Below are 108,838 nucleotides of genomic sequence, written 5' to 3'. Positions count from 1 at the left end.
GGGGAGCGGTGACGGTCGGTGTTTCCGGGTCGCTGGTGTAGCTCGCCTCATCGGCAGCCGGCACGGTGTCGTCGTCCGATGCGCCGGCACCGCACTGGCTCTTGCGGAAGTCGTTCCACTTCATGCCGTTCAGCGCGTTGCCGGTCTTGGCCGCCTGATACTTGGCGCTGCAGTCCGCCATGCTGAGGCCTTTGCCGGCGTCAGCAGTTGCCGCTGCCTTGGTCGTCGCTGCGGCCGGTTCTACCGTAGCGCTGCCGCCGGCGGCGCATGCGCTCTTGCGGAAGTCGTTCCACTTCATGCCGTTCAGCGTGCCGGCAGCCTTTGCAGCCTGGTATTTGGTGCTGCATTCTTTCGCCGTCAGGCCCGGTGCCGAGTCATCAGTGGCCGCTGCCGTCGCAGCCGGTGCTGCCGCGGCCGGTGCTGCCGCAGCGGTAGCGCCGGCGGTGCATTCAGTCTTGCGATACTGGTTCCAGGTCAGGCCGTTCAGTGTGCCGGCGGCCTTGTCTGCCTGATACTTGGTGCTGCACTCTTTCGCCGTCAGGCCCGGCGCGACGTCATCGCCAGTGGCTGCTGCCGCCTTGGTCGTCGGCTTGGCGGGTTCTGCCGTGGCGCTGGCGTCGGTGCCGCATTCGGCCTTGCGGAACTGGTTCCAGTTCTGCCCGCCAAGTGTTCCGGCGTCCTTGGCCGCGTTATACTTGGTGCTGCACTCGGCCATGGTCAGCGCATTGGCAGGCGCCGCCAGGAACAAGGTCACGACGGCAAGACCCGTCAAAGTGGCAAGTCGATGGATGAGCATGCATTTTCTCCCTACAGCGGTTCATGATATGTCCCAGCAAATCAATAGCGCTCAACGGCTGGTTGCGCCAGATGCCAAGTAGCGTAAAAAGTGCCGGAAAGTGTATTCTTTCCGATAAGGTGATGAAATCGTTGCCGGGCGCTGTCTCGCAGCCAAGTTTTTCCGGGTGCATTTGCACGGAGAGCGCGTATATAGCGGTTCGCAGTCAGGAGACTGCCTCGCATGACAGCCAGTCGAACCGGCTGGTGCGGCGGATCCTGAATTCACCTCGTCTGGAGCAGAACGACGCGCGGATTCCGAATTCAAAGCCATACTGACACACATCAAGAATCCAGATGCGGTTTGAGTTGAAGTTCCTGAACGCTGCTGCCGCAATCAGAGCAGGGAACTTGAAAATCAATACAGTGGCGTGACACAAAACACACAAAACAACAATTTTCTAAGGATTGGAGGCATATAATCATGCATTGTGATGATAGGGCTCGGGCCAATTTGTGGCATGACGTGCCGGGAAAGAACCATCGGGAAGCTGACTAGCATGGCAGGAAGTTATTTCGGCACGGACGGCATTCGCGGGCGCGCCAACAGGTTTCCAATGACGGCGGAGATCGCCATGAGGGTCGGCATGGCCGCTGGCCTTTCGTTCCAGCGCGGCAATCATCGCCACCGCGTCGTGCTCGGCAAGGACACCAGACTTTCCGGCTACATGATCGAGAATGCGATGGTGTCGGGCCTCTGCGCCGCCGGCATGGACGTGTTCCTGCTCGGCCCGATTCCGACGCCCGCAGTCGCCATGCTGGTGCGCTCGTTGCGCGCCGACATCGGCGTGATGATCTCGGCCTCGCACAATCCTTACTATGACAACGGCATCAAGCTGTTCGGCCCGGATGGCTACAAGCTCTCCGACGAGATCGAGGAGCGTATCGAGGGGATGCTCGACGAGGATATCGAGCTGGCGCTCGCCGATTCGGACGGGCTCGGCCGCGCCAAGCGCGTCGACGGCGTCCATGACCGCTATATCGAATTCGCCAAACGCACGCTGCCGCGATCGATGTCGCTTTCCGGCCTCCGCATCGTCGTCGATTGCGCCAATGGCGCTGCCTACAAGGTGGCGCCCGAGGCGCTGTGGGAACTCGGCGCCGAGGTCGTCGCCATCAATGTCGAGCCCAACGGCTTCAACATCAACAAGGAGTGCGGCTCGACCCATCCGGCCGGCCTGCAGAAGAAGGTGCACGAAGTGCGCGCCGATATCGGCATCGCGCTCGACGGCGACGCTGACCGCGTCGTCATCGTCGACGAGAATGGCGCGATCGTCGATGGCGATCAGATCATGGCGCTGATCGCCGAGTCCTGGCATCAGAGCGGACGGCTGGCCGGCGGCGGCGTCGTCTCGACGGTGATGTCCAATCTCGGCCTTGAACGCTTCCTCGGCGACATGAACCTGCAGTTGCACCGCACCAAGGTCGGCGACCGCTATGTCGTCGAGCACATGCGTGCGCACGGCCTGAATGTCGGCGGCGAGCAGTCTGGCCACATCGTGCTGTCCGATTTTTCCACGACCGGCGACGGCCTCGTCTCGGCGCTCCAGGTGCTCGCCTGCATCAAGCGGCAGAACCGGCCGGTCAGCGAGCTGTCGAAGAAGTTCGAGCCGGTGCCGCAGCTTCTGAAGAACGTCCACATTTCCGGCGGCAAGCCGCTCGAGGAAGCCCCGGTCAAGGCGGCGATCGAAGATGCACGCCACCGCCTGGGCAAGGCCGGTCGCCTGGTCATCCGGCCATCCGGCACGGAGCCGCTCATCCGCGTCATGGCGGAAGGCGACGACCAGCAACTGGTCGAGGCCGTCGTCAACGACATCGTCGAGATCATCTCGGAAACGCGCAGCGCCGCCTGATCCTGCAGCTTTGCTGGTCTGAAAAGCCCGCCTTCCGGCGGGCTTTTCGTTGAGCCATGGCCGCAAGCTTTCTCGAATTCTAAAGATTCGTGGTTAAGCAACACGGTTAAACGCCTTTTAACTTTTCCAATTCATTATCCACGACTGAAGCCAATCACATTCGGACGCGTTCGCTGTGCCGAGGGTTCTCAGGGGTGACAAGCATGTTCAATACAGCAAAAATGGCGCTATTTGCCGCGCTGTTCGCGGGCGTAGCCGGACCAGTGTTCGCCGCCGACTTCGTCGAGCCGCCCGTGATCGAGCCGGCTCCGCCGCCGGCCGTCTACGAGCAGCCGGCCGAATATGGCGGCTGGTACATTCGCGGCGACATCGACTATCATTGGTCGAAGTTTCGCGGCGCCGACTACATCACCTACGGGCCGGATCCAGGCACCGGCCGCTTTGACAGCGGCAAGCTGGAGAGCGCCTTCTCGGCCGGCGCCGGCGTCGGTTACCAGATCAACCAGCATTTTCGCACCGACCTGACCGCGGACTGGATGAGCAAATCCGATTTCCGCGGCTCGACCAGCGGCTTCTGCGGCATCAACCCCTGCACTTCGACCGACACGTCGTCTTATACGGCGCTGCTGCTCCTGGCCAATGCCTATGTCGATATCGGCACCTGGCACGGCATCACGCCTTATGTCGGCGCCGGCATCGGCGGCGCCTGGGTCAAGTGGGACAAGCTGCACAACACCATTGACGACGATACGTTTGAGCATAGCGGCGGCAAGGGCTGGCGCTTTGCCTATGCGGCGATGGCGGGCGCCTCCTACTGCCTGACCGATCGCGTCAAGCTCGATCTCGGTTACCGCTTCAGCCATATCGAAGGCGGCAAGATGTTCGACTTCGCCAGCGATGTCGGTCCCGGACATGACAAGGGCATCAATGTGCACGAAGTGCGCGGCGGTCTGCGCTATCAGTTCGGCAACTCCGGCTGCGCCCAGCCGGAACCGATCGCCTATGAACCCGAACCGGTCTACACCAAGTAATCGCTTCGACAGCAGGTTTACGGACCGCCCGGCAAAGCCGGGCGGTTTTCGTTTGTGTCGGGAAGCTCATCAAAATCAATTCGCTAACGTCCTGTTATCCTTAACCGCCACTTAACCACTATGGTTAACAATGCTCTCAAACGGCGCTTGCGATTGCGATGGCGCCACCTTCGGGAGCCGGATCATGACAGTCAAATCGCGCATAGCGCTGGCGCTTGCAGCAATCGCCCTGACGCCGCTGTCGCAGGCACTCGGCGCCGACTACGACCCGCCGATCTATGTCGACCAGGCGCCGGACTACGTGCCGGTCGAAGTCGGTTCGGGATGGTATCCGCGCGGCGATGTCGCTTATTTACCGGAAGAGAGCTTCGAAAATGAGGATTTCGCCTTCACGCCGGCGAGCTTCAGCGACAAAGAAGATCCGATCTTTGCCAGCATCGGCTTCGGTTACCATTTCAACGACTATCTGCGTGCCGACCTCAATCTCGGCTATCTGCCCGGCAACGAGATTGGCGTCGGCTATGACGATTCAGCGATTGCGGCAGAGGCGACCGTGGCATCAGCATCCCTGGAGAACTACGCCTTTTCGGGCATGCTCAATGGCTATGTCGATCTTGGCACCTATGTCGGGATCACGCCCTATCTCGGCGCGGGTATCGGCGTCGTCCAGAGCAAGCGCAAGCTTTCGGCGAGCTATTTCACCGACAATGATGACCCCGCCGACGATTTCGTTCTGCAGGACAACAAGACCCAGTATTCCCTTGCCTATACGCTGAATGCGGGCCTTGCCTATCGAGTGTCCAAGAATGTCTCCGTTGATCTGGGCTATCAGTATTTTTCCGCGCCCGACGCCGAATATGCCACCGCAGAGGATCTGGATTCGTATCCGATCCGCAAAGGGATCAGCAATCATCAGGTCAAGATCGGGTTGCGTTACGACCTCTGGTAGGAGCCGCGCAGGCGACAATCAAGACGGCGGATCTTCGGGTTCGCCGTTCGTGTTTTTAGGCCATGACATTCTCACCACAGGTGACCAGTATCCTGCCAGCGACAAAAACATTCCCCTTGACGCCTGACGCCTGAACGCATATCGCCGACCGTGGGCCACCCCTCCCCAACGAGGGGCCACTATCTGGAAGGATAGACCACGATGACGACGCATACGAAGCCCGGACTCCGTCCGGCAAATCCCAATTTTTCCTCAGGTCCCTGTGCAAAACGCCCCGGCTGGTCGGTCGAGGCGCTGATCAATGCCGCGCTCGGACGCTCGCATCGCGCCAAGATCGGCAAGACCAAGCTCGAGCAGGCGATCGAGCTGACGCGGGAGATACTTCAGGTTCCGGCAGACTATCGCATCGGCATCGTGCCGGCGTCGGATACCGGCGCGGTTGAGATGGCGCTGTGGTCGCTGCTCGGCGAACGCGGCGTCGACATGGTCGCCTGGGAGAGTTTCGGTTCCGGCTGGGTCACCGATGTGGTCAAGCAGCTGAAGCTTGCCGACGTGCGCAGGATCGAAGCCGGCTACGGCGCGCTGCCGGACCTGACAAAAATCGACTTCGACCGCGACGTGGTCTTCACCTGGAACGGCACGACATCAGGCGTGCGTGTGCCGAACGGCGATTTCATCCCGGCCGCTCGCCGAGGCCTGACCATCTGCGACGCCACTTCGGCGGCCTTTGCGCAAAGGCTCGATTTCCAGAAGCTCGACGTCGTCACCTTCTCCTGGCAGAAGGTGCTGGGCGGCGAAGGTGCGCACGGCATGCTGATTCTCAGCCCGCGCGCCGTCGAACGGCTGGAAAGCTACAAGCCGGCCTGGCCGCTGCCGAAGATCTTCCGCCTGACTTCGGGCGGCAAGCTCATCGAAGGCATCTTCAAGGGCGAGACCATCAACACGCCGTCGATGCTGTGCGTCGAGGACTATCTCGACGCGCTGCGTTGGGCGAAGTCGATCGGCGGCCTCGATGCGCTGATTGCCCGCGCCGACGCCAATGCCGCCGTTCTCGACGGCTTCGTCCGCAAATCCTCATGGCTCGGCCATCTGGCCACCGACCCGGCGACGCGGTCGAACACGTCCGTCTGCCTTTCCTTCACCGACCCGGATGTCGCAGCACTCGATGCCGACGGCCAGGCGGCGTTCGCCAAGGGCATCGTCTCGACGCTCGACAAGGAAGGCGTCGCCTACGACATCGGCGCCTATCGCGACGCGCCGCCCGGCCTGCGCATCTGGTGCGGGGCGACGGTCGAGACCTCCTCCCTCGAAGCGCTGCTGCCGTGGCTCGACTGGGCCTTTGCCGCGCAAAAGGCATCGCTCAAGGCGGCCGCCTGATTCCTCCCCCCTTGAGGGGAGGGTGGCCCAGAGGGCCGGGTGGGGTTGCCTCCACCCAGCTCAACGACCCCACCATCCAGAAAGAATCGGCCGCGTCCGGCCGCAACGACCCCACCCCGGCGCTTCGCGCCGACCCTCCCCTCAAGGGGGAGGGGCGCCAATCGCAAAGGATCTAGCCCATGCCCCGCGTTCTCGTCTCAGACAAACTCTCCACCACCGCCGTGCAGATCTTCAGGGATCGCGGCATCGAGGTCGACTACCTGCCCGATCTCGGCAAGGACAAGGAAAAGCTCCTTGAAGTGATCGGCCAGTATGACGGCCTCGCCATCCGTTCGGCGACCAAAGTCACCGAGAAGCTGATCAACGCCGCCACCAGATTGAAGGTCGTCGGCCGCGCCGGCATCGGCGTCGACAATGTCGACATCCCGGCGGCAAGCCGCAAGGGCATCATCGTGATGAACACGCCCTTCGGCAATTCGATCACCACCGCCGAGCATGCCGTCGCCATGATCTTCGCGCTGGCTCGCCAGATACCGGAAGCCAATGCCTCGACCCATGCCGGCAAATGGGAAAAGAACCGCTTCATGGGCATCGAGATCACCAGCAAGACACTGGGCATTATCGGCTGCGGCAATATCGGCTCGATCGTGGCCACGCGCGGCGTCGGCCTGAAGATGCACGTCATCGCCTTCGATCCGTTCCTGTCGGACAGCCGCGCCGAGGAACTCGGCGTTGAAAAGGTCGAGCTCGACGAGCTGTTCGCGCGCGCCGACTTTATCACGCTGCACACGCCGCTGACCGACAAGACGCGCAACATCATCGACGCTGCGGCGATCGCCAAAATGAAGACCGGCGTGCGCATCATCAATTGCGCGCGTGGCGGGCTGGTCGTCGAGGCCGACCTGGTCGCGGCGCTGAAGAGCGGCAAGGTGGCAGGCGCCGGCATCGACGTGTTCGAGGTCGAACCGGCGGAGTATAATGAACTGTTCGGCCTGGAGAATGTCGTCGCGACACCGCATCTCGGCGCGTCGACCACCGAAGCGCAGGAGAATGTCGCCCTGCATGTCGCCGAGCAGATGTCCGACTATCTGATCAAGGGCGCCGTTTCCAACGCCATCAACATGCCGTCGATCACCGCCGAGGAAGCGCCGCGCCTGAAACCTTTCGTCAAGCTTGCCGAAGTGCTCGGCGCCTTTGTCGGACAGGTCACCGAGGATCCGATCAAAGAGGTCGAGATCCTGTTCGACGGGTCGACCGCGACGATGAACACGCGAGCACTGATCAACGCCGCCCTTGCCGGGCTGATCCGGCCGCAGGTCTCCGATGTCAACATGGTGTCGGCGCCGATCATGGTGAAGGAGCGCGGCATCATCGTCGCCGAGGTCAAGCGCGACAAATCCGGCGTGTTCGACGGCTATATCAAGCTCACGGTCAAGACCGAGCATAGGACGCGCTCGATCGCCGGCACTTGCTTCTCGGATGGCAAACCGCGCTTCATCCAGATCAAGGGCATCAACCTTGACGCCGAAGTCGGCCAGCACATGCTCTACACGACCAATGCCGATGCGCCCGGCATCATCGGCCTGCTCGGCACGGTCTGCGGCGAGAACGGCGTCAACATCGCCAACTTCCAGCTCGGCCGCAACCGGCCTGGCGGCGATGCCATCGCGCTGCTCTATCTCGATGCGCCGTTCCCGGAAAACGTGCTGGAACAGGTGCGGGCGCACAAGTCGATCGACTCCGCCAAGCGGCTGCATTTCGATGTGGGCGGCGCCTGAATCATGTGCGCCCCGTGTGCTTCCAAAAGCGCACGGGGCGTTTCGACAATGACGTCAGAGCGTTTGGATAATCCTTTGACGGCCGTTATTTGCAGGCGAAGCCGGGCGCGATCTTGCATTTGCCGGGACGGGGCCGGTGCGGCTTATGCGGCCGGTGCGGCCGATGCGGACGGTAATGCGGCGGGCGAACGATAATGTGCGGCCGCACGACGATCGGTCGGGAAACATAGACGCGGTCCAGATAGTTTGCGCTGGCCCAGCCCCGTATCCCGGCGGCACGAATTGCGCACCAGCTGCCCTGGCAATCGATCACCGTCACCCTGTGGCCGGCCGGCAATGTTGCGATCCTTGCATAGCCGGGGCCAGGGCCGCTTCGCACATTCAAGGTCCCGGTTGTATAGGCGGTGGCTGCGGAGGCCGATATGGGAAAGGCTGCCAAGCCAACAAAAGCAAGGACAAGCGCCGTGAGCATTCGAAAATTCATGATCGTCTCCATTTCACCGAGATCAGCTAAACTGGCGCTGGGAAGATGAGTTGCGAAAGCTGAAAAAATCAATCTCCAGGGAATGGCGCCGTATATTGTAATGTTCGTATCCTTAATACCCCCGTACTGGTTATTATGATTCTTAATACATTAGTTGTTTTGGATATTCGTCCGGCCACTGTTGTAGGGGCTTGGTTCACCATGAGGCTGCGACAGGCTCTGGATCGCACCATCCGCATCCGGCGCCGAACATTTGCCGGCTAAATCGCCATCTTCCTTCCGCTGTATTCGGCGAGGCTGATGCCGCCGAGCACCAGCACGAGGGCCAGCGCCTGATAGAGCTGGAATGTCTCACCGACGATCAGCACCGAGAGCAGCGTGCCGAAGATCGGCACCAGATTGATGAACAGGCCGGCCCGGTTGGCGCCGATCAGCTCGTTGCCCCTGATGTAGAAGATCTGCGAGATGACCGAGGCGCCGATCGCGGTGTAGAACGCGACCGCCCAGCCGCGTGCATCGGGAACGATGACCATGCCGGCCGCCACCTCCCACAGGAAGAAAGGCAGCGAAGTGGCAAGTGCGGCAATCGACAGCGCCAGCATCAGGCTCTGCCAGCGTATGGCCGGCTTCAGCCGCAGCCCGACCGAGTAGAAGCTGTAGCAAAGCACCGCACCCAGCATGATGGCATCGCCGAAATTGAGATCCAGCTTGAGAAGCTGGCGCAGATCGCCCTGACTTGCAGTCAGGCCAACGCCGATGATCGTCAGCACGACGCCGACGATCTGCACCCGGTTTACACGCAGGCGAAACAGCACGAAATTGGCGAGGATGATCACGATCGGTATCGCCGCCTGCTCGATCGAGACGTTAATCGCCGTGGTGTAGTTGAGCGCCGTGTAGAAGATGGTATTGAAGAAGGTGAAGCCGCAAGCGCCGAGCCAGCCGAGCAGCAACCAATGCCTGCGCACCACCGGCCAGTCCTCGCGCAGCGTTCGCCAGCCGATCGGCAGCATGATCAGAACGGCCAGAACCCAGCGCAGGAAGACCAGCGTCATCGGCGAAATGTGGTCGACCGCCAGCTTGCCGGCCACGGAGTTGCCGCCCCACAGCAAGGTGGTGAACAGCAGGAATAGATAGGCGGTTCGATGCATCGCGAAATTTTCCAGCCGGGGCGGGCAGGCGAAGGGTCTTTTGCCGACCTATTGGGATGGTTCGTCCAAGTAAATGATGTCAAAGGCGAAAATTGTTGTGCCTGGGGGCGCCTTCGGCGGTAAAGAATGGTCGCGCTCGCCGGGTCTTGACGTTATAGAGCGACGTGCGTCCACTTGGTCGCACACAGTACGCGTCTCAAGGCTTTGAATGTTCGCATCGTGCTCGCCGAAATCGATTCCGATTTTCGGGCCGATGCGATAGAAGCCTGTCGTTTCGAAACCATTTCAAGCCGCTCCGAGCGGCGCCTCAAGGGAAAAGAAACATGGCCAATGTGGTGGTCGTCGGCTCGCAATGGGGCGACGAGGGCAAAGGCAAGATCGTTGACTGGCTGTCGGAGCGTGCCGACGTCGTCGTGCGCTTCCAGGGCGGCCACAATGCCGGCCATACGCTGGTTGTCGACGGTAAGGTCTACAAGCTGTCGCTGCTGCCGTCCGGCGTGGTGCGGCAAGGCAAGCTGTCCATCATCGGCAATGGCGTCGTCTTCGATCCGCACGCCTTCGTCGCGGAAGTGGCGAAATTGAAGGCGCAAGGCGTCGAGGTGACACCTGAGCGCCTGAAAATAGCCGAAAACACCGCGCTTATCCTGTCCTTGCACCGGGAACTGGACGGATTCCGCGAGGACGCCGCCACCAATTCCGGAACGAAGATCGGCACGACCCGTCGCGGCATCGGCCCTGCTTATGAGGATAAGGTGGGCCGGCGCGCGGTCAGGGTGATGGATTTGGCGGATTTGGAAACGCTGCCCTTGAAGGTCGACAGGCTGCTGACGCACCACAATGCTCTGCGCCGCGGGCTCGGTCACGCCGAAGTCACGCATGACGCGATCATGAATGAGCTGATTTCCGTCGCCGACGAGATCCTGCCCTATATGGACCGTGTCTGGAAGATCCTCGACGACAAGCGCCGCGCCGGCGAACGCATCCTGTTCGAAGGCGCGCAAGGCACGCTGCTCGACATCGACCACGGCACCTATCCGTTCGTCACTTCGTCCAACACGGTCGCCGGCCAGGCCTCAGCCGGATCTGGCGTCGGCCCGGGTGCCATCGGCTATGTCCTCGGCATCACCAAGGCCTATACGACGCGTGTCGGCGAGGGTCCGTTCCCGACCGAACAGAAGAACGAGATCGGCGAGTTCCTGGGCACGCGCGGCCACGAGTTCGGCGTCGTCACTGGCCGCAAGCGCCGCTGCGGCTGGTTCGATGCCGTGCTGGTTCGCCAAGCCGTCGCCGTCAATGGCATCAAGGGCATCGCTCTGACCAAGCTCGACGTGCTCGACGGTCTGGACGAGATCAAGGTCTGCACCGGCTACCGCCTCGACGGCGAGGCGATCGATTATCTGCCGGCCAGCCAGGGCGCGCAGGCGCGAGTCGAACCGGTCTACGAGACGCTGGAGGGCTGGAAAGGCACCACCGCCGGCGCCAGAAGCTGGAACGATCTGCCGGCCCAGGCAGTCAAATATGTCCGTCATATCGAGGAACTGATCGGCGCGCCGGTCGCACTCCTTTCCACCAGCCCTGAACGGGACGACACAATACTTGTGACCGATCCGTTTCAAGACTAGATTCTCAGCCGTTCCGGGCATCGCGGCCGATTTGCGGGGGCCGGCCCAGAAACGAAATGCAGGTCGACTGAAGCATGGCAGATTTTGTTGGTGCTCTGAAAAAGACGCTCGATGGCCTTGGCAATCCGACGCCGGAGATACGCGCGAGAGTCTATGAGAAGGCTCGCTCGACCATCGCGGACAAGCTGGCCAAGAACACACCGCCGCTGGCGCCTTCGGTCGTTGCCCAGCATAAGCGCACCCTGGAAGACGCCATCGCCAGCGTCGAGCGGGGCTATGCCAAGCCTGCGCCCGCATCCGATCCGCTGGCGGAACTGGAAGACATCTTCTCCTCCATCGACCGCAACAAGAACCAACCCAGCCATGTCCGGCAGCCGGCAAAGGCCGAGCCAGCATGGCAGCCGGCAAAGACCGAACCGGCATGGCAGCCGACGCCTGCCGCCAAAGCCGCGCCGAACTGGCAAAAGCCGCCGTCCGTTGCTTCTCCTCCAGAGCGCGCCGATCCGGTGCCTTCGGACAGGGATTTTCCAGCGGCGGACGAAAAGGGCGACGTCTTGAGAAGCGATGTCTTTTCCAACGAGGAGGAACCGGCGGCGGACACCTTTCCGCGTCTGCGTCCTGCCGAGCGCAAGCGCAGCTATGGCGGGCTGATCGCCGCTGTCGTCGCTCTGCTCGTCGTTGCCGGCGGCGGCTACGGCATCTGGCTGAACAAGGACGCGTTCAGCAATATGCTGGGTCTCAACAGCACCGAGGTCGCAACGATCGAACCGCTGGTGAAGCCTGCCCCGACCGAGCCGGCTACCGATGCCGCGGCAAGGCCTCCGGCCGCAGCGGCTCCCACTGATGCCGAGGGCGCAAAGTTCACCCAGCGCCTGACGCCCGAGGGCGGTGAGGTCGATCCCGGCCCCGCTGCTTCAGGACAAAGCGGCATCGGAGAGGGCGAATCCGTCGCGGCATTGACCACGCCGCCTCCGGCCACACCTGCGCCTGCAGCGCCGGCCGGCGATGCGCCAGCCACGAATGCGCCCGCCACGCCAGGTGCAGCCCCTGCAACAACGCCGCCTGCCGATGGAGCAGCGCCGGCGCCGGCGGCGCCTACCGACAGCGCAGCCGCCCCGGCAGCGCCGGCCCCGAGTGCCACACCGGCCGCGCCGACAGCCGCGCCTGCGGAAACCGCGCTGGCGGTCGGCCAGAAGGCGATCTTCTACGAGGAGCGCACCAGCACCGCCCAAGGCTCAGCCGAGCCCGGCAGCATCGTCTGGTCGCTGGTGCAGGAATCGCCCGGCGGCAATCTGCCGCCCGAGCCGGCAATCCGCGCCGAGGCGAGCATTCCGGGCAAGGACGTGCAGTTGCGCATGACCATCCGCCGCAACACCGACCAAACGCTGCCGGCCAGCCATATCATCGAAATGATTTTCCTGACGCCCGACGGTTTCGACGGCGGCGGCGTCGACAATATCCTGCGCGTCGCCATGAAGGGCTCCGAACAGGATGCCGGTAGTCCGCTGATCGGCATCCCGGCCAAAATCGCCGACGGCTTCTTCCTGGTCGCTCTCAACGACACCATGGCGGACGAAGACGCCAATCTGACCCTGCTCCGGGGCCAGAACTGGATCGACGTGCCGGTCGTCTACAAGACCGGACGGCGGGCGCTGCTCACCATGGAAAAGGGCATTCCCGGCGAGAAGGTGTTCGATGAGGCGCTGAAGGCCTGGCAGACAAAGACGGCGGGCTGAGGGCCGCGCTCACCAGCCTAACGCTCCCCTTTGGCTCAGAAGCCTTGGAACAGCATGTCGAGTGCTGCCACGATGTCGTCGTGGTGCCTGGTGATATTCAGTCGACTTTCACCCAATTCCTTGGCCGGAACCGTGGCGATCAGATGGGTCGCCATTATCAATTTTCGTCCATTGATCTCGAGGATGGGGTGGAGCTTTCGCATCGGCGGCGGCGTCATTGTTATCGGCAGAAGCGGGATCACTACCCGTGTTTTAAAATCGTCGAGCAGGTCGGATTGAACGTCCAGCAAATAGCTGCCTTCGACCCGGCCCGCGAAGACATCATACCGTGCCATCAGAACTGCCGATGTTCTTCCAGCGGAATACCGTGCTTTTCGACGTATTCGTTCCACGCCTCGATCGTGGCTCGGTTCTCAAGCTTCCATAGTCGCGCCTTTTCGGCAGCGACAGCCTCTGCAATGCCGGCCTCCGCGGCGCGTGAGACGTTCACGTCAAGCCCCTTGGCTTCCTTCATGAGTTTTGAGTCGATCGACAGGTTTGCCGGCTGGCGAACCGCGTTCAAGGCTAGCTTGCGCATTGTGACCTCCGCAGTGTGCGCATAATCTATGCGCATTTGCCCGGCGTAGCAACGACGAAACGGCGTCTGATCGTGCGCCCAGCCCTCCGCTAGGGCTTCGGCGTTCGTCGCTCCAATCTACAAATAGTTGTCGATCGATCGGCCCGCGGCCGAACGCTCCTTACCCCTCCATTTCTTCCCTTAACATTTCAAGTTCCAGCCATTCCTCCTCGAGCGCTGCCAGCGTGGCCCGCTCCTTGTCGAGGGCGGCGATGGTCTTCTGGAATGAGGCCGGATCGCGCTCGTAATAGGCCGGGTCGGCGATGTTGTCCTCCAGGCGTGAGATCGAGGCGGTCACCGCCTCGATCTTCTTGGGCAGCGATTCCAGCGCGAATTTCTGCTTGAACGACAGTTTCTTTGCCGGGCCCTTCGGCGCAGTCGCTTCGGTCCTGGCTGCCGCCGTCGCTTCGCTGGTCTCGGTCTTCGTCCGCGCCTTGCGGTCGTCCAGCTTGGTGCCGCCGCGCTGCGCCAGCATGTCGGAATAGCCGCCGGCATATTCGATCCAGCGGCCGTCGCCGTCCGGCGCGATCAGGCTGGTCACGGTGCGGTCGAGGAAATCGCGGTCGTGGCTGACCAGGATGACGGTGCCGGCAAAACCGGCGACCAGCTCCTGCAGCAGTTCCAGCGTCTCCATGTCGAGGTCGTTGGTCGGCTCGTCGAGCACCAGCAGGTTTGCCGGCCGCGCCAGCACGCGGGCCAGCAACAGCCGCGCCCGCTCGCCGCCCGAAAGCTCGCGCACCGGCGTGCGTGCCTGTTCCGGTTTGAACAGGAAATCCTTCATGTAGGAGACGACGTGGCGCTGTTCGCCATTGATGACGAGGTTTTCGCCACGACCGTCAGTGAGATATTGCGCGAGTGTTTCGGCCGGATCGACCGCCTCGCGCTTCTGGTCGAGCGTGGCGATCTCCAGATTGGTGCCGAGCCGTACCGTGCCTGAGTCCGGCTTCAATTCGCCGGTCAGCATCTTCAAGAGCGTCGTCTTGCCGGCGCCGTTCGGCCCGACCAAGCCGACACGGTCGCCGCGCTGGATACGGGTCGAAAAGCCCTTGACTACGGTAAGGCCGCCAAAGCTCTTCTCGATGTTCTTGGCCTCGATGACCAGTTTGCCGGATTCGGCGGCATCGCTGGCCACCATGGTCGCCGCGCCCTCGGCGCCGCGATGACCGCGAAAGCGCTGGCGCATGGTCTGCAATTCGCCGAGCCGGCGCATGTTGCGCTTGCGCCGCGCTGTCACGCCATAACGCAGCCAATGCTCTTCGCGCACGATCTGGCGGCCGAGCTTGTGCTGCTCGCGCTCTTCTTCTTCCAGCACCGTGTCGCGCCATTCCTCGAAATGGCCAAAGCCCTTGTCCAGGCGGCGGGTCTGGCCGCGGTCGAGCCAGACGGTGGCGCGCGATACGCGCTCGAGAAAGCGGCGGTCGTGCGAGATGACAATCAGCGCCGAAGAGGTGCGGGCAAGCTCCTCCTCCAGCCACTCGATGACCGACAGGTCGAGATGGTTGGTCGGCTCATCGAGGAGGAGAATGTCGGGCTCCGGCGCCATGACACGGGCGAGGGCAGCACGGCGCGCCTCGCCGCCGGACAGGTCGTTCGGCCGTTCCTCGCCGGACAGGCCGAGATGATCCATCAGATAGGTGGCGCGGTAGGGATCGTCCGCGGGCCCGAGCCCTGCCTCGACATAGGCGCGGACGCTGGCGAAACCATCCATGTCTGGCATTTGCGGCAGGTAGCGCACTGTCGCCGAAGGCTGGCGGAACACCTCGCCGTCCTGCGGCTCGATCAATCCCGCGGCGATCTTGAGCAGCGTCGACTTGCCCGAACCATTGCGGCCGACCAAAGCGATCTTGTCGCCCGCCGACGCTGTCAGTTCCGCCCCGTCGAGCAGCGGCGTGCCACCGAAGGTCAGTTGTATCCCGTCGAGATTGAGAAGTGGCGGCGCCATGTCAGCTTTCAGGTAGGGGGAAAGGATGGGCGAGCAACAGCGCGCGGCCGCTGCCCAGGGCGATTTCGAGCCGGCCCTTGACCTCGTTGGAAATGGTCAGCGACGAGCCGAACGCCACCTCGACATGGTTCAGCGGCCATTTGGCGCCGGAGACGGTCAGGCCGAAAAGGTCGGAGAAGCCGAGGATCGAAAATAGCGTGCCGTCGGCGTAGTCGAAGCCGGCCTTTCCGGGAAGCAAGGGGATGCCTTCCTGTGCGCCGCTGGTCAAAAGCACCTCTATGCCTGCCTCGGCCAGCCGGATGCTGAGCGCGAGGTGCAGGAAGGCGTGGTCGGTGCGCTTGCCGCCGAACGCGCCGGCGAGCAGGAGCCGGGTCGCGCCGCGTTCGAGCGCAGCGGCGATAGCCAGTTCGCCGTCGGTCTTGTCCTTTTCTGCCGGAAACACCTGGCGAGGCACGGCGGCGAGATCATCCGGCAAATCCGCCGGCACCGAATCGAAGTCGCCGACCCAGAGTTCCGGCGTCAGGCCCAGCGTCCGGGCATGGCCGATGCCGGCGTCGGCGGCGATGACACGGGAGCCTTCGACCTGGCGGTCGAGCAGCGGCGTGCGGATAAGATCGCCGCCAAGCAGGATGGTGAATTTGCTCATATGCGTGGCCCTTACCAGCCCTGCTTGCGAAACGGAAGGCCGCGCTCCGGATACCCTGCAAACTTCAGCTTGCGCAGCACTTCGGCCGGGCCTATGTGTCGAAACGCTCTAACGGGGTGCTGGACGCGATCTTCGCGGACCAGCTGAGAGGCAACCATGCCAACCCGCTGAACCTGATCCGGTTTGTACCGGCGGAGGGATTAGACGTTTCGGACAGCCCGACGCCTCAATTCCTTTCAATGCGAACGAAGGAGGCGCCGATGCGCACGTTTTTATACTCTCTTGTTTCGGCAATGTTGCTTGCGGCGTCCGTTCTCGCCGGCATCGGGCAGGCATCCGCGCAAGAGAAACTCACCGTCTATACCTATGAGAGCTTCACCGCCGAGTGGGGTCCAGGCCCCGCGGTCAAGAAGGCCTTCGAGGCGGAATGCGGCTGTACTCTCGATTTCGTTGCGGTCGCCGACGGCGTCGCGCTGCTCAACCGTGTCAGACTGGAAGGGGCCGCGACCAAGGCCGACATCGTGCTCGGCCTCGACACCAATCTGACGGCGGAAGCCAAGGCCACCGGCCTGTTTTCGCCGCATGGCCCGGTGTCGGACGTCAAGGTGCCGGGCGGCTGGAGCGACGATATTTTTGTGCCGTTCGACTATGGCTATTTTGCCGTCGTTTACGACACCGAAAAGCTGAAGACCCCGCCGAAAAGCCTGAAGGAATTGGTCGAGGGCAGTGCCGATGAGAAGATCGTCATCCAGGATCCGCGCACCTCGACGCCCGGTCTAGGCCTGCTGTTGTGGGTGAGGTCGGTCTATGGCGACAAGGCGCCGGAAGCCTGGGCCAAGCTCAGGGCAAAGGTGCTCACCGTGACGCCGGGCTGGAGCGAGGCCTATGGCCTGTTCACCAAGGGCGAGGCGCCGATGGTGCTGTCCTATACCACGTCGCCGGCCTATCACATGGTCGCCGAAAACACCGAACGCTATCAGGCGGCGTCCTTCGAGGAGGGCGCGTATCTGCAGATCGAGGTTGCCGGCATCACCACGACTGGTGCGAAGAATCCGCTGGCGGAAAAGTTCCTGGCCTTCATGACCGGGCCGAAATTCCAGGATGTCATCCCCGAGACCAACTGGATGTTCCCTGCCGGCAAGACCGACAAGCCGCTCAACCCAGCCTTCGACAAGCTCGTCAAGCCGACCAAGGCCTTGCTGTTCAGCCCCGAAGAGGTCGCCGCCAACCGCAAGGCCTGGGTCGACGAATGGCTGGCGGTGATGAGCAAATAGCTTCTGATTGACGATGATCACTCTACGGCGCCCCCCTCTGTCCTGCCGGACATCTCCCCCACGAGGGGGGAGATCGGCCATCATGCCGGCTTTCGCCAATCTCCGACATTGCCGGAATGAGCGGAGCGCTGAACCTGCCAATCTCCCGCCTCGTGGGGGAGATGTCCGGCAGGACAGAGGGGGGCGCGAAGGAACGCAATCCTCGCTAAGAACCTCGAATCTGGTGGTCTAGCGTGCAACGCGCGCCATCACCCGACTCCCGCATCAACGCCGGCATTCTCGCGCTGGCGGCAATAGCATTTTTGATTGGCGGGGCGTTTGCCGGTCTTGTCGTGGAGGGCACGAGCGACCCGTCCGGCGCCGCGTCGACCTTCGGTCCCTATCTCTTCCGCGTTGTCCGTTTCACGCTGTGGCAGGCACTTCTGTCGACACTGCTTTCCGTCGTGCCGGCACTGTTCGTTGCGCGGGCGCTGTCGCGGCATCCGCGCTTCTTCGGCCGTGGCTTCATCCTGCAGCTCTTCGCCGTGCCGCTGGCGCTGCCGGCCATCGTCGCCGCGCTCGGCATTCTGGCCCTCTATGGCCGTGCCGGCTATTTCGCCGGCCTGCTCAGCGCGATTGGCGGTCAGGGTTGGCCAGGCATATACGGCCTGTCCGGCATCCTCGTCGCCCACGTCTTCTTCAACCTGCCGCTGGCAACGCGGCTGTTCCTTGAAGCGCTGGGGACAGTGCCGGCCGACCAGTGGCGGCTGGCGAGCCAACTCGGCATGGGCGCCAGACCGGCCTTCCGGCTGATCGAATGGCCGACGCTGCGGGCGGCGCTGCCGGGCGTCGCCGGGCTTGTCTTCATGCTGTGCATCACATCCTTCACCATCGTGCTCACGCTGGGCGGCGGGCCGCGCGCGACGACACTGGAGGTCGCTATCTACCAGGCGCTGCGTTTCGATTTCGATCCTGCCCGCGCGGTGACGCTGACACTGCTGCAGATCGCGCTGACCTTCGTCGTGGTGCTGGTTTTGATGCGGCTCGGCGCCAACACCGTCGGCGATGCCAACCTGTCGGTGGCACCGCGCCGGTATCTTTCGGCAAGCGTCGGCGAGACCGTGCTGAACGCAGCATTGATCGTTCTGGCATTGCTGTTCGTCGCCGGGCCGATGGCGGCCACGGTGGCGTCAGGCCTTGGCGCCGATCTTGGCCGGCTGGCGGGCGAGAGCGCTGTGCGGCAAGCGACGCTGACCAGCGCAGTGCTCGCCTTGCTGGCGGCGCTGCTTTCGGTGGCGCTGTCGCTGTCGCTCGTCATGGCACGACGGGCACTGGCCCTGAAGCGTCGCGTCGGCGCCAAGACGCTGCTCGAGCATGCCACCGATACCGGCGCCGGCTTCGTGCTCGTCGTTCCGCCCATCGTCATCGGCGCCGGCTGGTTTCTGCTCCTGCGTACCGTCAGCGACGTCTTCGCCATCGCCCCTGTCATGGTCGTCACCGTCAACGCGGTGATGGCGATGCCGTTTGCCATCCGCGCTATTCGCCCCGGCTATGATGCGGCGAGCGAACGCCACGAACGGCTCTGTTTGCTGCTTGGCGTTTCGGGCTGGAACCGGTTCCGGCTGATCGACTGGCCGTCGCTGCGGCGGCCGCTCGCCACCGGTTTCGCCTTTGCCATGGCACTGTCGCTCGGCGATCTCGGCGTCATCGCCCTGTTCGGTAGCGACTCCCTGCAGACACTGCCCTATCTCTTGCTGGCGCGCATGGGCAGCTACCGCACGATGGATGCCGCAGGCCTGTCGCTGCTGCTCGGCCTGGTCTGTCTCGCGCTTGTGCTGGCCGCGGACCGGCTGGGGCGGGGAGAGAAGACATGACGCTCAACAGCGCTGAAAACGGCACGGCTGTGCGGCTGGAAAAGGTTTCGTTCAGCCATAGTGAAGCGCCGTTTTTATTCGACGTCGCGTTCGCCGCCTCGAAGATCACTGCGATCATGGGGCCGAGCGGCTCGGGAAAATCGACGCTGCTCAATCTGGTGGCCGGCTTCGAGACGCCGCGGTCGGGCCGCGTGCTGATCAGCGGCGCCGATGTCGGCGCCAAACCGCCTTCGGCGCGGCCCGTGTCAATGGTGTTCCAGGAGAACAATCTCTTCGCCCATCTTTCGGTCGAACGAAATGTCGGCCTTGGCCGCTCGCCGTCGCTCAGGCTGGCTGAGGCCGACCACGTGGCAATCGCGGGGGCACTCAAGCGCGTCGGCCTTGCCGGCAAGGAACAGCGTCTGCCGCGCGAACTCTCCGGCGGCGAGCGGCAGCGTGTCGCACTCGCCCGCGTCCTCGTGCGCGATCGGCCGGTTCTTTTGCTCGATGAGCCGTTCGCCTCGCTCGGGCCGGCCTTGCGTGACGACATGCTCGACCTGGTAGCCGGCGTCCATGCGGAGCGGCGCATGACGGTGCTGTTCGTCACGCATCAGCCGGAAGACGCCCACCGTATCGGCCAGGACATGGTGTTCCTGGACAATGGCGCGGTTGCCGCGACTGGGGCTGTCGCCGATTTTTTCACCAAGGCTGGACCGGAAGCATTCCGGCGTTATATCGGTGCAGGTCCGTTTGGCCAAGGATCACGAGATGTTGCCCGGAAGCGGACATAATTTACGGCCAAACCGGCTTCAGGCGATGTGGCGTTTGCTTGCCTTGGTCAAAGTAGTGTGGCTAGGTCCTCCGATACTGGTCCGGCATAGACTGTGATTTGCCACTACAGTGCCGCGTGTGCTCGTGCGCGCGAAGGATGCTGTGGCAGTTTGATTTTGCGCATGATCCTTTTCTGAAAATCGATGCCCGATTTTCGGGGTCATGTGCCGAGACCCGAAAGGAAGCTGTTCTGCCGACCGGCACCGACAGAGTGAGAAGGAAACCGCTGGCGCGCTTCCTCGCGCTGGCCGGCTTTGCCATGGCGCTGGCAAGCTGCCAGATGTTCACGCCGCCGGACGTTCAGGAATCCGGCTTCCAGCCTTCCAGCAAACCGATCACAGTCGACAATGTCGCCGCCAACAGCAAGCTCGCCGAAATGGCGAAGGCGCAGCATCCGCGTATCCTCGCCACCTATGGCGGTGAATATTCCGATCCCAAGCTCGAGCGCATGGTCGCCAAGGTCGTCGGCCGCCTGACCGTGGTGTCGGCCAACCCGACCCAGACCTACCGCATCACCATCCTCAATTCGCCCAACGTCAACGCTTTCGCATTGCCGGGCGGCTATCTCTACATCACGCGCGGCCTGTTGGCGCTGGCCAACGATTCGGCCGAGCTCGCCGCGGTGATCGCGCATGAGATGGGCCACGTCACTGCCAACCATGGCTTGCAGCGCCAGCAGCTTGAGGCCGAGGAGGGGTTTGCTACGAAGGTCGTCTCGGATGTGCTCGGCGACAGCCCGACCGCCAAGGCGGCACTGATCCGCGGCAAGCTGCGGCTTGCCCAGTTCTCGCGCAATCAGGAGCTGGAGGCCGACGGCATCGGCATCAAGTCGATCGGCGAGGCGGGCTTCGATCCCTTTGCCGCCGGCCGCTTCCTGCAGTCCATGTCGGCCTACACCGATTTCCGCTCGATCAGCGGCGCCACCGACGCCAGCCTCGACTTCCTGGCGACGCACCCCAACACGCCGCAGCGCATCGATCTGGCGCAGCGCCATGCCCGCCAGTTCGGCGCGCCTGGCGTCGGGACGCGCGACCGTGACCCCTTCCTCGCCGGTATAGACGGCCTGCTCTATGGCGACACGCCGGAGGAAGGCTATGTGCGTGGCGAAACCTTCCTGCATCCGGGGCTCGGCGTGTCATTCTCGGTGCCCGGCGGCTTCATCATCGACAACTCGGCCGCGGCGGTGACGGCAACCGGGCCGGGCGACATAGCGATCCGCTTCGACGGCGTTTCGATCGACAAGAGCCGCCCGCTGACCGACTACATCCGCAGCGGTTGGGTGGCTGGTCTCGACGAAAGCAGCGTGCGCCAGGAAACGATCAACGGCAACGAGGCGGCGACGGCGCATGCCAGCGCCGAGGGCTGGCAGTTCGACATCGCGGTGATCCGCGCCGGCGGTCAGGTCTACCGGCTGTTGACGGCAGCCCCCTCTGCCAGCACCTCGCTGGACGCGGTGGCGCGCTCGGTCAGCGGCTCCTTCCGTATCTTGAGCGCGGCCGAGAAAGCGGCGCTGAAGCCGCTGCATATCCGCGTCGTCACGGTGCAGCCCGGACAGACCATGGGTTCGCTCGCCGCGCAGATGGTCGGCGTCGACCGCAAGCTCGACCTGTTCAGGGTGCTCAATGCGATGTCGCCCGGTGCTGCCGTTTCGGCCGGTGATAAAGTCAAGATCATCACCGACAGGTAGGGTGTGTCGATATTCAGGTGATGCCGGCCTGCAAACGGCAGTTCCTGCGCTTCCGGTGCTCACGTACTTTAAGTACGCTCCGCTCCGGTTCTCGGAAACCACCGTTTTCGGCTCGGCCTAACCTGAATCCCGACACACCCTAGGCGGCTGTCGCCAGAAACTCGGGGTTTTGCTTCACCAGCGCTATCTTGAGCTTTTCCATGGCGCGTGCCTCGATCTGGCGGACGCGCTCCTTGGAGATGCCGAGCGCCTCGCCGAGCGCTTCGAGCGTCGCGCCCTCGTCGCTCAGCCGGCGCTCCTCAATGATCCTGAGCTCGCGGGCGTTGAGCGCGCCGAGCGCCGTTTTCAGCCAGACAGAGCGGCGTTCGACATCGATCGTGTCACCCACGACCTCGTCCGGCAGAGGATCGTCCGAAACCAGGAAATCCATCCGCTCGGTGGCGCCCGCATCGTCGGCGAGCGGCTGGTTGAGTGAGCTGTCCGGTGCCGAAAGGCGGGAATCCATCATCGCCACGTCGGCCTCGGAGACGCCGAGCGCCACTGACACCTCGCGATAGAGCGAGGTATTCGAGATCGGCTCGGCGCCGTTTGCCAAGCGGGCGCGCAGGCGCCGCAGATTAAAGAACAACGCCTTTTGCGCCGAACTGGTGCCGCCACGCACGATCGACCAGTTGCGCAGGATGTAGTCCTGCATCGAGGCGCGGATCCACCATGTCGCATAGGTCGAAAACCGTACCTCGCGCTCCGGTTCGAAGCGGGCCGCTGCCTCCAGCAGGCCAACATGGCCTTCCTGGACCAGGTCGCCGAGCGGCAGGCCATAGTGGCGGAACTTCGAGGCCATGGAAATGACCAGCCGCATATGTGCCATGGCGATTTGGTGCAGCGCCTGCTGGTCGTTGTCTTCCTTCCAGCGCAGCGCGAGAAGATGCTCCTCGTCGCGCTCGAGATAGGGGGCTTTCATCGCCGCGCGGACCATGGTTCGCCCTGCCGTATCTTCCATCATGCCACGCTCCCTGTTCCGGGCGTTGTGGTGCGACCCTGAGCTGGCATCGTGGTTGAATTGGCGACGCCGCGCCCTACAACAGCCAAGAACGTGCCACGCGGGTGAATGGTTCCGCCGCTGAGGTCGCGTGGATTGCACTGTCCGAAAGCTCGTTGCGGCGGTCGCTACGCGGTCGGTTGGCGTGACTCGATGTGGGCTTTAGAATTGGATTTCGAAATCATATCATTTTTGAAATCTTATTCCTTATTTTGCAAGCCTGCATCTGTCAGTTTCCGGCGCTCACAAATGCGCCGGACACCGGCCAAGGACGGGATCACAGAAAAATGAAATGGCTCAAATCGCTTATCGTCGCCGCAACATTGCAGGTTCTGGCCGTCACATCAGGCCATGCCGGCGCCAATCTCGATCAGATCAAGCAGGCCGGTGTCTTCAAGGTCGGCACGGAAGGCACCTATGCCCCCTTCACCTATCATGATGCCTCGGGTGCGTTGGTCGGCTTCGACGTCGAGATCGCCCAGGCGATCGCCAAGCGCCTCGGCGTCAAGGCCGAATTCCTCGAAGGCAAATGGGACGGGCTGATCGCCGGCCTAGACGCCAAGCGTTATGACGCAGTCATCAACCAGGTCGGCATCACCGAGGCGCGCAAGGCCAAGTATGATTTCTCCGATCCCTACATCGCTTCCAAGGCGGTGCTGATCGTGCGCGGCGACAATACCGACATCAAGAGCTTTGCCGACCTTAGGGGTAAGAAGGCAGCGCAGTCGCTGACCTCGAATTTCGGCAAACTCGCCGAAACGAACGGCGCCGAGCTCGTCGGCACCGACGGTTTCGACCAGTCGATCCAGCTGCTTCTTACCGGCCGCGCCGACGCCACCATCAACGACAGCCTGTCCTTCCTCGATTTCAAGAAGCACAAGCCCGACGCCGATGTGAAGATCGCCGCGCAGGAAGAAAACGCCGACTATTCCGGCGTCATCGTGCGCAAGGGCGATCCGGAACTGGTCGCCGCCATCAATCAGGCGTTGGCCGACATCAAGGCCGACGGGACCTACCAGAAAATCGCCGACACCTATTTCGGCCAGGACGTTTCGAAGTAAGCGCATTTCATGGAGCGGGCCGGGTTTGCCGGCCCGCATGGCAAGCAAGTCTCGCGGCGAGCCGTCTTTGACGGCCGCCGCTTTTCGCGTGATATGACGACCGTATGGTCGCGCCTTGATGCTGCCGGGCCGGTTTTTGGGCGGCAATCTCGCAAGGAGGGTTTTCGTGCCGCATTGGCTGCAATTGATGCTGGACTCGTTGCCGACGCTGTTGTGGGCGGCGCTTATCTTTACCGTGCCGCTGACGCTGCTGTCGTTCGCCTTCGGGCTGTTCGTTGGGCTGGTCGCGGCGCTGGTCCGGCTGTTCGGCCCGAAGCCGCTGGTCGCCGTGGTTCGCTTCTACGTCTGGATCTTCCGTGGCACGCCACTTCTGGTGCAACTCTTCCTGATCTTCTACGGCCTGCCTTCGGTCGGCATCCTGCTCGACGCTTTTTCAGCCGCGTTGATCGGCTTCACGCTCAACATCGGCGCCTATACGTCGGAAATCATCCGCGCCGTCATAGGCTCGGTGCCGAAGGGGCAGTGGGAGGCGGCCTATTCGATCGGCATGACCTGGAGCCAGGCGATGCGGCGCACCATACTGCCGCAGGCCGGCCGCGTCGCGGTGCCGCCGCTATCCAACACCTTCATCTCGCTGGTCAAGGATACATCGCTGGCCGCCGCCATCACCGTGCCGGAGATGTTCCAGGCGGCGCAGCGCATCGTCGCCACCACCTATGAGCCGCTGATCCTCTATATCGAGGCGGCGGCTCTCTATCTGGCGCTGAGCTCCGTGCTGTCGGCATTGCAGACGCGCTTGGAAAAGCGGCTCAACCGCTATGGCGGCTTCCTGGAGGCGCGCTCATGATCGGCCTCACCGACATCGAGAAGCGCTTTGGCGACAACCTCGTGCTGAAGGGCGTGACCGTCACCATCGAGGAAGGCAGCGTCACCGCCCTTGTCGGTCCCTCGGGCGGCGGGAAAAGCACGCTGCTGCGCTGCATCAACCTGCTCGAGATCCCGACTTCGGGCACGGTGCGCATCGGCGACGACGCGCTCGAATTCCAACCGGGCGGCAAAGTTCCCGGCAGGGCCATCCAGCGCCTGCGGTTGCAGACGGGCATGGTGTTCCAGAATTTCCAGCTGTTTCCGCACCGCACGGCGATCGAAAATGTCATGGAGGGGCTGGTGACGGTGCTGAAATGGCCGACGGCGAGGGCGCGCGAGCGGGCGCTCGCCCTGCTCGAAAAGGTCGGCATGGCGCACAAGGCCGATGCCTGGCCGGCGACCCTGTCAGGCGGCCAGCAGCAACGCGTGGCGATTGCCCGGGCGCTGGCGCCGTCGCCGAAGGTGCTGCTGTGCGACGAGCCGACCTCAGCGCTCGACCCGGAATTGGCGCAGGAAGTGGTCGACGTGCTCAGCCAGCTCGCCCGCGAGGGCACCACCATGGTGATGGCGACGCATGATCTGCGCCTCGCCTCCAAGATCGCGCAGGAGGTGGTGTTCCTCGACGCCGGCGCCATCGTCGAGAAAGGCCCCGCCGCTGTTCTGTTCAGCAATCCGGAGCGCCAGCGAACCAAGCGGTTCATCGCGACGCTGAGGCAGGAGGCGGAGAAGGAAGGCGGCGGCGAAGATTAATGCATGCTGCCCCAAAAGGGCGTAGCGGTTTTGGCATAACGACATGCAAAAAACAAAAAACCCGGCGCGAGGCCGGGTTTTTCTGAATTCTAAGGCGAAAGCGCTCAGGCAGCTTCTTCCTGCTCGGCTTCTTCGTTGTCGGCCTTGGCGCCGCGCTTCGGACCCTTGTTGAGGTTCACCTCGATGAGGCGCACCGCTTCGGTTTCCGACATGCGGTTGACGGCCGCGATCTCTCGCGCCATGCGGTCGAGTGCCGCCTCATAAAGCTGGCGCTCGGAATAGGACTGCTCCGGCTGGTTGTCGGCGCGGTAGAGGTCGCGCACCACTTCCGAGATCGAGATCAGGTCGCCGGAATTGATCTTCGCGTCATATTCCTGGGCGCGGCGCGACCACATGGTGCGCTTGACGCGGGCGCGGCCCTGCACAACTTTCAGCGCGCGATCGACATAATCTTCTTCCGACAGCTTGCGCATGCCGATGGAGGTCGCCTTCGCAACCGGCACCTTCAGGCGCATCTTGTCCTTCTGGAAGTCGATGACGAACAGTTCCAGCTTGTGGCCCGCAACTTCCTGCTCGTCGATCGAGACGATCTGGCCGACGCCATGCGCCGGATAGACGATGTACTCGCCGGTCTTAAAACCGTGACGCGCTGCGCTGGACTTCTTCTGCGGGGTGATAGTTGCCATTACGCCATGAACTCCTTGGTGTGGTACCGGCATTCTGCCGGCCGAACTCGCGCGATCGGGTAACCGATCGTTAGCCGCGCAACGATGAACCCACCGGAAAAGCCGAGGCCGGCAAACCGCATAATTGCGATCGCCTGCCCCAGATCACTCTGGTCCGGATTGAGAAATTCACCTTTCAGTGATTTGGGGCGTTTGCGCCATAAATCGACGTTGTGTCACCGGCATGTTTGGTTGATGTAGCACAAAAAGTCGGAAGAATCAAGGTTTTGCTGCACGCGCGAAGGCCATGCGCCATCGCCGCCTGTCAAGGCGGTTAATGTGCCGTGCCTATTACGCGGCGTTATGCTGGCTGACTCAGCGGTCTTGTCAGTCGCCTTCGCCGGGCTCGGCGGAGAAATATTTCTCGAACTTGCCGGCCTCGCCATCGAAGGATTTGGCGTCGGCCGGCGGCTCCTTCTTGGCGGTGATGTTGGGCCATTTATCAGCATATTCGGTGTTGATCTGCAGCCATTTGTCGAGACCCGGCTCGGTATCCGGCTTGATCGCGTCGGCCGGGCATTCGGGTTCGCAGACGCCACAGTCGATGCACTCGTCGGGATGGATGACGAGCATGTTCTCGCCTTCGTAGAAACAGTCGACCGGACAGACCTCGATGCAGTCCATGTATTTGCATTTTATGCAATTGTCGGTCACGACATAGGTCATCAGTCGGCTCCGGGACGTCCCGTTTTTGTTGGGCTTTTTTGGTCAGGTAACGCCTTTACCCGCTGCTTGCAAGGGCAGCCATTGCCGCGCGACACCGATGTTCCGGAATGGAATTCCAGAGGGGCGATGCGGCTAAGCCCGGTTATGCGTCAGTCGTCGTCGAACAACCGGTCGGTATCCCGGCGTTCCTTCTTGGTCGGGCGGCCGCTGCCGGCATCGCGCAGCGCGGGAATCGCATCCGGAACGGCCTCGCCTTTTGGCACCGGCGGTGGCGACATATCCTCGTAAAGCAGGCGCGCTTCCTCGGCCGGGCCGCGCCGGCTCCCCGTGCCGAGCACCTTCCAGATGAAGATGCGTCGCTCAAGAGTGATGGTCAGGACGTCGCCGACCCGAACCATATCGGAGGCCTGCGCTGCTTTGTCGCGATTGATGCGGACGCGTCCGGCCACCACCAGCTTCGCGGCAAGCGATCGCGATTTCACCGCACGCGAAAAGAACAGCCATTTGTCGATGCGCTGGCGGGCATCAGTGACCATCGGAGCGAGCGGGGCTTACTTCTTCAGCTGGTCGCGCAACGCGGCGAGCTTGGCGAATGGAGAATCCGGGTCGAAGCGCACAGGACGCTCCTCGCGAGGCTTAGGCTGGAACGCGGGCTTTCCACCTGGCGCGCCACCCTTGCCGTCCTGCCTGCCGCCCTTCCAGTCAGGCCGGCTTTCGCGACGATCGGAACGCTCGCCCTGCGGCTTGCCGTCGCGCCGCTCTCCCGCCTCGCCCTGGGGCTTGGGCTTGAATTTGCTGCGGTCGAAGCGCGGCTTGCCGGCGCCGTCGCGGCGTCCTTCATGGGTGGGCCGGCTGCCTGGAGCGCCGGCCGGTTGTCCGCCGGTGGCATCTGCGGGCGCGTCGCCACGGCCGTCGCGCGCGGCTTGCCCGTTGCGCGGGCGATTGTCCCGTGAATTGTCACGGGGCCGGTTGTCATGGTGGCGGTGGCGCGGGCGCTGGTCGAAGCGGCCCTGCCGCCACAACAGAATGGGTTTTGGTTCCTCGGCCTCTGGAACAGCCTCGCCAGTGGCGGCTTCCGCCGCCGCGGCAGGCTCGGCCGAAACTGCTTCCGTTGCAGGCGAGGTTTCGGAAGCCGGCTCTGCCGGTGCGACCTCAACCTCGGCGGCTTCGGGTTCTGCCTCTGGCTGAGCCGCTGATACCGCAGGCACTTCAGCTGCGGTTTCCGCTGCAGGCAGCTCCTCTTCCGTGACCTCAGCCGGAGTTTCCAGCTGAGGTTCCGCGACAGGCTCCGCTTCGGTTGCGGGTTCCGCGGGAACTTCGGCTGTGGCCTCTGCCGCGGTAGCCGCTTCCGATTCCGAACTCTCGGCCGGCGCCTCGGCGGCTGTGTCCGCAATCGCGGCTTCCACTGCCTTGGCCTGCTCGGCTTGTTCTTGCGCCGCCTGCTTAGCCGCGGCGGCTTCACGCGCGGCATTGTCCTGTGCCTCGAGCCGCGCCTTCACCTCGGCCACCGGCTTCGGCTCGGCGCGATAGCCGAGACCTTTCAAAATCTCTTCCATGTCGTCGGCAGTGGCGCCGAGGATCGACATCATCGGCGGCGTCACCATGAAGGACTGACCGTCATAGGCGCCCTCGGGCCGCTGACCGAGGCCCGGCTTCCAGTTGGTTGCCGGCCGAATCAGATCGGCCAGCCGTTCAAGGATGTCGACGCGCACCGCGCGACGGCCGAGATTGCGGTAGCCGGCCAGCTTGTAGAAGGTCTTGTCGAAGGTGGGATCGATGACCACCGAGGTGCGGCCGGAGGCCAGCGCGTGAACCACGTCGCCAAAGCCGGGCTTGTCCTTGCCGTCGTTCCTCAGGGCCCATAACAGCGTCACCAGTCCGGCCGGGGCCGGCTTGATCAGCGCAGGCACGAAGACGTGGTAGGCGCCGAAGCGCACGCCGAGCCGGCGAAGGGCGGCGCGGCCTTCCTGGTCGAGCGACTTCATCTCCTCGGCGATGTCGCGGCGGTTGATGAGGCCGAAATGCTCGACGAGCTGGAAGGCGATGCCGCGGCCGATGCCGGTGATCTGCTCGGCGTTCTTGAGGTCGACCAGCGGCTTCAGCAAGGACTCGATCTGAAAATTGACGAAGCGCTCGGCGCGCGCCGCGACCTTGTCGCGGGCTGGACCGGTGAGCTGCTCGTCGGCCAGCAGCACAAGGCGCGGCTTCAGCGGCTCGTCGCCTGCGACCAGCGTGCCGATCGGCGCGCCGATCCAGCGCAGCGTGCCGTCGGAGCCGAGCGCGATGTCGCCGTTGGCCGAGGCGCCGAAGCGCTCGGCCCGCGCCTCGAATTCGGCTGCAAGCGCCTTTTGGGCTGCCGTGCGCACCGCCTTGGCGTCCTCGCCGCCGGCGCTCTGGTCGGCGGTGAAGCGGAACCCCTGCAGCTCGCCGACATGGTGGCCTTCGACGAGGACGGTTCCGGTTGGGCTAATTTCGGCTTCAGGCATGGTATTTTCTCTAAGGCGCCGCATGAGGACGGAAGTCCTGCGGTCTACGAAGCGTTTCGTCAACCGCTCATGCAGCGCATCCGACAATCTGTCTTCGATTTCGCGCGTCTTTTCCTGCCAGTGTGCCTGATCGGCCAGCCAGCCGGGCCGGTTGGAGACGAAAGTCCAGGTGCGGATCTGGGCAATCCGGTGCGACAGCGTGTCGATGTCGCCCTCGGTGGTGTCGGCACGGCGGACCTGCTCTGCCATGTAATTCTCGTCGACATGGCCATGCCTGGCAAGGTCCGTGTAGATCGAGGCGATCAGGTCGGCATGCTGGGCCGGCGCGATCTTCCTGTAGTCGGGGAGGGCACAGGCCTCCCACAGCAGCGCCACGCGCCTGGCGTCGGTGGCAAGCGCCCGGATGTCCTCGTCGCGGGACAAATGCTCGAGCGCCTGTGCATCCACTGCCGGCAGCGCACGGGTCAGGCCTTCGACCGGTGCGTTGGTCTCGATGGAGCGCTTCAGCGCATCGAGGCTGGCGAAATCGAAATGCGCGGTGCGCCATTGCAGCACCTTCACCGGGTCGAACTCATGCCCTTCGATCTTCTTGACCAGATCTTCGTCGAGCGGATCGACCTGGCCGGTGACGCCGAAGGTGCCGTCGCGCAAGTGCCGGCCAGCGCGGCCGGCGATCTGGCCGAGCTCGGCCGCCGTCAGGTTGCGATACTGGTAGCCATCGAATTTACGGTTCTGGGCGAAGGCGACATGATCGAGATCGAGGTTTAGGCCCATGCCGATCGCATCGGTGGCGATCAGGTAATCGACATCACCTGACTGGAACAGCGCCACCTGCGCGTTGCGAGTGCGCGGCGATAGCGCGCCGAGCACGACGGCCGCACCGCCCTGCTGGCGGCGGATCAGTTCGGCGATGGCGTAGACCTCGTCGGCGGAAAAGGCGACGATCGCCGTGCGCCGCGGCAGGCGGGTCAGCTTCTTCGAGCCGGCATAGGCGAGATGCGACAGCCGTGGCCGAGTCACCACCGACACGCCCTTCAGCAGACGCTGGAGGATGCCGTGCATGGTGGCCGCGCCCAGCAGCAGCGTCTCCTGACGGCCGCGCAGATGCAGGATGCGGTCGGTGAAGATGTGGCCGCGCTCGAGATCGCCGGCCAGCTGGACCTCGTCGATGGCGACGAAGGCGGCGTCGGTCTGGCGCGGCATAGCTTCCACCGTGCAGACCGAATATCTGGCGCCGTCGGGCTGGATCTTCTCCTCGCCGGTGATGAGCGCCACCTTGTGAGCGCCGACCTTCTCGCAGACGCGTGTATAAACCTCGCGAGCGAGCAGCCTGAGCGGCAGGCCGATAATGCCGCTTTCATGCGCCACCATGCGCTCGATGGCGAGATGGGTCTTACCGGTATTGGTCGGCCCGAGCACGGCAGTCACGTCGCGGCCCGACAGGATCAGCGGCTCAGTGTGTTTCGACTGGATGTTCATCGACCTGGAAATAAGGCTCTCTGCCTCGCGTTGTCGGGAGCGCGCCCCATGGTGGCGCGTGTGACAAGCGACACATAGGGATTTCGGGCGCGAAGCGAAAGCGGAATGTTCCAACGGCAGCTCGAAGGCTCCCGTCTGGTGTTGTCAACCGGTCCTGATTTAACAGTTGGAACGAGTCTGGAACGAATCAGCTACGAATCGCTGACTCTTGCTGATTCAGGGTTTGTTCACGGCTATATCTGGGTTTTTTGCCGGCGAGTCTCACCACATGCTGAATCGCTGAACTGGCCCGATTCATGCAGGGCGGACGTCGTCGTTAACATTTGCCGGTGAACGATCGGCGCAGGCCGGCAGGCGTCACCCAACATTATGAAATTATTGATCTTTCCTAACGCGCCTTAACGGTTCGAGGGGTGTTTTCAGCCTTTGTCGTTAACCTTCCGGTCAAAGCCGGAACGAAACGGCGACGAATCAGCGCTGGCGGAAGTTTCCCCGTTTGTTCACCCCAACATGTTGTGTTGTGAACAGGTTTTCCACCGAGAATCCACAGGCGGGAACAGGGTTTTGCACAGGCTGCGCGACCGCCGTTAACCTTTGCGTGCCGCTTCGGCACAAATCGGCCTCCCGCAATCGGTCGGCAGCAGTCGTTGCAGGACCAGACTCGGCCACCCGCTGAACGGCAGGTTCAAGATACGTCCTCTCCCACGACATAGCGCTGCAAAGTAGGGCCGATGTTCTGGATGATCTCGTCGTGGGACAGGGCGACGACGGGCGGAAGCCGCAGCAGGTATCGGCACATCGCCAAACCCAGCAACTGGCTCGAAACGAGCCCCGCCCGTCGGCCGGCGTCGGCGGGGTCGGCGGGGTCGGCGACCGCCGCGACCACCGGCCTCACCTGGTTGCCAAATACGTCGCGCAACTTTTCGGCAGCGAATTCGTTCGACGTCGCCGAACGCAGCAGAATGGCCATGCCAGGACCGCTGGCCGGGCTCTCCCAGATTTCGAGAAAACGCCTGATCAACGTTTCGCCGACGGCGTTTCGGTCGAGCACCCGCAGTGCCGGCAATTGCAAGTCGATTACCGCCGCCCTGGCGAACAGCTCGTCCTTGCTGCGGAAATAGCGGATCACCATGGCCGGATCGATCGAGGCATGCGCGGCGACGTCGCGGATGGAGGCGCCGTCGTAGCCGTGCTCGGCGAACAGAAGCCTCGCGGCCTTAAGGATTTGGGCGCGCGTGCGGTCCGACTTGCTGGGTTTCTTCGGCTGATTCTCGGTCATGAAAATTCATATGCCAACGACCGTTGACAAATGCAATAGGTCCAACTAGAAAGTCAACGATCGTTGACAAATGGAGAGAGAAATGTTGCCCGATACAACAGATACAACAGAAGTCCTGATCATTGGCGCCGGCCCGACCGGCATGGCGCTGTCCATCGTGCTGCACCAGGCCGGTGTCGATCATGTTCTGATCGACAGACTGGCGCAGGGGCTTCAGACCTCGCGGGCTGGCGTCATCCACGCCCAGACGCTGGAATCGCTGGAGCCTCTCGGCGTCACGCAGCGGCTGAGCGAACTTGCGCTGAAGCTGCAGAATTTCGCTATTCGCGACCGCAATCGGGCGCTGCTCAAGCTCGATTTCGGCAAGCTTCCGTCGAGGCATCCCTATTTGATGATGCTGCCTCAGAACCTGACCGAGCAGGTGTTCGCCGAACGGATTGCCGCCCTTGGCGGCGTGGTTCACCGCATGGTCGAGGCCAAGGCGGTCGTTCAGGGCGTTGACGGCGCGCGCGTGACGGTGGTCGAGAACGGCCTCGAGAAACTGATATCGGCGCGCTATGTCGTTGGTGCCGACGGCATGCACAGCCTGGTGCGTAAGTCGACCGGCATCGAGTTCGACGGCGCGGCCTATGACGCTTCGTTCGTACTCGCCGATGTTCGTCTCGACTGGCCGGTTGGGCCGACCGAAGTGTCGCTGTTCTTTGCACCAGCCGGGCTGGTGGTGGTGGCACCGCTTCCGGACGGATCATACCGGGTCGTCGCAACCATGGATGATGCGCCGGAAAAGCCCGAGGTCGCCGACATCCAGGCGCTGCTCGACAGCCGTGGACCGACCAAAAACAGAACCCGGGTGCTCGAGCTGTCGTGGAGTTCGCGTTTTCGCGTGCATCACCGCCTGGTCCGCTCGTACCGCAAGGACCGGTTGTTCCTCATGGGTGATGCCGCGCACGTGCACAGCCCGGCGGGAGGGCAAGGCATGAACACCGGCATCATCGACGCGGTCGTGCTTGGTCAGTTGCTTGGCGACGTGGTGAACGGCGTGCGCCCGGAAGCGGAGCTCGACCTCTACGAAGCGCTGCGGCGTCCTGCGGCCCAAGAGGTGCTTGAATTGGCGGGCACGATGACCGAGATGGCGCTTACCCGCAGTCCGGTGAAGCGGTTCGTCCGCAATCTCGTGCTTTCCGTGCTGAACCTCAACCCATTCCTGAAGCGTCGCATCGCCTTGAAACTGTCAGGCCTCAGCCGGGCGCCGCTTGCCCGCCTGCCCGCACACCTTCGCGCGAGCCAGGTCCGATCGCCCAGACCAAGCCTGCAGCCGAACCAGGGCTGAAGTTTGTCGCCTGACAGCCGCGATTATCCGGGCCAGCGTCGATCTTGCCCGTACCGGCCGCTGGAGTGGCAGATCAATTATCGGCGAGGAGCCGACGCCTCAGGCGATATACTGACCGCCATTGGCTGATATGGTCGAGCCGGTGATGAAGCCGGCATCGTCGGAAGCGAGGAAGACGACGCAGCGTGCGATCTCTTCCGGTTCGCCGAGGCGGCCGACCGGGATCTGCGGAATGACACGCTCGTTGAGCACCTTTTCATCCATCGCCCTGACCATCTCGGTGGCGATGTAGCCGGGGCAGATGACATTGACGGTGATGCCGGCCCGCGCCCCTTCCTGTGCGAGCGCCTTGGTGAAGCCGATGTCGCCGGCCTTCGACGCCGAATAGTTGACCTGGCCGGCCTGTCCCTTCTGGCCGTTGATCGAGGAGATGGTGATGACGCGGCCGAACTTGCGGTCGCGCATGCCGCCCCACAGCGGGTGCGTCATGTTGAAGACGCCCGACAGGTTGGTATCGATGACCTCTTTCCACTGCTCGCGCGTCATCTTGTGGAACATGGCGTCGCGGGTGATGCCGGCATTGTTGACCAGAACGGAAACCGGGCCGAGATCGGCCTCGATCTGCTTGATGCCGGCGGCGCAGGCATCGTAGTCGGCGACCGACCATTTGTAGACCGGGATGCCGGTCATCGCGTTGAATTTTTGCGCCGCTTCGTCATTGCCGGCGTAATTCGCGGCAACCCTGTAGCCGGCGTTTTTCAGTCCGATTGAAATCGCGGCGCCAATACCGCGCGACCCGCCGGTGACGAGTGCTACCTTTGTCATGCTGTCCTCCCCTTTCTTAATTCGTGCGTGGCAGGCGGGGAACGCTCTAACGGCGATTGAGCCCCGTTCGCCACCGACTATTTCACGGCTTGCCTGGTGCATGAACCCCGAAAATCGAAATCGATTTTTCGGAAAGGATTATGCGCAAGCTCAAAGTGCTACAGCGTGCGCGTCCCAAGGGACGCGCGGCGCTGTAGCCTGTCTTCACAGCGCTTCCACGCACATAGCAACGCCCATGCCGCCGCCGATGCACAGCGTGGCGAGGCCTTTCCTGGCATTTCTGCGGCGCATCTCGTAGACCAGCGTGTTGAAGATGCGGGCCCCCGAGGCGCCGACCGGATGGCCGATGGCGATGGCGCCGCCATTGACGTTGACGATGGACGGGTCCCAGCCCATGTCCTTGTTGACGGCGCAGGCCTGCGCGGCGAAGGCCTCGTTGGCCTCGACCAGGTCGAGGTCGCCGACCGACCAGCCGGCCTTGGCCAGCGCCTTGCGCGAGGCGGGGATAGGCCCGGTGCCCATGATCTGCGGGTCGACGCCCGCGGTCGCCCAGGAAACGATGCGCACAAGCGGCGTGATGCCGCGTTTTGCGGCTTCGGCTTCGGTCATCAGCACCACGGCAGCGGCGCCATCGTTGATGCCGGAAGCATTGGCTGCGGTCACGGTGCCTTCCTTGTCGAAGGCGGGCTTGAGCTTGATCATCGCCTCGATCGTGGCGCCGTGGCGGATGTATTCGTCCTGGTCGACAATGGTGTCGCCCTTCTTGCCCTTGACGGTGAAGGCAACGATCTCGTCCTTGAATTTTCCGGCCTTCTGGGCGGCCTCGGCCTTGTTCTGCGAGCCGACGGCGAATGTGTCCTGGTCGTCGCGGGTAATCTGGAACTGCCGGGCAACGTTCTCCGCCGTATTGCCCATGTGGTAGCCGTAGAAGGCATCGGTCAGGCCGTCCTTGATCATGGTGTCGATCAGCTTGAAGTCGCCCATCTTGACGCCGCTGCGCAGGTGCTGCGCATGCGGCGCCATCGACATCGATTCCTGACCGCCGGCGACGATGATTTTTGCATCTCCTATAGCGATCTGCTGCATGCCAAGCGCGATGGCGCGCAGGCCCGAGCCGCAGAGCTGATTGAGGCCCCAGGCGGTCGCTTCCTGCGGCACGCCGGCCGCCATCGCCGCCTGCCGTGCCGGGTTTTGGCCTTGAGCCGCGGTCAGGATCTGGCCGAGGATCACCTCATCGACCTCCTTGCCGTCGACGCCGGCACGGGCGAGCGCTTCCTTGACGGCGACGGCGCCCAGTTCATGGGCCGGTGTGTTGGCAAAGGCGCCGTTGAAGGAACCGACGGGCGTGCGCGCCGCACTGGCGACGACAATGGCATTGGAAGCGGGCATGTTCTTCTCCAGACTTCAGGGGTCGAATTTGAGGAGCGGTTAGGGACTTTTCTTGCCCTTTCCGTGACCCAAGTCAAACCGGAAATGGGCATGCCGCCCATGCGCGGCAAGCAGGTTGCGCGTCGCCATGGAAACAGCCCGCCCGTTGCCGCGCAGCATATTTAGGCTGCCGTGCAGCATTAATCGATCCCGCACTGCACAAACCACTTGGAATTGTGACGCTTTTGCGCATATCCTTGAAAAGCGCAATCGTTACCGGCCGCTTACTCAAGTGCGCCGGTGTCCCGGGAGGATACTGATGGCCGCGAAAGACGAACCGATTATCATCAAGAAATATGCCAATCGCCGCCTCTACAACACCGGCACCAGCACTTATGTGACGCTCGAGGATCTTGCCGACATGGTCAAGAAGGGCGAGGAGTTCACCGTCCAGGACGCCAAAACCGGCGACGACATTACCCATCCTGTGCTGACCCAGATCATCTTCGAGCTGGAGAACAAGGATGGGCAGAACATGCTGCCGATCCCGTTCCTGCGCCAGTTGATCGCCTTTTACGGCGACCAGATGCAGATGATCGTGCCGAGCTTCCTCGAGCAGTCGATGATCGCCTTCTCAAAGGAGCAAGAACGCTTCCGCGAGCAGATGAAGGGTGCCTTGGGCAAGTCGCCGCTGGACATGATGAAGATCGCCACGCCGATCAAGGCGCTGGAAGAGCAGACGCGCCGCAACATGGAGATGTTCCAGAATGCCATGCGCCTGTTCACGCCCTTCCCACCCGCAGGCTCGAATGGTTCGTCTGCGCCGCCGGCAGAGCCGGCCAGGAAAGAAGGGTCGGAAAAACCCGATGACCTTCAGGAGTTGAAGGAACAGATCGCCGCCATGCAGCGCAAGCTCGACACCATGTCGTGATCACTGGCCGGACAAGGTCCGGCCGAAACCATCCTCTGCAGCCTTGTCAGAACATCTCCGCCTCGAATGAGGCAGAGATGCCATCCGGCCCACGCTATTTCGTCGTCACGGTCACCAGGGCGGTAACGGGTTTGCCGTCCACAAGGACGGGATTGTGATGATCATCGGCAAGCAGGATGCCGATCACGTGCTTGCCGGCGGCATCCGGGCAATGGCCGAAACGAGCCTTGATAAGATCGCCGCCAAGGTCGCTATTCATGCTGTTGTATGGCCTGCCGGGGATGTTGCAACTGTCTCCGTCGGGATCGATCTTCATATGCACGTGGCCGCATTGGCTGTTGTCGCCGCATTTGCCTGCAGGAAGCAGCGTGAGGTTGCTCCTGACGATGACGCCTATCGCCTTTTCCGCATCATTGCCGAGCTCGATGACCGAACCGGCGGCCGGCCAAACAATTTCCAGGGTAGGCCGATCTTCGGCCTGGGCAGACCCGAGCAATAAGGAGAAAGCGAGGGCAGTCGTTGCGATGATGCGATGCATGGTAACCTCCGTTGTTGTGTAATCACCGATTACATATGAATCGCTCCGGAGCAAGAAAATAATCAGTGATTACATTTTGGCCTTGTGCTATTGGAAAGGCATGACCAGCACCACGGATTCCGGCGAAGCCGCCAACCCCAAGCGCTATCATCATGGCAATCTGGTCGAGGCTTTGATCGCTGCAACCGTGGAGATCATCGAAGAGCGCGGCGCGGAGCATGTGTCTGTGCGCGAGGCCGCAAAGCGTGCCGGCGTTTCGCCCGGCGCTCCATTCCGGCATTTTCGGTCGAAAACAGCACTGCTGACCGCAGTCGCCGAACAGGCCATGAGCCGGCTGACCGAGGCCGTTGCCGATGCGCAGTCAAAAGCCGACAGTGCAGATCCCATTGCGGCCTTCGAAGCAATCGGACAAGGCTATCTGGAATGGGCGATCAGCAATCCCACGCATTTCCAGATCATCAGTTCTCGAACGCTGATTGATTTCGACGCGTCGGACAATCTTCGTGATCAGAATGAAGCCATTCGCCGGAAGATGATCGACCTGCTGACCCAGGCGCAAAAAAAGGGTCGGCTTTCCCCGGACACCGACTTCGATCATCTGGTGCTTGCCGCACGTGCCTTTGTCTATGGGTTGGCGCGCATGGCGATTGATGGCCATTTTCCGGAGTGGCATCCGTCGGAGCAGCCGTCCCTCGCCGTGCGGAGGGCCCTGCGTCTTTTCATGAGCCAGATGACCATTTCCAAAACGCGGTCTTAGGAACACCCCAAAGAGGCTCCCCGGGATCGCTGACGAAACTGTTTTCACAGGGCCTGTCAGGCGCACAACTTCGACTGAGGCCGGCCTCTTCATGACAAAAATTTCATGTCGTCGCCGATCCGTGCCGCTGTTCTTGCGCGGCACGAGACATATATGCTGCACTGCAATATGCTTCCGTTAGCACCTACCGAAGGATTCCGCCTTGCCCAGCAGAAAAACCGCCATCGTCACCGGGTCTACCTCGGGCATCGGTCTGGCCATCGCCCATGCGCTCGCGGCGGAAGGCTACAACGTCGTCGTCAATTCCTTTTCCGACACGGCCGACGACCGGGCCATCACCGATGCGATCGCCAAACATCACAAGGTGAAGGCCGCCTATATCAAGGCAGACATGTCGAAACCGGCCGAATGCCGGGCGCTGGTTGCGAAGGCAGCCGAAACCTTCGGTTCGGTCGACATACTGGTCAACAATGCCGGCATCCAGCATGTCGCGCCGGTGGAAGAATTTCCGATCGAGAAGTGGGATGCCATCATCGCCATCAATTTGTCGTCGGCCTTCCACACCATCGCCGCCGCCATCCCGCTGATGAGAGAAGCCGGCGGCGGCAGGATCGTCAACATCGCCTCGGCCCACGGGCTGGTCGCCTCGCCGTTCAAGTCGGCCTATGTCGCGGCCAAGCACGGCATCATGGGGCTGACCAAGACCGTCGCTTTGGAGCTGGCGCGCGACAAGATCACCTGCAACGCCATCTGCCCCGGCTATGTGCTGACGCCGCTGGTCGAGGCGCAGATCCCCGACCAGATGAAGGCGAACAAGATGGACCGCGACACGGTGGTCCGCGAGGTCATGCTCGAAAAGCAGCCGACCAAGGAATTCGTCACGGTCGAGCAGGTTGCCGCTGCCGCGGTGTTCCTGTGCTCGGATGCGGCAGCGCAGATCAACGGCACGCATATTTCGGTCGACGGCGGCTGGACCGCCCAGTGAATTTGGGCGCGCAAAACACATCTGGCCGACAAATCAAGGGCAACGCCATGACGACAAACGGCAAGGCGGAGGAGCCTAAGAAGATCAACGTCGCGCTGCAGGGCGGCGGCTCGCACGGCGCCTTTTCCTGGGGCGTGCTCGACCGGCTGCTTGAGGACGGACGGCTCGACATCGCGGCGGTTTCGGGCACCAGCGCCGGCGCCATGAACGCGGTGGCGCTGGCCGACGGCTTCGTCCGCGGCGGCGTCGAGGGCGCGCGGCGGAAACTCGACGATTTCTGGCGCGCAGTGGCGCTGAAGGGGCGGTTCAGCCCGGTGCAACGCATGCCGTGGGACGTGGCCTGGGGCAACTGGTCGATCGAGAATACGCCCGGCTATCTCTTTTTCGACACCATGTCGCGGGTGTTCTCGCCCTATGTCGCCAACCCGCTCGGCCTCAACCCGCTGCGCGACGTGATCGAGCAGGAGATCGATTTCGGCAATGTGCGCGCCTGCAAGTCGATGGAGTTGTTCATCTCCGCGACCAATGTCGAGACAGGGCAGTTGCGCGTCTTTTCCGATGGCGAGATCGACCTCGACACGGTGATGGCGTCGGCCTGCCTGCCGCAGCTGTTCCGCGCCGTCGAGATCAAGGGCGTGCCCTACTGGGACGGCGGCTATGGCGGCAATCCGGCGCTGTTCCCGTTCTTCAAGACGGCTGCCACCGAGGATGTGCTGTTGGTGCAGATCAATCCGGTGGTCCGCGAGGGGACGCCGAGGAGCGCCAACGAAATTCAGAACCGCATCGACGAGATTACCTTCAATGCCGGGCTGCTGCGTGAATTCCGTTCGATCGCCTTCGTCAAGGAACTGATCGCCGCCGGCCGGCTGCCGCATGGCGAATACCGCGACATCCGCATGCACCGGATCGATGCCGACGAGGCGTTCAAGGACCTGTCGGCGTCGTCCAAGGTCAATGCCGAATGGGCGTTCCTGACCTATCTGCGCGACCTTGGCCGCACCGCCGCCAGCGACTGGCTGGAGGAGAATTACGACGCCGTCGGCAAGCGGCCGACGCTTGATCTCTCAGGCGAGCTCGACGACGGCTTCAAGCCGGTGCGTGGTCCGGCACCGGGCCGGCGGGTCAAGGAGTTCCTCGCGGCACGCAAGAAGCCGGAGGCGGCGCGCCGCCAAGCCTGAGGCATTTGGAGACGTCAGCCTTTTTTCAAGGCTAGATCGATCACCCTGATCAGTGCGGCCGCCGCTTGCCGCTGTTCGTCAGGATCGCTGATGCGCGTCTTCATGCCTTCCAGCCCGTCGAGCAGCATGTCGGCCAGCAATTTTGCCGACAGGCCCTTGGCGGTGAGATCGACGCCATTTTCGACGGCCTCGTCCTCGATTGCGGTTGCGACATGCTCGACAAGGCCGCCGCGCCAGCATCCGACCAGATCGGCCACGCTCGATTTCATGTCGAGGAGTTCAGCGCCGTGCGGCGAGGCGTGGACGGTGCGCATCATCGAGATCAGCGCTTCGTCGATGGCCCGCGTCATGCGCTCGGCGAAGGCGCCGTCGCCGGCAAGCGCCGCTTTCGCCTGCTCGATCGAACGGCCAAGCAGCATCATGGCGATGGCGCGGTAGATGTCGGTCTTGTTCTTGAATTGGAGATAGAGCGCCGGCCGCGACATGTCGGCGGCCCGCGCAATGTCGTCCATGGTGGTGCGGGCGAAACCATAGGCCAAAAACACCTTCATCGCGCCGTCGAGGATACGGGCGCGTTTGGGGTCTATGTCGGCGATGTCTTCGATCTCGATCATGGTGCAACTTTATCCTGCAAAAGCTCTGTTGACAAAATAACGAAATTTGTCAAGATGTTTGAGGGACGAAGCGAGCGCTTCTCCCTTGGGCTGTGGACGACAACGAAGGGTATCCCCATGCGCCTCACCGTCGACGGGCAGGCATTCGATATCAATGCCGATCCCGAAATGCCGCTGCTGTGGGCGCTGCGGGATCTCATGGGCAAGACCGGGCCGAAGTTCGGCTGCGGCATTGCCGCCTGCGGCGCCTGCACGGTGCATGTCGACGGCCAGCCCGTGCGCTCCTGTTCATTGCCGGTCGGTGAGGTCACTGGCGCGGTCATCACGATCGAAGGCATCGGCACCGAAGGCAGACTGCATCCGGTACAGCAGGCATGGCTGGAAGAGCAGGTCGCCCAGTGCGGCTACTGCCAGGCCGGCCAGATCATGAGCGCGGTGGCGCTGCTCGACGAGGTTGCCGACCCGACCGATGCCGACATCGACAATGCCATGGGCGGCAATCTCTGCCGCTGCGGCACCTACCCGAAGATCCGCGCGGCGATCAGACGAGCGGTCGTCCTCAAGACGGCGGGGATCTGACCATGGCCAGTGTCGGAAAGATCGCCCGCCGCACGTTTCTCATCGGCGCGGCTGCCATCGCAGGCGGCGTCGCCGTCGGCTACTATTACTACCGCAAACCCTATCCGAATCCGCTGGAAGGCGATCTCGTCGCTGATGAAGCGACCTTCAATCCCTATGTGAAGATCGGCGCCGACAACACCATCACCATCGTCGCGCCGCGCGCCGAGATGGGCCAGGGCATCTCGACGACGCTCGCCGCCATGGTTGCCGAAGAGCTCGATGTCGGGCTCGACCAGGTCAAGGTCGAGCACGGCCCGGCCTCCTACGCCTATTACAACTCAGCGATCCTGGAAGAGGGCGGTCCGTTCGCCTTCTTCGACGAAAGCATGACCGCGGAAGTAGTGCGCGCCGGCATGGGCGTGGTCGGAAAATTCCTCGCCCTCCAAGGCACCGGCGGCTCGGCCTCGACGCGCGACGCTTTCCTGAAGATGCGGCAGGCAGGTGCCGCCGCGCGGCAGATGCTGATTGCAGCGGCCGCGCAAAAGCTCGACATAGCTGCCGCCGATCTGGAAACGGCGAATGGCTCGATCCTGCACAAGGCGTCGGGCAAGTCGGTGACCTATGGCGCTGTCGCCGCGACCGCTGCGACGATGGCGCCGCCTGCGGATGTCCGGCTCAAGGACAAAGCTGACTGGAAACTGCTCGGCAAACCGCAAAAACGCATCGACATGCCGGCCAAGGTCACCGGGGCGCCGATCTTCGGCATCGACGTGACGTTGCCGGACATGCTGTACGGGACGATCAAGATGAGCCCGCGCTTCTGGGCCAAGCCGGTCAAGGCGGACCTCTCCAAGGCCGGCAAAATGCCGGGCGTGATCAAGATCGTGCCGATCGAAACGAATTACGGCCACGGCTTCGGCATTATCGCCGAAAACACCTGGGCGGCATTCAAGGCGGCGGAGGCGATCGACGCCGAATGGGCCGATCCCGAATATCCGTTGGACAGCGCCGCCATTTCCGAGGTGCTGAAGCAGGCGCTCAGCACCAAAGGCTCGGTGATGCGCGACGATGGCGATGTCGATACCGCCTTCGCCGACGCGCCGCGCGAAAAGATCGTCGAGGCCGACTATACGGTGCCCTATCTGGCACATGCGACGATGGAGCCGATGAACGCCACGGCGCGGTTGAAGGACGGCGTCCTCGACATCTGGTGCGGCAATCAGGCGCCGACCTTGGTGCGCCAGCTTTGCGCCAGTGTTGTCGGCATCGAGCAGGACAAGGTCAACGTCCACACCACATTCATGGGTGGCGGCTTCGGTCGACGTGTCGAGGTGGATTATGCGCTCTGTGCCGCGCTGATGGCGAAGGAGACCGCAGGCCGGCCGATCAAGGTGATCTGGACGCGCGAGGAGGACATGCGCCACGACGCGTACCGGCCAGCCGCGATCGGCAAATTCCAGGCGCGGCTTGGCGGCGACGGCATGCCGGTCGCCGTCGACATGACAATCGCCTCGCCATCGCTGATAGCCAGCACCTTGCGCCGGCTGTTTCCCTCGATATCGCCGCTCGGCCCCGACAAGTCGATCGTCGACGGAGCCCATAACCAGCCCTATACGATCCCGAACTACCGGGTGACTGGCGTCGCCGCACCCGTCTCCATCCCTGTCGGCTCCTGGCGATCGGTCGGCAGTTCAATCAACGGTTTCTTCCATGAAGGATTTCTGGACGAGATCGCCGTCGCCGGGAAAACCGATCCAGTCGAATTGCGCAAGAAGCTGATGGCTGCCTATCCGGCAGCGGTGAAGGTGGTCGAGAAGGTCGCCGAATTGGCAAAATGGGGTGAGGCGCTGCCCGCCGGCAAGGCCAAGGGCATGGCGTTCACGCTGTCCTTCGGCAGTTGGGTCGGCGAGATTGTCCAGGTCGCCGACACGCCAGCCGGAATCCGCATTGAGAAGGTGTGGATCGCCGCCGATGTCGGCACCGCACTCGATCCTGGCATCATCGAGGCGCAGCTCATCTCCGCCGCCATCTATGGCCTGTCGGCGGCGATGGCTCAGGAAATCAGCTTTGCCGACGGCATGGTCGAACAGTCGAATTTTCACGACTACGATGCCATGCGCATCTCCCAGTGTCCGGCGTTCGAAGTCGCAATACTGGAGAATTTTCACAAGATGGGCGGCGTCGGCGAGGTCGGCACGCCGCCGGCGGCACCGGCACTCGCCAACGCCATCTTCGCACTGACCGGCAAGCGCATCCGGACACTGCCCATGTCGAGGGAGGTGACCTTCGCATGAAACTGGTTTCCACCATGCTGACAGCTGCTGCCACGCTGTTTCGATGGCGCCTTTCCCAACGGCACCGGAAAGCCGAACACAGAACCGATGATGGTCGACGCAACCAAGGGTTTGCCCGAGGAATGCGGTCTACACGGTACTCTTGCATCCGCGTTGCGCCGAGTGCGATGTCGCAGACGAACGGCCGCGCTTGTCCGGCGCGCCTCATGGCGGCGAGCGCGTCCTGCCCAGCGAAGTAATAACCCATCAACTTTTCTGACTATATTGCGGTGCAACTTTGATGTAGAAGCTCGTTCGCCGATCACGGCAAGTTGAACACGGCCTTGCGCGCACCCATATCGGCGACGCGCCGAGTTAGAAGACGCGGCCTGGCCGATTCCCGCGCACTGGAAAAACGATGATGCCGAAATACAGGTTTCACAAGCTTGCAGCCATTGTTGTGCTTGTCGGGTTCGCTGCCTGGATGGTGACGGGCGAGTTCTCGTCCGTCGGGAGCGCGTCTGCCGACAACAAGCCCAAGGCAGGCGAAGTCGAGCAGCCAAACACGGCTGACGCGGGTAAGCCCAAGCCCACTGAGGCAGAACAGCCAAAGGCAGCCTTACGCACCGTCGCGGTCATAACCCCGCCGCGGCGCACCTATGCGCGCGCCATCCGGATTTCCGGACTGACCGAAGCCGATAAGCGCGCGGTCCTGGCGACGCGTGTCGCCGGCGTCATCGACAAGCTGCCGGTCAAGCAGGGACAGCGCGTCAAGACCGGCGACCTCGTGCTGATGTTGGCAGCCGAGGAAAAGCTTTCGGCGGTCAGCAACGCCAAGCAGCTTTTGGTTCAGCGTCAGGCCGAACTCGATGCAGCGTTGCGGCTGATGAAAACCGGCAATCTGCCCAAGCTGCAGCTCGACACGGCCCGCTCCAACCTTACGCTGGCCCAGTCGCACCTGGAAGCCGCGCAGGCCGAGCTCGACCGCAACGAGGTGAAGGCGCCGTTCGACGGCGTCATCGACCGGGTGCCGGTGGAGCTTGGCAGTTCCGTGATGCAGGGCGGTGAGGTGGCGACCATTCTGAAGCTCGATCCGGTAATTGCCCGCGGCGAAGTCAGCGAACGCGATCTCGGCTTTCTGAAGAATGGCGACAAGGCAAATGTACGGTTGGTCAGCGGCCAGAATGTCGAAGGGACCGTGCGCTACATCAGCCGCGACGCCTCCTCCGCCACCCGCACCTTCCGCGTCGAGATCGCAATCCCTAATCCCGAAGGCACCATCCCAGCCGGGATGACGGCCGAGATCGCGCTGAGCGCGCAACCGACCGACGCCGTCATGCTGCCGCGATCGGTGGTCACGCTCGGCGACAAGGGCGATCTCGGCATTCGCGCCGTCGATAAGGACGACAAAGTCGTGTTCTTCCCGATCGACCTCGTCGACGACACGCCAACCGGCCTGGTGCTCGGTGGCATCCCTGCCGATGCGCGCGTCATCGTCGCCGGCCAGGAACTGGTGAAGGAAGGCGAAGTTATCAAGCCGGTCGAGGCCGATCAGGCGACCATTCAGAAGCTGTTGGGCGAAGCGACGGCCGGGACGCAATAATCATGGATATCGTCAAGCTCGCAATCAACAATGCCCGGCTGACCATTTCGGTCCTGATCTTCCTCATCCTTGCGGGTGCGGTCGCATATCAGTCGACGCCGAAGGAAGCGGAACCCGACGTTCCGATTCCGATGATGTATGTCAGCCTGATCTATCAGGGCATCTCGCCTGAGGATTCGGAACGCCTTCTGCTGCGGCCGATGGAAGCCAAGCTGAAGAGCCTCAAGGGTCTCAAGGAGATGCGCTCGGCCGCCTTCCAGGGCGGCGGCTATGTGCTGGTCGAATTCCATCCGCAGACGGATCTGGCGACGGCGTTGCAGGACACACGCAGCAAGGTCCAGGACGGTAAGGCCGACCTGCCGCAGGCAGCCGAGGAGCCTGTGGTTACCGAAGTCAACATCTCCGAGTTCCCCGTCATGGTCGTGACGCTGTCGGGCGAGGTGCCCGAGCGCGTGCTCACGACGGCGGCGCGCGAGTTGCGCGACCGCATCGAGGAGGTGCCCGGCGTGCTGGAAGGCACGCTGCAAGGTGCCCGCGACGACCTCGTCGAAGTCGTCATCGATCCGATGAAACTATCTTCCTACGGGCTTCAGCTCGAGCAGCTGATCGGTGCGGTCGGCGATTCCAACAGTCTTGTCGCTGCCGGCAACATCGAAGGGTCCGAAGGCAAATACGCGATCAAGGTGCCTTCGCTGATCGAGACGCCGGAGGACGTGGCGGCGCTTCCGATCGTCGCCGGCCCCAATGCCGTGGTGCAGGCCAAGGATATCGCCACCGTCCGCTCCACCTTCAAGGACGCCGAGACGGTGACCCGTCTCGACGGTAAGCCGGCGATCGCCATCGAGGTGAAGAAGCGCATCGGCTCCAACCTGATCGACACGATTGCCAAGGTCAGGGAGGTGTCCGACGCCTTCATAAAGACCATGCCGGCAGGCATGCATGTCACCTACACGCAGGACAAGTCGGTCTTCGTCAACCAGTTGCTCGGCGATCTGCAGAACCACGTCGTGATCGCCGTGATCCTGGTGTTCATCGTCATTCTCTACGCGCTGTCGGGCCGGGCCTCGGTGCTGATTGGCCTCGCCATTCCATCGTCTTTCCTGATCGGCATCCTGCTGTTGGCCATGATGGGCTACACGATCAACATGATCGTGCTGTTCAGCCTCATCCTGGCGGTCGGCATGCTGGTCGACGATGCCATTATCGTCACCGAATTCGCCGAGCGGCGCATGAGCGAAGGCATGCCGAAGGCAGAGGCCTTCGAGCTTGCCGCCAAGCGCATGGCCGGTCCGGTCATCGCCGCGACGATGACGCGCATCGCCGCCTTTTCGCCTCTGCTGTTCTGGCCAGGCATCATCGGCGACTTCATGAAATACATGCCGATCACGCTGATTGTCACGCTTTCGGCCTCGATGCTCTATGCGCTGGTCTTTGCGCCGACGCTGGGCGCCTTGTTCGCCAAGGCGCCGCCCCATGACGAGGACGACAACCGTGATGGCTGGTACATGGCCGTGGTCAAGCAGGCGGTGCGCTTTCCCGTCACCGTGCTTCTGCTCACCGTCGCGCTTTTGTTCGGTGTCGGCTTTGCCTATTCGAAATACGGCGCAGGCGTCGAGTTCTTCCCGAATGTCGAGCCTGACTACGGCCTGCTCTATGTGCACGCCCGCGGCAACCTTTCGCTCGCCGAAATGGATGCCTCCACAAAGATCGCCGAGGACCGGCTTCTCGGCTGGCCAGGCGTGAAGTCGGTCTATACCCGTGTCGGCAAGACGCAAGGCGGTGGCCAGGACATACCTGAAGACGTGGTCGGCGTGATCCAATACGAATTCGTCGACTGGCGCGAGCGCAAATCGGCGAATACGATCCTGGACGAACTGCGCGGCGTCATGGCCGGCATTCCCGGCGTCGACGTCGAGGTTCGCGTGCCCGAGGCCGGCCCGCCCACCGGCAAGCCGATCCAGATCAGGCTTTCGGCCGTCGATCCGAAAGGTCTCGACGACAAGGCGCGCGCGGTCGCCGCCCGCATTGCCAAGGTGTCCGGTGTGATTGACATTTCCGACGGCCTGCCGCCGCCCGGCGTCGACTGGGCGCTTGAGGTCGATCGCGCCAAGGCGGCACAATACGGCATCAGCCCGACCTCGGTCGGAACGGTGGTGCAATTGGTGACGAATGGGCTGAAGCTCAGTGAATACCGGCCAGCCGGGGCGGATGACGCCGTCGACATCAGGCTGCGCCTGCCGGAAGACCGGCGCACACTGTCGGCGCTCGACGATCTCAGGGTGCAGACCTCGCAAGGCTCGGTGCCGATCTCGAATTTCGTCGTGCGCAAGCCGGAGCCGACCGTCGGCATCCTCAACCGCATCGACGGCGCGCGCACGGTGGTCATCCAGGCCAATGTCGCCGCCGGCGAACAGGTCGCTGCTGTCCAGCAGCAGGTCACCCAGGCCGTCGCCGACATGGACCTCGGCAGCGGCATACGCTGGAAGCTCGCAGGCTCGAACGAGGACAGCGCGGAGGCCAGCGCCTTCCTCAGCAAAGCTTTCGGCGCCGCGATCTTCCTGATCTTCATCGTGCTTCTGGCGCAGTTCAACAAGTTCACCAGCGTCTGGCTGGTGCTGTCCTGCGTGGTCATGGCGACAATCGGCGTGTTCCTGGGACTTCTGATAACAGGGGAGACCTTCGGCATCGTCATGTCGGGCATCGGCGTCATCGCGCTGGCCGGCGTGGTGGTGAACAACAACATCGTGCTGATCGACACCTATGACCGGCTGCGGGAAGAGGGCTGGGATAAGGTCGAAGCGGTTCTGCAGACGTGCCGCGAACGCGCGCGCCCCGTCGTGCTGACCGCCGTGTCGGCGATCCTCGGCGTGCTGCCGATCGCCTTCGGCCTCGGCCTCGAAATCTTCCATCACGAGACGACGATCAACGCGCCGTCGACGCAATGGTGGATTTCACTGTCCTCGGCGATCGTCTTCGGCCTGTCCTTCGCCACCGTGCTGACGCTGGTGGTGACGCCGTCGATGCTGATGGTGTTCACCCGGGCCAAGGTCAAGCCCGGCGCACGGCGCGGCTGGCTCAGCCGCTTGTTCGGGCGCGGCAAGGGTGCGATCTCGCCGGAGGAGTCGACACCAGAGCTGGACGCCGAACCGGCGATCGCCTTCCCGAAGGCCGCCGAATAGGCCGATTTTGCTTGGAGTGCCGCGCGTCCATTGGACGCTCAAAGAAGAGGCCGCTCGGGAACAACCGGGCGGCCTTTAGCATTGTAGCGGTATAGTAGCACCTCATGGCGAGGAATCTCTCATGACGCTCAGCACCATTCTCATCATTATTTTGATCCTCATCCTGATCGGCGCAGTGCCGACGTGGCCGCATTCGCGATCCTGGGGCTATGGCCCTTCCGGTATCGTCGGCGTCATTCTGATCGTGCTGCTGGTGCTGCTGTTGATGGGCAGGATCTGAAGCCTTGTGCGTACGGCAAGCCGCGGAGGCCTATCGGCCGCCGCTGCTTCTCCTGATCAGGCATCTTCTGTCAGGCGGCGATCCGGTTGCCTCCTGCACCGGCGGTTGGAATGCCGATGTCGTTCAGGGCATCCGCGATGGCTTTATCCAGCTCCGTATGCGGGATCGTGCCAATGATGCCTTCCAGCCTTGCCGAGGTTAGCTGGTGTGGCTCGAAGCGGAGATAGGACATCGAGACGAGCTCGCGCCACATCGCCACGAACGGGCTGCCGGCGCGCAGCACCCACCACGGCATCGACGTTAGTTTCAGCGTGCGCCCCAGGGCCTGTTCCGCGGCCGCTTTGATCTCCAGATCGGTGACGGCGTGGCCCGGAAAGTTCAGCGCCTCGTAGGAGCCGAGCTTGTTGAGGTTTTCGGTCAATCCGACGAAAGCCTTGGCCAGGTCTGGCAGATAGGCCCATTCATGCACGAGATCGGCCGGTCCGGGGGCCGTATAGACACCCTTGTCCATCTTGGCGGCCACAATCAAATCGAACCACGAGCCGGTGCCGGTGCCACCAAAAAAGTCGCCGGCGCGCAGCAGAATGGTCCGCACGCGGCCCGCTTCAGCCTCGCGGCGAAAGAGGCCTTCCATGGCGACGCGGATGCGGCCCTTTTCGGTCGTCGGGAGAAATGGCGTGTCTTCGGTGATCACCGCCGGCATCGGCGAGCCGTAATTGTAAACGTTGCCTGGAGCGAGGTGCAATGCGTCGTTCGCCCGGCACGCGGCCATGACGTTCTCCGCCATCGGCAGGCACTTGCCCCAGTCGGTGTAGATCGGGTTGAGGCCGTTGAAGATGATGTCGACGCCTTCGGTGGCGCGGATAAGCGCTTCGCGATCAAGGCCATCGCCGGCGACGGCCGTGGCGCCGGTGAGCTCTGCCGGTATCCTGCCGCTGCGGGTGATGGCGCGGACATCGTAGCCAGCGTCGATAAAGGCCTTGGCCACCACGCGGCCGAGCCGGCCATTGGCACCCAGAATTGCGATCTTGGTCATTTTTCGTCTCCGTGTTTGCGTTACGTTCACAATATGATCTGCTCGCAAACGAATGGAAATTGACTGAATTTGGAGATCTGATATTCAGTTCTGAATGGAAATCGACTGGAACCTAATCAAGAGTTTCGTCACCGTGGCGGAAACCGGCAGCCTGTCTGCTGCCGCGCGCAAGCTGGCTGCAAGCCAGCCGACGCTCGGCCGCCATATCGCCGAGCTGGAGCAGGCGCTCGGCGTCACCCTGTTCCGGCGCGGGCGGCGCGGCTATGCGCTGACCGAAGCCGGTAGCACGCTCTATGAACGCGGCCGAGCGGTAAGCGAGCAGGCGAGCGCCTTTTCGCTTTTGGCACTGGGATCGGTCGAGGCGATCGAGGGCACGGTGCGGATTGCCGCCAGCGAGGTGGTGGCGGCCTATGTCCTGCCCGAGATGACGGCGCGGCTGGGTGCCGAGGAGCCCTGCATCGAGGTCGAGATTGTCGCGTCGAACCAGGTTGAGAACCTTTTGCGCCGCGATGCCGATATCGCCATCCGCATGGTCAAGCCGGCGCAGAACGAGCTGGTGGCGCGCAAGGTGACCGACATTCCGCTCCGCGCCTGCGCGGCAAAATCCTATCTCGACCGACGCGGTCGTCCGCTCAAGCCCGGCGATCTCGTCGGCCACGAGCTGATCGGCTTCGACCGCAGCGACGAGATCATTCGCGGCTTTGCGCAGTTTGGCGTCCCGCTCACCCGCAATGCCTTCCGCTTCAGGACCGACAACCAGATTGTGCTGTGGGAGGCGGTGCGGGCGGGAAACGGTATCGGTTTTGGCCAAGGACCGCTGGCCGACCGCGATCCGTTGGTGGAGACATTGCTGCCGGGCCTCGCGCTGCCGACGCTGCCGGTATGGCTAGCCATGCACCGCGACGTGCGCACCAGCGTGCGCATCCGCCGTGTCGCGGATTTTCTTTATGAGGAGTTGAAGCGCTATTCGGCTGGTGCTGCGTCGGGAGCGAATTCGGCGCGGTGAGCGAGCCCGGCCATCAAAAATACGACGACCAGCAGCCCCGACAAAGCGACGAAGATCGGACCGAAGCTTGAGTGCTCGGCGATGAAGCCGATTGCCGACGGCGCCACCAGAATGCCGGAATAGCCCATTGTGGTGACGACGCTCATGCCGGTGCCGGACGACATGCCTTCCTGGTTGCCGCCGGCCGAAAACAGGATCGGCACCATATTGGCGATGCCGAAGCCGCAGAAGGCAAAAGCCGCGATGGCGAGCCAGGGCGAGGGCGCCAGCCCGGCCACCAGCATGCCGGCAGCGGCGACAAGGGCCGAAACGCGCAGTGTCGTCACCGCACCGAAGCGGTTGCGGACGCCGTCGCCAAAGAAACGCATCACGGCCATGATGCCGGAAAAGGCCGCGTAGGCAAGGCCAGCGATGGCAAGATCGGCGCCGAGTTCCTGCTGCAGATACAGCGCCGCCCAGTCGAGCACCGCGCCCTCGGAGATCATCGTCATCAGCGCCATCAGCCCGACCAGATAGACCAGCGGATTTCCAGGCAGGGCAAATTTGCGCTGCCCGGTGCCCCTTGATGGTCCTCGGAGCGGCTTGTCCTCGGCGATCAGATAGCGGACTGCCACTGCAATCAGGGCGAAAGCGAACGCCGTCACTACGATCGCATGGGCGAGATGACCATAGTTCTGGATGGCGAACCCGCCGAGAGCGCCGCCGGCGAAACCGCCAAGGCTCCAGAAGCCGTGGGAGGACGACATGATGGCGCGGGACAACCGCCGTTCCACCACCACCGCATTGGCATTCATGGCGACATCCATGCCGCCGATCGAACCGCCGAAGATGAACATGGCGATGGCCGCAAGCGGCACATTGGGCGCGAGCGCCACAACCAGCAGGCCGAAGCTTCCGATGAGACCGAACCAGCGCAGCACGGTGCGCGACCCATGCCTGGAGATCAGGTGGCCGCACCAGGTCATCGCCGTGACCGCGCCGGCGCCGAACAGCAGGATCAACAGGCCGAGCGTGAACTTCGAGATGTCGAGCCGGGTCAGGAACACCGGGATCTGCGGCGCCCAGGCGCCGGTCAGAAAGCCGTTGGCCAGGAACATGGCCGCCACGGCCCATCGTCCACGAATGGCGGTCTGCATGATTTTTTGCGCGTGCATCGCGTAGAATCCGGTCTGAAAATGGCCTCGCGAGGCAAATTAGATCGATTCAATTTCCAGTCAAGCGCTCAGGGCTGAAAGTGCTTGGGCCAAGCCAAAAGCTTCCTTCATGGACCTCTCGTTCCCTCGCGTCGGCGAACCATCTCGGCGATCCACATCGGTGCGTAAGGTGGCGTGCAGCCGGGTGATGCAGGATAGTCGATGAAGACAGCGAGCCGTTCGCCAATCCCGATTGCTCGCGTTCGAAGTTTCGGGTGGTGAATGCCGATCTCGGCGAGGCAGTGGTTCATTGCCCATTGTTTCTGAGCAGGCGCCTTCCTCAGCTCCTTCTCAATCTGGTCGACAGGGCATCGAGATCGAGGCCCTCGGCGTTCCTGACGACCCTTTCGGTCGTCAGGCTCCAGCCTGCGCGACCGACAAGGTCGTCGCCGTCCTTCCAGCCCAGACGAAGTTCTTCGGCGTGGCGACCGGGCTTCACCACGTTCACGATGAACCAATCGAGCAGCTTGGGAGAGCGGATGTCGCTTATCATCGTGTCGAGCTCGGCCGCAGAGAAGGCCTTCGGCCTGCACACCAGGGTCGCGACAAGGCGCGCGGCGGTATCGCCTGTAGCCCAGAGCTGAAGTGCGAGGTCATGCTGGGTCTTCAATCGCTTGGCGAGAGCGCGAAGATGGGTGAGGTTCACACCGTGATCGTCGCCACGGCGTTCATTGGCCTCGCGCATCTTCGGATCTTCGAGCGCGGCGAGCTCGCGCAAGACGTCCTTGACTGTTGACATGATGCTCTCCTCCCTTCGCAGCGTTCCTCTCGCTTTGCGCTGACCGGCTCGGGCCGAACTCGGTCGTTCAGCGATCCTAATGATCTCTGGGGCGTCTTGCCTCGAACTCCGCCTTCTTGGCATCGGAGGCGTCAAGCTGGTTGAGCGTCTGCCATTCGGCATAGGGCATGCCGTAGATGATCTCGCGCGACTGGTCCTTGCTGAGATCGACGCCCTCGGCCTCGGCGGCGTCGCGATACCAGTTGGAGAGGCAGTTGCGGCAGAAGCCAGCGAGGTTCATCAGGTCGATGTTCTGCACGTCCGTGCGTTCGCGCAGATGCGCAACCAGCCGGCGGAAGGCGGCGGCTTCGAAATCGCGTTTTTGCTCGTCGCTGAGTTCGGTCATGTGTTCTTGGCCTCCTCGGGCTCTCCTTACAGCGGCCCGGTGCGCGAGCCGAATCGTTTGACCTGATGTATATCGGGACGGCTGTTTATCGCGTCAACGATCGGCGCCAGCCGTTCGGCCCAGGCGCCTGCATTCTTCCGATCGGCGATCAGATCCTGGCGGATTTCGATCAGCGCATGAGCAAAGCCGTTGACGATGGCATGCCTGAACATGGTGTCGCCACGTAGCGCGCCGTCATAAGGCTCGTTATCGCCGACGACGAGGTCTTTGTCGGCGGCCAGCATATCGATCAGCGGTCGCGCCACTCGGTCGTCGCGATCCCACAAGATACCGACATGCCAGGGGCGCACGAAGCCCTGCATGAACTGGGTGAAGGAATGTACCGAAAAGATGAAGGGCGCACTCGCGGAAGCCTGGGCCACCGAGGCGATCATTGCGCCGACCGCATCGTGATAGGGCCGGTAGAAGCGATCGATCCGCCTTTCACGTTCTTCCGGGGCGAGCGGATAATTTCCCGAAATGACGGTGCCGTCATAGAGTTGGCGGATCAGCGTAGGATCGTCCTCGCCGCGATTGGGGTCGATCAGAAGCCGCGAAAAGTTGGCGAGCACCGCCGGCACGCCGAGCAAAACGGCCAGCTCGCGCGTCACTGTCTCGACACCGATGTCGTAGGCGATATGGCGGTCGAATTCCGCCGCCGGCAGGCCGAGGCTGCCATAGTCCTCCGGCAGGTCGCGACGAGCGTGATCGGCCAGGAGCACGATGCCTCTCTTACGGTCGCCTTCGACGATGTCGAAAGGCGCGAAAACTGTGGATCGGGTCATTGGCGGGAAATGGTCTGTTCGCTGGCTTCCGGGGAGGGTGGTATCGTCATTCCACGAAGAGGACGCGTGCGCAATGCCGTCGTTTGGCCACGGTTTCTACGGAAATCTGGCGGAAGGTGACAGACCATGCGCCGGAGCCTTTCTAAATCGATTGGAATTGAGCAAAAGGGCGCGTTGACATGCGCCCGGACTTTTCCGAAAAGGGGCGTTGAGAGATGCAAATGTGGTTCTTGAAGGGTTTCAGGATGGGTTCCGCCGGCAAGTCGCGCGTGCGCTACGGCTTCGCCATGCCGCTCCTGACCCTTGCCGTGGGCCTCGCCGCGATGGTTGCTGCCTCGCCCGCGCGCGCCGATTTCCGTGTCTGCAACGCCACGCAGAATCTGGTCGGCGTCGGCATCGGCTATCGCGCCAAGGCCGGCTGGATCACCGAGGGCTGGTGGCATATCGAGGGATCGAGCTGCAAGACGTTGATCGAAGGGCCGCTGTCATCAAGGTTTTACTATCTTTATGCAGAAGACGCCGAGCGTGGCGGGCGCTGGGATGGCCCGATCAACATGTGCGTGGCTGAAAAAGAGTTCAAGATCGCCGGCGTTGCCGATTGCGTCGCTCGGGGCTTCCAGCGCGCCGGATTCCAGGAATATGACACGGGCGAGCAGGCAAGCTGGATGGTCCAGCTGACCGATGACCCCGCAACGGGGGGCGCTCCAGCCGCCCCGGGAACAAACAGTCAATGAGACGCAGCCGCAAGGTCAAGATACTCGCCACCATCGGTCCGGCCTCCTCCTCCGAGGACATGCTGAAGAAGCTCTTCGAAGCCGGCGCCGACGTGTTTCGCATCAATATGAGCCACACCGATCATGAATTGATGCGCACACTTGTCGGTCGCATCCGCAACGTCGAGAAAGCGGTCGGCCGGCCGATCGGCATTCTCGCCGACCTGCAGGGGCCCAAGCTGCGGGTCGGCAAATTCGCCAACGGCAAGGAGGCGCTGACACTCGGCCAGACGTTCACGCTCGACGACAATCCCGAGCCCGGCAATTCGACCAGGGTCTATCTGCCCCACCCCGAAATCCTGAGATCGGTCGAGGCCGGTCACCGCCTTTTGATCGATGACGGCAAGCTCGAGCTGAAGGCGGTGAGAAGCGACGGCAAGGCGATCGTCTGCACCGTCGTCGCCGGCACCACCATCTCCGACAAGAAGGGCGTCAGCCTGCCCGACACCGACCTACCGGTCGGCGCGCTGACCGAAAAGGACCGCAGGGACCTGGATGCGGTGCTGGCCACCGGCGTCGACTGGGTGGCGCTGTCGTTCGTGCAGCGTCCGGAGGATCTGGCGGAAGCGCGCAAGATCGCGCGCGGCCGGGCACTCATCATGGCCAAGATCGAAAAGCCGCAAGCCGTCGCCCGGCTGGCCGAGATCATCGAACTTTCGGACGCACTGATGGTTGCTCGCGGCGATCTCGGCGTTGAAATGCCGCTCGAAGCCGTGCCCGGCATCCAGAAGCAGATCACCCGCGCCGCGCGCCGCGCCGGCAAGCCGGTGGTGATCGCCACGCAGATGCTGGAATCGATGATCACCGCGCCAGTGCCGACCCGCGCCGAAGTGTCGGACGTCTCGATCGCCGTGTTCGAAGGCGCCGACGCCATCATGCTTTCGGCCGAATCCGCGGCCGGCTCCTACCCGGTCGAGGCGGTGGCGATGATGAACCGCATCGCCAGCAAGGTCGAAACCGACCCGACCTATGCCGGCATCATCAATGCACAGCGCTCGGAGCCTGAAGCGACCGGCGCCGACGCCATCTCGCTCGCCGCCCGCGAAATCGCCGAGACGCTGAAACTGTCGGCGATCATCAGCTATACGGCGTCGGGCACGACCGGCCTGCGCGCCGCGCGCGAGCGGCCGCAGGTGCCGATCGTCGCGCTGTCGCCGATTGTCAACACGGCGCGGCGGCTGTCGCTTTTGTGGGGCACGCATTGTGTCGTCTCGCCCGATGCCATCGACCTCGACGACATGGTCGACCGCGCTTGCCGCATCGCTTTGGACGAAGGGTTCGGCAAGCCGGGCGACCGGGTCATCATCACGGCCGGCGTGCCGCTGAGGACGCCGGGCTCCACCAACATGCTGCGCATCGCCTATGTCGGTTCAGACGCCCAGATCAGGCGCTAGAGCAAATCACCCAAAGATGCGCAGCGATTTGGGTAAAAACAAAGACTTAAAGCGCGTCGCAAGAATCCATTCAAACGCGACGGCTTTAGGCCGCTCACGCCGAATTCACCAAGCTGAAGCCTCGCCTCGATGGGACTGGGAGCGTAGCGACTTATTGCCGATCAAGAAGGTGAGGCGACGGCGAGCACGATCGCGATTATCAGCAAGAGCGGTCCCATCCATTTGAAATGGCTGGGAAGGCGTGCCAGCCAAGTCTGTTGTCCGGTTTGGGGTTGGTTCGGCAGCTGAAAGAACCCGTAGCCGACGCCCGACATCCATAGACCGGCGCAAAACATTATGAATTCGTCGATGTAAGCTGCGATCATGATTGCCGAACCGCTCCAACCCTAGACAGGAAACCACACCTCGCGCTCACCGACAAGCAGCACTGCAAGAACGGCAGCAATGTTGAAATTGCCGTGGAGCGTCGCAGCCAGGCGCACTGGTCCACCGGCATCAAATCCCTTCGCCGGCAAGTTCTTCCGAAAGCGTGCCGACCTGATCCTGGGCGCTGCGCAGCATCGGATAGATGCTGAGCACGCGCTGCCAGGCTTCCAGCGCCGATTCCTTGTGGCCGGTTACGGCCATGATCTGTGCCAGGCCGGACAGCGCGCCGAAATGGCGCGGCTCGAGCTGCAGCGTGCGGTCGATGTCCGCCATCGATTTCCCAAAATTATTCATCATGAAATGTACGGTGGCGCGCCGGTTCCAGCCTTCCGCATAGGCCGGTTGCAAGGTCACCACCTGGTCGAGGAAGTCGAGCGCCACGTCGAACTTTTTCTCTTCGACCGCCTTTTGCGACCATTGCATCATCAGGTCGATCGAGGCGCTGCCGGATTGCACCCACTCGTTCGAGATGCGCGCGGCGATGCGCTCTGCGGCTTTTTCGTTGCGCTCGCGCTTCAGGTCGACAAACAGCTGGTCGAGCCTTGCCTCCCTGGTCGTGGCAATCGGAGGGGCGACCGTGTCCTCCGCTTGAGCCGGAGGTACGGCGGAGCCGAAAAGAAAAAGCGCCGCGAAGAATGCAAAACGAATCCGCATGGCCGAGAATCTAACCCCGGACGGCAGATCGTCAAACTGAATTTAGCGTGAGAGGGCCGGGAGGCCAGCAATTACATCATGCAAGCGTGGAGGCAGGCCTCCACGCGAAAAGACTCAGCCCTGGCGCGCCTTGTAGCGCGGAGCGGTCTTGTTGATGATGTACACGCGGCCCTTGCGGCGAACCAGCTGGTTGTCGCGGTGACGCGCCTTGAGCGCCTTGAGCGAATTCTTGATCTTCATGGTCTTGCCCGTCGGTCTGGGCCCGCTTGGGCCGAATTATTAAGGCGCGCTCGGAAAGCGCGCCTCTCAACTTGTGCGTGGCTCATAAACGAGGAGCCTTGCCCGTGTCAACCGCAGCATGCTTCATGGTGCGGCGGATTTTGAGTTTCTGCTCTATCGACGGCGTTAGAGCGGCGCCGTCCAATAGCCTCAGCGGCGACGGCTCATTCGCGTAAAATGGCCCATTTTGCGGCCGGGACGCGCCTCGGCCTTGCCATAGAGATGCAGCATCAGGTCAGGCTCGGCGAGCAGCGCTGGGACGCGCAGGATGTCGTCGCCGATCAGGTTTTCCATGACGCAGTCAAAATGGCGGCCGGGATTTCCCAAGGGCAGGCCGGCGACAGCACGAATATGCTGCTCAAACTGCGAGACGATGCAGGCGGCTTCCGTCCAGTGGCCGGAATTGTGAACACGCGGCGCGATCTCATTGGCCAGCAGCGCGCCGTCGGCAAGGACAAAGAACTCGATGCCGATGACGCCGACATAGTCGAGTGCGGCAAGTATCTCTGCTGCTGCTGCCTGCGCCGCAGCGGCGGTTTCGGAGCCTATCCTGGCTGGCAAGGTCGAGCTGTGCAGGATGCCGTCGCGGTGGACGTTTTCTGCCGGGTCGTAGGCTGCGAGCGAACCGTCTATGCCGCGCGCCGCGATCACCGAAATCTCGCGTTCGAAGGCGACGAAGGATTCGAGGATCAACGGCACGTTGCCCATCGCCTCGCAGGTGCCGGCAAAGCCGCCCGTTTCCATGTTGCGGAAGACACGCTGGCCCTTGCCGTCATAGCCCATGCGCCGCGTCTTCAATATGCCGCTGCCGTCGAACTTTTTCAGGGCCGCCGTCAATTCGTCGTCATTGTCGACGGGACAGAAATCCGCGGTGGGAATGCCGATGCCGTTGAGGAATTTCTTCTCTGCCACCCGGTCCTGCGCCACTTCCAGTGCGCGCGCCGGCGGATAGACCGGGACCGTGACGGCAAGCGCGCTGGCGGCCATGACCGGAACGTTCTCGAACTCGTAGGTGACGACGGCGCTGACTGCAGCCAGTTCGGCGAGCGCTGCCGTATCGTCGTAGGCAGCGGTGATCTGCCGGTTTGCGACCTGTGCCGCCGGGCAATCCGGCTGCGGTTCCAGCACGACCGTGCGGTAGCCGAGGCGGGCCGATGCCATGGCCAGCATGCGGCCGAGCTGGCCGCCGCCGATGATGCCGATGGTCGATCCCGCGGGCAGGCTCATGGCGTGTCCGTCGGCTCGGCGGCGACCTTGGCGGTCTGGGCGGCGCGCCAGGCGTCGAGCCGGGCAGCGAGCTTTTCGTCGGTCAGCGCCAGCACGGCAGCGGCCAGAAGGGCGGCATTGGTGGCGCCCGCCTTGCCGATGGCCAGCGTGCCGACCGGAATGCCGGCCGGCATCTGCACGATGGAGAGCAGCGAGTCCTGTCCGGAAAGCGCCTTCGATTCCACCGGTACGCCAAAAACGGGGAGCGGCGTCATTGCCGCCGTCATGCCGGGCAGGTGCGCCGCACCGCCGGCGCCGGCGATGATCACCCGAAGACCGGCCGCCTTGGCGCCCTTGGCGAAGTCATAGAGCCGGTCGGGGGTGCGATGGGCCGAGACGATCAGCCGCTTGTGCGGGATGCCCAGCGCCTCCAGCGTTTCGGCGGCGTGGCGCATCGTCGCCCAGTCGGACTGGCTGCCCATGATGATGGCGACGTCGGCGCGTTGATCGTCCAAGCTTCTGCTCCCGGCGGCAAAGGCGCGCATTAGCGGAATTCGGGATCGACGGCAAGGATGCGATGCCTCTACGCCCATTCGGGCGCATGGCGCCATCGTCACCTAATCCGGCCAGCGCAACGCGCCGGCGGTGTCCTTGCGAGCCGGCTTCATCGCATCCGCCGGGCGGTCGGTTGCGTTCAGCACAGCCTGCAGGCGTTCGGCGACGATCTCCGCCTCGCCGGGATGGAGATTGCACGGGTCGAGGAAGAAGTGACCGCGCTCGACCTCGTGGTTGCGCACGATAATAGGAGGCGAGCCTGCCGCCAGCGCCGAGGCAAGGCCGGCGGCGCTGAACCTGCTCTCAGGCGTAACAAACACCTGCAGGCGGTCGAGCGGATTGTCGGTCGGATCGGGAATAATATGCGCGGCGATGCCGGGCAGGCCCTGCAATGCCTCCTCCCACAGATGCAAGGCCGCATCCTCCCGCTTGCGGATGCCGGCGTGATCGCGACGCTCCCAGGCCTCCAGCGCGGCCATGGTGCCGGCGATGCTTTCCTTGCCGACCTTCATCGCCCGCGCAACGCCGCGATTCTGGAGATAGGCAGCACGCACCAGATCCTTGCGCCCCGTCACGATGCCGCTAGTCGGTCCCGAGAGGAATTTGTGCCCGCTATAGACGACGATGTCGGCGCCGCGTGCGAAAAAGCCGCGCAGGTCGTATTCCGAGGCGGCGTCGACGATCACCGGGACGCCCTTGGCGTGGCAGATCTCGCAGAATTCCTCGAGCGAGAGCATGCCGTATTGCACTGTGTGATGCGCAACGACATAGAGGCCGGCCGCGGTGCGGTCGCGGATCGCCTCGCGCACATGATAATCCTGCGTCACGCTGACCGTGCCGGCCGGTACGGCCTTGGCCCCGGCAAGCCGGATCGACTGGTCGATCGGCGCGCCGTAATTGACGATGTGGCCGAGCTGGACGATGACCTCCGACTTGAGGCCCTCGGTATCGTCCGGCAGCCGCTCGATCGCCAGAAGGTTGGTGCCGGTCATCGTGCCGGCAATCGCCATGGTGATGCCGCTGGCGCAGCAAGCCGTGACGAAGCCGGCCTCGCCCCCTGTGAGGCGCGCGACGATCGTGCTTGCGGCGCGTTGCAGATCGTCCATCTCCACCCACTGCGACGCGATTTCCGACATCGCGGCGATCGCTTCCGGGACGATGATCGAGGCACCGAGCGCCGTCATCGTGCCGGAAACGTTGATGATCGGGCGAAGGCCGAGTCGTTGACGAATTGTCGTGTTGGAGCCGTTTTCGGAATAGGTTTTCATCTCTAGAGGTCCCGTTGGTAGACGTCAGGCGGCGGTCTCGACGACCGCCTCGATTTCGACCGTGATGTTTCCCGGCAAAGAGCCAACACCGATCGCCGAGCGGGCGTGCCCGCCGATACTATCGAAGACTTCGGCGAAAAGATCGGAGCAGCCGTTGACCACCTTCGGATGGTCGCTGAAGGTCGGGATCGCGTTGACGAAACCCAGCAGCTTGACGACGCGCACGATGCGGCCGAGGTCGCCCGCTGCGGCATGCATGACAGCGAGCAGGTTCAGGCCGGTGAGACGGGCATGTCCATAAGCCTCCTCCACCGTGACGTCCTCGCCCACCTTGCCGGTGCAAAGCGTGCCATCGGCGCGCAATGGCCCCTGGCCGGAGAGGAAGATCAGCCGTCCGCTCTCGGCGTGGGTGACGAAATTGGCGATCGGCTTCGGCGGCTCGGGCAGCGTCAGGCCCAGTTCGGCGAGCCGGATGTAAGGCGACATGAAAAGGCTCCTTGCGACAGCTTTCGCCGTCCGATGTCAGAAATGCGAGGCGCGGAACCGCGCCAGAAAGCTGCGAAGACGTTCGTTGTCGATGTCCGCGCCCAGAATCTCGGCTGGCGGGCCTGCGGCGCTGACACCGCCATCCGCCATGAAGACGATGCGGCTCGAGGCGTCGCGCGCAAAGGCCATCTCGTGTGTGACCATCACCATGGTCATGCCGTCCTCCGCCAAGCTGCGTACCACCTCGAGCACCTCGCCGACGAGTTCCGGATCGAGCGCCGAGGTTATCTCGTCGAGAAGCAGGATTTTTGGCTCCATCGCCACCGCGCGGGCAATGCCGACACGCTGCTGCTGGCCGCCGGAAAGCTCGGCGGGCAGGCTGTCTGCCTTGTGGGCGAGGCCGACCCGGCCGAGCCAGTGCTCCGCAATCTGGCGGGCTTCGGCGCTGCTTTTGCCGCGCACCTTGCGCAGGCCAAGCATGATGTTGCCGGCCGCCGTCAGATGCGGGAACAGATTGAAACTCTGGAACACCATTCCGGTCTCGGCCCGCATCTTCGCCAGGTCGCGCTCACTGCGGCGCTGGCGTGTTCCCGTCTCGCGGAAGCCAACCTCCTTTCCGTCGATGCGGATGGAGCCGCTATCGTAGCTCTCGAGAAAGTTGACGCAGCGCAGCAGCGTGGTCTTACCACTGCCGGAAGGCCCGATGACAGTCACCACCTCGCCGCGTGTCACCTTTAGGCTGACGGAGCGCAGGACCTCGACGGATCCAAAGGATTTGGAAACGTCGCGGATATCGAGAAGCGCCGGATTGGCGGGCGGGGCGATGGACATCTTGCTATTCCCGGATGAAGGAGAAACGCCGCTCCAGCCGTCGGCTGGCCAGGGAGAGGGCGTAATTGACGGCGAAGTAGATGACTGCGCCGAGGATGTAGAGCGGCATCGCCTCGTAGGTGCGGCCGATGACCTGGTTGATGGCGTGCATCAGGTCGGTGATGCCCAGCAGCGAGACCAGCGCGCTGCCCTTTACCGCATCGGTGACGCCATTGATCCATGGCGGCAGGAAGCGCCTGAACGCTTGCGGAAAGATGACGTAGGCCAGTCGCTGGCGAAAGGTCAGCCCGATCGCCATCGCCGCCTCGGACTGCCCCTTCGGTATGGAACCGACCGCGCCGCGCAGATATTCGATGACCTGGGCCGTCTTGAACAGGGTGAGCGCCAGCACGGCGGCCCAGAAGGACTCCAGATGGATGCCGATGGCAGGCAGGCCGTAATAGACGAAGAAGATGAGCACCAGGATCGGAATGCCGCGTATGGTGTCGCTGAAAATGCGCACCACCCAGCGCAGCGGCGTAGGGCCGTAGACAAGGCCGACGCCCATCATCACGCCGGCGACGAGCGACAACACCACGACAAGCAGCGACACCCACAGTGTCACGGCAAAACCCTGGGCTAGGAAGGGCAAGGCATAGGCGATCTGGCCAAGCATGTTAGTGCGCCGCCCTGAACCGGCGCTCGACAAGCCGAAGCGCATAGAGAAGCGCGTAGCCGGTCAAGAGGTACATCGCCGTCACCACAAGGTAGACCTCGACGATCCGGAAGGTGTTGAAGTTGATCCATTGGGCGCCGTAGGTGAGCTCGGGCACCGAAATGACCGAGGCGACGGACGTGTCCTTGAAGAGCGATATGAACGTGTTGGAAAGCGCGGGCAGCGTTATCCGCAGCATCGTCGGTAGGCGCACATGGAGCAGCCGCTGCCAGGGCGTCAGGCCGATCGCCTTGCCAGCGTCGATCTGTCCGCGCGGCACGGCTTCGAGCCCCGAGCGAAACACCTCGACCAGATACGCGCCGCTATAGAGCGACAGTGTCGCGACAAACGAGGTCTGGGCGCTGTAGGCGAGATCGACCACGGTCGGCAGGCCGTAGAAAACGAGATAGACAAGCAGGATCAGCGGCACGTTGCGGATGAATTCGACATAGGCGGCGATTATGGACCGGACGACGCGCCCGGCCGAGACGTACCAGACCGCCAGAACGAGCCCGATGACGATGCCGATGGCTATGGAGATCACGGCGAGCTCGAGACTGAGCAGCAGGCCGCCCCACAGCTTGTCGAAATGCCGCCAGATCAGGTTGAAATTGAGGGCGTAGCCCATGCGTCTGCCTCAGTGCCGAGGGCCGTCGAGGAGAAGGAGGCGGAAGGGCGCCGATTGCTGCCCTTCCGCCAGCTGCATCAGATGACCGGAAAACCGGGATGCCGGGCCGGCGGCTCCAGCCCGAAATAGTCCTTGAACGCCGCGTCGTAGAGCGCCGTTTCATGACCGAACATTGCCGTCGCGAAGGATGCGTTGACGAAGGTCAGCCAGTCGAGATCGCCTTGCCTCAGCGCCGCGCCGTAAAGCATGCTGAACCAGCTTTTGCCGGCATCGAAGTAGCGGTCCGGGTTGCGTGAGGCGAGCCAGCGCACCGTGGAAAGATCGACGGCGGCCGCGTCGACGCGCTTCGACTCGAGTGCCTGCAGCACGTTGGCCTGGGTGTCTATCTGCATCACCTGCGACTCCGGCAGGACAATGTGCACATTTGCCTCGGCATCGACATTCTGCAGGATGGAAATACGCGTTGCCGAACCGCCGGCAAGCAGCTTGTCGAAGGTCTTGTTCTCGGCGGTCGGAAGGGTCAGCAGAGCGATGCCTTCGACGTAATAGGGCCGCGAGAAGTTGATCAGCTGCGAGCGCTGGGCGGTCATGGTCATGAACTGGATCGAGATGTCGACCTTGTTGGTGGTCACATTCGGAATGCGCTGGGCCGGATCCTGCATGACGAAATCGACCATGGTCGGATCGTCGAAAAGCCCCTTGGCAAGAATGCGCCCCATGGTGACGTCCATGCCGACGAGTTCGCCGGCATCGTTCTCGAAGTGCCAGGGTGCGTTGGTGCTGCCGGTGCCGACGATCAGCTTGCCGCGATCGAGAACAGTACGCAGCAGGCTGTCCGGCGCCGCTTGCGCCGCCGCCTTCTGAACATCGACCGTTGCTGCTGCGCCCATCACTCCGGCCGTTGCAAGCCCGGCCATTTTCAGAAATTCACGTCTTTTGGATGTGTCGTTCACGGCGACCTCCTTCGTGTTGTGTTCCCCTTTGGATGAGCAACATGCGTCGTTGCAATGAACGTGATTGTCCCTTACAAGAGACGCATGTACTCTATACAAGACAGATACTAACATCAGGAGCCGGTAATGCAAGATGGCAATGCCTTGGCAGTTCGACCGGACGCCGGCCTGGACGAAGACAGGGCATCGGGCTCTCGCGAGAAGGGTCTCAACCGGGTGCTCCAGATCCTGGAGTTTCTCCACACGACCCAGCGTGCGATCGGGATTGGCGATCTCGCCAAGGCAGTGAATGCGCCTCGCTCGACGACCTACACGCTTGTGCGCTCGCTGGTCGATGCGGGCCTGCTGGAAATGGCCGGCGACGGCAATCGCGTCTATTTCGGAAAAAAGCTTTACCTCTACGGAATGGACTATGTGCGCGGCAACGACCTGCTCAGGAGAGGGCGGCAGGAGGTCGACAATCTGTCGCGCGAGACAGGCGAGACCTCTGAATTGTGCATGCTGCAAAGCGGCCGCTACACAATCGTCCATTCAAGTCCGGGCACCAGGCCGTTCCGGATCAGCTCGGCCACAGGTCTGCAGATCCCGCTTCCCTGGACCGCTTCGGGGCGGTTGCTTCTCGCCGGTTTCGAAAGGGCCGTGATCGAAGACATGGTGTCCGAAGACGATCTCGTCCTGCCAGACGGCCGCAGATTGCTGCTCGACGACTTCATAGAAGATATCGCCGTGGCTGGCGGTGTCGGCTACTGCGTGACCTCGGGTCTTGTCGACGCCTACACAAAATGCCTTGCCGCGCCGGTCTTTTCAGCGCCCGGCAAGGTCGAGGCGACGATATGCCTTGTGGTTCCCATCGATACTTCCGGAGAAAAGACCGACGATCTCATCGCCATGCTGCGCGAACGCGCTGCGAGGCTTTCGATCACAGGATGAGCAGGTTTGCCGAGTCGCCAAGTGGGAATTCGCTCACGCGATGATGTCGGGGATGATCCGGTCTTCCAGCGCCATCAGCCGGTCTTTCAGGAATAGTTTTTTCTTCTTCATGCGCTGGATCTGCAGCGGGTCGCAGCCCATGGCGATCATCGCGTTGATGGCCGCGTCGAAATCGGCGTGCTCTTGCTTCAGCCGAGAATATTCGAGGCGGATATCGGCCTGTTCCTGTTCGGACATTATCTACCGTCTGCACGTCTGCGGCGCCCAAAAATGGGCCTGATTGGGCGGGGCCGGGGGCTCTCTTGCACCGGCGCGCAGCCAATATCACATTTCACATTGTCGTGGAATGCTACCACGCAGCATTCGACATCGCTGCCCGATGGTGGCACACTGTCATTATGCCGTCACAGAAGCGAGCCTGCGGTGGACACGCCTTGACGGCTGCAATCGAGGAAACCATGAAAGGGAGAACCAATCATGTCTCTTGCATCCCATCTTGATGAGTTGCAGCGGAAACACGGCGACATCGAACGCGAAATCGATGACGCGATGAATCATCCATCAGTGGATGACCTCGAAATCGTGAATCTCAAGCGGCGCAAGCTGGCACTCAAGGACGAGATTGAAAAACTGAAAGCGAAACCGACCACGCATTGACGCTTTTCCTCGAATAGCTGCGCCGGTTTCGGCGCACGAGCATCTTTCCGGTGGCGGCCATGCCGCCGGAGCGCTGCTTCACACGACTCGGAGATGGTTCCGGCCGCCAGCGGCACGGATACGATGGGCTGTTTGTCTCCTCTCCCGTTATCGATTTGGTAGGTCTGCCTGCCTGTCGCCATTGACAAGCCATCTTTGCTCCTCCACCTCATGCCCGGACCTTCTACAGCGCCGCGCGCCCTTTCGGGCGCGCAAAGGACACTGTATTTTGATTTTTGCGCGTGATCCTTTCCGGAAACCGATTCCGGGATTCGGGGTGATGCGCTAACAAAGGGCAGCCGGCCATGACCGGATATTTTTCCTCTCCCTTCCCGCGCCGCACGTCGGTCGGTGTCGATGTCGGCGGCGTGATGGTCGGCGGGGGTGCCCCTGTCGTCGTTCAGTCGATGACCAACACCGACACCGCCGATGTCGACCAGACAGTCGCTCAAGTTGCGGCGCTGCATCGTGCCGGCTCCGAGATCGTGCGCATCACCGTCGACCGCGACGAGAGCGCTGCCGCCGTGCCCGCCATCCGCGAGCGGCTCGAACGGCTCGGCATCAACGTGCCGCTGGTCGGCGATTTCCACTATATCGGCCACAAGCTGCTCGCCGACCATCCGGCTTGCGCCGAGGCGTTAGCCAAGTACCGCATCAATCCCGGCAATGTCGGCTTCAAGGACAAGAAGGACCGGCAGTTCACTGATATCGTCGAGATGGCGATCCGGCACGACAAGCCGGTGCGCATCGGCGTCAATTGGGGGTCGCTCGACCAGGAGCTTCTGACCCGGCTGATGGACGACAACCAGCGCCAAGGCTTTCCGCTGACCGCGCAGGAAGTGACGCGCGAGGCGATCGTGCAGTCGGCGATCCTTTCGGCCGAAATGGCCGAGGAGATCGGTCTTGGCCGCGAGAAAATCATTCTGTCGGCCAAGGTTAGCGGTGTGCAGGACCTGATCGCCGTTTATACCGAGCTTGCCACCCGCTCCAACCACGCGCTGCATCTTGGCCTCACCGAGGCCGGCATGGGTTCAAAAGGCATCGTCGCCTCGTCCGCAGCGATGGGCATCCTTCTCCAGCAAGGCATTGGCGACACGATCCGCATCTCGCTGACACCGGAGCCGAATGGCGACCGCACCCGGGAGGTGCAGGTATCGCAAGAACTCCTGCAGACCATGGGGTTCCGGCAGTTCGTGCCGATCGTCGCCGCCTGCCCCGGCTGCGGCCGCACGACCTCTACCGTGTTCCAGGAACTCGCCCAGAACATCCAGGCGGATCTGCGCAAGAACATGCCGGTGTGGCGTGAAAAATATCCCGGCGTCGAGAACCTCAAGGTCGCGGTGATGGGCTGCATCGTCAACGGTCCAGGTGAATCCAAGCATGCCGATATCGGCATTTCTCTGCCCGGTACCGGCGAGACGCCGACGGCGCCGGTATTCGTCGACGGCAGGAAGGCGGCGACGCTGCGCGGCCCGTCGATTGCTGCGGACTTCGAGAAAATGGTCGCCGACTATATCGAGCAGCGGTTTGGGCAACTTGGCAAGGCCGCGGCGGAGTAGATCTATGCGGCTCCCTTGGGCGACGCCGGTCTTGCTTGGTGGGTTTGTCTTGCTTTGTGGGCTGGGCTGGGTGACAGCCGTCCAGGCCGATCCGCCGCGCCCCGCCAAACAACGACTGCTCGACCGGGTTTGCAACCTGATCGAGGCTCATGCGGACCAAAACGGCCTGCCCAAGGACTTCTTTGCCCGGTTGATCTGGAAGGAAAGCCGCTTCGATCCCAGTGCGGTCAGCCCGGTCGGCGCCGAAGGCATTGCCCAGTTCATGCCGGGTACAGCCAAGATACGCGGCCTCGCCAATTCCTTCGATATCGAGCAGGCCATCCCGGCCTCGGCAAAATATCTCGCCGAAATGAAAACCGGCTTCGGCAATCTCGGCTTGGCCGCCGCCGCCTACAATGCCGGTGAAAGCCGGGTGTCGCGCTGGCTGAGTTCTGGCGGTTTCCTGCCGATGGAGACCGAAAGCTACGTTCTGGACATCATGGGCGAGCCAGCCGACAGGTTCACCGACACCGCCTATGCCGGCACCATCCGGCCGCTCGACAAGAAAGCGAGCTTCGCGGTCGCCTGCCGCAAGCTGCCGGTCATCAAGTCCCAAACCGTGGCCATGGCGTCGATCAACATCAAGCCGTGGGGCGTGCAGGTGGCCGGCAATTTCCGCCGCGCCGCGGCGCTCAGTCAATGGAATGGTGTGAAGCGCCGGTTTCCGGCCTTGCTTAAGGGCCAAAATCCGGTGGTCAGCCGGGTGCGCTCGCCGATCGGCAGGCGCGGCATCTATGCGGTCCGGATCGGCGCCGACTCCAAAGCCAAGGCCGACAACATTTGCCAGAAACTGCAAAGCGTCGGCGGTGCATGCATTGTGGTGCGGAACCGGTGATGGGTACCGACCGATTTGCCCGACAAACCATCGAAGCTGCGCTTTGACTCCACGAATTCTGCTGCTCCACGGCTCCAACTCCAGGCCTTCCATGACCGACCGTCTCTACAGCGATCCCGACCTCGCCCAGTTCTACGATATCGAGAACGAAGGCGGCGTCGACTTCGACTATTGCGTCGGCTTTGCCAAGGGTGCCGGATCGGTTCTCGACCTCGGCTGCGGCACCGGGCAATTGGCCGCCGCGCTCGCCGATCGGCGTAATGTGACCGGTGTCGATCCGGCGCCGGCGATGCTCGACATCGCGCGCCGCCGAGCCGGCGGGCAGAGGGTCGACTGGGTCGAGGCCGATGCGCGAACCGTCCGGCTCGGACGACGCTTCGATCTGGTTCTTTTGACCGGGCACGCCTTCCAGGTGTTTCTGACGCCGAAAGATCGAGAGGCGGTGCTTGCCACGATCGCTGCTCATCTGGCTCCCGATGGGCGCTTCATCTTCGACACGCGAAATCCAGCCACCGAGGAATGGCTCGAGTGGACGCCGGAAAGGTCCGAACGGGACCTGAGTCATCCCGGATTGAGCACCGTAAGAGCGTGGAACGATTTCCGGCGCGATCCCGCTACCGGTGTCGTCACCTACTCGACCCATTATGAAATCCCCGACAGCGGGCGGGTGCTCAGCGCCGAATCGAAAATAGCCTTCCCGACAAAGGAAAGCCTTGCGGGGATGATGGACCAGAGCGGGCTGGTCGTCGAAGAATGGCTCGGCAACTGGCAGGGCGAGCCGTATGGCCCGGCCTCGCCGGAAATCATCCCGATTGGCCGGTTGCGCTAGCCCGGACGTTGCTTCGCTCTGGGCGTTTTCCCATCTTTTGCGGTGACCGGTTGAGCACGCCGATAATCCGGAGACACCACCGCCCGATTGCGGCGCTGCGCTGACGACGTGCCCACCGATGCAGCTCGTGACCATCGCGCAGGTTTGGCTGTTCTGAACGCATCGCACTCTCCTCACCAGCATTTCGGATGCTGAGGAGGGAATCATATTATGTATCGCAAATACTGATAATTGGTGATAATTTCCGTTCATCTGTGACGAATTGGAATAGATATCATGGACCGACAGGAAACGATGGGTGTGTTCCTGTCAGTTGTCGAGGAAGGCGACTTCTCGGCAGCGGCACGCCGGCTGCGGATGACCCCATCGGCCGTCAGCAAAATCATCGGTCGCCTTGAGTCCCGCCTTGGCGTGCGCTTGTTGCAACGCTCGACGCGGCGCATCAGCTTGACAGCGGAAGGCAGCAGCTATGCCGATAGCGCTCGCCGGATCCTGAACGACATCAAAGAGGCTGAAATCGCGATTCAACCCGGCGCAGAACCGCGCGGCCGGCTGCGCGTCAGTCTTCCGAGCGCCTTCGGCCATCGTCTAATCGTGCCGATGCTACCGGCTTTCATCGATCGCTATCCGGCCATTGAGCTCGAGCTGATGTTCACAGATGCGATTGTCGACCTGTTGGCTGAGGAAACGGACGTCGCCGTGCGCGTTGCCGCCCAGAGCGATTCCAGGCTGGTGATGCGGCGGCTGGCGCCCAATCACCGTGTCATTTGCGCGTCAGCTCAGTATCTCGAAAAACACGGCATACCGATGACGCCAGGCGACCTTCAACATCATACTTGCCTCGGCATCACATCACGCGGCGGCCTTAACATCTGGGAATTCGATGGCCCGGACGGTCCGCAAAGCATGCGTATCCGCAGCCCGATAGAGGCCAACAGCACGGAAGCCCTGCGCCGGCTGGCGCTCGCCGGTGTCGGCATCATCCGCATGTCGGAGATATTGGTCGGACCGGATATCAGGATAGGCAGGCTGACCGCACTGCTCACCGGATACAATCATCATGACGGACCGCCAATCTGCGCTGTTTATCCGCCTGGCCGGATCTTGTCGCCGCGTGTCCGCGTGTTCGTGGATTTCCTGGCCGAACAGTTCACCAACCCTCCTTGGCTACGCAGCGCGCCACAAGACGTCGGGCATACAGTTTAGAGCAGCATCAGCTGTTGCGGGTCGCCACGAATGTCGCCGCTTGCTTCAGAAGCACGGCGGCTTCGCCATAGGGATCGAGCAGCGCGTGGGCCTGGTCGACGAGGCCTTGAAGCTGGTCCTGCGCCCAGTTCGCGCCGTGCAGCGCCACCAGCGTCGCCTTGCCGGCTGCTGCATCCTTGCCGGTCGCCTTGCCCATCTGGTGCGCGTCCGCCGTCAGGTCGAGCAAATCGTCGGCAAGTTGAAAGGCAAGCCCGATCGCCGAGCCGAACTCGGCCAGCCTTTCGCGGTCGACCGGTGGCGCGCCGGCAATGATTGCGCCCGCCTCGCAGGCGAAGCGGATCAGCGCGCCGGTCTTCATCGCCTGAAGCCGGATGATGCCGGCTTCGTCCGGCCCGATGCGCTCGGCCTCAAGGTCGAGCATCTGGCCGCCGACCATGCCGCCGGCTCCGGCGGCGCGGGCCAGCGCCAGCACCAGCGCCACCCTTCGCTCGGCCGGTAGCATCATCGCTTCGTCGGCAATGATGTCGAAGGCGAGCGCCAGCAAGGCGTCGCCGGCGAGGATGGCGGTCGCCTCATCGAAGGCCTTGTGCACGGTCGGCTGGCCACGGCGCAAATCGTCATCGTCCATGGCCGGCAGATCGTCATGGATCAGTGAATAGCAATGCACGCATTCGAGCGCCGCCGCCACGCGCAGCGCCGCCTCGCTGTCGGCGGAAAACAGCGCGGCGCTTTCCATCACCAGGAAGGGGCGCAGGCGCTTGCCGCCGTTCAGCACGCCATGGCGCATCGCCGCCATCAGACGTTGCGGCCGCGCGATCTCGCCCGAAAGCGGGCGGTCGTCGAGGAGCCGCCTGAGCAGCGCCTCGATCGGACCTGCGCGCGCGAGAAGCGCTGCCTCGAACGGAATTTGGTCGTCTTTCGTCATCGCCGGGACCGGTAGCCGACACTCAGACGTTGCGCAAGAAGCCAAGCGCCATTATGCCGGGGCAGGGAGCAGCATGGATTGGGCGGCTTGGCGGAACCGATCGTCGATCACGAAACCGAAGGGTTGGACATGGTGAGGCCGAAACGCGGCAACCGCATCGGTCTCAAACGCTGGCCCCGGCTCTGGGTCCGGCGCGGCATCACCGTCGCCGTCGTGCTGGCGTTGATGCCGGTGGTGTTGACGTTTCTGTATCTGCCGCCGTTCGTGCATCCGGTGTCGACATTGATGCTGAAGGATCTGGCGACGTTTTCCGGCTATGACCGGCGCTGGGTCTCGATCGACGATGTGGCGCCGGCGCTGGCGAATTCGGTCATCATGTCGGAGGACGGGCAGTTCTGTTTCCATCGCGGCATCGACCTTGGCGAGTTGAGGGGCGTCGTCGACGACGCGCTGGCCGGCGAGATGACGCGCGGCGCATCGACCATCACCATGCAGACCGTGAAGAATCTCTATCTGTGGTCGCGGCCGCTGGGCTCGGTCCGGAAAGTCGTCGAGCTGCCGCTGTCTGTCTATTTTGACATGGTGATGTCGAAACGGCGCATCATGGAAATCTATCTCAATATCGCCGAATGGGGGCCGGGCATCTATGGCATCGAGGCCGCCGCCCAGCACCATTTCGGGGTTTCGGCAAAACGATTGTCGCGTCGCCAGGCGGCACTGCTTGCCGTCACCTTGCCGAACCCGATCGCGCGCAACCCGGCGAAGCCCGGACCGGGGCTGAGGCGGCTGGCTGCGCTGATCGAGCGGCGCGCAGGCCGGTCCGGCGCCTATGTCGGCTGCCTGCGATAGCTTAAAAAAATTCGCGACGGCGCTGGCCAAAACGGCGCAGGGCGTGTATAGGCACCCGACTTTCTCAGATTCCGGCCCTGACGCGGCCCTTTCACGAGGGCAGCCGGGGCGTTTTGACCATGTAGTGGAGCATATCCATGGCCGTACCGAAACGAAAAACCTCTCCGTCGAAGCGCGGCATGCGCCGTTCGGCCGACGCATTGAAGGCCCCGACCTATGTCGAGGACAAGAATTCCGGCGAGATGCGCCGCCCGCACCATATCGACCTGAAGACCGGCATGTATCGCGGTCGCCAGGTTCTGGAGCCGAAGGAAAGCTGAGACAGCTTTCGACGGTTTGTGACTACCGAAGGACCGGCCATCGCGCCGGTCTTTTGCATTTTGGCGCTGAGGATCGCTCACCGAACCAATTTCAGCCATCCAGCAACCGTTTAGGATGTCAGCCGGGCCGGCTGACATTGTTATTTCGCACCGTCTTTGTCCGTGTTCGCGGTCGCATACGAAAATTCTTGACGGCGAACGCCGGGCGCATACTACAGAGGGCAGTCCAACCGGAGCCGCCTGATGTTCGGTGCCATCCCGCTGCTGATCGTGCCCTTCGTCCTCTATAATCTCGGGCTTCTGGGAATATTCGGCGGTGGCGACGACCCCTGGGCAAGCGAACTGGTCTCGATCCGCATGATGTCGGGCGGGGTGTTCTCGCTGACGCTCGGCGATCTGATCGTGCTGATCGGGCTAATCCTCTTCTTCGTCGAAATCGTGAAATCGACGCGCACGACGAGCGCCTCGATCATGGACCACCTGCTGTCGACCTTCGTCTTCGTGGCGTTCCTGGTCGAGTTCCTGCTGGTGAAGGGCGCGGCGCACTCGGTTTTCTTCACGCTGATGGTCATCGCGCTGGTCGACGTTCTCGCCGGCTTCTCCGTGTCGATGCGAGCGGCCACCCGTGACATAAACATGAACTAGACTTGAGGCCGGCCTTAGCCGGAGGCGGCGGTGAAGCCAGCCGCCTCGATACCGGCGATGGCCGCCGCTTCATCATTGTCGGAAATGCCGACAGCGCCGACGACGGCGCCGGTCGCGAACCAACTCTATTTTTTCTTGGCGCGCGCCGGCTTCTTCACCGGAGCAGCCGGCGCATTGGCGAGGTCTTCGGCTTCCTTGGCGAGGCGCAGCGCCCGCAGTTTGTTGGTCTTAATCTGGCGGGCGTCGCTCTCGGCGACATATTCCGCCATCGCCTTCTGACGAACCGTGGCTGCCTCTTCCTGCTTTTTGAAACGCAAATCGGCCCGCGCGCGGGCAGTATCCTTAGAGTTCTCAACCAAGGGCTTTTCCAATCCCGTAAATTATAGTTTTCAATGCCTTTAATAGCAGAGCCGGCCTGCGATGGGGAAAAATAAGTTGGTCAGGCGCGGGGATCGCACCCGGTGCCCGGCGCCTTTCGGGCGACAACCGCCTCGTATCCAGCCTGCAAGGTCGCACGCACGGTGGCGTCCGGCGGCGTGTCGGAAGGTGTGCCCAGATGTTCGTGGCGCAGCTCGTCCATGAACTTCTCCCACATAGGCGGGCCGCCCTTTTCCAGGAGCTCGGCGCGGATCGAGAGTTCCTCGCTGACCGGCAGCCAGACGCGACCCCAGGCGCCGAGATGCGCCAAGATCGGTACCAGCGTTATCGCCATTTCGGTCAGGCTGTAGATCGCCTTCTGCTTGTGAGTGGGGTCGTCGGCCCTGGTCAGCATGCCGAGCTCCATCAGCCGCTTCAGCCGATCGGCGAGGATGTTGGAAGCGATGCGTTCCAGCGATCCGTTGAGCAGTTCGCGAAAGTGGCGTTTGCCGCCGAATATCATGTCGCGAAGGATGATCAGGCTCCACCGGTCGCCAAACACTTCAAGCGACAGGTTGATCGGGCACCCAGACCGGTGATCGATGCTCATGCGATTCTCCAAGAAACCGGTTGCATAATTATATCGGTTTTATTATCGTGCAACTGATTGCAAAATGCAATCGGTTTCGCAGAAAGGAGACTACGATCATGATGAAGGTTGCGGAACCCGAAATCGCATCCCAGACGTTTGGCGATCCCGCGCATCCACCGATACTGCTGATCATGGGCGCCATGGCTTCGATGCTCTGGTGGCCGGAGGCGTTTTGCCGGAAACTGGCCGGCAAGGGTCTGTTCGTGATCCGCTATGACAATCGCGATACCGGCCGTTCGACCAAATATGCGCCGGGCGAACCGCCTTACACATTCGACGACATGGCGGACGACGCTATCCGCGTGCTCGACGGTTACTGCATCGCGAAAGCGCATGTGGTCGGCATGTCGATGGGCGGCATGATCACGCAGCTTGTGGCGCTGAAGCATCCATCGCGGGTCATCTCGCTTACGGCGATCAGCACTTCTCCCGTGGGAACCGACACGTCGCATCTGCCTGGGATGACCGAGGTCTATAGGAAACATTCGGCCGAAGGCGCTGATGTCGATTGGTCGGACCGTGACCAGGTGGTCGACTTCATCGTCAAGGACGCGCACGCGATCGCCGGCACCGCGCATCCCTTCGACGAGAAGCGGATGAGGGCGTTTGTCGAACAGGATTACGACCGATCCGGCGGCTTCTTGAGCGCGACCAATCATTTCATGCTCAAGAGCAGCGAGGATCGGGGCGGCGAGGACGGGAAGGGCCGCCTGCACGAATTGAAGGTTCCGCTCCTCGTGATCCACGGCACCGATGATCCGATCTTTCCGATCGAGCATGGCGCCGCTCTTGCCGAAGCAGTTGCCGGCGCGAAGCTTGTCCGTATCGAAGGCGGTGGCCACGAACTGCATCCCGACGATTGGGCCGTGATCGTCGATGCCATCGTCACCCATACCCATGCCAGGTAGGTAGCAGGCCGAACCTCGATACCGCCCGTCCGCGAGGCGAACCACCAAAGGAACGAACAAAACAATGTCCCTGACGATGCATCTTCATCCGCTGGCGTCCTTCTGCTGGAAGCCGCTGATCGCGCTCTATGAGAACGGCACGCTGTTCACGTCGGTCGTCGTCGATCTCGGCAATGAACAGTCGCGCGCGGCGTTCCTGAAATTGTCGCCGGCCGGCAAGATGCCGGTGCTGCGCGATGAAGCGCTGGACCAGACTGTGCCGGAATCGACGATCGTCATCGAATATCTCAACGCGCATTATCCCGGACCGGTCGAGCTGATCCCTGCCGATATCGATCTCGCCCGCCAGACCCGCCTCGCCGACCGATTTTATGACTTCTACGTGCAGCACCCGATGCAGAAGATCGTCGGCGACCGCCTGCGGCCGGAAGGCATGACCGATCCGTTCGGCGTCGAGGAGGCGCGCGCCCAGCTGCGCAGCGCCTACGCCATCATCGAGCAGGACATGCAGTCGCGGACATGGGGCATGGGCGAAGCCTTCACCCTGGCCGACTGCGCCGCCGCCCCGGCATTGTTCTATGCCAACAAGGTCGAGCCGTTCGGCGACAGATATCCCGCGGTGAGGCGCTACCACGACCGGCTGCTGCGGCGGCCGTCTGTCGCCCGCGTGATCGAGGAAGCGCAGCCCTATTTTAAGCTCTTCCCCTATAACAACGGTTAGGCCCGATGCTGCACGATCCCGCCCAACGACGCCCCTGGCGCTTCGCTGGCCAAGACGTGACGGCGCATCTCCGGGTCAACCCAGTTGCTCTGCGTCCCAGAACTGGTCGAGCCAGATGTTGAGCTTCAGGAAGCCGGCACTGCTGACCGTGTAGACACGCCTTGTCCCTTCCGGCTTGGCATTGACCAGCCCGGCGTCGAGCAGCACCTTCAGATGCTGCGAAACAGCCGGGCGCGAGACCGGCAACCCGGCGGCAAGTTCGTTGACGGTCTTCGGGCCGCGCCGGAGCTCTTCCAAGAGATAGCGCCGGTTGGGATCGGCAATCGCCATAAAGGCGTCGGAAAACATCATGCCTTATTTGTGAGGCAAAGTTTTCCAAATCTCAACCGTTGGTTTCAGGCTTTCTGCGCGGATCGAGCCGCAGTGCCTCCGGCGTGATCGAGCGCTCGGCCGGTTGTGTCTTGAAGGCGTCGCGGTCTTCGATCGGCACCGGCGCGCGCCGGCTGATGCGCAGCAGCGTATAGCCCGCCAGGCAAAGATGCGCGAAGGCAGTCGCAAGGAACAGGGCTTCCGGCCGCATCCAGCCCATCAGGCCGGCGGCCAGCAGCGGCCCGATCATTGTGCCGAAACCATAGAGCAGCAGCAGCCCGCCCGACACTTTGACGAAATCCTCGGCCCGGGCGTGATCGTTGGCATGGGCCACGGCGATCGAATACAGCGTGTAGGCAAAGGCGCCGTAGGCGGCAGTGCAGACGATGACGAAGACGCCGGAGCGCGGCTCGAACAGGAAGACCGCGACGGCGAACAGTGCCGCGCCGAAGGCCAAGCCCGCAAGCACAAAGCGGCGGTCGGTCTTGTCGGAAAGACGCCCGGCCGGAAGTTGCATGGCTGCGCCGGCGACGACCACCAGGCTCATCATCAGCGCAATCTCGGCCGTGGAAATGCCGATGCGGGCGCCATAGACGGCGCCGAGCGTGCCCCAGGCGCCGTTGGCGATGCCGATCAAGACGCAGGCGATCGCCGACACCGGCGAATTGGCATAGAGCCCCTTGACGTCGAGCGAGACGTCCTGCAGCGGCTTGGGGTGTGACGCCGTCGACACCGCGGTCGGGATGAGCGACAGGCAGAACAGAATGCCGGTGATCATGAACAGCGAGGCCGACTTCACGTCGCCGCCAGCAACGATCATCTGGCCGCCCATGATCGAGGCATAGGTGACCATCATGTAGAGGCCAAAGACGGCGCCGCGGTTCTCGTTGGTAGACTTCTCGTTCAGCCAGCTTTCGATGACCATGAAGGCGCCGGCCATGGTGAAACCGGTGAAGGCGCGCAGCAGGATCCAAAAATATTCGTCGATGATCAGGCCGGTGAGCAGTGCGACGATGGCTCCCGATGCCGCAAAGGCGCCGAAAGCGCGTACGTGACCGGCGCGACGCACGATGCGCGGCGCAAAGAAGCAGCCGGTGACGAAGCCGCCGGCCCAGGCCGTGCCCATCAGGCCGAGCGATGCGGTCGAGAAACCCTCCAACTGGCCGCGCAGCGGCAATAGCAGCCCGTGCAATCCGGTCGCCGCCAGCAGGAAAGCGGTGCCGCGAAGCAGCGAGAGGATCGGTCGGTAGCTTGCAAACATTTAGCTGATCCGGCTGGAATTAGGGAGGATCTGAAGACAGTCGCATTCGGGCTTTTCGGCGGCGGGCGCTTCGGCTCTGGAGACTATCCGCGGCGGAACAGCGCCTCGGCCGCTGATTTGGTGGTGCCCTTGGACTTGAGCTCGGCTTCCAACCGGGCGATCTCGTCGCGCAGGATGCCGATCCGCTCGGACAGTTCGTCGACCGAAAGCAGCGACAGATCCTGACCGATCTCGTGCGGGCGCGCTTTCTTTTTGGGTTCGTCGTCGAGGATCGCCATCGTCGCTCCTCCCTGATGCGCAAAAATTAGACTGCTACAGCATCCATAGCGCGTCCAATCGGACGCCCGGCGCTGCAGTGGCCATTTGCCTGATTTGGCAATCAGCATACATAGGGCAGGGGCATGGATGCAAATAGTCGGCAAGAAACTGGCCGCTGGCAAGAAACTGGCGAAGCGAGACGGGAAAATTCATGGCGAATGGACAGAACAGAATTCCAGCGACGATGATCGCCATTGCGATCTCGGAACCCGGCGGACCACGGGTGCTGAAACCCGAAACGCGCGACGTGCCGGTGCCGGGTCCCGGCGAAATCCTGATCCGGGTGCGCGCCGCCGGCATCAACCGGCCGGATGTGCAGCAACGCAAGGGCGTCTACCCACCGCCGCCCGGTGCGTCGGACCTGCCGGGTCTCGAAGCGTCGGGCGAAGTTGCAGCCCTTGGCGATGAGATATCGCGCTGGCGCGTCGGCGATCGGGTCTGCGCGCTGACGCCCGGCGGCGCCTATGCCGAATATGTCAAGGTCCATGCCGGCAGCGTGCTGCCGCTGCCCGCAGGCTTCACCCACACCGAAGCGGCGGCAGTGCCGGAAAACTACTTCACTGTCTGGCATAATGTCTTCGAGCGCGGCGGCCTTAAGAGCGGCGAGACACTGCTCGTGCATGGCGGCTCGTCGGGGATCGGCACCACGGCGATCCAGCTCGCCTCGGCCTTCGGCGCCTATGTCATCACCACTGCCGGCAACCAGGAAAAGTGCGACGCCTGTCTGAAGCTCGGCGCCGACCGGGCGATCAACTACCGCGAGGAGGATTTCGTCGCAGCGGTTAAGGACGCGACCGACGGCCGCGGCGCCAACGTTATCCTTGACATGGTCGGCGGCGACTACGTGGCGCGAAACTACGAGGCCGCGGCGGTGGAAGGCCGCATCGTCCAGATCGCCACGCAGGGCGGGGCGACAGCCACCGCCGATTTCTCGAAGCTCATGGTCAAGCGGCTCACCCACACCGGCTCGACGCTGCGGCCGCGCACCGTCGAGTTCAAGGCGGCAATCGCCGCGGCGCTGGAGGCGCAGGTGTGGCCGCTGCTCGGCACCCGCAAGGTGGCACCGGTGATGGATATGATCTTCCCGCTCAAGGAAGCGTGGCGGGCGCATGAGCGGATGGAGGAGGGCGAGCATATCGGCAAGATCGTGCTCGACGTCGGCTGACGGGCGGTAAACAAGCTGAACAAAAGCTTAATTGTGCAATGCAACAAACGCATTGCGGCCATGCAAAAGCGTCTGTTCAACTTTTCATCAACGATGCCTATTTGAGCGGCATCGAAACGATGGAGGACTACCATGAACCCGATCCGTGCTTTCCGTAACTGGCGCATGTACAATGAAACCGTGCGCGAACTGAACCGCTTGAACGCCCGTCAGCTCAACGACCTCGGCATCAACCGTGCCGACATTGAGAGGATCGCCCGCAAGGCGCTTTGATCTCGAGTGTAATCTCGCCCGAAAGCATCAAGCCGCCTTTTTGTGCAGCGGCGTTTCGGTCCGAGATCATGCTTTAGAAGCCAGAGCCGCAACAGACGGGTTTTCCCGTCGCCGGTTCCGAGCCCGCTGGACCCTGTCTGGCGGGTTTTGTCGTTTGAACTCTGTGTAACAGCGGCGGCTGCGCGTATCTTTCTCAATAACCAAGTGCGGCAAAGCCGAGCGCCACCAGGGCCCCTCCCAGCACGATGTCCGCATGCTTTCGGAAACGACTGTAAAATCGCCGTGTGGCCGGTTGGGAGATGGAAAGGCCGAGAAGACCAAACCAGGCGATCGCAATGGCAAACACCAATGCGACCACGGACAGGTGAGTTGCCCCGCGAGCATTTAAATTCAGCGTCGAGGATGCGAAAAACAGCGCGGTGGCAGGATTTGCCGCTGCCGTGATAAATCCCAGCCGGAAGTATCGAACGATTGGAACCGGCTTCGGCGCGTTGGCGCCAGCCTTGATCGACAGCGCCCGCCGCATCGAATTCCAGCCGATGAAGACCAGCATTGCGCCGTAAAGGCTGGCGGCCATCTGGTGTGCGATGCCCCCCGGCGGCAGCGCGCTGGCTCCCGTTGCGACGATCGCCGCCAGCGAACTCGCGCCAAGGGCAATACCGGCGGCAGCCGAAAGCGCCGTGGCGCGCGAAGCGGTTAGCCCGGCCTGCGCGACGACAGCGAAGTTGGCGCCCGGCAGCATTGCCAATAGCGCATAGGAAATGGCGAACGGAAACAACCCCGCCGCGACAGCGTGCCCGGTTTCCAACATCGATCAGCCCACATCGGCGGCGTCAGCTCTCCCAAGGGCAGATCGCCGCTACCGAAGCGAAATGTGGATGAAACACTTCCCCTCTAACAGTCGGCAAATGCCGACATGAGGACGTTTTGTTGGTGGGTTACGGGCCGCGCCCGCTGAGCGGCTCCGTGTTCTTGAGCAATGCAACCAACTCGCTCTGCTGATGGGTGCGGGTTTTGGAGAAGATCCGTTCCAGATAAGTGCGGCAGGTCTTCACGGTTATGTTCGAATTCGCCGCGGTTTCCTTCAGCGACCGCCCCGATGCCAAGGCTGTTGCAAGCTTCGCCTCAGCCGCCGTCAGATCGAACAGGTAGCGGATATGGGTCTCGAAACTGTCGGGAATGCGCCGGGCGACCTCCGTGACCATGATCACCGCGCAACGCTCCGACGCCAGGCCATAGGCGCGGGCGTCGACGAATGGGGCAACCGTCAGCACCAACCGTGTCAGGTCAAATCGCTCGCGGTCCGATGGCACCAGCAGCGTTCCTCCGGTCCCGAGCATGGCGCCGCCATGGAGCGAGCAGGCATTCGCGACCAGCCGCTGAAGCTGCTGCGCATCCCTGAGATTGGAGGCGACGATCGTGCCGCCATTCAGTGCCAGAGGGCTGTCGGGCCGTGCCAGCATTGCCTCGGCGGCCTCGTTCATTTGGGCGACACGCTGAAAGCCGTCCACCAGAAACACGCCGAAGGGCAGATGCGAGAAGGCCGATGCCAGCGCCGACGTGTTCTCCAACTGCCGGCCGATCTCCCCAGCGCGCAGCATATGCGGCACGATCTTCTGCAGCAGATCGATGTCGTCGGCACCGAATGCGCCCTGCTTCGAGCCGCGATGGATATCGAAAAACCAATAGGAGCCGTTGGAAGCCAGAAGATTGGAGGCGAGCCCGTGATGCATGTCGCGCGGCCTCATCCAGTCTTGCCAGAGTTCGCGGCGACGGAACGCCGCCACGTCTCCAGCTATCCGCGTCCGATCATAGATTTTGCCCACCGGCAGCGCTGCCGCGACCGTGCTGATGGGGTCACGCATGTGTGCCGCTGCCGCCTCGGGAGAACACAGCCCCGGGTCATCGACAGTCCCGACCGCGCTGAACGCCTGCTGATCGAGCCGCGCGATACAGCTTCGCGATGCCTTGAACAGGTCGCGCAGCCCCACGACCACATCAGGCCAGCGCTCCTGATCATAGGCGGCCTCGTAGATCTGACCAACAACGGTGGAGACTGATTCAATGGTGACCTCAGTCATGATGGCCTTCCGTTGCTGCGCACATTTGGCTGATGAAGCCTAGCACACGGAAGCTCTCGCGCAAGTTGCATCGCCGCTGAATAAGGCGATCCTGCCCTCAATCCCATCTCGCCGATGGTGTGCTGATCCTGAGCAGGACTACTCTTCTGGCGCTCGGCCAAGCCATAACCTGCGGAGCCGAAACGCCGATGCACGGCGCCGAAGCTGAAGGGCTGCCTTGACAGGTTCGATATCTCCCGCCGTCCTCGCCGCCACGCGCCAAAAACGTTGCGAAATGGCGAGAGAGCGGTTATACAGACCGCGAATTTCCCATTTTGGTGGCTCTAAAACCACCGCCCGCGCGGGAACGCGGGCGAACGAGAAGGATATTTTAAAATGGCCAATACGCTGCTGATGCCCAAGGCGACCGCCGTCTGGCTGGTCGACAACACCGCGCTGTCCTTCGAGCAGATCGCGCAGTTCTGCTCGCTGCATCCGCTCGAGGTCAAGGCGATCGCCGACGGCGAATCGGCGCAAGGCATCAAGGGCATGGACCCGATCATGACCGGCCAGCTGACCCGCGACGAGATCGCACGTGCCGAGAAGGATGCGAACCATCGGCTGAAGCTGTCCGACCCCAAGGTGCGGGTGCCCGAATCCAAGCGCAAAGGTCCGCGCTACACGCCGTTGTCGAAGCGCCAGGACCGGCCCAACGCCATACTCTGGCTGGTGCGCAACCATCCCGAGCTGAAGGACGCGCAGATCGCGCGCCTCGTCGGCACCACCAAGTCGACGATCGACCAGATCCGCGACAGAAAGCACTGGAACTCGGCCAATCTGCAGCCGATGGATCCGGTGACGCTGGGTCTCGCCTCGCAGATCGATCTCGACATGGAAGTCAACCGCGCCTCGCGTGGCCGCGAGCAGGCACAGCCGGCCGGCGACACGCTGCTGCCGGCTGCATTGACCGAGCGGCTGGTGCCGGCGCCGGAGAAGCCAAAGGACGAGGATGCGGAACTCGACGCCAACGCCGTCTTTGCCAAGCTTTCGGCGCTGAAGTCGAAGGACGAGGATACCGACGACGAGGATTGAGGAACGGCGCCCCGTCCTTCTCCCCTTGTGGGAGAAGGTGGCCGAGCGAAGCTCGGTCGGATGAGGGGTGCCGGACGGATCGCGGCGTTGGAGTTTCTTCCAACACCCCTCATCCGTCTTGGCGCTGCGCGCCAATCCACCTTCTCCCACAAGGGGAGAAGGAAAGGCGCCGCGCCTAAGTTCGCGCGGCTCGGTCCGGTGCCATGCCGTAATCCTCGCTGCGCTCAACCGCACGATAGAAATCGGCGAGCTGCTTGCCGCGCTCCGGCTTGAAGACGCGGCCGGCTATGACCACCGAAGCGATGCGATCGATACGGAAAGCGCGGAAATCGTCGCGCATCTCGCACCATGCGACCAGCGTCCACACCTTGCCCCAGAACCATAGGCCTAGCGGCCTGATGTCGCGCGCGGTGCTGCGGCCGGCCTCGTCGGAATAGTCGATGGTCAGCACCTGGCGTTTTTCCACCGCGCGCTCGATCAGGTCGATTGCCTCGCGGGCGGCGTCGCTCACCACCCACATCGGCGTGTGGATCTCGGTGCGGGCGATGCGGTCCTTCTCGGCGTCGGGCAGCACGGCGCCGATCTTGACCAGCGCCTCGTCGGCGGCCCGCGCCATGGCAGCGCCGCCAAACGCGCGCACCATGCGGGCGCCGGCGACCAGCGCGACGATCTCATCACGCGTGAACATCAGCGGCGGAAGGTCGAAACCCTCCCTCATCATGTAGCCGACGCCGGCCTCGCCGTCGATCGGCACACCAGTCGATTGCAGGTCGGCGATGTCGCGGTAGATGGTCCGCTCGGAAACCTCGAGCCACGTGCCCAGCTTCTGGGCGGTGACCAGACGGCCACCGCGCAGATGCTGCACGATCTGGAAGAGCCTGTCGGCACGGCGCATCGTATGGTCCCTCGGTGTTGTTTCTATGCATGTCGTGGTCCCAAAACCGGTTCCCACTTTTGGGCGACATGCATTATGGTTCGAGCCCTTCGCGCTTGCGCTGCGCGGCGACGAATGCCGCGCCGAAGGACAATTTCCCTGTTGTCGGCGTCTTTGCATCCAGCACCCGCCAGAACGGCGCGATGTCGCTCAGCGGCATGCCGCGTTCCAAATCCTCGTTGGCGGCCTCGGCGACAGTGCGCAGATGATAGCCGATAGTGACCGGACATGTCACTTCGGCACCGTGCTCGATGGCGAGCGCGGTGCGCAATGCACGGACGTCCATGTCGACGCCCTTTGGGATGGAGCGGATGAAATCATCGACCTGCCGTGCCGTCGGCACCAGCATCGGCTGGCCCTCGACGACGTCGCCAACAGTGCGCGGCGTCGGCTTGATACCGTTGATGCCCGGTGCGTTCAGCCTGTCGTTCCAGCTTTTTGCCATGCGGCACCTAGACGAAGAGCCCAAAGCTGTTGCCGTCCGGGTCGAGGCAATAGGCGAATGTGCCGGCCGGAATGGAGATCGCCGGCGAGACGACCTGGCCGCCGTTCTGCCTCACCCGTTCCATGGCATCTTCGATCGGTGCGGCAACCGACAGATGGATGGTCGGGCCGGTTCCCGGTGCCGCGGGTTTTCCGGGGTAGACGTGACCGGATGCCATTCGGTCCTGCGTGGCGAACATGGCCAGTGGGTTCGGGCCGCTCTCCTCCAGAGCGAGATCGTTCTGAAGCACCGATCCATAAAGGGCGCGCGCCCGATCCATGTCGGTGACGGGGATCTCGAACCATGCCGAGGCTTTTGCAGGGATGAAGGCCATGTCAGTCTCCTGATACTGTCGCACTATTGCACGCCGCTCCTGACACCATACTGTCAGGAGGCTTCAGCATGTTCCCCTTCGGCATACTCCCTGGCGAACAGCGTGCGCATCTGCGCGAGGTCGCTTGTTCTCTGGGGATAGAGCGTCTTCAAATAGGCAAGAGCGAAGGTGCCGGGAGCCGAACCCGGCGCGGACACGATGCGGCCGTCGGCGACGGCATAGGGCACGTCCTGATAGTTCTGGGCGCCGGGGTAAGCCGGTTCCTTTTCATTGATCCAGTCACGACCATTGCTGGTGTGTTTGGCCTTGTCGAACAGGCCGGCACGCGCCAACGCCAATGTGCCGGCGCAGATGCCGCCGATCACGCCGCCGCGTGCCGCAATTGCCGTCAGCAGTCCGGAGATATCAGGCGGTGCATCGACCCATAGGTCGGAGCCGATGACCGCGACGGCGTCGAGATCGGTGTTTTCATCAACCTCGGTGGAGCGATCGGGCGTCAGCATAAATCCGCTGGCCGAGGTCACCGGCTTGCCGTTCGGCGTCAGCGACACCGCGCGTGCGCCGAACCATTCGACCGCCGAAGCCGCCAGCAGGCCGTATTCCCAGTCGGCGAAGCGATCGATGAAAACGACGCCGATGGTTTTCTGTTCGGACATTTCCTGCTCCGTCCTTCGGCCCGCCGGATCTATATCTGGGCGCCTTGGCGTCCGCATCCAGCCGCTGCCGCGAAAAATCACCCGCGACCGTGGCGGCCTTCGTAATTATCCGGCCAACCGATGTCCTTGCGGATGCTCTGCGGCAAGCCATTCATGAAACGCCGGGTGCGGATCTCGTTGCGCATCGTCCGGATCTTGCCGACATAGCGCTGCACGCTGTGCGGAATGGTAAAACCGTTCATGGCTGGTCTCCTCTCTTTCGATGGAGACACTATCGCACACCCCTCCTGACAGCAGTCTGTCAGGAGGCTGAGCGGTCTTTGGCGAGCGTGCCAGGTTTTGCCGGTTCCGATCCCGCCTGCACGAGAGAAGCAGGCTTTTTTGTCGCTCTGCCGGGGTTGAGTCGTTTAGCTTTCAACGACGGACGGTTGGAATTCGCAGCAGCGATAGGGCCGGCGTTCTGATATTGAGGGAGAAAATTCCTCGGAGATCAGGGAGATGACCATGAGCCTGCAACTGACAGGAATTCACCATCTGACCGCAATCACGGCCAATGCGCCGGGAAACCTTCGTTTCTACACCGGCACTTTGGGGCTGCGGCTGGTCAAGAAGACGGTCAATCAGGACGACACGTCAGCCTATCACCTCTTCTATGCCGATGCAGAGGCGACGCCTGGCACTGACATCACCTTCTTCGACTGGCCGGTCGGACGCGAACGGCGCGGCACCAACAGCATCGTGCGGACGAGCCTGAGGGTCGCCAGCCCCGAAAGTCTTGCCTGGTGGAAGGATCGCCTGGCCGGCGAGGCCGTCGCGACGGGAGAGATCGGCGACATCGGCGGCTATCCGTCGCTGGATTTCGAAGATCCAGAGGGCCAGCGCCTGCGCCTCGTCAGCGATGGCGGCAAGGGCGACAGCCATCCCTGGTCTCAAAGCCCAGTCCCAGTCGAGCACCAGATACGCGGGCTCGGGCCTATCATCATCAGCGTTCCCGACATCACCAACACCGAGGCCGTGCTGACCCGGGTGATGAACATGCGCAAGGCGCGTGATTATGCGTCGCCAGATGGCGAGGGTCTGGTTCATGTCTTCGAAATGGGAGCAGGCGGGCCGGCGGCGGAGCTTCATGTCGCGGTGCAGCCGGGTCTTGCGCCGGCACGTCAAGGCGCCGGGGCGGTCCACCACGTCGCGTTCAGGGCGCCCGACCAGGAGACCTTGCATCAATGGACGGCGCGGCTGGCCGAGTTCCGTCTGCCGTCAAGCGGTGAGGTCGAACGATACTACTTCCGCTCGCTCTATTTCCGCGAGCCGAACGGCATATTGTTCGAGATTGCCACCGACGGCCCCGGGTTCACCGCCGACGAGCCGCTGGAAACGCTGGGCGAAAGGCTGGCCTTGCCGCCGTTCCTCGAACCGAACCGGGCTGCGATCGAGGCCGGCCTCAAGCCGCTGGCATAGCAACTCTATCGCGAGCGAGCGAAAGGAGCGCTTTGACAGCCGCTTGTGATGCTGGTCAAAGGCGGCATGTCGAAACTCCTCGCGCTCGTCATCGTCGCCATGATGGTCATCCAGCTGATCAAGCCGCTCGGCTGGCCGGGGCTGAAGCGGCGCAGCGATTTCTGGAAACTGGCGGTGCTGGCGATGGCGGCGATTTCGATCACAGCGGCGCTGGGGCATTGGACCTAAAGCGCGTCGCGTTCGACCGACCTCACGCGACGCGCTTTAGGTTGTTGTTTTATGCATGTCGTTATCGCAAAACCGCTGCACACTTTTGCGCGACATGCATTAGGGCCGGCGGCCCGCTACGCGACGCGTGGTTCGTTGGCGAGCACCAAGCCGACGAGATGTTCCGCCCAGGCCCGGTAGCCGGCTTCCGAGGCATGAAATCCGTCGGACGCAAAGCCGGCTTCGGCATCGGTGATCGGCAGGCGCGGCGCCGGCACCGCGCCGCGTTCGAGGCAAAGGCGCTCGCCCATCCGGTTCATCTCGGCGGCGCGGATTTCCAGGATCTTTCCGAGCAGCGGCGGCATTGCCGGTGCCCGGGTGAATTCGAGCACCGGCGACCACACCACGCGCGCCTCCGGCCATTTGGCGCGCAGCGCGTAGAGCAGGCCGCCAAAATCGCTCTTGAAACGCGGCACCGAGTGGAAGTTCTTGGTGTCATTGGTGCCGATGGCGAGCACGATATGCGTCCAAGGATCGGCCGACAGATTGGGCAGCACATGGTCGCGGATCTGGCCTGAGGTCGCCGAGTTGAAGCCGGCTGCCCGCCAGCGCACCGCACGGCCAGTGCGTTTCGAGATCAGATCAGCCAGTTGCGCGGCCAGCCCATACTCGGAATTGCCGATGCCGACCGAAGCGGCGGAAGAATCGCCAAGCATCAGAAGCGAGACCGCCGGCGCCTGGCCTGATATCTCGTGCATGACCGGACCCTGCGCCGGCAGCATGCGGGTGGTGCGGCGGCGCACGCCGAGCCCCTGCCAGACATAGACCGGAAAGGCGAGCCAGGTGAGGAGGGCAAGAAAGCGCTGCATCGCAAACCGTTAATGGGCAAGTCCGTTAAAGGGCATAGCGAGCAGCACTTAGCGCATATCGGGCTAAAGGCGAAAGACCTTGCGTCGACGGCCCGTCGTCAATGGCAACAGGCGTCCGGCATCTCGGGCCGGTCTGCATATTCATCGTGCAGCCGCACCCAGTCCATCAGGCTGTGGTAGGGGCCGGTCTCGTTGCGGCCCTTCGGCGTCAGGTCGAGATAATGATAAGCGCCGATCAGCGGATCGCCGCCCCTGGAGCGCGACATGAAGGTTAGGAAGATGTCACCGTTGTCATCCCTGTAGAACACGCTGATGCCGGGAAGGTCTTTTGATTTGCGCGCGCGCTGCTCGAAATTGTAGGTCGTGTCGCCTGATGCGATCTGCTTGTCGGTGAAGGAAACCTGCATGTCGAAGTTGAAATCCGAGGCGTAGGACGACACCCAGTCGAATTTCCAGCCCATGCGCTGTTTGTAGGGCAGAAATTCAGCCAACGGCGCCCGCGAGATCACGACAAGCGACACATCGTGGTGCTTGAGGTGCTGGTTGGCGCCGTCGATGTGGTCGGCAAGGAAGGAACAACCTTCGCAACGGTAATCGGCGCCCGGCCCGAACATGAAGTGGTAGACGATCAGCTGGCTTGCGCCGGCGAATAGTTCGGCCAGTTTCTTCGGGCCCTGTTCGGTCTCGAAGACATAGTCCTTCCGGACCTTCAACCAAGGCAATTCCCGCCGTTCGGCAGCGATGCGGTCGCGAAATCGCGTCAATTCCTTCTCGCGGGCCAGATGCGCCTTGTGCGCCTGGAACCAGTCTTCCCGTGAAACGATCTTGTTGTTTGGCATGGGTCTGCTCCTCTTTGAGACCCAAGGACGTTTGGGCTCAACGCAAGCCGACACGGTCCTCGCATTTTTGGAGCGATTTCGGAGCACATGGAACCCGGGCACATGACCCGGGTCCGGATGAAGGCAGAAAAAACCGGTCAGGCGGCCTGTTCCAGTTCCGGCTGCCATTTTCCAAGCGCGGCCAGATGGTTCATGTGGGCGCGGTGGGCGAAGGCGGCCTGGGCAGCGGCGACGTTGGCCGCCTTGCCGCTCCACGCCTTCTGTGGCGCCGCCTGCAAGGCGCGGCCGTAGGAGAAGGTCAATTTCCACGGATGCGGGCCGATGGCGTTGATGGCATTGAGGTTGGCGGTCGCCTCCTCGTCCGATTGTCCGCCCGAGAGAAAGGCGATGCCCCCAATTGCGGCCGGCACCGTTTCGCGGAACAGTTTTATGGTCTTTTCGGCGACTTCCTCGGGGCTGCTCACCTTGCCCGACTTCTTTCCGGCGAGAACCATGTTCGGCTTCAGGATGGTGCCTTCGAGGACGACGCGGGCTGCGTAGAGCTCGGTGTAGAGTTTCGTCAGCGTTGCCTTGCTGATCTCGTAGCAGGTGCCGATGTCATGGGCGCCGTCCATCAGCACCTCCGGCTCGACGATCGGCACGATGCCGGCCTCCTGGCAGAGCGCCGCATAGCGGGCGAGCGCATGGGTGTTCGAGCCGATCGACGTGGCGGAAGGCACGCCCTTGGCGACGTCGATGTCGATCACCGCACGCCATTTGGCGAAACGGGCGCCAAGTTTGTAATAGTCGGCGAGCCGCTCACGCAGGCCGTCGAGGCCTTCGGTGATCGTGTCGCCGGGGTAGCCGGCCAGAGGCTTGGCGCCGGCATCGACCTTGATGCCTGGGATGGCGCCGGTCGCCTTGATGATGTCGACAAGCGGCGTGCCATCGGCGGCCTTCTGGTGGATGGTCTCGTCATAGAGGATGACGCCGGAAATGTATCTGGTCATCGCCTCCTTGGCGCGGAACATCATCTCGCGATAGTCGCGGCGGCTGTCGGCGGTCGATTCGACGCCGATCACGTCGAAGCGCTTCTTGATGGTGCCGGAGCTTTCGTCGGCGGCCAAAAGACCCTTGCCGTCGGCCACCATCGCGGCGGCAATGTCTTCGAGACGTTCGCTCATGATGCATCCTCCTGAAACGATTGTTCCAGCCTAGCAGACCACTAGAGCAAGGCAGGTTCAAGTCGAACCATTCCAAGCGGAAAGCTCGAATCGATTGAAACGCGCAAACGCCCCGTTTGCTTTCTCGCCTCAGCGCTTCAGCACATCGACGCCGGGCAGCGGCTTGCCTTCCATCCACTCCAGGAAGGCGCCGCCGGCGGTCGAGACGTAGGTGAAGTCGTCGGCGACGCCGGCGTGGTTGAGTGCGGCCACCGTGTCGCCGCCGCCGGCCACCGAGATCAATTTGCCGGCCTTGGTGCGGGCCGCGGCGTGCTTGGCTGCCGCCACCGTCGCGTGGTCGAACGGCTCGATCTCGAAGGCGCCAAGCGGACCGTTCCAGACCAGCGTCGCGGCGCGATCGATCCAGTCGGCAATGGTCTTCACGGTTTTTTCGCCGACATCGAGGATCATGCCGTCGGCCGGCACCTCTGATATGGCGACGGTTTCGCTGGCGGCTCCCGCCTTGAATTCCTTGGCGACGACACCGTCGACCGGCAGGATGATGGCGCAGCCGGCTTCGGCCGCCTCGATCATGATCTGCTTGGCGGTGTTGGCGAGATCATGCTCGCACAGCGATTTTCCGACATCGGTGCCGCGCGCGGCCAGGAAGGTGTTGGCCATGCCGCCGCCGATGACCAGCGCGTCGACCTTCCTTACCAGGTTCATCAGGAGGTCGATCTTGCTCGAGACCTTGGCGCCGCCGACAATGGCAACGACAGGGCGGACGGGATTGCCGAGGCCCTTTTCCAGCGCGTCGAGCTCGGCCTGCATGGTGCGCCCGGCGAAAGCCGGGAGCAGGTGCGCAAGCCCTTCCGTCGACGAATGGGCGCGGTGGGCGGCGGAAAAGGCGTCGTTGACGAAGATGTCGCCATTGGCGGCGAGCTTTTCGGTGAAGGCCGGGTCGTTCTTCTCCTCGGCCTTGTAGAAGCGGGTGTTTTCGAGCAGCAGCACGTCGCCGTTGCCCATGGCGGCGACGGCGCTCGCGGCCTTGTCGCCGATGCAGTCGGATGCGAAGCCGACAGGGCGGCCGAACACCTCCGCGGTCGCCGTGGCGATCGGCTCAAGCGAGAATTCAGGCGACGGTCCGTCCTTTGGTCGGCCGAAATGGGCAAGCAGGATGACCTTAGCGCCCTTGCCGGAAAGCTCGGCGATGGTCGGCGCGATGCGCTCGATACGGGTGGCGTCGGTGACCTTGCCGTCGGCGACGGGAACGTTGAGGTCGACGCGCACCAGCACGCGCTTACCATCGATATTGCCGATGTCGTCCAGTGTCTTGAAGCCGGCCATGCTGTTCCCTTTCGCGAAAATCGCCGGGACCTTAACCCGCAACAACGACGATGCAAGACCTGCAATGGTGCTACGCGGAAAATATGACCTAGGCCCGTGTCGGGAGCAGTCAGCCCTCGTCGGTTGCCTTTTCCACCATCGGCTGTGGAGCCGGTTCCGCGTCCGCCAGCGCCTCGGCACTCTGCTTTTTGACCCGCTTGCGCCAATTGCGCGCAAAGGCAACGATGCGGTCAGCGATTTCCCCGGCACTCAGGAACACCGGCACCCGTGCCACCGGCGCGGTCGGCTCGAGGGAAAGACCGAGGCCGGTGATCTTGCCTTTGTCGTCGACGTCGCGGACGATCAGCTCGATCGGGCCAATCAGCACGCGGTCGGCATATTCGGCATGGCCGCCGAGCCGCTCCGTCACCAGGTCGCCGACAGTCAGCTTGCGTTCCTCCTCGGTCAGGCCCGGCGCGTAGGCCGCTTCCAGTTCCGCGGCGGAGCGCGCCGGATCGACGGCGAAGGCGCCGAAGAAGTCCGCATCCTCGGGATCGACCACGGCGCGGCTGGCGAACAGCTTGTCGAGCAGGGCTGGATAGCGATCCGGCACGAAGATGTAGACATGGTCGCCGGCGGCGAGCCTGCCCATGTCCTGGAAGCGCATCGAGCGCCCGTCGCGCAGCACAAGCGACGGCCGCGCCCAGCGCGGAATGCGCTCACCGCGCGCCACTGGGCTGCCAGGTGCTACGCGATAGGCGAGAAGCTCGTGATGGGCGGAGCCGGGCAATTCGAGCTCGACCTTGTCCAGTGGCCCCAGGCGGGCCGGCACGATCAGGCCGAGGCGGCGCGCCAGCGGTCCGACAGTCCATCCCTGGATGACCAGCGACACCAGCACGACGATGAAGGCGGTGTTGAAGATGAGGCGGCCGTTCTCAAGGCCGCCAAGCAGCGGCGTGATGGCGAGCAGGATCGACACCGCGCCACGCAGGCCCACCCATGAGATGAAGGCGACTTCCGGGCGCGGCAGACGGAACGGCATCAGGCAAAGCCAGACGGCGATTGGCCGCGCCACGAAGATCAGGAACAGGCCTAGCAGCACCGCCGGCAGCAGGATCGCCGGAAATTGCGAGGGCGTCGCGAACAGGCCGAGGATCAGGAACATGATGATCTGTGCCAGCCACGACATGCCGTCCTGGAAGCGCTTGAGGATGGTGACGGCGCGGATGTCGGAATTGCCGGCAATGAGGCCGGCGAGATAGACCGCCAGAAAGCCGGAGCCGCCAATGGCGCCCGCGGCGGCGAACACCATCAGCGACAGTGTCAGCACGAAGATCGGCAGCAGCCCGTGGTCGAGATTGAGCCGGTCGACGAGGCGCACGATGGCAAGGCCGCCGAAAATGCCGACGATAGCGCCAAGCCCCATGTTGAGAAGGAAACCGAGGACGAGGTCGGTAGCCAGCACCCCGGCCTCGAGATTGGCGTTGACGGCGATGATTTCGACCAGGGTGATGGTCAGGAAGATGGCGATCGGGTCATTGGTGCCGGATTCCACCTCGAGCGTGGAACGCACGCGCTCGCGCAAATTGATCTCGCCGGCGCGCAACAGGAAGAACACCGCTGCTGCGTCGGTCGAGGCAACTGCGGCACCGAGCAGGAAGGATTCCAGCCAGCTGAGATCGAGCAGGTAGTAGGCGACGACGCCGAACAGGCCAGTGGTCACAAGGACGCCGATCGTTGCCAGCGACAGCGCCGGTCCGGCCGCCTGCCGCAAGACATTGAGCGGCGTGCCGAAACCAGAATCGAACAGGATCACCGCCAGCGCCAGTGAGCCGGCAAAATAAGCCAGCCGCGCATTGTCGAACTGGATGCCGAGGCCGTCGGTGCCCGTGGCCAAGCCGATGCAGAGGAACAACAGCAAGAGAGGAGCGCCGAAGCGGAAGGCGATCAGGCTCGAAAACGCGGCTGCAACGACAAGTGCGGTGCCAACCAGCGTCACGAGATAGATCGCATGCTCCATCCGAAAACCGCCCCCTCAATTTCGTGTACCTCTCGCTTTACGGGAGAGTGAGGCGAAGACATGACCGGTGCAAGGCGGGAGGGTGGTTTTTTGCCCTATCCCGCCCAACTTCGTCATCCTAGGGCGAAGCAGCCGCGAAGCGGCGTCGCGCAGACCCTGGGATCCATGCCGTGACATCAGCCGGAATGCGGCGGAACAGAATTCTGCACGGCCGCAACGCTCCAACGGCACGGCATGGATCCTGGGGTCTGCGCCGCGTCGCTTCGCTCCTTGCTCCGCCCCAGGATGACGAAGCGCGATGGCCGTCAGGCCAATCTCCAAGACGTGCGATCTGCCGACACAAGAACGCGGCGCTCCAATGAAAAACGCCCGGACAGAGCCGGGCGTTTCCAAGTCGCGAGAAGATGGTCCTGGGATCAGGCGATGGTCTTGCCGAATGCAACGGCTGTGTCGGCCATGCGGTTGGAAAAACCCCATTCATTGTCATACCAGGACAGCACCGAAACGAAGTTGCCGTCCATGACCTTGGTCTGGTCGAGCGCCATGATCGAGGAATGCGGATCGTGGTTGAAGTCGATCGACACGTTCGGGTGATGGGTGACGGCGAGAATGCCCTTCAGCTTGCCCTTGGAGGCGGCGATCACCGCCTCGTTGATCTCCTGCACGGTCGTTGGCCGCTTGGCGATGAACTTGAAATCGACAACCGAGACGTTCGGGGTTGGCACGCGAATGGAGATGCCGTCGAGCTTGCCCTTGAGGTCGGGCAGCACGAGGCCGATCGCCTTGGCCGCACCGGTCGAGGTCGGGATCTGCGACAGGGCCGCGGCGCGGGCGCGGTAGAGATCCTTATGCATGGTGTCCAGCGTCGGCTGGTCGCCGGTGTAGGAGTGGATCGTCGTCATCATGCCCTTCTCGATGCCGACGGCCTCATGCAGCACGGCTGCCAACGGCGCCAGGCAGTTGGTGGTGCAGGAGGCGTTGGAGATGACGATGTGGTCCTTGGTCAGCTTGTCATGGTTGATGCCATAGACGACGGTGAGGTCGGCGCCTTCCGCAGGCGCCGAGACCAGGACCCGCTTGGCGCCGGCGGTCAAATGCGCCGCTGCCTTGTCGCGGGCGGTGAAGATGCCGGTGCATTCGAGCGCAATGTCGATGCCGAGCTCCCTCCAAGGCAGCTGCGTCGGATCCTTGATCGCGGTGACCTTGAACTTCTCCGTGCCAACAGTGATCTGGTCCCCGTCAACCGTCACTTCGTGCGGGAAGCGGCCGTGCACGCTGTCGAAGCGCAGCAGATGCGCATTGGTCTCGACCGGGCCGAGGTCGTTGACGGCAACCACATCGATGTCCTTGCGGCCGGATTCGTGGATGGCGCGCAGGATGTTGCGGCCGATGCGGCCGAATCCGTTGATGGCAACTCTGACGGTCATTTTTTTCTCCCTGGGAGTTGGAGGCCGAAGATCAAGTCCGCAGCTTCATAACGGCGGGCTGCCAAAGAATCCAGCCGTCGATGGGTTGGATTTAAGTCCACCAAACTGAGGCTGCCCGCAAAACCGCTACGCGCGTTTTCGCGGGCGCCAAGCTTTATTCGCCGTGCAGGCGGGCTTCCGCCGCCTTCACCGTCGCTTCGGCGGTGATGCCGAAATGCGGATAGAGCTGTTCGATCGTGCCAGAGGCGCCGAAGCCGGTCATGCCGATGAAGATGCCGTCGGTGCCGATGAAATGATCCCAGCCCTGGCGGATGCCGGCTTCGATGGCGATCTTGATCGGCGCGTTGCCGATCGTCTTCTTGCGATAGTCGGCGCTCTGCTTGTCGAACAATTCGAAGCAGGGGACCGAGACGACGCGGGTCGGATGGCCGTGCTTTTCCAGCGCCTCGCGCGCCGCCAGCGCGATTTCGACCTCGGAGCCCGAAGAGAAGATCGTCACCGCCGCATCGCCATTGGCGGCGGCCAGCTCATAGGCGCCCTGGCGGCTGAGGTTTTCCGCAACGAAGTCGTTGCGCACCGTCGGCAGGTTCTGCCGGGTCAGCGCCAACGTTGAAGGCGTCTTTTCCTGCTCAATGGCCAATTGCCAGCATTCGGCGGTCTCAACCGCGTCGGCCGGGCGGAAGACATTGTGGTTCGGAATGGCGCGCAGTGCGGCCAAATGCTCGACCGGTTGATGGGTCGGACCGTCTTCGCCGAGACCGATGGAATCATGGGTCATGACGAAGATCGAGCGGATGCCCATCAGCGACGCAAGCCGCATCGCCGGACGGGCGTAGTCGGAAAAGCACATGAAGGTGCCGCCATAGGCGATGAGGCCGCCATGCAGCGTCAGTCCGTTGAGCGCGGCCGCCATGCCGTGCTCGCGAATGCCGTAGTGGACGTAGCGCTGGCCGTAATCGTCTGATGTGATGTTCTTGGTCTGGCTGGTCTTGGTGTTGTTGGAGCCAGTCAGGTCGGCCGAGCCGCCGATCGTTTCCGGCACCGCGCCGTTGATGATCTCGAGCGCCATTTCCGACGATTTGCGGGTGGCGACCTTTGGCTTGTCCGTGGCGAGCTTCCTCTTGTAGTCGGTGATGACGGCGTCGAAATTCGCCGGCAGCTTGCCACTGATGCGGCGCTCGAATTCGCTGCGCAAATTGGCATCGGCCTTGGCGAGGCGGCCTTCCCAGTCGGTGCGTGCCTTGACACCCGTCTTGCCGGCGTCGCGCCAGGCATCGAGGATATCGGCAGGGACATCGAAAGGTGCCGAATCCCAGCCGAAGAACTTTCTCGCCCCGGCGATTTCATCAGCGCCGAGCGGCGAACCGTGCGCCTTGTTGGTGCCGGCCTTGGTCGGCGCGCCGAAGCCGATCGTGGTCTTGCAGGCGATCATCGTCGGCTTGTCGGAATGGCGGGCCGCCTCGATGGCATAGGCGATCGCTTCCGGATCCTGGCCGTCGATGTGGCTGGCGTTCCAGCCGGACGCCTGGAAGCGGGCGACCTGATCGGTGTTGTCGGCCAGCGACACCGGGCCATCGATCGAGATGTTGTTGTTGTCCCAAAAGACGATCAGCTTGTTCAGCTTGAGATGTCCGGCAAGCGCGATGGCCTCCTGCGAAACGCCTTCCATCAGGCAGCCGTCGCCGGCCAGCACATAGGTGTAATGGTCGACAAGGTCATTGCCGAAGGCGGCATTCATGATGCGCTCGCCGAGTGCGAAGCCGACCGAATTGGCAAGCCCCTGGCCGAGCGGGCCGGTCGTCGTCTCGATGCCGGCGGCATGGCCGTATTCGGGATGGCCTGCCGTCCTCGATCCCAACTGGCGGAAATGCTTGATCTGGTCGAGGGTGATGTCCTCGTAGCCGGTCAGGTAGAGCAGTGAATAGAGCAGCATCGATCCATGACCGGCCGACAGGATGAAACGGTCGCGGTCGGCCCAGTGTGGAGCCTTGGCGTCGAATTTCAGGAAACGCGTGAACAGCACCGTGGCAATGTCGGCGCAGCCCATGGGCAGGCCAGGATGGCCGGATTGGGCCTTCTCGACAGCGTCCATGGAAAGAAAACGGATTGCATTGGCCATCCGGTCATGTTGTTCACGCGAGGTCATGCTTCCTCCAGTGTGGGGGTTTGGGGCCTTGGGAGAGCCCTGGAAAGGGGTGCGCGACACATAGCAGGCGCGGCTTTTTAGTCAATAAACCGGCGCGCTTTTGCCGGTCTTGTGATGGCGCCAGAAGGGTCTTGGAGGCCCTACATTAGCGTTAGCAGGGGACAGTCGCGAGACCTTTATTGACGTCGGCTTCACACGGCGCGTAATGTTTCAGACATAACGCGTTCTGAACGTGGATGATTCGGTGATGGGCAGGGCGCAGGACGAAAGCCATGACCGGGGAAACGACACTCAAGGAAGTCATCGCGAGGCTGGGTAAGGCCATCGAGGGGCTGGAAAATGCCGTCGCGGCCAAGCTCGAGCACGAGCGCGACTATACGGAAGCCGAGGCGGAGGTGCAGCGCATGAACGCCGACCGCTCGCGGCTGGCGCAGGAACTCGACAATTCCGAAGCGCGCGCCGAACGACTGGAAGACGCCAACAAGGAAGTGTCGCGTCGGCTGGTGACCGCCATGGAAACCATCCGCGCCGTGTTGGATAGATAGGGGCTGGCCCAATGGCACAAGTCACGGTTTCCATAGACGGCAAGCAGTATCGCATGGCTTGCGACGAGGGCCAGGAAGAGCATCTGATCGACCTCGCCGAGCGCTTCGACCGCTATGTCTCGCATCTGAAGGATTCTTTCGGCGAGATCGGCGACCAGCGGCTGACCGTGATGGCCGGCATCATGGTCATGGACGAGCTTTCGGAACTGCAAAAACGCGTCAAGGGCATGGAAAGCGAAGTGCTGACGCTGCGCAAGACGCGTGACGACGCGCTGACCAAGGCCGATAAGAACGATTCCGTGCTGACGAATGCGCTTGGCGCGCTCGCCCAGCGCATGGAAGATCTGGCGACGACGCTGGCGGTGAACAAGGCCTGAGCCAGCGCAGCGGAAATTCCTGCTGCATTTGCCGAGAAGCAATGAAAATTTTTCGCCGCCGGCCTCAATGCCGGTGGCAACAGGCGTTTGAAGGATGACACCGGAGTGGTAGAAGGGCAGAGCAGCGCCGGTGGGTGCCGGCTGCGATCTGCAAATCTGCAATCACAGGGTAGGGACACGTCATGAGCCTTCGTATCAACGATATCGCGCCGGATTTCACGGCCGAAACCACGCAAGGGACGATCAGCTTCCACGAATGGATCGGTGACGGCTGGGCGGTGCTCTTCAGCCATCCGAAGAATTTCACGCCGGTCTGCACGACCGAGCTCGGCACGATGGCCGGGCTGGAAGGCGAGTTCAAGAAGCGCAACGTCAAAATCATCGGCATTTCCGTCGATCCGGTCGAAAACCACGCCAAATGGCAGGACGACATCAAGACGGCGACCGGCCATTCGGTGAACTACCCGCTGATCGGCGACAGGGATCTCAAGGTCGCCAAGCTTTACGAGATGCTGCCGGCCGGTGCCGGCGAAACCTCGGAAGGGCGCACGCCCGCCGACAATGCCACGGTGCGCTCGGTCTATGTCATCGGCCCCGACAAGAAGATCAAGCTGGTGCTCACCTACCCGATGACCACCGGCCGCAACTTCGATGAGATCCTGCGCGCCATCGATTCCATGCAGCTGACCGCCAAGCACCAGGTGGCGACGCCGGCGAACTGGAAGCAGGGCGAGGACGTCATCATCACCGCCGCCGTTTCCAACGAGGATGCGATCAAGCGTTTCGGCGCCTATGAGACGATACTGCCGTATCTCCGGAAGACCAAGCAGCCCGCTGCCTGAGCAGGGCAGAGGCGGCACAGGAGATTTTTCGGTTTTCTCGTCTGCACGAGCATGCGGTGCTTGACGGCGTGGCGCTGGCGAATGACCATGCTCTTCTTTTGCCCCGGCAGGGAAAACCATTCCTGCCGGGTAGGAGTTGAGGGAGCCGGGATTGGACGCGACATCGGCCAAGCTGCAGGTGGCAGGCTTTTACGACAAGCCGAGCGGGTCCATCCAGTATGTCGTCGCCGACCCGCAGACGCGACGATGCGCAATCATCGATCCGGTCCTGGATTTCGACGAGAAGTCCGGCGCCACGGCGACGAAGAATGCCGACGCCCTGCTCGACTTCATTAGAGATCAACGGCTGGTCGTCGAATGTATCCTCGACACCCACCCGCATGCCGACCATTTCTCGGCGGCGCACTATCTCAGCGCGAAGACCGGAGCGCCGACGGCGATTGGCGAGAAGATCATCGACGTCCAGAAATTGTGGAAGGTGATCTACAACTGGCCGGATTTTCCTGCCGACGGATCCCAGTGGAACAGGCTGTTTGCGGATGGCGAGACCTTTTCGGTCGGCGGCATTCCGGCAAAGGTGCTTTTTTCGCCGGGCCACACGCTGGCATCGATCACCTATGTGATCGGCGACGCCGCTTTCATCCACGATACGCTGTTCATGCCGGACAGCGGCACGGCGAGAGCGGACTTTCCCGGCGGCAGTGCCGCCCGGCTCTGGCGCTCGATCCAGGATATCCTCGCGCTACCGGACGAGACACGCCTGTTCGTCGGCCATGACTACCAGGCGGAGGGGCGCGAACCCTTGTGGGAGAGCACTGTCGCGGAACAGAAATCCAAGAACACCCATATTGCCGCCTGCAGGACCGAGGCCGATTTCGTGGCGTTGCGCGAGGCGCGCGACAGGACGCTGCCCATGCCCAGGCTGATCCTGCACGCGCTGCAGGTCAACATGAATGGTGGACGCTTGCCGGAACCGGAATCCAACGGCCGCCGGTATTTGAAATTTCCGCTCGATTGCTTGTGATGAGATGGGTCGCAGACGCCAGCTAGTCTAGCTTCAGGGTTTTGTTCTGCGGGCTAAATGTTCATACGTGATTTGCCAAGGGTCGCTCTCGGAAGATCTTTCCTCGCCGATCCAATGGAAGCTGTTGGTAGTGATCTCAGTGAAACGCCATCGAGTTTTCAGACCGCGCGAGTCATTGCCGAGCTGGACAATGTCCTTACCCTCGGCCCGCCCGATCTGGCGCGAGTGATCTCGGTTTGAGCGGGTCGTTCCATATGATGTGCCAGCCATCGATCCCAGGATCGAAGATGCGCAAAGTCGTGCCAAACATCGTGGACGGCGCAGGGCGCTTGGGCCTGATCCAAACGTCCTGAATCGCGCGGCCTTCGAGCACCCAGCCAAAATGGCATTCTCCATTCCATTTCTGGATTGTGCCGTCGTCGAGGTAGTGGACCGTGTCCATTTCCCAGCTTCCAATTAGCCATCCATACAGGTCCATCTCTTTCGCTCGGTCGGCTGGGGGACCTTCGGATTCGAGAGCGGTGAGAAACTGAGAAATCGTCATCGTCATCTCCAAATAGACGAGGTCGGCGCCCCATTGTCGCGCCCGCCTGCCGCAAGTGCCGCTTCGTGGAATTTCGCGACGGAAGCTCGTAAGGCGCCGGAACATTGCCGCCACAATTTGCAGCGTTGCGGTTTCCGGGGCTTGGGGAAAATTGCTATAATGCCGCTATGAATAAGATCGTTTGCGAACGCGATGGCGAGGCCGAAACCGCCGGCATCTTTGGTGGAGCGGTAGCGCGTCGCATGGGCGGGCAATAACCAACCCTAGCTAGAATATGGCACCAAGGTACAGCTCTCCCGGCAGTCGGAGGACCCATAAAAAACGGCGGCGCCAGTTGCCTGACGCCGCCGTTATTTGTTTCGTCGGAAGCCTTACGCCGCCGGCTGCGCCTCGATGGTGCGCAGGGCCTGCATCTGGCGCTTGGCCGCGGCCTTGACCGCGTCCTGCACCTTCTCGAAGGCGCGCACCTCGATCTGGCGCACGCGCTCGCGGCTGATGTCGAACTCGGCCGACAGCTCTTCCAGCGTCAGCGGCTCCTCGGCCAGGCGGCGCGCCTCGAAGATGCGCCGCTCGCGCTCGTTGAGCACGGCAAGAGCGCCGGACAGCATGCCGCGCCGGTTTTCCAGCTCGTCCTGCTCGATCAGCGCCTCTTCCTGGCTTTCGTGGTCGTCGACCAGCCAGTCCTGCCATTCACCCGATTCACCTTCGCTCGCCCGGATCGGTGCGTTGAGCGAGGCATCGCCCGAAAGGCGGCGGTTCATCGACACCACCTCCGCTTCGGACACGTTGAGGCGGGTGGCGATCTCGGTGATCTGATCGGGCTTCAAATCGCCGTCGTCGAGCGCCTGGATCTTGCCCTTCACCTTGCGCAGGTTGAAGAACAGGCGCTTCTGGTTGGCGGTCGTGCCCATCTTGACCAAGCTCCACGAGCGCAGGATGTATTCCTGGATCGAGGCCTTGATCCACCACATGGCGTAGGTGGCAAGCCGGAAGCCACGCTCCGGTTCGAATTTCTTGACAGCCTGCATCAGGCCGACATTGCCTTCCGAGATCACCTCGCCGATCGGCAGGCCGTAGCCGCGATAGCCCATGGCGATCTTGGCGACGAGCCGAAGGTGGCTGGTGACGAGCTTGTGCGCAGCCGTGGTGTCCTCATGCTCAGCGTAACGCTTGGCGAGCATGTACTCTTCCTGCGGCTGAAGCATCGGAAAGCGACGGATTTCTTCCAGGTAGCGGCTGAGGCCGCCTTCGCCGGAAACGATACTGGGTAATGACTGGGCCATGATAGCGCCCCCTCTCTCTTGGAGTGGTGCCCCCGAAACGCGGCGGGCATATGTCGCGAACGCCAAAAGGCTCGTCGCGACAGCGGATGTATATAGGAACAAAACCAGAAAGGACAGCATTGGTTCAACAGGAAACAGTGTGTCACGCCAAAGTGAACAACGACTGTCAGGTTTTGCCAATCAGGTTTTGAGTGGATGGAAGGCGGTTCAGAGTTTGCGAAAACCGTCGACGAGTTCCTCCATATCCCTCGGTACCGGCGCCTCGAACCTCATCGGTAGATGGGTAGTCGGATGCCGAAATTCAAGGAGGCGGGCATGCAATGCCTGTCGCGGAAATGCCTTCACCCGGCCTTTCAGCGGCTCGGGCAGCCGGTTCGCCTTGGTGCGAAACGCCTGGCCATAATCGGGATCGCCGACGACCGGATGGCCGATATGAGCCATGTGGACGCGGATCTGATGGGTGCGGCCGGTCTCGAGCCGGCATTCGACCAGGCTTGCCGTGGCAAATTCCTTTTGCTGCTCGCCAAAGCGCTCGATCACGGTGAAATGGGTGACGGCGTGGCGGGCATCGTCGCGGCCCTCGGGCACCACGGCACGGCGCACGCGGTCGGCGGCGCGGCCAAGCGGCTCGTCGACCGTGCCTGTCGGTCTCATCGGTATGCCCCAGACCAAAGCCAAATAGGCGCGTTTGAGATCGCCGGTCAGGCCATGGTCGGCAAAGGCCTCCGACAATGACTTGTGGGCGCGGTCGGTCTTGGCGACGACCATGACGCCGCTGGTCTCCTTGTCCAGGCGGTGGACGATGCCCGGCCGCCGCACACCGCCGATGCCGGAAAGACTGTCGCCGCAATGGTGGATCAGCGCGTTGACCAGCGTGCCGGTCCAGTTGCCGGCGCCGGGATGGACGACCAGCCCCGACGGCTTGTTGATGACGATCAATTCATTGTCTTCATAGAGGACGTCGAGCGGGATGTTCTCGCCTTGCGGCTCCGCCGGCTCCGGCTCCGGCATGTCGACCGACACGCGGTCACCGGCCGCCATCTTGCGCTTGGTCTCGGTGACCGGCTGGCCGCCGACCTTGACGGCGCCCTGCCTGATCAGCATCTGCACCCGGCTGCGCGACATGTCCGGACCGAGCTTGCCCGCCAGCCATTGGTCGAGGCGCCGGCCGGCCGCATCGGGACCCGCTTCCAGCATGATCGATCCCCCGTCTGGCGATCCCCCGTTTGGCGATCCGCCCTCCATCAATCCATCCTCTATCAATATGGGGGCCTCTTCGTTATGAGCGCTCATCGAAAAAAAAGTTCCGGAATGTTTGCCATGGCCGCTGCCGATGAAGACGAGGAAAAGCCGCTCGACCCCGAAGTCGAAAAGGTGCGCAAGAAGCTCGTCCGCTTCGTCGCCATCAATCTCGGCCTGCTGTTCCTTGCCCTTATGGTGGTGATCGCAGCCCTTGTCTACAAAACGCGCACCGCGCCGCCGGCTAGCCCGCCGCTGGCCGGCGACATCCAGGTGCCATCAGGCGAGCCGCTGACCGGCGACATCGTGCTGCCGGTCGGCGCCAAGGTCATCAGCCAGTCGCTCTCCGGCAACCGCGTCTCCATCGATGCGGAGCTTGTCGACGGAAGCCGCGCCATCTTTGTCTATGATATCACCGAGCGCCGCATCATCGGTCGTTTTTCGATCCGGAACAAATGACTGCGTTCGCGGAAAATCGCCGCGTTGCCACGGTCGCACTCGTGGTCAGCAACTATGACGAGGCGATCGCCTGGTATGTCGGCAAGCTGGGCTTTGTACTCACCGAAGACGTTGATCTTGGCGGCGGCAAGCGCTGGGTCACGGTGGCGCCGGCAGACGGACAAGGCGCGCGGCTGCTTCTGGCAGAAGCGGCCGATGATGCGCAAAGGGATAGCATCGGCAACCAGACCGGTGGCCGCGTCTTTTTGTTTCTCGAAACCGACGACTTTGCCCGCGACCACGCGCTGATGCTCGAAAAGGGCGTCGAATTCCGTGAGGCGCCCCGACACGAGGCCTATGGCACTGTGGCGGTTTTCGCCGATCTCCATGGAAATCTCTGGGACTTGATCCAGCCAAAACGCTAAGCCTGCAACGGATATTTTCCCGGCACTAGAGACTGTCCGAAGCCCAGTTGCTTTTTCCCAGCCGTCAGCCTATATCGCCGGTTCTTGAACGCGCCCATCGTCTAGCGGTCAGGACACCGCCCTCTCACGGCGGGAACAGGGGTTCGATTCCCCTTGGGCGTACCACCTTCATCTAATTTCCCTTTTCTTTCAAAGCCTTGCGACGGTGAATGTCCAACTTTTCTACAGGGTTGGACAAATCCTGTTCTCTTTTTGCCCTAGACACCTTCTCCATGCCGGTGTCGCTGAGGCGCTTCCTGTTGAACTTCTTCACGTAGGTTCGCGCCTCATCTGGCGTGCGGTGGCCGAGGAAAGCCATGATCTCCAGTTCGCTCGCGCCGGCATTACCAAGGCGCGTCGCACCGGCCTTTCTGAGGCCATGTGAGGAGCAGTGCGGCAGGCCGGCGGCGATGCACTGATCGTGAAACCAGTTGCCGAATGTCGTCGGCTTGTACGGCCGATCGCCGGTGTGCGTCAGGAACAGCAACCGATCGCCAGGAACTAGCGCCAGGACATCCTCGAGATCCTCGAGGATGGGCAAATCCACGTCGCCGCCGGTTTTGCCGCGGCGATAGGCGATGCGCCCATGGCGCACGCTCTGACGCCCCAGCTTCACAACGTCTTGCCTGGCCGCGCCGGAATTGAGGATCAGCCGAAGTGCGAGGACCGCCTTGGAGGCGAGGCCATGATGCGCTTCGAATTGGCTGATCTCGTCTTCGGTCCATGTATGGAAGCCGTCCGGGTTTTCGGCATAGCGTTCCACGTCGAGCGTCGGGTCGACGGCGATCAGCTTCTTGCGCATTGCGAAACGGCAGAGCCTGCGAAGCAATTTCAGCAGGTGATTGGCCGCCGACGGCGTGTCGGCTTTCTTGCCGATGATCGCCTCCACGTGCTCTGTCCGCAAAGTAGCGACACGCCGCTTCCCATACGCCTTGCTGAAGCGATCAAAGTCCTTGCCGAGATTGTACTGCGAGATCGGTCGAAGCTTCTTCCACTTCGGCGAGCGCTTGTAGTGCTCAATCAGCCAATCGAATGTGCCGTATTGGTGCCGGGAAGGCATCGCGGCCGCGCGGGATCCTTGCAGCGCGGCCTCATAGGCCTTGCGGAATTCGATCGAGCCGTATTCGCCTGGCAGGTAGGTCTGCGGCACGCCCTTTTTCCGGAGGCGCCAACGCATTTTGCCGTGGCGATCGGGGGCCGGCGAAACGCCGGGGAATGGGTTAGCCGCGCGGCGTTTCATTTCAGCACGTCGTCCCATTCGTTAGGCTCGTCGTCACCGACGGTGGCGCGCACGGTCTCGACGAGCACCTCGACACGGCCGTCTGGATAGGACACGAAACGCGCGCGATCGTAGCCGGCGAGCTTTGCCGCCTTGAACAGTCGAGTTGCATCGGCTTGGGTGATCAACGCGGCGCGGGGTGCCATCTCCTACCGGCCTTCCCCGACGAGGCGGCCGGCGCGTGTGGCCGAGCGCTCCCCGGCGTCCTCGGGCGTGGCAAATAGCCGTTTGACGCGGCGAACTATCTCTCCGACTCGCACCATCGAAAACACTGGCGCATCATTGGGCTGGGTCGAAGTCAGTTCGTCGAAGGAGATTTCGTCCAGGCTGTCGGCAGCTTGGGCTGTTTGGAGATCTCCCGCCACGAAGACCACCCATTCGCGACCTTTCGCATTGCCATGATCATGCAGCTTGCGAATCGTCGCATCTGCGATCACCACGCCGAGCTGAGGCGGAACGCCGGCCTTCGCATAGCCGTTGATCAGAGCGAGTTCCAAAACGTTGTCGAAAGAGAAGCGGCGCGCACTGCCCGGCACTGTTGTGGCATAAGCCGTCTTGAGTTCCAGCCGCTCGATCCAATTGCTAATATCGCCTCTCTTGGCGCCAATCGTGTCGCAGAATTCTGATAGCTTTTTCACTCACAAGCTCCATCGCTGATAAAGCTTGTATCGCGCATGCCGCATGTTTTGTCAATGATGTAGGTTACGTGGCAAGTGGCACGCGGCGGGTGACGGTGGGGAATTTCCCCACCGTGGCTAATTTAGCCACCACATCAGATGGTTACAGCGCCGGTCACCCGTGAGACACCCGGCCGCATTTTTCGAACGCCACCCTCCAGGCGGCGGCCTGTTTCAGTGCTTTTCCTGTGAAACGTCTAACCCGGCAGGGGGTGCAAATCTGCACGCCCTCGGGTGGGTCGGCAAATTTGCAGACCCGCCGCAACTGGGGAATTTCCCCACCTGAACAGGCGCGGTTGAATGGTGGCGAAATTAGCCACCTTCTCAGCGGACCTTGTTCCCAACTGGAACGAGGTCGGTGCGTTGAACCGTCTCATATTCCCGCCGAGAACATGAGAACTAGGGTCCGCCGGTCAGCGACTTAATGTCGTCGACCAGGCTGTTGAGAATTGCTATCTCGCTCTCCTCGTCGTCCGTGTAGTCGCGCTCGCGAACTCTCACCTTCACGGCCAGGCCTTCAATGGTTCTGGCCCGGGTCTTCATGACCCTGTCGAACGCGCGGCCGAAAGCAGCGGCCCTTTTCTCCTCCTTCTTTTCCGCCTTTTCGATGCGCGAGATGAGGCGCGACTTCAGTGACCTGAGACGTTCGTCAAGCTCCGCTTCGAGCTTCTCCGTTCGGTCGGTCGCCGCGTTCCATCGGTCGCTCGCAGCGTTGAATTTGGCCTCAAGCCGGAGGAGCCTGGCGTCGGCCTCGCGCGCCCTGGCGCCCATTTTATGTCGCCTCCCCTGCGAGCCGCCTGATATCCGCGGCGATCGACGAGAAGACCGCGCTTTCGGCGGCGAAGGATGCAAAATCCATCATATCGACCGCCCGGAGCTTTACGAGTATCCCCTCCAGTGTGTTGGCCGGCGTTGCAATGATGCGATCGCCGATCTTGTACAGCTCGTCGACGCGCGCGCTGAGAGCCTTTTCGGCGGCGTCCACGCCGGACTGGCGGTTTATCTCATCCACTTTATCGAGATAGGCTTCCTGCAATGCCTTGCTCGCGGCCCGCTGCTCGTCAAGCAGCTGTCTCCAAGCGAGAAGATGCGCCGGGGGGTTCGATTTGAGGTCATGAATTGTCGAATTGCCAATGATTTTACGAAGGGAGTCCGGCATGTCCGGCGGCTCCCACTGCGGAGGCGCCGGCGGAAAAAGCTTCTCGCACTTCTTGCCGATCCGCCGGCAGGCTTTTGCAGCCAGATTCCGCTGAACGTCGGCTTCTTCCATTTCCTTATCGAGCCAGAGCAGATCGGCGTCGGGATGCTCGGCCGTCTCGGCCAAGGCCGGCAACGACGCGACAGGCAGCGTTGCGAGAGCGCCTAGGACAGACCGTCGCGACAAACCGTTCTTGGCTGGAACGTTGTTCTCTGCTTGGAAGATTTTCGGCAAGCCTTCGGCGGCTGCCGCGACACGTGCGTTCGGCATTACATTTTCTCCGTTGAGCGAAACCTCTAACGGTGATAGCTTTCGCTCAATTCGCGCTGACCGTCAATAGGTTTCAATCATTGTGAGCGATAACGATCAAATTTCAGGACGGCAAATTGCAGCTGCGCGAGCGCTCGCGGGGATAGCCCAAACGGATCTAGCCACCTCGGCTTCGATATCTGTCCCGACGCTGCGACGCATGGAAGCGAGCGAAGGCCCAGCATCAGGCTTGCCAAACAACGTAGCAGCTGTGCGGCGCGCCCTCGAGGCGGCCGGCGTCGTCTTCGTCGACGAGAACGGTGAAGGACCAGGCGTACGGCTCAGGAAGGCACGCTGAAAACCGCGCTAAGGCCAAAGCCTCTTCCTGGGGGAAAGTCTTTCCGTCTTCCCGACTTTTCGGCCTGCCCCGCCCAATTGCCTTGGGCCGCTTCATGGTGTGCACCTTGTTCCCTGGCGGAACGAGGTGGGCGAATCTGCGAATTAGCCGGCGAGCGCCAGCCCGACGGCGATCCCAAGGCCGATCGCAAGGCCGGTGGCGACGTTGCCGGCCAGCTGCAGCGCCACGATGGACAGGCGTCCTCGCCAGCCGGTGCGGGGAGCTGTGAGGATGCGGGCTAGATCATCAAGGGCGGTTTCCATCCAGCCAAGATAAAACGAAACAACGGGAATGTGAATCCCCCGTGATCGCGTAAGTTGCGTAGGCCCAGCGCGAACAAGCTTTGGCCTCTCTTTGAGAAGTGAGCCCAGTTTGGCGCGCGCCTGTTTCAGTGCTTTTCCCGTGAAACACGCCGTGATCGCAAAAAATTCACGGGAAAAGCAGCCGCTTTCCCCCCAGCGGGCCAGAGCGGAGTGCCCCTTGACGAATTCCAAGCCCCCGCGCCATCATCCGGTGATGGCAGCAGCGTAGAGTACGCCGCGCACACCTCGAGCGGCGTGGCAATCCGAAAAGGCAAATAAAGTTCGTCATGAAGCCTGGAATCTTTGAAGAAGTCCCTTGGTCCGACTCCATCACGGTTTACGACAAAGAGAATTTCACCATCTACATGCGGATCCTGGACGCCTGCGCCGACAATGCCAGCGAAGAGGAAATAGCCCGGCTCATTCTCGGCATCGATCCGACTCTTGAACCGATCCGCGCGCGCAACGCTGTTCGCAGCCATATCGACCGGGCGAACTGGATGGTAACGACTGGCTACAAGGAATTATTCGCCAGCTGACCAATCGCGCTGCGCGTACTGCTGTTTTCACGCCATCGATAGCCCCCGCTCAAACCCGCGGCCCGCGGACGCCCTTGCGTTTGTCCGCCGCCGGCGCGATGCTGCCGGCGGTGCATTAGGGGGGGAACAGAAAATGCCATCGCGTCTTTTGCAATTCACTTCAGCAGTCCTGCTGATGGCGGCAACGCCGGCATCGGCTGGGACAGTTTGCAAGGTCTTATCTGGCCTGCTGGCCGATACTGGCTGCCAGGCGGGCGACAACGTCAGGATGTCATTGATTAGCGAGCGCGAGTTGCCCGACGCAATCTTGGATTTTTGCGATATGACCTCCCAGGTCATAACGCTTCCCGACAGTGCCATGCCGGCGCTTGGCGATGAAAGAAACTACGTGGTGCTCTGCAGATTTCACCAGAACTGATCCTCCTGAGTGGCGGTGCTGGGCGGGTTTCAGGATGCGAATACCGCCACTGCCCGGCGATCAGGAAGACAGTCGCAAGGGTGCATCGGCGAAGCGTGAGCACGATCGTCGCTCGTCCTCATGATGGCCACCAAGCGAACCAAGCAAGCATGTGACGGACCTCAGAGGCCAGCGAAAGAGACGAGCACCAAGGAGCCGCCTGTCGTCTGGCTGGTCTCGGCTGTCACGCTCACCGTCGATGCGCTGTCGATCAAGCTGCCGGCCGTCGAGTGACGCTGATTGGCGCTGCCGTTCGGGTCGAGATCGGTGATTTCCGTCAGGTTGGTCCAGGCGACCGTGGCGTTCTTGTTGTTGCCGCAGAAGGCGCCCAGCACGATGCCGGCGTCGTCGGCATCGACTGACTTGTTGAACGTTGTGCCGAAACCGCCGGTGTCGACAAGGGTGTCGCTGTCGAACACGGTGGCGGCCACGCCGCGCAGCGCCATGACGGCGGTGCGCACGAAAATGTTGGTGGTCGAGACCGTGAGCACGACATCGCCACTGGCGCCGGTCGGCAGCGCGACGAAATAGATTGCTGCACTGCGGCCGGTGTTGGTCCTGGCGCCAAGCGTGGCCGCGTTGCCGTCGATCGTCACGCCGGTGACCTGATGGTCGGCGCCGGCGCCTGTGACCAGTACGGCAATGATGCGTGCCGGGTCTTCAGCGCCGAAATTGACCGCCACAAGAGTCTTGGTGGCTGATCCGAAAGCCGGATCCTGTCGCTGATCGACAAGCTCGATCGGCCCGACCGGATCGCCGCCGCCCCCCGCCGGCGGCGACAATGCGGCTAGCGATGGACCCATAAAGCCTCTGTTGAACCGGAACATCACGGTAGGATCATCCTTTCGCCGTCGATCGAGCGCCCCGCAAGCTGACTTCGGACAAAATGGTCGCGGCTTGCGACGGTGCGGAGATCCCATAGGCGGCCTTCGGACAGCTTGATCGCGAAAATCCGATGTACGGCATGGAGAGCCGATCGAGGAATAGTCACCTGCTCTATAGGGTTCAGCGCGACCAAGGTGATGGCATCGTCCGTCATCCCGACGAGTATCTTGACCCTGGTTTGACCGCCCGCGGAAAAGGCGTCCTCGCGGAACCAGGCGGTGACGAGATCACCTACCAGAATTTCGGCCTCGGTATCGTTGTAGCAGATGGAGCCGGTCGCAACCAACGGCTCGAGGCAAGCGCCTACGGCGTACTGGCAATATTGCTTTGGGAAAGGATTAGGCGGTGCTTTGAAGGTCTTCTGTCTCATGAAGGGCGGCCTCTGCTGTAGCTTTCGGACAGACCGTCGAACGACAGCTCTTCAGGCCCGTAGCCGGCGAGGAACGCGAGCTTGGTGAGCATGACCTCGACATCGATCAAACCCGGAAGGATGTTCGGCGG

The 108,838-nt window shown here is 62.7% G+C and carries 118 protein-coding genes, 1 tRNA gene, 1 pseudogene and 1 riboswitch (2 of these 121 only partly in view); of the genes and pseudogenes, 53 read left to right on the top strand and 67 right to left on the bottom strand.

What is annotated here, in order from left to right; genetic code table 11:
- Positions 1–796, bottom strand: partial view of a hypothetical protein gene (locus CIT25_RS24840; RefSeq protein ID WP_095487388.1) — the 5' portion only. It extends 185 nt beyond the left edge of the window; the window shows 796 of its 981 coding nt (coding positions 1–796); the start codon lies at positions 794–796; the stop codon falls past the left edge of the window.
- A 538-nt stretch (positions 797–1,334) separates the two neighbouring features.
- Between CIT25_RS24840 and glmM the strand changes: the two genes are divergently transcribed.
- From glmM to serA, 5 genes are all read left to right on the top strand, one after another.
- Positions 1,335–2,687 (top strand): phosphoglucosamine mutase, encoded by a 1,353-nt coding sequence (gene glmM, locus CIT25_RS24835; RefSeq protein ID WP_095487386.1) that lies wholly within the window; start codon positions 1,335–1,337, stop codon positions 2,685–2,687.
- A 203-nt stretch (positions 2,688–2,890) separates the two neighbouring features.
- Positions 2,891–3,718, top strand: a complete 828-nt coding sequence (locus CIT25_RS24830) for an outer membrane protein (protein ID WP_095487384.1) — start codon at positions 2,891–2,893, stop codon at positions 3,716–3,718.
- A 184-nt stretch (positions 3,719–3,902) separates the two neighbouring features.
- Positions 3,903–4,667: an outer membrane protein gene (locus tag CIT25_RS24825; protein WP_095487686.1), complete on the top strand. Its 765-nt coding sequence runs from the start codon at positions 3,903–3,905 to the stop codon at positions 4,665–4,667.
- Between the two features lie 201 nt (positions 4,668–4,868).
- On the top strand, positions 4,869–6,044 hold the full coding sequence (locus CIT25_RS24820; RefSeq protein WP_095487382.1) for a phosphoserine transaminase: 1,176 nt from the start codon (positions 4,869–4,871) through the stop codon (positions 6,042–6,044).
- Positions 6,045–6,223: 179 nt separating this feature from the next.
- Positions 6,224–7,822 carry a phosphoglycerate dehydrogenase gene (gene serA / locus CIT25_RS24815; protein ID WP_095487380.1) on the top strand — a complete coding sequence of 533 codons (1,599 nt, stop codon included), beginning with the start codon at positions 6,224–6,226 and terminating at the stop codon, positions 7,820–7,822.
- Positions 7,823–7,907: 85 nt separating this feature from the next.
- Here serA and CIT25_RS24810 read toward each other — a convergent pair whose 3' ends face one another.
- Together CIT25_RS24810 and CIT25_RS24805 are read right to left on the bottom strand one after the other, a co-directional pair.
- Positions 7,908–8,378 carry an SH3 domain-containing protein gene (locus tag CIT25_RS24810; protein WP_245329983.1) on the bottom strand — a complete coding sequence of 157 codons (471 nt, stop codon included), beginning with the start codon at positions 8,376–8,378 and terminating at the stop codon, positions 7,908–7,910.
- 188 nt (positions 8,379–8,566) lie between these two features.
- Entirely contained in the window at positions 8,567–9,457 is an 891-nt protein-coding gene (locus CIT25_RS24805) for a DMT family transporter (protein ID WP_095487378.1), read from the bottom strand.
- A gap of 323 nt (positions 9,458–9,780) precedes the next feature.
- Between CIT25_RS24805 and CIT25_RS24800 the strand changes: the two genes are divergently transcribed.
- Entirely contained in the window at positions 9,781–11,079 is a 1,299-nt protein-coding gene (locus tag CIT25_RS24800; protein ID WP_095487377.1) for an adenylosuccinate synthase, read from the top strand.
- A 74-nt stretch (positions 11,080–11,153) separates the two neighbouring features.
- Complete coding sequence (locus tag CIT25_RS24795) at positions 11,154–12,815, top strand: hypothetical protein (protein WP_095487376.1); 1,662 nt, start codon at positions 11,154–11,156, stop codon at positions 12,813–12,815.
- 35 nt (positions 12,816–12,850) lie between these two features.
- Here the strand turns inward: CIT25_RS24795 and CIT25_RS24790 are convergent, their stop codons facing one another.
- The 4 genes from CIT25_RS24790 to CIT25_RS24775 all read right to left on the bottom strand — a co-directional run bounded on the left by CIT25_RS24790 (position 12,851) and on the right by CIT25_RS24775 (position 16,019).
- Complete coding sequence (locus CIT25_RS24790; RefSeq protein WP_095487375.1) at positions 12,851–13,150, bottom strand: CcdB family protein; 300 nt, start codon at positions 13,148–13,150, stop codon at positions 12,851–12,853.
- Positions 13,150–13,392 carry a type II toxin-antitoxin system CcdA family antitoxin gene (locus tag CIT25_RS24785; protein WP_095487682.1) on the bottom strand — a complete coding sequence of 81 codons (243 nt, stop codon included), beginning with the start codon at positions 13,390–13,392 and terminating at the stop codon, positions 13,150–13,152. The genes CIT25_RS24790 and CIT25_RS24785 overlap by 1 nt, the downstream gene beginning before the upstream one ends.
- Before the next feature lie 160 nt (positions 13,393–13,552).
- Entirely contained in the window at positions 13,553–15,373 is a 1,821-nt protein-coding gene (locus tag CIT25_RS24780) for an ABC-F family ATP-binding cassette domain-containing protein (protein ID WP_095487373.1), read from the bottom strand.
- A gap of 1 nt (position 15,374) precedes the next feature.
- On the bottom strand, positions 15,375–16,019 hold the full coding sequence (locus CIT25_RS24775; RefSeq protein WP_095487371.1) for a thiamine diphosphokinase: 645 nt from the start codon (positions 16,017–16,019) through the stop codon (positions 15,375–15,377).
- Positions 16,020–16,121: 102 nt separating this feature from the next.
- A riboswitch (TPP riboswitch) is annotated at positions 16,122–16,236 on the top strand.
- Between the two features lie 43 nt (positions 16,237–16,279).
- On the opposite strand from CIT25_RS24775, the gene thiB reads away from it, so the two are divergent.
- From thiB to CIT25_RS24750, 4 genes are all read left to right on the top strand, one after another.
- Entirely contained in the window at positions 16,280–17,293 is a 1,014-nt protein-coding gene (gene thiB, locus CIT25_RS24770) for a thiamine ABC transporter substrate binding subunit (protein ID WP_095487681.1), read from the top strand.
- A 233-nt stretch (positions 17,294–17,526) separates the two neighbouring features.
- Positions 17,527–19,146, top strand: coding sequence for a thiamine/thiamine pyrophosphate ABC transporter permease (gene thiP, locus CIT25_RS24760; RefSeq protein ID WP_095487369.1), 1,620 nt, complete (start codon positions 17,527–17,529; stop codon positions 19,144–19,146).
- The gene (gene thiQ / locus CIT25_RS24755) at positions 19,143–19,916 is read left to right on the top strand and encodes a thiamine ABC transporter ATP-binding protein (protein ID WP_095487367.1); all 774 of its coding nucleotides are present in this window, start codon (positions 19,143–19,145) and stop codon (positions 19,914–19,916) included. Before thiP ends, thiQ begins: the two co-directional genes overlap by 4 nt.
- Before the next feature lie 299 nt (positions 19,917–20,215).
- On the top strand, positions 20,216–21,643 hold the full coding sequence (locus CIT25_RS24750) for a M48 family metalloprotease (RefSeq protein WP_164547277.1): 1,428 nt from the start codon (positions 20,216–20,218) through the stop codon (positions 21,641–21,643).
- 139 nt (positions 21,644–21,782) lie between these two features.
- Here the strand turns inward: CIT25_RS24750 and CIT25_RS24745 are convergent, their stop codons facing one another.
- Positions 21,783–22,646: an RNA polymerase factor sigma-32 gene (locus CIT25_RS24745; RefSeq protein ID WP_095487366.1), complete on the bottom strand. Its 864-nt coding sequence runs from the start codon at positions 22,644–22,646 to the stop codon at positions 21,783–21,785.
- Between the two features lie 323 nt (positions 22,647–22,969).
- Here CIT25_RS24745 and CIT25_RS24740 point away from each other — a divergent pair, with 323 nt between their 5' ends.
- The 3 genes from CIT25_RS24740 to CIT25_RS24730 all read left to right on the top strand — a co-directional run bounded on the left by CIT25_RS24740 (position 22,970) and on the right by CIT25_RS24730 (position 25,360).
- Complete coding sequence (locus tag CIT25_RS24740) at positions 22,970–23,743, top strand: amino acid ABC transporter substrate-binding protein (protein WP_095487677.1); 774 nt, start codon at positions 22,970–22,972, stop codon at positions 23,741–23,743.
- A 166-nt stretch (positions 23,744–23,909) separates the two neighbouring features.
- A complete protein-coding gene (locus CIT25_RS24735; RefSeq protein ID WP_029348816.1) occupies positions 23,910–24,590 on the top strand; it encodes an amino acid ABC transporter permease in 681 nt (226 codons plus the stop codon).
- Positions 24,587–25,360 (top strand): amino acid ABC transporter ATP-binding protein, encoded by a 774-nt coding sequence (locus CIT25_RS24730; protein WP_095487364.1) that lies wholly within the window; start codon positions 24,587–24,589, stop codon positions 25,358–25,360. The genes CIT25_RS24735 and CIT25_RS24730 overlap by 4 nt, the downstream gene beginning before the upstream one ends.
- A 104-nt stretch (positions 25,361–25,464) precedes the next feature.
- Here the strand turns inward: CIT25_RS24730 and CIT25_RS24725 are convergent, their stop codons facing one another.
- The 5 genes from CIT25_RS24725 to CIT25_RS24705 form a co-directional block, all read right to left on the bottom strand.
- Positions 25,465–26,046 carry a CarD family transcriptional regulator gene (locus CIT25_RS24725; protein WP_027152934.1) on the bottom strand — a complete coding sequence of 194 codons (582 nt, stop codon included), beginning with the start codon at positions 26,044–26,046 and terminating at the stop codon, positions 25,465–25,467.
- 366 nt (positions 26,047–26,412) lie between these two features.
- Entirely contained in the window at positions 26,413–26,751 is a 339-nt protein-coding gene (gene fdxA / locus CIT25_RS24720; RefSeq protein ID WP_095487362.1) for a ferredoxin FdxA, read from the bottom strand.
- A gap of 149 nt (positions 26,752–26,900) precedes the next feature.
- On the bottom strand, positions 26,901–27,287 hold the full coding sequence (locus CIT25_RS24715) for an RNA-binding S4 domain-containing protein (RefSeq protein ID WP_095487360.1): 387 nt from the start codon (positions 27,285–27,287) through the stop codon (positions 26,901–26,903).
- A 15-nt stretch (positions 27,288–27,302) separates the two neighbouring features.
- The gene (locus CIT25_RS24710; protein ID WP_095487358.1) at positions 27,303–30,716 is read right to left on the bottom strand and encodes a helicase-related protein; all 3,414 of its coding nucleotides are present in this window, start codon (positions 30,714–30,716) and stop codon (positions 27,303–27,305) included.
- A 685-nt stretch (positions 30,717–31,401) separates the two neighbouring features.
- Positions 31,402–31,995 (bottom strand): TetR/AcrR family transcriptional regulator, encoded by a 594-nt coding sequence (locus CIT25_RS24705; protein ID WP_095487356.1) that lies wholly within the window; start codon positions 31,993–31,995, stop codon positions 31,402–31,404.
- A gap of 82 nt (positions 31,996–32,077) precedes the next feature.
- Here CIT25_RS24705 and CIT25_RS24700 point away from each other — a divergent pair, with 82 nt between their 5' ends.
- Positions 32,078–33,325, top strand: a complete 1,248-nt coding sequence (locus tag CIT25_RS24700) for an FAD-dependent monooxygenase (RefSeq protein WP_245329982.1) — start codon at positions 32,078–32,080, stop codon at positions 33,323–33,325.
- Between the two features lie 99 nt (positions 33,326–33,424).
- Here the strand turns inward: CIT25_RS24700 and phbB are convergent, their stop codons facing one another.
- A complete protein-coding gene (gene phbB / locus CIT25_RS24695) occupies positions 33,425–34,150 on the bottom strand; it encodes an acetoacetyl-CoA reductase (protein WP_095487354.1) in 726 nt (241 codons plus the stop codon).
- 204 nt (positions 34,151–34,354) lie between these two features.
- The gene (locus CIT25_RS24690) at positions 34,355–35,539 is read right to left on the bottom strand and encodes an acetyl-CoA C-acetyltransferase (protein WP_095487352.1); all 1,185 of its coding nucleotides are present in this window, start codon (positions 35,537–35,539) and stop codon (positions 34,355–34,357) included.
- 298 nt (positions 35,540–35,837) lie between these two features.
- Between CIT25_RS24690 and phaR the strand changes: the two genes are divergently transcribed.
- Entirely contained in the window at positions 35,838–36,449 is a 612-nt protein-coding gene (gene phaR, locus CIT25_RS24685) for a polyhydroxyalkanoate synthesis repressor PhaR (RefSeq protein WP_095487350.1), read from the top strand.
- A gap of 94 nt (positions 36,450–36,543) precedes the next feature.
- Here the strand turns inward: phaR and CIT25_RS24680 are convergent, their stop codons facing one another.
- The gene (locus CIT25_RS24680) at positions 36,544–36,987 is read right to left on the bottom strand and encodes a hypothetical protein (protein WP_095487348.1); all 444 of its coding nucleotides are present in this window, start codon (positions 36,985–36,987) and stop codon (positions 36,544–36,546) included.
- Positions 36,988–37,087: 100 nt separating this feature from the next.
- Here CIT25_RS24680 and CIT25_RS24675 point away from each other — a divergent pair, with 100 nt between their 5' ends.
- The 3 genes from CIT25_RS24675 to CIT25_RS24665 all read left to right on the top strand — a co-directional run bounded on the left by CIT25_RS24675 (position 37,088) and on the right by CIT25_RS24665 (position 39,907).
- Complete coding sequence (locus CIT25_RS24675) at positions 37,088–37,744, top strand: TetR/AcrR family transcriptional regulator (protein WP_095487346.1); 657 nt, start codon at positions 37,088–37,090, stop codon at positions 37,742–37,744.
- A gap of 202 nt (positions 37,745–37,946) precedes the next feature.
- Positions 37,947–38,729, top strand: coding sequence for a 3-hydroxybutyrate dehydrogenase (locus CIT25_RS24670; protein ID WP_095487344.1), 783 nt, complete (start codon positions 37,947–37,949; stop codon positions 38,727–38,729).
- Between the two features lie 47 nt (positions 38,730–38,776).
- Positions 38,777–39,907, top strand: a complete 1,131-nt coding sequence (locus tag CIT25_RS24665) for a patatin-like phospholipase family protein (protein ID WP_095487675.1) — start codon at positions 38,777–38,779, stop codon at positions 39,905–39,907.
- A gap of 14 nt (positions 39,908–39,921) precedes the next feature.
- Here the strand turns inward: CIT25_RS24665 and CIT25_RS24660 are convergent, their stop codons facing one another.
- Positions 39,922–40,521: a TetR/AcrR family transcriptional regulator gene (locus CIT25_RS24660; protein WP_095487342.1), complete on the bottom strand. Its 600-nt coding sequence runs from the start codon at positions 40,519–40,521 to the stop codon at positions 39,922–39,924.
- Between the two features lie 117 nt (positions 40,522–40,638).
- On the opposite strand from CIT25_RS24660, the gene CIT25_RS24655 reads away from it, so the two are divergent.
- The 5 genes from CIT25_RS24655 (at position 40,639) to CIT25_RS24635 (ending at position 48,417) form a co-directional block, all read left to right on the top strand.
- Positions 40,639–41,100, top strand: coding sequence for a (2Fe-2S)-binding protein (locus tag CIT25_RS24655; protein WP_095487340.1), 462 nt, complete (start codon positions 40,639–40,641; stop codon positions 41,098–41,100).
- 2 nt (positions 41,101–41,102) lie between these two features.
- Positions 41,103–43,376: a xanthine dehydrogenase family protein molybdopterin-binding subunit gene (locus CIT25_RS24650; protein ID WP_095487338.1), complete on the top strand. Its 2,274-nt coding sequence runs from the start codon at positions 41,103–41,105 to the stop codon at positions 43,374–43,376.
- A 400-nt stretch (positions 43,377–43,776) separates the two neighbouring features.
- Positions 43,777–44,958, top strand: a complete 1,182-nt coding sequence (locus CIT25_RS24645) for an efflux RND transporter periplasmic adaptor subunit (protein WP_095487673.1) — start codon at positions 43,777–43,779, stop codon at positions 44,956–44,958.
- Positions 44,959–44,960: 2 nt separating this feature from the next.
- Complete coding sequence (locus CIT25_RS24640; RefSeq protein WP_095487336.1) at positions 44,961–48,137, top strand: efflux RND transporter permease subunit; 3,177 nt, start codon at positions 44,961–44,963, stop codon at positions 48,135–48,137.
- A gap of 121 nt (positions 48,138–48,258) precedes the next feature.
- On the top strand, positions 48,259–48,417 hold the full coding sequence (locus CIT25_RS24635) for a DUF3309 family protein (RefSeq protein ID WP_077375416.1): 159 nt from the start codon (positions 48,259–48,261) through the stop codon (positions 48,415–48,417).
- Between the two features lie 70 nt (positions 48,418–48,487).
- On the opposite strand, the gene CIT25_RS24630 is transcribed toward CIT25_RS24635, so the two are convergent.
- Positions 48,488–49,453, bottom strand: a complete 966-nt coding sequence (locus tag CIT25_RS24630; RefSeq protein WP_095487334.1) for an NmrA family NAD(P)-binding protein — start codon at positions 49,451–49,453, stop codon at positions 48,488–48,490.
- A 94-nt stretch (positions 49,454–49,547) separates the two neighbouring features.
- On the opposite strand from CIT25_RS24630, the gene CIT25_RS24625 reads away from it, so the two are divergent.
- On the top strand, positions 49,548–50,459 hold the full coding sequence (locus tag CIT25_RS24625; protein ID WP_095487332.1) for a LysR family transcriptional regulator: 912 nt from the start codon (positions 49,548–49,550) through the stop codon (positions 50,457–50,459).
- Here the strand turns inward: CIT25_RS24625 and CIT25_RS24620 are convergent.
- The 4 genes from CIT25_RS24620 to CIT25_RS24605 form a co-directional block, all read right to left on the bottom strand.
- Complete coding sequence (locus CIT25_RS24620; protein ID WP_095487330.1) at positions 50,417–51,613, bottom strand: MFS transporter; 1,197 nt, start codon at positions 51,611–51,613, stop codon at positions 50,417–50,419. The genes CIT25_RS24625 and CIT25_RS24620 overlap by 43 nt on opposite strands.
- A 319-nt stretch (positions 51,614–51,932) precedes the next feature.
- Entirely contained in the window at positions 51,933–52,391 is a 459-nt protein-coding gene (locus CIT25_RS24615; RefSeq protein ID WP_206072990.1) for a DNA alkylation repair protein, read from the bottom strand.
- Positions 52,392–52,467: 76 nt separating this feature from the next.
- Entirely contained in the window at positions 52,468–52,776 is a 309-nt protein-coding gene (locus CIT25_RS24610) for a DUF1244 domain-containing protein (RefSeq protein WP_095487328.1), read from the bottom strand.
- A gap of 26 nt (positions 52,777–52,802) precedes the next feature.
- Positions 52,803–53,600: an N-formylglutamate amidohydrolase gene (locus CIT25_RS24605; protein WP_095487326.1), complete on the bottom strand. Its 798-nt coding sequence runs from the start codon at positions 53,598–53,600 to the stop codon at positions 52,803–52,805.
- 245 nt (positions 53,601–53,845) lie between these two features.
- On the opposite strand from CIT25_RS24605, the gene CIT25_RS24600 reads away from it, so the two are divergent.
- Both CIT25_RS24600 and pyk read left to right on the top strand, forming a co-directional pair.
- Positions 53,846–54,334 (top strand): DUF1036 domain-containing protein, encoded by a 489-nt coding sequence (locus CIT25_RS24600; protein WP_095487671.1) that lies wholly within the window; start codon positions 53,846–53,848, stop codon positions 54,332–54,334.
- The gene (gene pyk, locus CIT25_RS24595) at positions 54,331–55,767 is read left to right on the top strand and encodes a pyruvate kinase (protein ID WP_095487324.1); all 1,437 of its coding nucleotides are present in this window, start codon (positions 54,331–54,333) and stop codon (positions 55,765–55,767) included. Before CIT25_RS24600 ends, pyk begins: the two co-directional genes overlap by 4 nt.
- 161 nt (positions 55,768–55,928) lie before the next feature.
- On the opposite strand, the gene CIT25_RS37665 is transcribed toward pyk, so the two are convergent.
- From CIT25_RS37665 to CIT25_RS24540, 11 genes are all read right to left on the bottom strand, one after another.
- Positions 55,929–56,132 (bottom strand): hypothetical protein, encoded by a 204-nt coding sequence (locus tag CIT25_RS37665; RefSeq protein WP_095487322.1) that lies wholly within the window; start codon positions 56,130–56,132, stop codon positions 55,929–55,931.
- A 130-nt stretch (positions 56,133–56,262) separates the two neighbouring features.
- A complete protein-coding gene (locus CIT25_RS24585; RefSeq protein ID WP_095487320.1) occupies positions 56,263–56,847 on the bottom strand; it encodes a tetratricopeptide repeat protein in 585 nt (194 codons plus the stop codon).
- Positions 56,848–56,961: 114 nt separating this feature from the next.
- Positions 56,962–57,087, bottom strand: coding sequence for a type B 50S ribosomal protein L36 (gene ykgO / locus CIT25_RS24580; protein WP_006327841.1), 126 nt, complete (start codon positions 57,085–57,087; stop codon positions 56,962–56,964).
- 189 nt (positions 57,088–57,276) lie between these two features.
- Positions 57,277–58,353 (bottom strand): 5-(carboxyamino)imidazole ribonucleotide synthase, encoded by a 1,077-nt coding sequence (locus tag CIT25_RS24575; protein ID WP_095487318.1) that lies wholly within the window; start codon positions 58,351–58,353, stop codon positions 57,277–57,279.
- Positions 58,350–58,847: a 5-(carboxyamino)imidazole ribonucleotide mutase gene (gene purE, locus CIT25_RS24570; protein WP_095487669.1), complete on the bottom strand. Its 498-nt coding sequence runs from the start codon at positions 58,845–58,847 to the stop codon at positions 58,350–58,352. Before purE ends, CIT25_RS24575 begins: the two co-directional genes overlap by 4 nt.
- 102 nt (positions 58,848–58,949) lie before the next feature.
- On the bottom strand, positions 58,950–60,155 hold the full coding sequence (locus CIT25_RS24565; RefSeq protein ID WP_095487316.1) for an aminotransferase class V-fold PLP-dependent enzyme: 1,206 nt from the start codon (positions 60,153–60,155) through the stop codon (positions 58,950–58,952).
- A 24-nt stretch (positions 60,156–60,179) separates the two neighbouring features.
- Positions 60,180–60,641: a RidA family protein gene (locus CIT25_RS24560; protein WP_095487314.1), complete on the bottom strand. Its 462-nt coding sequence runs from the start codon at positions 60,639–60,641 to the stop codon at positions 60,180–60,182.
- A gap of 36 nt (positions 60,642–60,677) precedes the next feature.
- Positions 60,678–61,472 (bottom strand): amino acid ABC transporter ATP-binding protein, encoded by a 795-nt coding sequence (locus CIT25_RS24555; RefSeq protein ID WP_095487312.1) that lies wholly within the window; start codon positions 61,470–61,472, stop codon positions 60,678–60,680.
- Between the two features lie 4 nt (positions 61,473–61,476).
- Complete coding sequence (locus CIT25_RS24550; RefSeq protein ID WP_095487310.1) at positions 61,477–62,127, bottom strand: amino acid ABC transporter permease; 651 nt, start codon at positions 62,125–62,127, stop codon at positions 61,477–61,479.
- 1 nt (position 62,128) lies between these two features.
- Positions 62,129–62,794, bottom strand: a complete 666-nt coding sequence (locus CIT25_RS24545; RefSeq protein ID WP_095487308.1) for an amino acid ABC transporter permease — start codon at positions 62,792–62,794, stop codon at positions 62,129–62,131.
- A 77-nt stretch (positions 62,795–62,871) separates the two neighbouring features.
- Positions 62,872–63,747, bottom strand: a complete 876-nt coding sequence (locus tag CIT25_RS24540) for a transporter substrate-binding protein (protein ID WP_095487306.1) — start codon at positions 63,745–63,747, stop codon at positions 62,872–62,874.
- 126 nt (positions 63,748–63,873) lie between these two features.
- On the opposite strand from CIT25_RS24540, the gene CIT25_RS24535 reads away from it, so the two are divergent.
- Positions 63,874–64,677 carry an IclR family transcriptional regulator gene (locus tag CIT25_RS24535; protein ID WP_095487304.1) on the top strand — a complete coding sequence of 268 codons (804 nt, stop codon included), beginning with the start codon at positions 63,874–63,876 and terminating at the stop codon, positions 64,675–64,677.
- A gap of 33 nt (positions 64,678–64,710) precedes the next feature.
- Here the strand turns inward: CIT25_RS24535 and CIT25_RS24530 are convergent, their stop codons facing one another.
- Entirely contained in the window at positions 64,711–64,914 is a 204-nt protein-coding gene (locus CIT25_RS24530; RefSeq protein WP_023797035.1) for a YdcH family protein, read from the bottom strand.
- 240 nt (positions 64,915–65,154) lie between these two features.
- On the opposite strand from CIT25_RS24530, the gene CIT25_RS24525 reads away from it, so the two are divergent.
- The 5 genes from CIT25_RS24525 to CIT25_RS24505 all read left to right on the top strand — a co-directional run bounded on the left by CIT25_RS24525 (position 65,155) and on the right by CIT25_RS24505 (position 69,841).
- The gene (locus CIT25_RS24525) at positions 65,155–65,334 is read left to right on the top strand and encodes a YdcH family protein (RefSeq protein WP_095487303.1); all 180 of its coding nucleotides are present in this window, start codon (positions 65,155–65,157) and stop codon (positions 65,332–65,334) included.
- Between the two features lie 344 nt (positions 65,335–65,678).
- Positions 65,679–66,932: a flavodoxin-dependent (E)-4-hydroxy-3-methylbut-2-enyl-diphosphate synthase gene (gene ispG / locus CIT25_RS24520; protein WP_095487301.1), complete on the top strand. Its 1,254-nt coding sequence runs from the start codon at positions 65,679–65,681 to the stop codon at positions 66,930–66,932.
- A 4-nt stretch (positions 66,933–66,936) separates the two neighbouring features.
- Positions 66,937–67,806, top strand: coding sequence for a lytic transglycosylase domain-containing protein (locus CIT25_RS24515; protein WP_095487299.1), 870 nt, complete (start codon positions 66,937–66,939; stop codon positions 67,804–67,806).
- A 91-nt stretch (positions 67,807–67,897) separates the two neighbouring features.
- On the top strand, positions 67,898–68,635 hold the full coding sequence (locus CIT25_RS24510) for a class I SAM-dependent methyltransferase (RefSeq protein WP_095487297.1): 738 nt from the start codon (positions 67,898–67,900) through the stop codon (positions 68,633–68,635).
- A gap of 276 nt (positions 68,636–68,911) precedes the next feature.
- Positions 68,912–69,841: a LysR family transcriptional regulator gene (locus CIT25_RS24505; RefSeq protein WP_095487295.1), complete on the top strand. Its 930-nt coding sequence runs from the start codon at positions 68,912–68,914 to the stop codon at positions 69,839–69,841.
- A 7-nt stretch (positions 69,842–69,848) separates the two neighbouring features.
- On the opposite strand, the gene CIT25_RS24500 is transcribed toward CIT25_RS24505, so the two are convergent.
- On the bottom strand, positions 69,849–70,766 hold the full coding sequence (locus CIT25_RS24500; protein ID WP_095487293.1) for a polyprenyl synthetase family protein: 918 nt from the start codon (positions 70,764–70,766) through the stop codon (positions 69,849–69,851).
- A 78-nt stretch (positions 70,767–70,844) separates the two neighbouring features.
- On the opposite strand from CIT25_RS24500, the gene CIT25_RS24495 reads away from it, so the two are divergent.
- The 3 genes from CIT25_RS24495 to CIT25_RS24485 all read left to right on the top strand — a co-directional run bounded on the left by CIT25_RS24495 (position 70,845) and on the right by CIT25_RS24485 (position 72,580).
- Positions 70,845–71,615 (top strand): biosynthetic peptidoglycan transglycosylase, encoded by a 771-nt coding sequence (locus tag CIT25_RS24495; RefSeq protein ID WP_095487291.1) that lies wholly within the window; start codon positions 70,845–70,847, stop codon positions 71,613–71,615.
- A 137-nt stretch (positions 71,616–71,752) separates the two neighbouring features.
- Entirely contained in the window at positions 71,753–71,935 is a 183-nt protein-coding gene (gene rpmF, locus CIT25_RS24490) for a 50S ribosomal protein L32 (protein WP_006203806.1), read from the top strand.
- Between the two features lie 243 nt (positions 71,936–72,178).
- On the top strand, positions 72,179–72,580 hold the full coding sequence (locus CIT25_RS24485) for a hypothetical protein (RefSeq protein ID WP_095487289.1): 402 nt from the start codon (positions 72,179–72,181) through the stop codon (positions 72,578–72,580).
- Between the two features lie 14 nt (positions 72,581–72,594).
- Here the strand turns inward: CIT25_RS24485 and CIT25_RS37660 are convergent.
- The 3 genes and pseudogenes from CIT25_RS37660 to CIT25_RS24475 form a co-directional block, all read right to left on the bottom strand.
- Positions 72,595–72,696 (bottom strand): annotated as a pseudogene (locus CIT25_RS37660) (heme-binding protein); the annotation flags it as partial.
- A gap of 9 nt (positions 72,697–72,705) precedes the next feature.
- Entirely contained in the window at positions 72,706–72,939 is a 234-nt protein-coding gene (locus CIT25_RS24480; protein WP_029348749.1) for a hypothetical protein, read from the bottom strand.
- Between the two features lie 80 nt (positions 72,940–73,019).
- Positions 73,020–73,547, bottom strand: a complete 528-nt coding sequence (locus CIT25_RS24475; protein ID WP_095487287.1) for a winged helix-turn-helix transcriptional regulator — start codon at positions 73,545–73,547, stop codon at positions 73,020–73,022.
- 98 nt (positions 73,548–73,645) lie between these two features.
- Between CIT25_RS24475 and CIT25_RS24470 the strand changes: the two genes are divergently transcribed.
- Complete coding sequence (locus CIT25_RS24470; protein WP_095487285.1) at positions 73,646–74,497, top strand: alpha/beta fold hydrolase; 852 nt, start codon at positions 73,646–73,648, stop codon at positions 74,495–74,497.
- A 64-nt stretch (positions 74,498–74,561) separates the two neighbouring features.
- A complete protein-coding gene (locus CIT25_RS24465) occupies positions 74,562–75,218 on the top strand; it encodes a glutathione S-transferase family protein (RefSeq protein ID WP_095487283.1) in 657 nt (218 codons plus the stop codon).
- Positions 75,219–75,293: 75 nt separating this feature from the next.
- On the opposite strand, the gene CIT25_RS24460 is transcribed toward CIT25_RS24465, so the two are convergent.
- From CIT25_RS24460 to CIT25_RS24450, 3 genes are all read right to left on the bottom strand, one after another.
- The gene (locus tag CIT25_RS24460; RefSeq protein ID WP_095487281.1) at positions 75,294–75,569 is read right to left on the bottom strand and encodes an ArsR/SmtB family transcription factor; all 276 of its coding nucleotides are present in this window, start codon (positions 75,567–75,569) and stop codon (positions 75,294–75,296) included.
- A gap of 31 nt (positions 75,570–75,600) precedes the next feature.
- A complete protein-coding gene (locus CIT25_RS24455) occupies positions 75,601–76,848 on the bottom strand; it encodes an MFS transporter (protein ID WP_095487280.1) in 1,248 nt (415 codons plus the stop codon).
- Positions 76,849–76,931: 83 nt separating this feature from the next.
- Positions 76,932–77,126 (bottom strand): DUF1192 domain-containing protein, encoded by a 195-nt coding sequence (locus CIT25_RS24450; RefSeq protein ID WP_095487279.1) that lies wholly within the window; start codon positions 77,124–77,126, stop codon positions 76,932–76,934.
- A gap of 191 nt (positions 77,127–77,317) precedes the next feature.
- On the opposite strand from CIT25_RS24450, the gene CIT25_RS24445 reads away from it, so the two are divergent.
- Entirely contained in the window at positions 77,318–78,331 is a 1,014-nt protein-coding gene (locus CIT25_RS24445; RefSeq protein WP_095487277.1) for an NAD(P)H-quinone oxidoreductase, read from the top strand.
- 132 nt (positions 78,332–78,463) lie between these two features.
- Complete coding sequence (locus tag CIT25_RS24440; RefSeq protein ID WP_095487275.1) at positions 78,464–78,604, top strand: DUF1127 domain-containing protein; 141 nt, start codon at positions 78,464–78,466, stop codon at positions 78,602–78,604.
- 193 nt (positions 78,605–78,797) lie between these two features.
- Here CIT25_RS24440 and CIT25_RS24435 read toward each other — a convergent pair whose 3' ends face one another.
- Together CIT25_RS24435 and CIT25_RS24430 are read right to left on the bottom strand one after the other, a co-directional pair.
- The gene (locus CIT25_RS24435; protein WP_095487273.1) at positions 78,798–79,415 is read right to left on the bottom strand and encodes a LysE family transporter; all 618 of its coding nucleotides are present in this window, start codon (positions 79,413–79,415) and stop codon (positions 78,798–78,800) included.
- Positions 79,416–79,542: 127 nt separating this feature from the next.
- Positions 79,543–80,685: a helix-turn-helix transcriptional regulator gene (locus CIT25_RS24430; RefSeq protein ID WP_095487271.1), complete on the bottom strand. Its 1,143-nt coding sequence runs from the start codon at positions 80,683–80,685 to the stop codon at positions 79,543–79,545.
- 375 nt (positions 80,686–81,060) lie between these two features.
- Between CIT25_RS24430 and CIT25_RS24425 the strand changes: the two genes are divergently transcribed.
- Positions 81,061–81,756, top strand: coding sequence for a DUF1013 domain-containing protein (locus CIT25_RS24425; RefSeq protein ID WP_095487269.1), 696 nt, complete (start codon positions 81,061–81,063; stop codon positions 81,754–81,756).
- A gap of 175 nt (positions 81,757–81,931) precedes the next feature.
- Here CIT25_RS24425 and CIT25_RS24420 read toward each other — a convergent pair whose 3' ends face one another.
- The 5 genes from CIT25_RS24420 to CIT25_RS24400 form a co-directional block, all read right to left on the bottom strand.
- Complete coding sequence (locus CIT25_RS24420) at positions 81,932–82,651, bottom strand: helix-turn-helix transcriptional regulator (protein ID WP_095487267.1); 720 nt, start codon at positions 82,649–82,651, stop codon at positions 81,932–81,934.
- Positions 82,652–82,724: 73 nt separating this feature from the next.
- A complete protein-coding gene (locus CIT25_RS24415) occupies positions 82,725–83,135 on the bottom strand; it encodes a hypothetical protein (RefSeq protein ID WP_095487265.1) in 411 nt (136 codons plus the stop codon).
- A 7-nt stretch (positions 83,136–83,142) separates the two neighbouring features.
- Entirely contained in the window at positions 83,143–83,508 is a 366-nt protein-coding gene (locus CIT25_RS24410) for a VOC family protein (protein ID WP_095487263.1), read from the bottom strand.
- A 53-nt stretch (positions 83,509–83,561) separates the two neighbouring features.
- Entirely contained in the window at positions 83,562–84,164 is a 603-nt protein-coding gene (locus CIT25_RS24405; protein ID WP_095487261.1) for a DJ-1/PfpI family protein, read from the bottom strand.
- A gap of 77 nt (positions 84,165–84,241) precedes the next feature.
- A complete protein-coding gene (locus CIT25_RS24400) occupies positions 84,242–84,406 on the bottom strand; it encodes a hypothetical protein (protein ID WP_095487259.1) in 165 nt (54 codons plus the stop codon).
- 262 nt (positions 84,407–84,668) lie between these two features.
- On the opposite strand from CIT25_RS24400, the gene CIT25_RS24395 reads away from it, so the two are divergent.
- Both CIT25_RS24395 and CIT25_RS24390 read left to right on the top strand, forming a co-directional pair.
- Complete coding sequence (locus CIT25_RS24395) at positions 84,669–85,622, top strand: ring-cleaving dioxygenase (RefSeq protein WP_095487667.1); 954 nt, start codon at positions 84,669–84,671, stop codon at positions 85,620–85,622.
- A gap of 66 nt (positions 85,623–85,688) precedes the next feature.
- A complete protein-coding gene (locus CIT25_RS24390) occupies positions 85,689–85,850 on the top strand; it encodes a hypothetical protein (RefSeq protein WP_023797063.1) in 162 nt (53 codons plus the stop codon).
- A 116-nt stretch (positions 85,851–85,966) separates the two neighbouring features.
- On the opposite strand, the gene CIT25_RS24385 is transcribed toward CIT25_RS24390, so the two are convergent.
- The 7 genes from CIT25_RS24385 to tkt all read right to left on the bottom strand — a co-directional run bounded on the left by CIT25_RS24385 (position 85,967) and on the right by tkt (position 95,598).
- Positions 85,967–86,698, bottom strand: coding sequence for an SGNH/GDSL hydrolase family protein (locus tag CIT25_RS24385; protein WP_095487257.1), 732 nt, complete (start codon positions 86,696–86,698; stop codon positions 85,967–85,969).
- 98 nt (positions 86,699–86,796) lie between these two features.
- Positions 86,797–87,537, bottom strand: a complete 741-nt coding sequence (locus CIT25_RS24380; protein ID WP_095487255.1) for a DUF899 domain-containing protein — start codon at positions 87,535–87,537, stop codon at positions 86,797–86,799.
- A 137-nt stretch (positions 87,538–87,674) separates the two neighbouring features.
- Entirely contained in the window at positions 87,675–88,700 is a 1,026-nt protein-coding gene (locus tag CIT25_RS24375) for a class I fructose-bisphosphate aldolase (protein ID WP_095487253.1), read from the bottom strand.
- Between the two features lie 129 nt (positions 88,701–88,829).
- A complete protein-coding gene (locus CIT25_RS24370) occupies positions 88,830–90,026 on the bottom strand; it encodes a phosphoglycerate kinase (protein ID WP_095487251.1) in 1,197 nt (398 codons plus the stop codon).
- 109 nt (positions 90,027–90,135) lie between these two features.
- A complete protein-coding gene (locus CIT25_RS24365; RefSeq protein WP_095487249.1) occupies positions 90,136–92,025 on the bottom strand; it encodes a potassium/proton antiporter in 1,890 nt (629 codons plus the stop codon).
- Positions 92,026–92,441: 416 nt separating this feature from the next.
- Positions 92,442–93,452 carry a type I glyceraldehyde-3-phosphate dehydrogenase gene (gene gap, locus CIT25_RS24355; protein ID WP_095487247.1) on the bottom strand — a complete coding sequence of 337 codons (1,011 nt, stop codon included), beginning with the start codon at positions 93,450–93,452 and terminating at the stop codon, positions 92,442–92,444.
- A 154-nt stretch (positions 93,453–93,606) separates the two neighbouring features.
- Positions 93,607–95,598: a transketolase gene (gene tkt, locus CIT25_RS24350; protein WP_095487245.1), complete on the bottom strand. Its 1,992-nt coding sequence runs from the start codon at positions 95,596–95,598 to the stop codon at positions 93,607–93,609.
- Between the two features lie 272 nt (positions 95,599–95,870).
- Between tkt and CIT25_RS24345 the strand changes: the two genes are divergently transcribed.
- The 4 genes from CIT25_RS24345 (at position 95,871) to CIT25_RS24330 (ending at position 98,386) form a co-directional block, all read left to right on the top strand.
- Positions 95,871–96,143, top strand: a complete 273-nt coding sequence (locus CIT25_RS24345; protein ID WP_023797069.1) for a DUF4164 domain-containing protein — start codon at positions 95,871–95,873, stop codon at positions 96,141–96,143.
- A gap of 11 nt (positions 96,144–96,154) precedes the next feature.
- Positions 96,155–96,520 (top strand): cell division protein ZapA, encoded by a 366-nt coding sequence (locus tag CIT25_RS24340; protein WP_095487243.1) that lies wholly within the window; start codon positions 96,155–96,157, stop codon positions 96,518–96,520.
- A gap of 182 nt (positions 96,521–96,702) precedes the next feature.
- Positions 96,703–97,362: a peroxiredoxin gene (locus CIT25_RS24335; RefSeq protein ID WP_095487241.1), complete on the top strand. Its 660-nt coding sequence runs from the start codon at positions 96,703–96,705 to the stop codon at positions 97,360–97,362.
- 151 nt (positions 97,363–97,513) lie between these two features.
- Positions 97,514–98,386, top strand: a complete 873-nt coding sequence (locus CIT25_RS24330; RefSeq protein ID WP_095487239.1) for an MBL fold metallo-hydrolase — start codon at positions 97,514–97,516, stop codon at positions 98,384–98,386.
- A 196-nt stretch (positions 98,387–98,582) separates the two neighbouring features.
- Here CIT25_RS24330 and CIT25_RS24325 read toward each other — a convergent pair whose 3' ends face one another.
- The 3 genes from CIT25_RS24325 to CIT25_RS24315 form a co-directional block, all read right to left on the bottom strand.
- Positions 98,583–98,930 (bottom strand): hypothetical protein, encoded by a 348-nt coding sequence (locus tag CIT25_RS24325; RefSeq protein ID WP_245329980.1) that lies wholly within the window; start codon positions 98,928–98,930, stop codon positions 98,583–98,585.
- A 371-nt stretch (positions 98,931–99,301) separates the two neighbouring features.
- On the bottom strand, positions 99,302–100,213 hold the full coding sequence (gene rpoH / locus CIT25_RS24320) for an RNA polymerase sigma factor RpoH (RefSeq protein ID WP_029348727.1): 912 nt from the start codon (positions 100,211–100,213) through the stop codon (positions 99,302–99,304).
- Positions 100,214–100,420: 207 nt separating this feature from the next.
- On the bottom strand, positions 100,421–101,506 hold the full coding sequence (locus CIT25_RS24315) for an RluA family pseudouridine synthase (RefSeq protein WP_095487237.1): 1,086 nt from the start codon (positions 101,504–101,506) through the stop codon (positions 100,421–100,423).
- Between the two features lie 27 nt (positions 101,507–101,533).
- On the opposite strand from CIT25_RS24315, the gene CIT25_RS24310 reads away from it, so the two are divergent.
- The 3 genes from CIT25_RS24310 to CIT25_RS24300 all read left to right on the top strand — a co-directional run bounded on the left by CIT25_RS24310 (position 101,534) and on the right by CIT25_RS24300 (position 102,480).
- On the top strand, positions 101,534–101,911 hold the full coding sequence (locus CIT25_RS24310) for a fimbrial protein (RefSeq protein ID WP_095487665.1): 378 nt from the start codon (positions 101,534–101,536) through the stop codon (positions 101,909–101,911).
- A complete protein-coding gene (locus CIT25_RS24305) occupies positions 101,908–102,315 on the top strand; it encodes a VOC family protein (protein WP_095487236.1) in 408 nt (135 codons plus the stop codon). The genes CIT25_RS24310 and CIT25_RS24305 overlap by 4 nt, the downstream gene beginning before the upstream one ends.
- A 90-nt stretch (positions 102,316–102,405) precedes the next feature.
- Positions 102,406–102,480 (top strand) — tRNA-Glu (locus CIT25_RS24300).
- Positions 102,481–102,487: 7 nt separating this feature from the next.
- Here the strand turns inward: CIT25_RS24300 and CIT25_RS24295 are convergent.
- The 5 genes from CIT25_RS24295 to CIT25_RS24280 form a co-directional block, all read right to left on the bottom strand.
- Positions 102,488–103,504 (bottom strand): tyrosine-type recombinase/integrase, encoded by a 1,017-nt coding sequence (locus CIT25_RS24295; RefSeq protein WP_206072989.1) that lies wholly within the window; start codon positions 103,502–103,504, stop codon positions 102,488–102,490.
- Between the two features lie 86 nt (positions 103,505–103,590).
- Entirely contained in the window at positions 103,591–103,779 is a 189-nt protein-coding gene (locus CIT25_RS36480; protein WP_158302645.1) for a hypothetical protein, read from the bottom strand.
- Between the two features lie 3 nt (positions 103,780–103,782).
- Positions 103,783–104,271, bottom strand: a complete 489-nt coding sequence (locus CIT25_RS24290) for a hypothetical protein (protein WP_095487232.1) — start codon at positions 104,269–104,271, stop codon at positions 103,783–103,785.
- Positions 104,272–104,709: 438 nt separating this feature from the next.
- The gene (locus CIT25_RS24285) at positions 104,710–105,081 is read right to left on the bottom strand and encodes a hypothetical protein (RefSeq protein WP_095487231.1); all 372 of its coding nucleotides are present in this window, start codon (positions 105,079–105,081) and stop codon (positions 104,710–104,712) included.
- Between the two features lies 1 nt (position 105,082).
- The gene (locus CIT25_RS24280; protein WP_158302644.1) at positions 105,083–105,634 is read right to left on the bottom strand and encodes a hypothetical protein; all 552 of its coding nucleotides are present in this window, start codon (positions 105,632–105,634) and stop codon (positions 105,083–105,085) included.
- A 226-nt stretch (positions 105,635–105,860) separates the two neighbouring features.
- Between CIT25_RS24280 and CIT25_RS36950 the strand changes: the two genes are divergently transcribed.
- The gene (locus CIT25_RS36950) at positions 105,861–106,115 is read left to right on the top strand and encodes a transcriptional regulator (RefSeq protein ID WP_095487227.1); all 255 of its coding nucleotides are present in this window, start codon (positions 105,861–105,863) and stop codon (positions 106,113–106,115) included.
- Between the two features lie 143 nt (positions 106,116–106,258).
- On the opposite strand, the gene CIT25_RS36475 is transcribed toward CIT25_RS36950, so the two are convergent.
- Complete coding sequence (locus CIT25_RS36475) at positions 106,259–106,648, bottom strand: hypothetical protein (RefSeq protein ID WP_158302643.1); 390 nt, start codon at positions 106,646–106,648, stop codon at positions 106,259–106,261.
- 95 nt (positions 106,649–106,743) lie between these two features.
- Between CIT25_RS36475 and CIT25_RS24270 the strand changes: the two genes are divergently transcribed.
- Together CIT25_RS24270 and CIT25_RS24265 are read left to right on the top strand one after the other, a co-directional pair.
- A complete protein-coding gene (locus CIT25_RS24270) occupies positions 106,744–106,995 on the top strand; it encodes a DNA -binding domain-containing protein (RefSeq protein ID WP_095487225.1) in 252 nt (83 codons plus the stop codon).
- Between the two features lie 133 nt (positions 106,996–107,128).
- Complete coding sequence (locus CIT25_RS24265; RefSeq protein WP_158302642.1) at positions 107,129–107,413, top strand: hypothetical protein; 285 nt, start codon at positions 107,129–107,131, stop codon at positions 107,411–107,413.
- Between the two features lie 161 nt (positions 107,414–107,574).
- Here CIT25_RS24265 and CIT25_RS24260 read toward each other — a convergent pair whose 3' ends face one another.
- The 3 genes in view from CIT25_RS24260 to CIT25_RS24250 are tightly spaced (at most 23 nt apart) and all read right to left on the bottom strand, a layout consistent with a single transcriptional unit that may run on beyond the window.
- Complete coding sequence (locus tag CIT25_RS24260) at positions 107,575–108,255, bottom strand: hypothetical protein (protein WP_158302641.1); 681 nt, start codon at positions 108,253–108,255, stop codon at positions 107,575–107,577.
- A 23-nt stretch (positions 108,256–108,278) separates the two neighbouring features.
- A complete protein-coding gene (locus tag CIT25_RS24255; RefSeq protein WP_158302640.1) occupies positions 108,279–108,707 on the bottom strand; it encodes a hypothetical protein in 429 nt (142 codons plus the stop codon).
- Positions 108,704–108,838 carry the 3' end of a hypothetical protein gene (locus CIT25_RS24250; protein WP_095487217.1) on the bottom strand. 1,644 nt of this gene lie beyond the right edge of the window, so only the last 135 of its 1,779 coding nucleotides appear in the window; its start codon lies off the right edge, out of view — the gene reads right to left on this strand; its stop codon occupies positions 108,704–108,706. The genes CIT25_RS24255 and CIT25_RS24250 overlap by 4 nt, the downstream gene beginning before the upstream one ends.

Origin of the sequence: Mesorhizobium mediterraneum (genome assembly GCF_002284565.1) — a bacterium.
Classification (GTDB): Bacteria; Pseudomonadota; Alphaproteobacteria; order Rhizobiales; family Rhizobiaceae; genus Mesorhizobium; species Mesorhizobium mediterraneum.
Note: the sequence above shows the minus strand (reverse complement) of the source record. Positions and strands in the feature narration are given on the sequence as shown.

Bases quoted from the DNA above. Each gene is read 5' to 3' on its own strand.
- glmM (WP_095487386.1), top strand. From the start codon at position 1,335: ATGGCAGGAAGTTATTTCGGCACGGACGGCATTCGCGGGCGCGCCAAC.
- CIT25_RS24830 (WP_095487384.1), top strand. From the start codon at position 2,891: ATGTTCAATACAGCAAAAATGGCGCTATTTGCCGCGCTGTTCGCGGGC.
- CIT25_RS24825 (WP_095487686.1), top strand. From the start codon at position 3,903: ATGACAGTCAAATCGCGCATAGCGCTGGCGCTTGCAGCAATCGCCCTG.
- CIT25_RS24820 (WP_095487382.1), top strand. From the start codon at position 4,869: ATGACGACGCATACGAAGCCCGGACTCCGTCCGGCAAATCCCAATTTT.
- serA (WP_095487380.1), top strand. From the start codon at position 6,224: ATGCCCCGCGTTCTCGTCTCAGACAAACTCTCCACCACCGCCGTGCAG.
- CIT25_RS24805 (WP_095487378.1), bottom strand. From the start codon at position 9,457: ATGCATCGAACCGCCTATCTATTCCTGCTGTTCACCACCTTGCTGTGG.
- CIT25_RS24800 (WP_095487377.1), top strand. From the start codon at position 9,781: ATGGCCAATGTGGTGGTCGTCGGCTCGCAATGGGGCGACGAGGGCAAA.
- CIT25_RS24795 (WP_095487376.1), top strand. From the start codon at position 11,154: ATGGCAGATTTTGTTGGTGCTCTGAAAAAGACGCTCGATGGCCTTGGC.
- CIT25_RS24790 (WP_095487375.1), bottom strand. From the start codon at position 13,150: ATGGCACGGTATGATGTCTTCGCGGGCCGGGTCGAAGGCAGCTATTTG.
- CIT25_RS24785 (WP_095487682.1), bottom strand. From the start codon at position 13,392: ATGCGCAAGCTAGCCTTGAACGCGGTTCGCCAGCCGGCAAACCTGTCG.
- CIT25_RS24780 (WP_095487373.1), bottom strand. From the start codon at position 15,373: ATGGCGCCGCCACTTCTCAATCTCGACGGGATACAACTGACCTTCGGT.
- CIT25_RS24775 (WP_095487371.1), bottom strand. From the start codon at position 16,019: ATGAGCAAATTCACCATCCTGCTTGGCGGCGATCTTATCCGCACGCCG.
- thiB (WP_095487681.1), top strand. From the start codon at position 16,280: ATGCGCACGTTTTTATACTCTCTTGTTTCGGCAATGTTGCTTGCGGCG.
- thiQ (WP_095487367.1), top strand. From the start codon at position 19,143: ATGACGCTCAACAGCGCTGAAAACGGCACGGCTGTGCGGCTGGAAAAG.
- CIT25_RS24750 (WP_164547277.1), top strand. From the start codon at position 20,216: ATGGCGCTGGCAAGCTGCCAGATGTTCACGCCGCCGGACGTTCAGGAA.
- CIT25_RS24745 (WP_095487366.1), bottom strand. From the start codon at position 22,646: ATGATGGAAGATACGGCAGGGCGAACCATGGTCCGCGCGGCGATGAAA.
- CIT25_RS24740 (WP_095487677.1), top strand. From the start codon at position 22,970: ATGAAATGGCTCAAATCGCTTATCGTCGCCGCAACATTGCAGGTTCTG.
- CIT25_RS24730 (WP_095487364.1), top strand. From the start codon at position 24,587: ATGATCGGCCTCACCGACATCGAGAAGCGCTTTGGCGACAACCTCGTG.
- CIT25_RS24725 (WP_027152934.1), bottom strand. From the start codon at position 26,046: ATGGCAACTATCACCCCGCAGAAGAAGTCCAGCGCAGCGCGTCACGGT.
- fdxA (WP_095487362.1), bottom strand. From the start codon at position 26,751: ATGACCTATGTCGTGACCGACAATTGCATAAAATGCAAATACATGGAC.
- CIT25_RS24715 (WP_095487360.1), bottom strand. From the start codon at position 27,287: ATGGTCACTGATGCCCGCCAGCGCATCGACAAATGGCTGTTCTTTTCG.
- CIT25_RS24710 (WP_095487358.1), bottom strand. From the start codon at position 30,716: ATGAACATCCAGTCGAAACACACTGAGCCGCTGATCCTGTCGGGCCGC.
- CIT25_RS24705 (WP_095487356.1), bottom strand. From the start codon at position 31,995: ATGACCGAGAATCAGCCGAAGAAACCCAGCAAGTCGGACCGCACGCGC.
- CIT25_RS24700 (WP_245329982.1), top strand. From the start codon at position 32,078: ATGTTGCCCGATACAACAGATACAACAGAAGTCCTGATCATTGGCGCC.
- phbB (WP_095487354.1), bottom strand. From the start codon at position 34,150: ATGACAAAGGTAGCACTCGTCACCGGCGGGTCGCGCGGTATTGGCGCC.
- CIT25_RS24690 (WP_095487352.1), bottom strand. From the start codon at position 35,539: ATGCCCGCTTCCAATGCCATTGTCGTCGCCAGTGCGGCGCGCACGCCC.
- phaR (WP_095487350.1), top strand. From the start codon at position 35,838: ATGGCCGCGAAAGACGAACCGATTATCATCAAGAAATATGCCAATCGC.
- CIT25_RS24680 (WP_095487348.1), bottom strand. From the start codon at position 36,987: ATGCATCGCATCATCGCAACGACTGCCCTCGCTTTCTCCTTATTGCTC.
- CIT25_RS24675 (WP_095487346.1), top strand. From the start codon at position 37,088: ATGACCAGCACCACGGATTCCGGCGAAGCCGCCAACCCCAAGCGCTAT.
- CIT25_RS24665 (WP_095487675.1), top strand. From the start codon at position 38,777: ATGACGACAAACGGCAAGGCGGAGGAGCCTAAGAAGATCAACGTCGCG.
- CIT25_RS24660 (WP_095487342.1), bottom strand. From the start codon at position 40,521: ATGATCGAGATCGAAGACATCGCCGACATAGACCCCAAACGCGCCCGT.
- CIT25_RS24655 (WP_095487340.1), top strand. From the start codon at position 40,639: ATGCGCCTCACCGTCGACGGGCAGGCATTCGATATCAATGCCGATCCC.
- CIT25_RS24650 (WP_095487338.1), top strand. From the start codon at position 41,103: ATGGCCAGTGTCGGAAAGATCGCCCGCCGCACGTTTCTCATCGGCGCG.
- CIT25_RS24645 (WP_095487673.1), top strand. From the start codon at position 43,777: ATGCCGAAATACAGGTTTCACAAGCTTGCAGCCATTGTTGTGCTTGTC.
- CIT25_RS24640 (WP_095487336.1), top strand. From the start codon at position 44,961: ATGGATATCGTCAAGCTCGCAATCAACAATGCCCGGCTGACCATTTCG.
- CIT25_RS24635 (WP_077375416.1), top strand. From the start codon at position 48,259: ATGACGCTCAGCACCATTCTCATCATTATTTTGATCCTCATCCTGATC.
- CIT25_RS24630 (WP_095487334.1), bottom strand. From the start codon at position 49,453: ATGACCAAGATCGCAATTCTGGGTGCCAATGGCCGGCTCGGCCGCGTG.
- CIT25_RS24625 (WP_095487332.1), top strand. From the start codon at position 49,548: ATGGAAATCGACTGGAACCTAATCAAGAGTTTCGTCACCGTGGCGGAA.
- CIT25_RS24620 (WP_095487330.1), bottom strand. From the start codon at position 51,613: ATGCACGCGCAAAAAATCATGCAGACCGCCATTCGTGGACGATGGGCC.
- CIT25_RS24615 (WP_206072990.1), bottom strand. From the start codon at position 52,391: ATGTCAACAGTCAAGGACGTCTTGCGCGAGCTCGCCGCGCTCGAAGAT.
- CIT25_RS24610 (WP_095487328.1), bottom strand. From the start codon at position 52,776: ATGACCGAACTCAGCGACGAGCAAAAACGCGATTTCGAAGCCGCCGCC.
- CIT25_RS24605 (WP_095487326.1), bottom strand. From the start codon at position 53,600: ATGACCCGATCCACAGTTTTCGCGCCTTTCGACATCGTCGAAGGCGAC.
- CIT25_RS24600 (WP_095487671.1), top strand. From the start codon at position 53,846: ATGGGTTCCGCCGGCAAGTCGCGCGTGCGCTACGGCTTCGCCATGCCG.
- pyk (WP_095487324.1), top strand. From the start codon at position 54,331: ATGAGACGCAGCCGCAAGGTCAAGATACTCGCCACCATCGGTCCGGCC.
- CIT25_RS37665 (WP_095487322.1), bottom strand. From the start codon at position 56,132: ATGATCGCAGCTTACATCGACGAATTCATAATGTTTTGCGCCGGTCTA.
- CIT25_RS24585 (WP_095487320.1), bottom strand. From the start codon at position 56,847: ATGCGGATTCGTTTTGCATTCTTCGCGGCGCTTTTTCTTTTCGGCTCC.
- ykgO (WP_006327841.1), bottom strand. From the start codon at position 57,087: ATGAAGATCAAGAATTCGCTCAAGGCGCTCAAGGCGCGTCACCGCGAC.
- CIT25_RS24575 (WP_095487318.1), bottom strand. From the start codon at position 58,353: ATGAGCCTGCCCGCGGGATCGACCATCGGCATCATCGGCGGCGGCCAG.
- CIT25_RS24565 (WP_095487316.1), bottom strand. From the start codon at position 60,155: ATGAAAACCTATTCCGAAAACGGCTCCAACACGACAATTCGTCAACGA.
- CIT25_RS24560 (WP_095487314.1), bottom strand. From the start codon at position 60,641: ATGTCGCCTTACATCCGGCTCGCCGAACTGGGCCTGACGCTGCCCGAG.
- CIT25_RS24555 (WP_095487312.1), bottom strand. From the start codon at position 61,472: ATGTCCATCGCCCCGCCCGCCAATCCGGCGCTTCTCGATATCCGCGAC.
- CIT25_RS24550 (WP_095487310.1), bottom strand. From the start codon at position 62,127: ATGCTTGGCCAGATCGCCTATGCCTTGCCCTTCCTAGCCCAGGGTTTT.
- CIT25_RS24545 (WP_095487308.1), bottom strand. From the start codon at position 62,794: ATGGGCTACGCCCTCAATTTCAACCTGATCTGGCGGCATTTCGACAAG.
- CIT25_RS24535 (WP_095487304.1), top strand. From the start codon at position 63,874: ATGCAAGATGGCAATGCCTTGGCAGTTCGACCGGACGCCGGCCTGGAC.
- CIT25_RS24530 (WP_023797035.1), bottom strand. From the start codon at position 64,914: ATGTCCGAACAGGAACAGGCCGATATCCGCCTCGAATATTCTCGGCTG.
- CIT25_RS24525 (WP_095487303.1), top strand. From the start codon at position 65,155: ATGTCTCTTGCATCCCATCTTGATGAGTTGCAGCGGAAACACGGCGAC.
- ispG (WP_095487301.1), top strand. From the start codon at position 65,679: ATGACCGGATATTTTTCCTCTCCCTTCCCGCGCCGCACGTCGGTCGGT.
- CIT25_RS24515 (WP_095487299.1), top strand. From the start codon at position 66,937: ATGCGGCTCCCTTGGGCGACGCCGGTCTTGCTTGGTGGGTTTGTCTTG.
- CIT25_RS24510 (WP_095487297.1), top strand. From the start codon at position 67,898: ATGACCGACCGTCTCTACAGCGATCCCGACCTCGCCCAGTTCTACGAT.
- CIT25_RS24505 (WP_095487295.1), top strand. From the start codon at position 68,912: ATGGACCGACAGGAAACGATGGGTGTGTTCCTGTCAGTTGTCGAGGAA.
- CIT25_RS24500 (WP_095487293.1), bottom strand. From the start codon at position 70,766: ATGACGAAAGACGACCAAATTCCGTTCGAGGCAGCGCTTCTCGCGCGC.
- rpmF (WP_006203806.1), top strand. From the start codon at position 71,753: ATGGCCGTACCGAAACGAAAAACCTCTCCGTCGAAGCGCGGCATGCGC.
- CIT25_RS24485 (WP_095487289.1), top strand. From the start codon at position 72,179: ATGTTCGGTGCCATCCCGCTGCTGATCGTGCCCTTCGTCCTCTATAAT.
- CIT25_RS24475 (WP_095487287.1), bottom strand. From the start codon at position 73,547: ATGAGCATCGATCACCGGTCTGGGTGCCCGATCAACCTGTCGCTTGAA.
- CIT25_RS24470 (WP_095487285.1), top strand. From the start codon at position 73,646: ATGATGAAGGTTGCGGAACCCGAAATCGCATCCCAGACGTTTGGCGAT.
- CIT25_RS24465 (WP_095487283.1), top strand. From the start codon at position 74,562: ATGTCCCTGACGATGCATCTTCATCCGCTGGCGTCCTTCTGCTGGAAG.
- CIT25_RS24460 (WP_095487281.1), bottom strand. From the start codon at position 75,569: ATGATGTTTTCCGACGCCTTTATGGCGATTGCCGATCCCAACCGGCGC.
- CIT25_RS24455 (WP_095487280.1), bottom strand. From the start codon at position 76,848: ATGTTTGCAAGCTACCGACCGATCCTCTCGCTGCTTCGCGGCACCGCT.
- CIT25_RS24450 (WP_095487279.1), bottom strand. From the start codon at position 77,126: ATGGCGATCCTCGACGACGAACCCAAAAAGAAAGCGCGCCCGCACGAG.
- CIT25_RS24445 (WP_095487277.1), top strand. From the start codon at position 77,318: ATGGCGAATGGACAGAACAGAATTCCAGCGACGATGATCGCCATTGCG.
- CIT25_RS24440 (WP_095487275.1), top strand. From the start codon at position 78,464: ATGAACCCGATCCGTGCTTTCCGTAACTGGCGCATGTACAATGAAACC.
- CIT25_RS24435 (WP_095487273.1), bottom strand. From the start codon at position 79,415: ATGTTGGAAACCGGGCACGCTGTCGCGGCGGGGTTGTTTCCGTTCGCC.
- CIT25_RS24430 (WP_095487271.1), bottom strand. From the start codon at position 80,685: ATGACTGAGGTCACCATTGAATCAGTCTCCACCGTTGTTGGTCAGATC.
- CIT25_RS24425 (WP_095487269.1), top strand. From the start codon at position 81,061: ATGGCCAATACGCTGCTGATGCCCAAGGCGACCGCCGTCTGGCTGGTC.
- CIT25_RS24420 (WP_095487267.1), bottom strand. From the start codon at position 82,651: ATGCGCCGTGCCGACAGGCTCTTCCAGATCGTGCAGCATCTGCGCGGT.
- CIT25_RS24415 (WP_095487265.1), bottom strand. From the start codon at position 83,135: ATGGCAAAAAGCTGGAACGACAGGCTGAACGCACCGGGCATCAACGGT.
- CIT25_RS24410 (WP_095487263.1), bottom strand. From the start codon at position 83,508: ATGGCCTTCATCCCTGCAAAAGCCTCGGCATGGTTCGAGATCCCCGTC.
- CIT25_RS24405 (WP_095487261.1), bottom strand. From the start codon at position 84,164: ATGTCCGAACAGAAAACCATCGGCGTCGTTTTCATCGATCGCTTCGCC.
- CIT25_RS24400 (WP_095487259.1), bottom strand. From the start codon at position 84,406: ATGAACGGTTTTACCATTCCGCACAGCGTGCAGCGCTATGTCGGCAAG.
- CIT25_RS24395 (WP_095487667.1), top strand. From the start codon at position 84,669: ATGAGCCTGCAACTGACAGGAATTCACCATCTGACCGCAATCACGGCC.
- CIT25_RS24390 (WP_023797063.1), top strand. From the start codon at position 85,689: ATGTCGAAACTCCTCGCGCTCGTCATCGTCGCCATGATGGTCATCCAG.
- CIT25_RS24385 (WP_095487257.1), bottom strand. From the start codon at position 86,698: ATGCAGCGCTTTCTTGCCCTCCTCACCTGGCTCGCCTTTCCGGTCTAT.
- CIT25_RS24380 (WP_095487255.1), bottom strand. From the start codon at position 87,537: ATGCCAAACAACAAGATCGTTTCACGGGAAGACTGGTTCCAGGCGCAC.
- CIT25_RS24375 (WP_095487253.1), bottom strand. From the start codon at position 88,700: ATGAGCGAACGTCTCGAAGACATTGCCGCCGCGATGGTGGCCGACGGC.
- CIT25_RS24370 (WP_095487251.1), bottom strand. From the start codon at position 90,026: ATGGCCGGCTTCAAGACACTGGACGACATCGGCAATATCGATGGTAAG.
- CIT25_RS24365 (WP_095487249.1), bottom strand. From the start codon at position 92,025: ATGGAGCATGCGATCTATCTCGTGACGCTGGTTGGCACCGCACTTGTC.
- gap (WP_095487247.1), bottom strand. From the start codon at position 93,452: ATGACCGTCAGAGTTGCCATCAACGGATTCGGCCGCATCGGCCGCAAC.
- tkt (WP_095487245.1), bottom strand. From the start codon at position 95,598: ATGACCTCGCGTGAACAACATGACCGGATGGCCAATGCAATCCGTTTT.
- CIT25_RS24345 (WP_023797069.1), top strand. From the start codon at position 95,871: ATGACCGGGGAAACGACACTCAAGGAAGTCATCGCGAGGCTGGGTAAG.
- CIT25_RS24340 (WP_095487243.1), top strand. From the start codon at position 96,155: ATGGCACAAGTCACGGTTTCCATAGACGGCAAGCAGTATCGCATGGCT.
- CIT25_RS24335 (WP_095487241.1), top strand. From the start codon at position 96,703: ATGAGCCTTCGTATCAACGATATCGCGCCGGATTTCACGGCCGAAACC.
- CIT25_RS24325 (WP_245329980.1), bottom strand. From the start codon at position 98,930: ATGACGATTTCTCAGTTTCTCACCGCTCTCGAATCCGAAGGTCCCCCA.
- rpoH (WP_029348727.1), bottom strand. From the start codon at position 100,213: ATGGCCCAGTCATTACCCAGTATCGTTTCCGGCGAAGGCGGCCTCAGC.
- CIT25_RS24315 (WP_095487237.1), bottom strand. From the start codon at position 101,506: ATGAGCGCTCATAACGAAGAGGCCCCCATATTGATAGAGGATGGATTG.
- CIT25_RS24310 (WP_095487665.1), top strand. From the start codon at position 101,534: ATGGCCGCTGCCGATGAAGACGAGGAAAAGCCGCTCGACCCCGAAGTC.
- CIT25_RS24305 (WP_095487236.1), top strand. From the start codon at position 101,908: ATGACTGCGTTCGCGGAAAATCGCCGCGTTGCCACGGTCGCACTCGTG.
- CIT25_RS36480 (WP_158302645.1), bottom strand. From the start codon at position 103,779: ATGGCACCCCGCGCCGCGTTGATCACCCAAGCCGATGCAACTCGACTG.
- CIT25_RS24285 (WP_095487231.1), bottom strand. From the start codon at position 105,081: ATGGGCGCCAGGGCGCGCGAGGCCGACGCCAGGCTCCTCCGGCTTGAG.
- CIT25_RS24270 (WP_095487225.1), top strand. From the start codon at position 106,744: ATGAAGCCTGGAATCTTTGAAGAAGTCCCTTGGTCCGACTCCATCACG.
- CIT25_RS24265 (WP_158302642.1), top strand. From the start codon at position 107,129: ATGCCATCGCGTCTTTTGCAATTCACTTCAGCAGTCCTGCTGATGGCG.
- CIT25_RS24260 (WP_158302641.1), bottom strand. From the start codon at position 108,255: ATGGGTCCATCGCTAGCCGCATTGTCGCCGCCGGCGGGGGGCGGCGGC.
- CIT25_RS24255 (WP_158302640.1), bottom strand. From the start codon at position 108,707: ATGAGACAGAAGACCTTCAAAGCACCGCCTAATCCTTTCCCAAAGCAA.